We start from the raw sequence: 110,064 nt of genomic DNA, 5'->3' as shown, positions 1-110,064 counted from the left end.
CATGGAGATGGCGGGGATCAAGGTCGACCGCACCACCCTGTCCCGGCTGTCCGGCGAATTCGCCCAGCGCATGGCGGCGCTGGAGGCCGAGATCCACGTCCTGGCCTTGGGCGCGTTCAACGTCGGCAGCCCGAAGCAGCTGGGCGAGGTGCTGTTCGAGCGCCTGGGCCTGCCCGGCGGCAAGAAGAGCAGCAAGACCGGCGCCTATTCCACCGATTCGAGCGTGCTGGAGCTGCTGGCGGCCCAGGGCCACGACATCGCCACCAAGATCCTGGAATGGCGCCAGCTGGCCAAGCTGAAGGGCACCTACACCGACGCGCTGCAGGCCCAGATCAACGAGCAGAGCCAGCGGGTCCACACCTCGTTCTCGCTGGCCGCGACCAACACCGGCCGGCTGTCCTCGAACGAGCCGAACCTGCAGAACATCCCGATCCGCACCGAGGAGGGGCGCAAGATCCGCTACGCCTTCGTGGCGGAGCCGGGCAACCGGCTGATCTCGGTCGACTACAGCCAGATCGAGCTGCGGCTGGTGGCGCAGATCGCCGATGTGTCGCTGCTGAAGCAGGCCTTCCTCGACGGCACCGACATCCACGCCATGACCGCGTCCCAGGTGTTCGGCGTGCCGCTGGCGGAGATGACGCCGGATGTGCGGCGCAAGGCCAAGGCGATCAATTTCGGCATCATCTACGGCATCTCCGGCTTCGGCCTGGCGGCGCAGCTGGGCATTCCGCAGGGGGAGGCGGCCGCCTTCATCCGGGCCTATCTCGACCGGCTGCCGGAGCTGAAGGTGTGGATGGACGAGACCAAGCGCATCGCCCGCGAGCGCGGCTGGGTCGAGACCCTGTTCGGCCGCAAATGCCACATGCCCGGGATCAAGGACCCCAACCCGGCCCGCCGCGCCTTCGCCGAGCGCCAGGCGATCAACGCCCCGATCCAGGGCACCGCGGCCGACATCATCAAGCGCGCCATGGCCAGGCTGCCCGGCGCCCTGGCAGCGGAAGGGCTGCAGGCCCGCATGCTGCTGCAGGTGCATGACGAACTGCTGTTCGAGGCGCCGGAGGCCGAGGCCAGGCGCACCGCCGAGGTGGCGCAACGGGTGATGCAGGGCGCCGCCGTGCTGGACGTGCCGCTGATCGCCGAAGCCGGCATCGGCCTCAGCTGGGCCGAGGCGCATTGAGGCTGCGGGCCGGGGCGGCGTCCTTTGTACTCCCGACTCCACTCCCAAGCTGTCATGCCACGGCTTGACCGTGGCATCCAGGGGCGGCCAGAGCCACAGGTTGGAGAGGATTTGGGGGCCCCTCGGCGCCGCAATAATATTACTCAGACGCGGCAGAATCCGTCTTTCTTGAAGCGCGCGCCATCCGGTACCAACCCGCCCGCGTAACCCCTGCCGACGAGTTTCTCGTCCGCCCGCGGCGCAACGCCGCCGGACGCGACCGAACCAGGGATGGAGACAACCATGAAATCCGCAATGAAGGCGTCCGTCTGCGCCGTCGCGCTCGCCGGCCTGTTCGCCATCGCCGGCTGCTCCGGCAAGATGACCAACCCAGCCTCGGCGACGACCACCGAGAAGACCGTGACCGTCGGCGGCGCGCCGATGTACCCGAGCAAGACCATCGTCGAGAACGCGGTCAATTCGGCCGACCACACCACGCTGGTCGCGGCGGTCAAGGCCGCCGGCCTGGTCGACACCCTGAACAGCCCCGGGCCCTTCACCGTCTTCGCCCCGACCAACGCCGCCTTCGACAAGCTGCCGGCCGGCACGGTCGACACCCTGGTGATGCCGAAGAACAAGAAGCTGCTGACCAGCATCCTGACCTATCACGTCGTCCCCGGCCGCTACGATTCCGCGGCGCTGCAGGGCCTGATCACCCAGGGCGGCGGCTGGGCCAAGCTGCCGACCGTCGACGGCAAGCACATGCTGACGGTGAAGCCGGCGATGGGCGGCGGCATCGAGATGGTCGACGAAAAGGGCGGCGTGTCGATGGTCACCATCGCCGACGTCACCCAGTCGAACGGCGTGATCCACGTCGTCGACACCGTGCTGATGCCGAAGAAGTAGGTCGGGTGGAGGGGGCCTGACGCGGCCCCTTCCCTTTCCGACGCCGCCCGCCTTAGGCTGGCGGCATGACCGACACCATCGACTTCGCTGGCCAGGCGGTCTTCGTCGCCGGCGGCACCAGCGGCATCAATCTGGGCATCGCGCTGGGCTTCGCCCGCGCCGGCGCCCGCGTCGCGGTGATGAGCCGCAGCCCGGAGAAGGTGGAGGCCGCGGTGGCGCAGCTGCGTGCGGCCGGGGCCGAGGCCCTGGGCGCCGCCGCGGATGTCCGCGACTACGCCGCGACCGAGGCCGCGCTGCAGGCCGCGCATGACGCTTTCGGCGACCTCGACGTGCTTGTCTCCGGCGCCGCCGGCAACTTCCCGGCCCCGGCGCTGGGCATGTCGGCCAACGGCTTCAAATCGGTGATCGACATCGACCTGCTGGGCAGCTTCAACGTGCTGCGCGCGGCGCACGCCTTCCTGCGCAAGCCGGGGGCGTCGGTGATCAACATCTCGGCCCCGCAGGCCGAATCGCCGATGCTGATGCAGGCCCATGTCTGCGCCGCCAAGGCCGGCGTCGACATGCTGACCCGGGTGCTGGCGATGGAATGGGGCCGCGACGGCATCCGCATCAACTCGATCATCCCCGGCCCGATCCACGATACCGAGGGCATGGCCCGGCTGGCGCCGACGCCGCAGGCCCGCGCCCTGGTCCAGCGCAGCGTGCCGCTGGGCCGCATGGGAACGGCCGACGACATCGCCCGCGCCTGCCGCCTGCTGTCCTCGCCGCTGGCCGCCTACATCACCGGCACGGTGCTGCCGGTCGACGGCGGCTGGTCGCTGGGCGGCGCCAGCGCCTCGATGGGCGTGATCGCCGAGGCCGCGATGGCGGCGGCGGCCAGGAAGCCCTGACCTCTTTCCTGCCGATGCGCGCCTTGATACCGTGACGGACATCGGTCCGGAGGATTCCATGTCCGTCGAGATCTACCTCACCTATATCGCCGCCTGCGTCCTGATCGCGATCATCCCGGGGCCGTCGGTGTCGCTGATCATCGCCAACAGCCTGACCCACGGCACCCGCGCCGGCCTGTTGAACATCGCCGGCGGGCAGCTCGGCCTGCTGGCCATGCTGGGCGTCCTGACCGTCGGCCTGGCCGCGGTGGTGGAGGCGATGGGCGTGTGGTTCGACTGGCTGCGCCTGGCCGGCGCCGCCTATCTGGTCTGGATCGGCTGGAAACTGCTGCGTGCGCCCGACGCCCTGGCCGAGGGCACGCAGGCCAAGCCGCCGCGCGGCGGCTTCTTCCTGCAGGGCCTGCTGGTGGCGCTGAGCAACCCGAAGATGCTGCTGTTCTTCGGCGCCTTCATTCCCCAGTTCGTGCAGCCCGGCGGCAACCAGTCCGCCCAGGTCCTGCTGCTGGGCGCCACCGCCCTCGTGGTCGCGGCACTGTCCGACGGCATGTACGCCGTGCTGACCGGGCGGGCCGGCAAGATGCTGTCGCGCCGTCGGGTGCGGCTGGTGTCGCGCACCGGTGGCGTCTGCCTGATCGGCGGCGGCGTCTGGCTGGCCCTCGCCCGGGCGCGGTAAGCGAGGCCCCCGCCCTACCCCATCGCCGCCCGTCGCGCCTCGATCGCGTCCCACAGGATCGCCTCGATCTTCACCCCGTCGAGGCGGTTGATCTCGTGGATGCCGGTCGGCGACGTCACGTTGATCTCGGTCAGGTAGTCGCCGATCACGTCGATGCCGACGAAGATCTGGCCGGTGGCGCGCAGGTCCGGGCCGATGCGGGCGCAGATCTCGCGCTCGCGCTCGGTCAGCACGGTCTTCTGCGCCTTGCCGCCGACATGCAGGTTGGCCCGCGCCTCGCCCTCCGACGGCACGCGGCTGACGGCGCCGACCGGCTCGCCCTCGACCAGGATGATGCGCTTGTCGCCCTTCCGGATTTCCGGGAGGTAGCGCTGGATCATGATCGGCTCGCGGTACATCCGCTCGTAGAGCTCGAGCAGCGAGACCAGGTTCTCGTCGTCGGCGCGGATGCGGAACACCCCGGCGCCGCCATTGCCGTAGAGCGGCTTGACGATGATGTCGCCATGCTCCTGCCGGAAGGCGCGGATCTCGTCGCGGTCCGAGGTGATCAGGGTCGGCGGCATCAGCTCCGGATAATGCGTGACCAGCAGCTTTTCCGGCGCGTTGCGCACCTCCTTCGGGTCGTTGACCACCAGGACGCGGCGGGAGACGTGCTCCAGCATGTGGGTCGCGGTGATGTAGCCCATGTCGAAGGGCGGGTCCTGCCGCATCAGGATGACGTCGACCGCGCCGAGGTCGACCGTCTCCCATTCCGCGAACGTGAAGTGGTTGCCGCGCACCGCCTGGACGGTCAGCGGTCGCGCCTTCGCCGTCAGCCGTCCGTCGCGCAGGCTGAGCGCCCGCGGCAGGTAGTGCCACAGCCGGTGCCCGCGCGCCTGGGCCTCCAGCGCCATGGCGAAGGTCGAATCCCCCGAGATGTCGATGCTCTCGATCGGGTCCATCTGGATCGCGACGGCAAGGCTCATGGTCGCTCTCAATTGAGGCTGGTGCGGAAGGATTGAAGCAGGATGGCGGCCTCGTGCCGCTGGGTCTCGGGTTCGCCGGGGGCGGAGACGTAGCGGTCGAGCGCATCGATCGCGGCCCGCATGTTGCCGAGGCGGGCGTGCAGGATGCCGGCCTCGCGCAGCAGCGGCGCATGCGCCGGCGCGACATGGCGCATGCCCTCGATCACGCCCAGCGCCTTGGCGAAGTCGCCGGCGCGGATGTGCCGGACCTTCAGGTTGTTCTGCAGCCGCAGCAGGATGTCGCGGTCGGTCACCGGCTCGTAATGCTCCGGCGCCAGCTCCGCCCCGACGTCGAGCACGGCCTTCAGCAGGTCGCGCAGCTCGCCCGGGCCGCGGGTCATGCCGGCATGGAACGGGTCGAGGATGGTGCGGGTGCCGGCGGCGTCGAGCCGGACCAGGAAGTGGCTGGGGAAGTTCAGCCCGACCATGGTCCAGCCCTGGGCCCGGGCGACATGGAGGTAGAGGATGCCGAGGGTGACCGGCAGGCCCTTCCGCCGGTCGATCACCCGCATCAGGTTGGCGTTCTGCAGGTCGTCGTAGCTGTCGACGTCGCCGGCATAGCCCCAGCGCCGGGCCAGCACCGCGGCCATGGCCTCGGCCGGCGGCATCTCCGCCGCCGCCTGGGTGACGTCCGACACCAGCTGGGCCAGGTGGCGGCGATACCAATGGAAGCCGACCCCGCGCGGACGGTCGAGCGCCGCCAGCGCGAGTCCCGCCTCGGCGAGATCGATGGCATCATCCGGCTGGGCGCCGGCTCGGTCGAGAATCGACTGGATCGTCGGGTCCATCCGCCTCAATTAGCCCGATCGCGCCGAGGATGCCACACCCGATCGACCTGCCAGGCGTCGGCAATATGGACGGGCCAGCGCCAGGGCCGGATCACCACGAGATCGAAGCGCAGGTCATGGCCCTCGGCGTAGCGCGGCTGGCGGGCCAGGAACAGCGCCGCCGCCCGCTGCAGCCGCTGTTGCTGGCGGGGCTGCAGCGCCAGCATTCCGGCGGCCAGGTCGGGCCGCGCCTTGACCTCGATGAAGGCGACGGTGCGGCCGCGCCGGGCGACGATGTCGATCTCGCCGAGCGGCGTCTTCAGCCGGCGCTCCAGGATGCGCCAGCCCTTGGCGCGCAACAGCAGCACCGCCCAGCCCTCCGCCGCCAGGCCGAAGGCCTCGGCCCGGCGCCGTGATTCGTCAGTCCCCATCGGCGGTCAGGTCGAGCGCCAGGCGGTAGATCTCGCGCTTCGGCTCCCCGGTCGCCGTCGCCACCGCCTCGACCGCGTCGCGCAGGCTCATGCCGGCCAGCGCCCGGCGCAGCTGGGCCGACAGGTCCTCGCCGGTCGGCCGCGCCGCGGCGCCCGGCGGGGCGATGACGATGACGATCTCGCCCTTGGGCGGCCCGGCCTCGGCGTAGTGCGCCGCCAGCTCGGGCAACGGGCCGCGGCGGACCTCCTCGAACAGCTTGGTCAGCTCGCGCGTCACCGCCGCCTCGCGGTCGCCGAACACCGCCGCCAGGTCGGCGACGCATTCCGGCAGCCGGTGCGGCGCCTCGAACAGGATCAGGGTGGCGGCAATCGGCGCCAGCTCGGCCAGGAAGGTGCGGCGGGCGGCGGATTTCGGCGGCGGGAAGCCAGCGAACAGGAAGCGGTCGGACGGCAGGCCCGACAGCAGCAGCCCGACCAGCGGCGCCGAGGCGCCGGGCAGGCAGGTCACCATCAGCCCCTCGTCCCGCGCCGCGCGGGCCAGCTTGTAGCCGGGGTCGGAGATCAGCGGCATGCCGGCGTCGGAGACCAGCGCCACGGCCTGGCCCTCGGCGATGCGGCGCAGCAGCTGCGGCCGCATCTCGGCGGCGTTGTGCTCGTGATAGGCGATCAGCTTGGTGGCGATGCCGTAGATCGACATCAGCCGCCCCGTGGTCCGGGTGTCCTCGCAGGCGATCACGTCGGCGTCGCGGAGCAAATCGAGCGCCCGAAGCGTTATGTCCCCGGCATTGCCGATCGGCAGCGCGGTCAGATACAGGCCGGGCGCCGGTTTACTCGGGAGCGCCGCGCCGGTAGGGTCGACAGCATTCGGCCGCCGGTGCCTGGATCCGGTGGGTTGTCGAGAGTGAGGGGGCGTCCGTGACAAGACTTGCGGCAGTCGCAGAAAAGTCCTTGGGGAAGGGCCGTGCGAGGCTGGATCGCCTCGTCCGGGTCGCAGGCGCCGTCGCGATGGTAGCCGCGCTCGCCGCCTGTACCCAGACCGTACAGAGGCCACCCCCGATCGCGCAAGCGCCGACGCCGGGACCCAGCGCGCCGACCCGCCCCAATGACGGCATCCTGCGGGTGGGCCTGCTGCTGCCGCTGAGCGGAAGCAACGCCGCGCTGGGCACGGCGATGCAGCGCGCGGCCGAGATGGCGGTGTTCGACACCGGCACCCAGGTCCAGCTGCTGCCGCGCGATTCGGGCGACGGCGCCGCCAGTGCCGGCGAGGCCGCCCGGGCGGTGATCGCCCAGGGCGCCAACATCATCCTCGGCCCGCTGTTCAGCAAATCGGTGCCCGCGGTGGCGCAGCAGGCGCGCGGCGTCGGCATCGACGTCGTCGCCTTCGGCACCGACACCAGCCAGGCCGGCGGCAACGTCTTCCTGCTCAGCTTCCTGCAGCAGCAGGCGATCGACCGCATCGTCGGCTATGGCGTCAACCACGGCATGCGACGCTACGCCTTCCTGGGGCCGAACACGCCCTTCGGCCAGCTGATGGGCAAGGCGATGACCGCGGCCGCGGCCAAATACGGCGCCGAGGTCCCGGTGGTCGAACTCTACGACAGCAAGCTGAGCGACCCGAGCCAGCTGGCGCAGAAGCTGCAATCCTCTCCAGTCGACGCCGTGGTGCTGGCCGATGTCGGCCCCCGCCTGAACGTGGTCGCGCCGATGCTGGGCTATTCCGGCATCACCGCGAAGCTGATGGGCACCGGCCAGTGGGACGACGCGGCGGTCAACCGCCAGCAGTCCCTGGCCGGCGCCTGGTACGCAGCCCCCGACCCGTCGCGCCGCGCCGATTTCGAGAGCCGCTACGCCCAGCAGTTCGGCGCGCCGCCGCCGCGGCTGGCGACGCTGGCCTATGACGCGGTGGCCCTGACCGCGGCGCTGGCGAACCAGCCGGCCTCCGGCGGCAACCCCTTCACCACGGCGGCGCTGCAGGACCCCAACGGCTTCGTCGGGATCGACGGCATCTTCCGCTTCGGCCAGAACGGTCTGGTCGAGCGCGGCCTGGCCGTGCTGGAGGCGCAACCCGGCGGGCCGACCGTGGTCGAAGCGGCACCGGACAGCTTCTCCGGAGCCGCGTTTTAGGCTAGGAACGGTGGTTCCGACGCCGTTGGCGTCGTGATGCCGGGAGATGCCGATGTCGATCGTTCAGCCGCGCCGGCCGAACGAGCAGCCGGGTGGGGGCGAGGAGCCCCCGCAGGCGCCTGTCGAGATCGAGCTGAAGCTCAGCGCGACGCCTGAGGATCTCGCCCGGCTGCGCGGCGCCGATCTGCTGGGCCGGATCTCGACCGGCCCGGCCACCACCCGGTCGCTGACCTCGTTCTACTACGACACCCCGGACTGCGCCCTGCAGCGCCGCGGCGCCACGCTGCGCGTCCGCCGCATCGGCCAGCGCTTCGTTCAGACCCTGAAGACCGAACGCCGCGGCGACGGCCTGGCCCGCGGCGAGTGGGAGGTGGCGCTGCCGGCGATGAGCCCGGCGATCGACGCCTTCGACGACCCCGAGGCGCGGGCGCTCCTGGACGGCATCCCGGCCGAGGCGCTGTCCCACCTCTTCACCTCCCGCATCCAGCGCGAGACCCGGATCCTGGCGGTGCCGGACGCCGTGGTCGAATGCGCCTTCGATATCGGCACCATCGAGACCCGTGAGGCCAGCGACCCGGTGGCGGAGATCGAGCTGGAGCTGAAGGAGGGCCGGACCGCTGCACTGTACCGCCTGGGCCTGAGCCTGCTGGACGAGATCCCGCTCAGGGTCAGCGAGGTCACCAAGGCCGAGCGCGGCTACCGCATGGTGGCCCGGCGGCCGCCGGGCGTGGTCTACGACCCGAAGACACCGCTGGTCTCCGGCATGACGGTGGACGAGGCCATCGCCACCATCCTGGCCCGCTGCCTGCGCCACTGGACCGCCAACGAGGCGGCGGCGGAGGATGGCGGCGACCCCGGCGGCGTGCACCAGATGCGGGTGGCGCTGCGCCGCCTGCGCTCCGCCCTGGCCCTGTTCAAGAAGACCGTGCCGTCGCCGACGCTCGACTGGCTGCGCGACGAGAGCAAATGGCTGGCCGGCGCGCTGGGGCCGGCGCGCGACTGGGACGTCTTCCTCGGCGCCACCGTCGAGCCGATCGATTCGCTGCGGCCCGACGATCCCGGCATTGCCGTGCTGCGCGCTGCGGCGCAGCGCCAGCGCGAGGCCGGCTATGCCGCGGTGCGCGCGGCGCTGGCCGACCCGCGCTGCGCCCGGCTGCACCTGACCCTCGGCGAGTGGCTGGAGCGGCGGGGCTGGCGCGACCACGCCTCGACCGCGACGCTGACCGCGCTGGTGGAGCCGATCGACGGGCTGGCGGGGCGGATGATCGGCCAAGCCCACCGCAAGGTCGCCCGCCTCGGCCGCCATCTCGGCCAGCTCGAGCCCGCCCAGCGGCACGAGGTGCGGATCGCGCTGAAGCGACTGCGCTACGCCATGGACTTCTTCCGCCCGCTGTTCGCCGAGAAGCGGGCCAAGCCCTTCGCGGCGCAGCTGTCGAAGCTGCAGGACGCGTTCGGCCATCTCAACGACGTCACCACGGCGGAGGCGCTGCTGCTGCGCCTGACCGGCGATTCGACCGACACCGCCCTGCACCGCGCCGCCGGGCTGGTGCTGGGCTGGCACGCCCGTGGCGGCGAGGCCACCGAGCCGGAACTGCTGGCCCAGTGGGACGCCTTCCGCGCCATCAAACCGTTCTGGACCGGCCCCCGGAATTGAAGGAAGCCGCCATGATCTCCGTGCTCGTCGCCAACACCAAGGGCGGCTGCGGCAAGACCACGATCGCGACGACGCTGGCCTCGGCCTTCGCCGGCCAGGGGCATTTCACCGTGCTGGCCGATGTCGACCGCCAGCATTCCAGCCTGGACTGGGCCAAGCGGCGGCCCGACGGCGCCCCGGCCCTGGCCGGGATCGACTGGGCGAAGGAGGAGTTCGCGGTGCCGAAGGACGCCGAGCGCCTGGTGATCGACGCGCCGGCGGCGCTGAAGATGAAGCAGGTCGAGGCGCTGCTGAAGCTGGCCGATGTCATCGTCCTGCCCGTCCTGCCCTCGGCCTTCGACGAGGAGGCGACACGGCGCTTCCTGGCGCGGCTGGAGGAGCTGAAGCCGATCCGCAAGAGTCGCGCGGCGGTCGCCATCGTCGGCAACCGGATGCGGGCGCGGACCCGGGCCGCGGCCCAGCTCGACACCTTCCTGGGCGGGCTGGGGCACAAGGTGGTGTCGCGGATCCGCGACAGCACGGCCTACACCGAGGCGGCGGCCGACGGCCTGAGCGTGTTCGACCTGCGCGGCCGGCGCGCCGAGGACCTGCGGGAGGACTGGGCGCCGCTGCTGCGCCACATCGCCGAGGCCAGCGAAGCCTGACCGCGCCCGGCCGGCATCGCGGGCCGCGGCACGGAGTCAGTGCCGTGCGTGATGGTCGCGCAGCACGTCGGCGATGAAGGTATTGGCGAGGTCGGACGAGGCCTCGGGATGGCGCCTGCGGAATGCGTCGAGGGCGGCGTCGCAGGCCGCCCATTCGTCGGCGCCGGCGGCACGGCGGGTCTCATACGCGCTGATCACGATGTCACTGGTTGAGGGGGTCGCCTGTCGCACGGAACCTCTCCCTGGATGAAATATCTGTGCCTGCCGTGACTAACAATCTGGCGGGCGAAGCTGATAACATTGCACTGCACAAAAAGTTCCTTGTCCAGCCGAATCTGGAGGAACCGCGGCGATCAACACAACGCGGAAATAAGTATAATTTTGTCTAAAGCACTATAGTCCGATCGGACAAGCATACATCTGAAATGCCCAGCATCCGCCGGAGGCAATATCGTGTCGTTGGGCACTTACGGCTTGATGCGCCAGCCGCGGGCGATCAGCACGGCGGAGCAGGCCCACAGCGCCGCGCCGCTGGCGGCCAGCACCGCCAGGCTGCGGCCAACCGGCTCCGCCCCCACGCCGCCGAAGGCGATGCGGGCGGCGTCGATCGCGTAGTAGATCGGGTTCAGCGCCACCAGCCCGGCGAGCGGCCCGGGCAGCAGCGCCACCGGGGCGAAGACGCCGGACAGGAAGGTCACCGGGATCAGCAGGAAGCCGAAGAAGGCGGCCGCCTGGTCCCATTTCTGCGCCCACAGCCCGACCAGCGTGCCGGCGGCGGCCAGCAGGAAGGCGCCGAGCAGCAGCGCCAGGCCGAGCAGAGCCGGGTCGGCGATGCCGGTCCCGGCGAACAGCAGCATCGCGACCAGGCAGGGCAGCCCGGTGACGAGGCCGGCGGCGGTGCCGGCCAGGGCGTAGCCGGCCGCGATCTCCCAGGAGGCCAGTGGCGGCATCAGGATGTCGCCGAGCAGCCGCTCGATCTTGAAGTAGGTCAGGCTGTAGACCGTGGTCTCGGCGGCGCGCAGCACCACGACATAGATCACCAGCCCCGGCGCCAGGAAGTGCGGCAGCCCGCCCGGCCCGGCCCATTCCACCGGGTCCGGGCCGGCCGCCAGCGCGAACACCGCGACATAGATCAGGGTGGAGAAGGTCGGGGCCACCACCGTCTCCAGCCAGTCCTTGAGATAGGCCCGGAACTCGCGCCGGAACAGCGTGGTCAGGCCGAGCCAGTTGACCGGGCCGTAGTGCCGGATCGGACGGGCGGCCCCGGGCGGGAGCGCCACCGTCTCAGGCCTTCAGCTTGTAGCCGGTGGCGAGCATGCGCAGCAGCAGCGCGGCCAGCGCCGCATCGGCCGCGACCATCACCAGGATGCCGGTGCCCAGCGTGCCGTCGCTGGCGCCGATGAAGCCGTAGCGGAACCCGTCGATCATGTAGAAGAACGGGTTGAGATGGGCGACGAAGTGCCAGGATTCCGGCAGCCGGTCGAGCGAGTAGAAGGTGCCGGACAGGAAGGACAGCGGCGTGACCACGAAGTTGGTCACCGCGGCGATGTGGTCGAACTTCTCCGACCAGATGCCGCCGATGGCGCCGAGCAGCGCCAGCAGCATCGACGCCGCGATGGCGTGGAACAGGACGTAGCCGGGGTGGATCGGGTCGATCGGCACGAAGATCCGGATCGCCACCCAGGTCACCGTCCCGACCAGGAGGCCGCGGACGATGCCGCCGAGGACATAGCCGACGGCGAGTTCGGCCGGCGCCAGCGGCGGCATCAGCACGTCGACGATGTTGCCCTGGATCTTGGCGATCATCAGCGAGGAGGAGGTGTTGGCGAAGGCGTTCTGCGCCATCGCCATCATGATCAGCCCGGGCGCCAGGAACTGCAGGAACGGCACCCCCGCCGCCTGCCGCGTCACCCCGCCGAGGGCGAGGGCGAAGATGGCGTAGAACAGCAGCGTGGTGATGACCGGGGCCGCGATCGTCTGGGTCGCGACCTTGAGGAAGCGGTGGACCTCCTTGGAGGTGAGGGTCCACAGGCCGACCCAGTTGACGCGGCCGATGATGCGGGGTTGGGGCATGGGCGTTCTGAAGGCTGGCGGGGGCGCGACCATAGCCCGGCGATGCGAGGGCGGGCAAACGTCCCTTGGCGCAGACGGCGCTTGGCAGGCCCGGCCCGGACGCGGCAGTGTCGCACCATGCCCCGACCGCCCCGCCGACCGCCCGCGCTCGATGCCGCCGCCCTGGAACGGGCGGCGCTCGACTATCTCGGCCGCTACGCCGCCTCGACCGGCCAGCTGCGCCGGGTGCTGCAGCGCCGCATCCGCCGCGCCGCCCAGGCCGGCGCCGAGGTCGACGTCGCCGCGGTGGAGGCGCGGATCACGGCGCTGCTGGAGCGCATGACCGCCGCGCGCCTGCTGGACGACAGCCAGTTCGCCGAGATGCGGATCGCCGGGCTGGCCCGGCGCGGCACCTCGACCCGGGCGATCCGGATGAAGCTGCGCGAGGCCGGGCTCGACGAGACTGTTGCGGATGACGCCCTGTCCCTGTATGGCGGCGCCCCCGGGGCGGATCCGGAGCGGGCGGCGGCGATCCGGCTGGCGCGGCGTCGGCGGCTGGGGCCGTTCCGGGCCGAGGCCGACCGGGCGGCGCACCGGATGCGCGACCTGGCCACCCTGGCCCGCGCCGGCTTCGCGCTGGGGCTGTGCCGGACGGTGGTGGATGCGCCGGACGGCGCCGCGCTGGAGGCGGCGGAGGATTGAGGCCGTTTGAGCCCTCTCGCGGGGTCGATTGACGTTCGGAAACGCGCTTCGGATAGTGCGATCCGAAAATGGACATGGAAGGGGAAGCGGATGCGGCGTCGCACGCATGTCCTGGCGATCGACCAGGGCACGACATCGACCCGGGCGATCGTGTTCGATCCGCAGGGGCGGCCGGTGGCCACCGCGCAGCGCGAGCTGCGCCAGATCTATCCGGCCGATGGCTGGGTCGAGCACGACCCGGAGGGCATCTGGTCGGACACGGTGTCGGCCTGCCGCGACGCCATCGCCCGCGCCCGGCTGACCGCCGACCACATCGCCGCCATCGGCATCACCAACCAGCGCGAGACCACGGTGCTGTGGGACCGCGGCACCGGCCGGGCGCTGCACTACGCCATCGTGTGGCAGGATCGCCGCGCCGCCGCCCTGTGCCGCGAGCTGGTGGCCGCCGGCCATGAGAAGGCGGTGCAGGCCAAGACCGGGTTGGTGATCGACGCCTATTTCTCGGCCACCAAGCTGGCCTGGCTCTTGGACAACGTGCCCGACGCGCGGCGCCGGGCCGAGGCCGGGGAGCTGGCCTTCGGCACCATCGACAGCTTCCTGCTGTGGCGGCTGACCGGCGGGCGGGTGCATGCCACCGACGCCACCAATGCCAGCCGCACCATGCTGTTCAACATCCGCACCCAGGATTGGGACGACGAGCTGTTGTCCCTGTTCCAGGTGCCGCGTGCGGTGCTGCCCGAGGTGCACGACAACGCGCATGAGTTCGGCGTCACCGACAAGATCCTGTTCGGCGCCGCCATCCCGATCACCGGCATGGCCGGCGACCAGCAGGCGGCGACCTTCGGCCAGGCCTGCTTCCAGCCCGGCATGATCAAGTCGACCTACGGCACCGGCTGCTTCGCCCTGCTCAACATCGGCGACAAGCCGCGGACCTCGAAACACCGGCTGCTGACCACCACCGCCTACCGCCTGAACGGCAAGCCGACCTACGCCATCGAGGGCGCGATCTTCAGCGCCGGCGCCACCATCCAATGGCTGCGCGACGGGTTGAAGATCATCAAGACCGCGGCCGAGAGCGAGACCCTGGCCCGGTCGGTCGAGGATTCCGCCGGGGTCTACCTGGTGCCGGCCTTCACCGGCCTGGGCGCGCCGCATTGGGACCCCGAGGCGCGCGGCACCATCCTGGGCCTGACCCGGGATTCGACCTCGGCCCACATCGCCCGCGCGGCGCTGGAGGCCGTGGCCTACCAGACCCGCGACCTGATGGAGGCGATGGCGGCCGATGGCGGCGCCAGGCCCCAAGCCCTCAGGGTCGATGGCGGCATGGTGGCCAATGACTGGCTGTGCCAGATGCTGGCCGACATGCTGGACACCCCGGTCGAGCGGCCGAAGGTGATCGAGACCACGGCGCTGGGCGCCGCCTACCTGGCCGGCCTGACCGCCGGGGTCTACCCCTCGGTCGAAGGGGTGGCCGAGGCCTGGCAGCGCGACCGGCGGTTCGAGCCGGCGATGCCGGCCAGCACCCGCGCCCGGCTGTACGAGGGCTGGCAGAAGGCGGTGCGACGGGCCCGCGGCGTCGCGCGCTGACGCATCCGCGCCGCCGTCCGGCGGCGCGGAAACGAGCATCGATGCGCGGATGCGAAAAGCTGTCGCAAAAGGTTCACGGCGCTGTCATGTTTTGCAAATGCCGCGCCTGTAAGAGCGCCAGGTACCATAGGGGGAGTTTCGCCATGAGATTGCATCTTGCCGCGACCGCATCCGCCGCGATCCTGAGCTTCAGCCTGCCCGCCCTCGCCGCCACCGAGATCCAGTGGTGGCACGCCATGACCGGCGCCAACAACGAGGTGGTCGAGACGCTGGCCAAGGAATTCAACGACAGCCAGTCCGACTACAAGGTGTTGCCGGTGTTCAAGGGCACCTATGCGGAGACGCTGAATGCCGGCATCGCCGCCTTCCGCGCCGGCCAGCCGCCGCACATCCTGCAGGTGTTCGACGCCGGCACCGGCACCATGATGGCCGCGTCCAGCGCCGTGGTCCCGGTGGCCGACGTGCTGAAGACCGACGGCGTCACCTTCGACAAGTCGCAGTATCTCGGCGGCGTGATCAGCTACTACAGCTCGGCCGATGGCGAGTTGCTGTCCTTCCCCTACAACAGCTCGTCGCCGATCCTCTATTACAACAAGGACGCCTTCAAGAAGGCCGGCCTGGATGAGAACGCACCGCCCAAGACCTGGCCGGAGCTGTTCGACGCGGCCAAGAAGATCAAGGCTGCCGGCTGGTCCTGCGGCTTCACCTCGACCTGGCTGACCTGGATCCAGCAGGAGAATTTCGCGGCCTGGAACAACGTGGCCTACGCCACCGACCAGAACGGCCTGGCCGGGCTGGAGCCGAAGCTGCTGATCAACAGCGACCTCGATGTCCGCCACTTCCAGACCATCGCCGACCTGCAGAAATCAGGCGTGTTCTCCTATGGCGGCCGGACCTCGGAGGCCAAGACCAAGTTCACCAGCGGCGAATGCGCCATGCTGACCGAATCCTCGGGCGGGCTGGGCGACGTGATCAAGTCCGGCGTCAATTTCGGCACCAGCACCCTGCCCTATTATCCCGAGGCCGCGGGCGCTCCGCAGAACACCATCCCCGGCGGCGCCAGCCTGTGGGTCCTGGCCGGCCATCCCCAGGCCGAATACAAGGGCGTGGCGAAGTTCTTCGAGTTCCTGTCGCAGACCGACATCCAGGTCCGGCTGCACCAGAAGTCGGGCTACCTGCCGATCACCATGGCCGCCTATGAGGCCACCAAGAAATCCGGCTTCTACGAGCAGAACCCGGGCCGCGAGATCCCGATCCTGCAGATGATGGGCAAGGCGCCGACCGAGAACTCCAAGGGCGTGCGCATCATCAACCTGCCGCAGGTCCGCGACATCATCAACGAGGAGCTGGAGTTGATGCTGAACGGCCAGCAGGACGCCAAGACGGCGCTGGACAAGGCGGTCGAGCGCGGCAACGCGGCGATCAAGGAAGCGGCGTCGCTGTAAGGCACGGAAGGGGCGGACACCCGCCCCTTCCCTTCGTCATCCCCGCGAAGGCGGGGATCTCTCCATGCTCTCGAACCCGATGAGGTTCCCGCTTCCGCGGGAATGACGGCCCAGGGGAAGGCAAGCTCCGCAATGGCACCAGCCCCATGAACCGCCGCGCCATCTTCCCGAACACGGTCCTGCCCTATCTGCTGGTGGCGCCGCAGATCGCGATCACCCTGGTCTTCTTCTTCTGGCCGGCGGGCCAGGCGATCCGCCAGTCGATGCTGCGCGAGGACGCCTTCGGGCTGAAGAGCCGCTTCGTCGGCCTCGACAACTTCGCCCGGGTGCTGGCCGATCCCGCCTATGTGAACTCGCTGCAGGTCACCGCCGTGTTCTCGATCGCGGTGGCGATCTCGGCGCTGGCCGTCGCGCTGCTGCTGGCGGTGATGGCCGACCGGGTGGTGCGCGGCCAGGGGCTGTACCGCACCCTGCTGCTGTCGCCCTACGCCATCGCCCCGGCGATCGCCGGCATGCTGTGGCTGTTCCTGTTCAACCCGTCGATGGGCACGCTGGCGGTGCTGCTGCGCCAGGCCGGGTTCGACTGGAACCCGCTGCTGAACGGCGGCCAGGCCATGACCCTGGTGGTGGCCGCCGCGGCGTGGAAGCAGATCAGCTACAACTTCCTGTTCTTCCTGGCCGGGCTGCAGGCGATCCCGAAGAGCCTGACCGAGGCGGCGGCGATCGACGGCGCCGGGCCGGCCAAGCGGTTCCGCACCATCATCTTCCCGCTGATCTCGCCGGTGTCGTTCTTCCTGCTGGTGGTGAACTCGGTCTACGCCTTCTTCGACACCTTCGGCATCATCCACGCGGTGACCGGCGGCGGCCCCGGCAAGGCGACCGAGATCCTGGTCTACAAGGTCTACAATGACGGCTTCGTCAACCTGAAGATGGGCGCCTCCGCCGCCCAATCCGTGATCCTGATGATCCTGGTGATCGGGCTGACCTTCGTGCAGTTCCGCTATGTCGAGCGCCGGGTGCACTACTCATGATCGAGAACCGCCCGTTTGGCCGGCTGGTCGCGCATTTCATCCTGATCGTCGGGATCGTGCTGGTCGCCTTCCCGATCTACTACACCTTCATCGCCTCGACCTATCCGACCCAGGCGATCCTGTCGCCGCCGCTGCCGCTGCTGCCGGGGGACCAGTTCCTGCAGAACTACAGCGATGCGCTGTTCGGCGGCGCCCGGTCGGTCGGCAGCGTCAGCATGGGTCGGATCCTGCTGAACACCACCGTCGTCGCGCTGGCGATCGCGGTCGGCAAGATCACGATCTCGCTGCTGTCGGCCTACGCCATCGTGTTCTTCCGCTTCCCGCTGCGGATGGTGTTCTTCTGGATGATCTTCGTCACGCTGATGCTGCCGGTCGAGGTGCGCATCGTGCCGACCTACCAGGTCATCGTCGACCTCGGCCTGATCGACACCTATGCCGGGCTGACCGTGCCCCTGATGGCCTCGGCCACCGCCACCTTCCTGTTCCGCCAGTTCTTCCTGACCGTGCCGGACGAGCTGGTCGAGGCGGCGCGGATCGACGGCGCGGGGCCCTTGCGCTTCCTGCGCGACATCCTGCTGCCGCTGTCGAAGACCAACATCGCGGCGCTGTTTGTGATCACCTTCATCTATGGCTGGACCCAGTATCTCTGGCCGCTGCTGATCACCAACGACAACTCGATGAACACGATCATCATCGCCCTGCGCAAGATGATCTCCTTCACCGATGCCGACACCCAGTGGAACCTGGTGATGGCGACCACGATCCTGGCCATCCTGCCGCCTGTGGTGGTGGTGGTGGCGATGCAGCGCTGGTTCGTGAAAGGCCTGATCGAGAGCGAGAAATGAGAGTCCTTCCGACAATGCTACTGGCGCGGCCGCCTGACGGCGGTTTCTCCGCTTCCGGTGCTCACGGACCCAAACGTCCGCTGCGCTCCGGTTCTCGAAACCACCGCCAGTCGACTCACGCCAGCGCATTCTCGAAAGGACTCTGAATGGCCACCGTCGAGATCCGCGGCGTGCGCAAGACCTATCCCGGCGCCGCGCAGGAGACCATCAAGGGCATCGACTGCCGCATCGCCGACGGCGAGTTCCTGGTCATGCTGGGCCCGTCCGGCTGCGGAAAATCGACCCTGCTGCGCATGGTGGCGGGGCTGGAGAGCATCGGCGCCGGCGAGATTTCGATCGGCGAGCGGGTGGTGAACCGGCTGGAGCCGAAGGACCGGAACATCGCCATGGTGTTCCAGAACTACGCCCTGTACCCGCACATGTCGGTGTACGACAACATGGCGTACGGCCTGCGCATACAGGGCCTGTCGAAAGCGGATATCGACACCCGGGTGCGCCAGGCGGCCCAGACGCTGGAGCTGTCGGCCCTGCTGGAGCGTAAGCCGCGGCAACTGTCGGGCGGCCAGCGCCAGCGCGTGGCCATGGGCCGCGCCATCGTGCGCGAGCCGGCGGTGTTCCTGTTCGACGAGCCGCTGTCCAACCTGGACGCCAAGCTGCGCACCCAGATGCGGATCGAGATCAAGCGGCTGCAGTCGCGCCTCGGCGTCACCAGCCTGTACGTCACCCATGACCAGGTCGAGGCGATGACCCTGGCCGACCGCATCATGGTGATGAATGGCGGCGCGGCCGAGCAGATCGCCCCGCCGCTTGAGGTCTATCTGCGGCCGGCTTCGATGTTCGTGGCCGGCTTCATCGGGTCGCCGGCGATGAACTTCCTGGCCGCGACGGTGACCGCGGACGGCACCGGCATCACCCTGCCCGGCGGCCAGCGCGTCGCCACCAAACGCGCCGCGGGGCTGGCCGGCCGCAAGGTGGTCGCCGGCATCCGGCCGGAGCATATGGCGCTGGACGGCCCGACCGACCCGGAGCACCGGCTGAGCATCGAGGTCGAGCTGGTCGAGGCGCTGGGCGCCGACACGGTGGTGCATGGCCGGCTGGGCGACGGGGTGGCGCTGCTGGCGCGGCTGCCCGGCGTGGCGCCGGTGCGCGACGGCGACCGGCTAGCCCTGGGTGTGGCCGAGGATCAGCTGCACCTGTTCGACCCCGACACCGGCCGCGCCCTGGGCTGACCGCATGCGCCGCACCGGTGGCGAGCGCGATTCCGCCGCCGGGATCAGGCGTCCACGGATGGCCTGGACTCCGGCCATGCTCATTGTCCGGGTTTGTCAAGATCACGGATTTTGAGGGATTGCCCGAGGACCTCCCGGTCTCGATCCTGGTCGCATCCCCCATGGCCTGCGCCGGCCGCGGGGCCACCCGCGCGACCGGAGAACGATCATGGCCACCGCCGCTACGACGACCCCGCCCCCACTCGACCTCGCAGCCGTCAAGGTCCGCCAGCAGGGAGCCTGGTCCTCCGGCGACTATGCCGTCGTCGGCACCACCCTGCAGATCGTCGGCGAGGAGCTGTGCGAAGCCCTCGACCTGCGGGCGGGCCAGAGGGTGCTCGATGTCGCCGCCGGCAACGGCAATGCCTCCCTCGCCGCCGCGCGGCGCTGGTGCGATGTCGTCGCCACCGACTACGTCCCGGCGCTGCTGGATCGCGCCAGCGAGCGGGCCGCCGCCGAACGGCTCGTCATCACGGTCCGCGAGGCCGATGCGGAGGCCCTGCCGTTCGCCGACGGCAGCTTTGACGCCGTCGTCTCTACATTCGGGGTCATGTTCACGCCCGACCAGGACCGCGCCGCCGCCGAGCTGGTCCGGGTCTGCCGGCGCGGCGGCAAGATCGGCCTCGCCAACTGGACGCCGGAGGGCTTCATCGGCCAGCTGTTCAAGACCATCGGCCGGCATGTGCCGCCGCCGCCCGACGCCAGGTCGCCGGCGCTGTGGGGCACGCGCGCCCGGGTGGACGAGCTGTTCGGGCCGCACGCGTCGTCGGTCGAGGCGACGTCGCGGCATTTCACCTTCCGGTACCGTTCGCCTCGCCATTGGCTGGAGATCTTCAGGACTTATTACGGGCCGGTGCTCAAGACCTTCGCGGCTCTCGCGCCGTCGGCTCAGGACGGGCTTGAGCGCGACCTGATGGACCTGATCGCCCAGTTCGATCGCTCTGGAGACGGCTCGATGGTCGTGCCCAGCGAGTACCTGGAGATCGTCGTCACCCGGCGCTGATCCTATCGCGTCCGCGCCATCAAAAAGGGGCCGCGCAAGCGGCCCCCTTCAGGATAGATCGGCAAAAATGTGAAGCCTTGAGCCTTACGGCTTCTTGGACTTCGGAGGCGTTGCCGCCGCCGCTGCCTTGTCGGCCGGCGCCGCCGCGGTCTGGGTCTTCGACCCGACCTCGTTGTAGCGCGTGTGCAGCAGGTCGTAGGTCTTGTTCAGGTAGTCGTCGAGCTGCTGCGGGTTGTATTTGACGACTTCGGCGAACTGGTCCTGGCGGGCCAGGCAGTAGGCGGCCTGGGTCATGCGCTGCATGCGCCCGGACTCGTCGTTCGCCATCTTCGTCCGGTAGGTGTCGAACAGGCGCGCGCCGTTGCCCTTGCTGTACTTCCCGAGCAGCTTGCCGAGCTTGTCCTGGGTCTCCAGGATGCGGTCGTCGTTGTTGACCACCCACTGGCTGAAGGTGCGGAAGATGATGGGGTCCTTGAACTCTTCCTTGCAGCTGAGACCGGTGACCATCATCTCGGTCTGCAGCTTGACCAGCAGGTCGTAGCGCACTTCCGTCGGCGACAGCTGGGCCTTCGGCGGCAGGTTCACCGGCTGGTAGTTGCCGACATCAGGAAACAGACCGCCCGTCTGGGGTGGCTTCGGCGCCTCCTGGCAGGCTGCCAGCGCCAAGGCGGCCACCGCGACCGCTATAAAACTCTTCATCATCCTCATCGGTACCCCCGCAGATCCATCGCCCGCACTCTAGCCCAGAAGCTCCGCCGACAGAATCCGAAATGCGCCGACCCGCCGCAACGGCTTATATGGTGCTTCAAGAGAGACCCTTATCTTATTGTGCTGCATCAGTAAAGCGCGATCAGTCTCGGCTCAGTTCCAGTGCCTCGGCGCCGAGATCGGTCAGCTGCCAGGACGGGTCGGCCGCATCGGGATCGAGACAGGCCACCAGTTTCGCCCGGCCGGTCTCGCGCAGCGTCGCCCTCACCCGCCAGACCGGCAGGCCGGCGGCGGCGGAGAGCTGCGCCACGGTGTGCGGCACGGCGAGCAGGCCAAGACTCCGCTTCGCCACCTCCGTCAGGGTGCCGTCGGGGTTGATGCAGGCCATCGTCTATGCCCGGGCGGCCCGGATCAGCCCTTCACATCGGTCTTGCAGTACCACCAGTCGGTGTACTCGTAGCCGGCCTTGGCCCGCGCCTCGGCATCCTCGATGGTGCGCGGTGCCGGCACGATCACCTTGTCGCCGGGGCGCCAGTCGGCCGGGGTGGCGACCTTGTGCTTGTCCGTGGTCTGCAGCGCGTCGATCAGACGCAGGATCTCATCGATGTTCCGGCCGGTGGTCAGCGGATAGTAGATCATCGCCCGCACCACCCCGGTGGGGTCGATCACGAAGACGCAGCGGCTGGTCTCGGTGCCCGACTGCTCCGGCATGATCATGCCGTAGAGCGTCGCCACCTTGCGATCGCCGTCGGCGATCACCGGGAACGGGATCCGGGTGTCGAACAGCTCCTCGATCCGCTTGGTCCAGGCGAGATGCGCGTAGATGCTGTCGATCGACAGGCCCAGCAGCTCGACCCCGCGCTCCTTCAGGGCCGGGGCGATGCGGGCGAAAGCGACGAATTCGGACGTGCAGACCGGGGTGAAGTCGGCGGGGTGGGAGAACAGGACGACCCAGCTGCCGCGGAAATCCTCGAGCGCGATGCGTCCATGGGTGGTCTCGGCCTCGAAGGACGGGGCGGTCTGCCCCAGGCGGGGCAGGCTCGGCAGGGGTGATGGCTCAGCGGTCATGACGGGCCTCGTTGTCGACGGGCGGGTGGCGACGTTTGCCGCAGGATAGTCCAGGCACCGGCGGGGGCCAACCGCTGGCCCGTCGCAGGCCCCCTGGTATAAGGTCGCTGCCGAACCCATTGGCGGGACCTGTCGGAGACCGAAGATGAAACGAGGCGCGCGCATCGCGGCGGCCGCGGCGATGCTTCTCACCCTCTGCGGCCCGGCTGCGGCCGAGATCGACGTGCTGCGCCGTGCGCCCGACCTGATCCAGGCGGTGCAGCGCAACGATATCGACCAGACCCGCACCCTGCTGCTGGGCGGGACCTCGCCCAACACCACCGACGCCCAGGGTCGCACGCCGCTGACCATCGCGGTGGGCAATGACAGCCTGGCCATGGTGCGCGAGTTGCTGCGCTTCGGCGCGGCGCCGGACCAGACCGATTCGCTCGGCAACACGCCGCTGTACTGGGCGTCGGATATCGGCGACGCCGGCATCGTCAAGGCGCTGCTGGACGCCAAGGCCAATCCCAACCGCGCCAACCGCCAGGGCATGACCCCTTTGATGGCCGCCGCCCGCAACGGCAGCCTGCCGGCGGTGGAGGCCTTGCTGGCCGCCAAAGCGAATCCGAATCAGCAAGACTTCACCGGCCGCTCGGCTCTCGGCTGGGCCGACAGCAGCCGGGCCCGCGCCATCGCCGCGCGGCTGCGCAAGGCCGGGGCGACGGACTGAGGCCCATCGGGGACTGCGTCGACAGGGACCAGTCGTCGGGGGAGAGTGAGGATGCGCTGCGCCCGATGCAGCCGGAGACTCTGTCTGCAGGGTTTCGCAGCTGGCGTCGGACAGGGCGCGGTTGCGGTCCGCGCCCTGTCCGGCTAGGAGTCCCGATCGTCGAGGGGCAGCGATGACGACCAGGACCGAGGCGGGGCTGTGGGGCAGCCCCGCCTCACCGATGCCGCCTGGGGGAAGGCAGGCACCGTTTCGGCGAAGACGCCGGGCGGGGCGCGGTTGCGGACCGCACCCCGCCCGGCTGGTAATCCCGATCGTCGAGGGGCAGGAATGACGACCGGGACCGAGGCGGGGCTGTGGGGCAGCCCCGCCTCACCGATGCGCCGCCTTGGGGGAAAGCGCGCACCGTTTCGGCGATAGCGTCGGACGGGGCGCGGTTGCGGTCCGCACCCCGTCCGGTGTGGCGTCCCGATCGTCGAGGGGCAGCGATGACGACCGGGACCGAGGTGGAGCTGTGGGGCAGCGCCACCTCACGGATGCTCCGCCTGGGGGAAGGCGGGCACCGCTTCGGTTGCCGGCTTCTTCTTGGGATCGCGCCAGGCGATCAGCCGGTAGAACAGCGGAATGAAGAAGGTGGCGATCAGCGTGGCGGCGAGCATGCCGCCGATCACACCGGTGCCGATCGAATGGCGGCTGGCCGAGCCGGCGCCGGAGGCGATGGCCAGCGGCAGGCAACCCAGGATGAAGGCCAGCGAGGTCATGACGATCGGCCGGAAGCGCAGCTTGGCGCCTTCCATCGCCGCCTCGGCCGCGCTCATCCCCTCCTGCCGCTTCAGCACCGCGAATTCGACGATCAGGATGGCGTTCTTGGCGGCCAGGCCGATCAGTGTGACCAGGCCGATCTGGAAGTAGACGTCGTTCTCCAGCCCGCGCAGCCACACCGCCAGCAGCGCGCCGAACAGGCCGAAGGGCACCGCCGTCAGCACCGCGATCGGCAGCGTCCAGCGCTCGTACTGCGCGGCCAGGATCAGGAACACCATGACCAGGCCGAACAGCAGCGCCTGGTTGCCGGAGCCGCCGGCCGCCTGTTCCTGGAAGGCCGAGCCGGTCCAGGCCAGCGCGTAGCCCTGGGGCAGCGCCTCCTTGGCCACCGCCTCCATCGCCGCGATCGCCTGGCCCGAGGAATAGCCCGGGGCCGGGTCGCCCATGACCTTGGCGGCCGGGAAGATGTTGAAGCGCTCGACCTGGTCCGGCCCGACGATCCGCCGGGTCTTCACCAGCGCGTCGATCGGGATCATGGCGCCGTCGCCGCCGCGCACGAAGACATAGCGCAGGTCCTCCGGCCGCTGCCGGAAGTCGCCCTCCGAGGCGAGGCTGACCCGGTAGTTGCGGCCGTAGAGCGTGAAGTCGTTGACGTAGAGGCTGCCGAAGGTGGCCTGCATCGCCTCGAAGATCGAGGTGATCGGCACGCCCAGCGCCTTGGCCTTCTCGCGGTCGACGTCGATCTTGTACTGCGGGATGGCGGTGTTGAACATCGAGCGGACGCCGGCCAGCTCCGGCCGCTTGGCCGCCGCGGCGGCCAGCGCCTGGGTGGCCTGGGCCAGCGCCGCGTAGCCGGCACCGGTGCGGTCCTGGACATAGACCTCGAAGCCGCCGGTGGTGCTCATGCCCATGATCGGCGGCGGGTTGAAGGCCAGCACCATCGCGTCCTTGATGCCGGCGTTCAGGCCCATGAACGGGCCGGGCAGGTTGCGCGCGTCCAGCGCCGCATCGGTCCGCTCGGACCAGTCCTTCAGCGGCACGAAGGCGACGCCGGCATAGGTCTTCTGGGCGCCGGACAGCAGGTCGAAGCCGGGCACGGCGATGACCTCGCCGGTCGCCGGATGGGTCAGCAGGTTGTCGGTCGCCGCGGCCAGCGCCGCCTCGGTCCGCTCCAGCGACGCGGCCGGCGGCAGGAAGGCGGCGACGATCAGGTAGCCCTGGTCCTCCTGCGGCACCAGCGACCCCGGGATCTTCTGGAACAGGGCGAAGGCGGCGCCCGCCATGGCGACGAACAGCACGATCGCCACGATTGCGCGCTTCAGGAAGAAGCGGACGCCGGCGGTGTAGGCCGCGGTCAGCCGGTCGAAGGCGCGGTTGAACAGGCGGAACGGCAGGGCCGGCTCGCGGTGGCCGGGCTTCAGGATCAGGGCGCACAGCGCCGGCGTCAGGGTCAGCGCGACGATGCCGGAGATGGTGACCGACACCGCGATGGTGACGGCGAACTGGCGGTACATCTCGCCCACCAGCCCGCCCATGAAGGCGACCGGCACGAACACCGCGCACAGCACCAGAACGATGGCGATGACCGGGCCCGAGACCTCGTCCATCGCCTTCCGCGCCGCCTCGCGCGGGGCCAGCTTCTCGGTCCGCATGATGCGCTCGACATTCTCGAGCACCACGATGGCGTCGTCGACCACGATGCCGATCGCCAGCACCAGGCCGAACAGGGTCAGCAGGTTGATCGAGAAGCCGAGCATGTACATGCCGGCGAAGGTGCCGAGGATCGAGATCGGCACCGCGATCACCGGGATCAGCGTCGCCCGGAGGTTCTGCAGGAAGACGAAGACCACCAGCACGACCAGGATCATCGCCTCGATGAAGGTCTTGATGACCTCGTCGATCGAGACCTGGACGAACTTGGTGGTGTCGTAGGGGATGATGTAGGAGACGCCCTCGGGGAAGCCCTGCTTCAGCTCCTCCATCCGCGCCTTGACCGCCTCGGCGGTGTTCAGCGCGTTGGCCCCCGGCTGCAGGTAGATCGGGATGCCGGCGATCGGCTTGTTGTTGTCGAAGGCGGTGGAGTTATAGGTCTGGGCGCCGAGCTCGACCCGAGCCACGTCCTTCAGCCGCAGCGTCGCCGCGTTGCTGTCGGACCGCAGGATGATGTTCTCGAACGCCGCGGCGTCGGGCAGGCGGCCGTCGGTCGTCGCCGAATAGGTGTAGGCCAGGCCGCCGCTGTTGGGCTCGTCGCCGAAGCGGCCGGCGGCGAACTGGGCGTTCTGCTCCTGGATCGCGGCGGAGACGTCGGTCGGCGTCAGGTTGTACTGCGCCAGCTTGTCCGGCCGCAGCCAGACCCGCATCGAATAGTCCTTGCCGCTGCCGAACAGCGAGGCGTCACCGACGCCGGGCACGCGCTTGAGGTCGTCGATGACGTTCAGCAGCGCGTAGTTGTTCAGGTAGATCGGATCGGCCCGGCCGCTCTTGTCGGTCAGGATGATCGCCATCAGGATCGAGCTGGATTTCTTCGAGACGCTGACGCCGACGCGCTGCACCTCCTGCGGCAGGGTCGGCAGCACCCGCTGCACCCGGTTGTTGACGTTGATCGTCGCCTGGTCGGGATCGGTGCCGATCTTGAAGGTGACGGTCAGCGACATGGTGCCGTCGCCGGTGTTGGTCGACCGCATGTACAGCATGTTGTCGACGCCGTTGATCTGCTGCTCCAGCGGCGCCGCCACGGTCTGCGCCACCGTCTCGGCGCTGGCCCCGGAATAGGAGGTCGTGACCGAGACCTCGGGCGGCACGATCTCGGGATACTGCGCGATCGGCAGCACCCGCATCGCCACCAGCCCGGCCAGGGTGATGACGATCGACAGGACCGCGGCGAAGACCGGCCGGTCGATGAAGAACCGCGAGATCACGGGTCCACCTGCGCGACCTTGGCGAGGGACGGCCGCACCGGGCTGCCCGGGCGCACCTTGATCACGCCTTCCGTGATGATGCGGTCGCCCGGCGTGACGCCGCTGTCGACCAGCCAGCCGCCCTCGACCTCACGCCCCAGGGCGATCGGCCGGATCTCGGCCTTGTCGCCCTCGGCCAGGGCATAGACGAAGGGTCCCTGCGGGCCCTGCATCACCGCCATCGGCGGCACCACGATGCCCTGCTTCAGGGTCAGCCCGCCGACGGTGACGCGGACGAACTGGTTCGGCACCAGCAGGCTGTCCGCGTTCGGCAGGATGGCCCGGGCCCGGATGGTGCCGGTCTGGGTGTCGACGATGCTGTCGGTGAAGTTGATGGTGCCGCCCTGGGCGTAGATCCGCCCGTCGCCGAGCTTGACCGTGACCGGGAAGCGGCGGTCCTTCGGCCCGTCGGCCTTGCCCTCGTCGAGCAGCCGCCGGATCTCGGCATAGTCGGCGTCGCCGAAGGAGAAGCTGACATAGGCCGGATCGAGCTGGGTGATCCGGGTCAGCAGGCCGTTGGCGCTGATCAGGCTGCCTTCCGGCACCTCCTCGATGCTGGTCATGCCGCCGAGCGGTGCCGTCACCGAGGTGTAGTCGAGGTTGAGCTGCGCGGTCTGCAGCTGCGCCACGGCGGCGGCGACCGCCGCCTCGTCGGTCCGCACCTGCGCCATGGTGTCGTCGCGGTCCTTGGCCGACCCGGCGCGGCTGGCGAACAGCTTGGCGGACCGGTCGGCGTTGACCCGGTTGTTGGCCAGCTGCGCCTGCGCCTGCTGCAGCTGCGCCTGGCTGCGCGCCACCTCGGCCTGGTAGGTGGCGGGGTCGATACGGGCCAGCCTCTGCCCCTCGGCCACCCGTTCGCCTTCGGTGTAGTCGCGCTTGAGCAGGATGCCGCCGACCCGGGCGCGCACCTCGATCTCGCGGAAGGCGGAGACGCGTCCGGCATAGGTGTAGGTGATCGGCACCGGCCTGGCCGCCAGCTCCTGCACCGTCACCTCGGGCGGCGGCGGGGCGGGTTGCGTCTGGGCCTGGGCTTCGCCGGTGTTTTCGTTGCAAGATGCGAGCAGGGGAGCTGCCGCGACCGACGCGAGCAGCAGGGCGACACGAAGCAAGGGGGACGTGATCGCGGCGACCGTATCCGTGCGAGCGGTGTTTTTGCACCGCACAACAGCGTCAGAGCGCATGTCGGATCGCGCGACACGATCACATACATACTTGAACGTATGTAAAGAAAAAGCCACGATACCCCCTGCCAAGTCTGATCCGGGCCTCGGATCCGCCACGAAGGCGACGATTCAGAATGCCTGTTCTGGGCCGTTTAGGCAATGGCGACAGCAAAAGGCGCCGCCACGCACGGCCGGATGCCTGCTACCGGGTCAGGCGCGAAAGGCTGTCCGCGAGGCGATCGCGCCCGCTCAGAAGGTGTTCCGAATCGAGGATGGACACGGTCACGACACCCCCTTCTCGCCTGTCGAATTCTTGCACCGCACAAACACCCGGGCCTCGGGAGACATGATGTGCGGATTGATTTATATACATGCCTGAACGTATGTAAAGGGGGGAGAGGAGACGATCATGGCCCGTCGCACCAAGGCTGAAGCGGAAGAGACCCGGCAGAAGATTCTCGACGCTGCGGAACGCCTGTTCTTCATCGACGGCGTGTCGCGCACGTCGCTGGAGCACATCGCCAATTCCGCCGGCGTGACCCGCGGCGCGATCTATTGGCACTTCAAGAACAAGCTCGAGCTGTTCGAAGCGCTTCACGAACGGGTGAAGCTGCCGGCGGAGGAGATCGTCGAGCGGGCGATGGCCGACGGCCACCCCGATCCGCTGGCCCTGGTCGAGCAGGCGATGGTCGAATCCTTCGTCGCGCTGACCGAGGACGAGCAGCGCCAGCGGGTGTTCACCATCCTGACCTGCCGCTGCGAGTATGTCGGCGAGATGCTGGCGGCACTGGCCCGCCAGCGCGAGGCCCACGACCATATGCGCGCCACCATGAGCCGGGCCTTCACCCTGGCGCAGGAGGAGGGCCGGCTGAGCCCGGCCTGGCCGCCGGATGTCGCCGCCAGCACGCTGACCTGCCTGATGGGCGGGCTGATGGCCGACTGGATCCGTTTCGGCCGCCGCTTCGACCTGATCGAGGTCGGCACGCGCAGCGTCGGCGAGCTCTTCCGGGCGTTCCGCCGCGAGGTCGAGCCGGCGCTCTGCTGACCGCAGGCGCAGGCCCCCTCGCCTACTCCCCTGCGGCTTGCGGCCGGACGCGCTGCCGCTTGCTCCAGGTGAAGGTCGAGGTCACGCCGAAGTTCCACACCGAGGACAGGGCGGCGCCGAGGATGCTGGCCAGCGCCCAGGGCATGGCGCGCTCGTACAGGAACTCCGACACCTGCAGGTTGATCAGCGCGCCGATGGCGCAGGCGGCGTAGAAGGACAGCAGGCCGCGCAGGAAATCACGGCCGCGCAGCTGCTTGTCGCGGTAGGTGATGCGGTTGTTGAGGGCGAAGTTGGTGGACATGGCGACCACCGTCGCCGCCGCCTGCGACCAGTAGAAGTCCCAGCCGAAGCCGTGCAGGAACAACCCGACCAGCGACAGCTGCACCGCCACGCCCGACAGCCCGACCATGACGAACAGGATGAAGCGGGCCGGGATCGCGCCGCCGAGCAGCTTGTCGAAGATCAGCATCAAAAATTCCAGGCTCACGGCGAAGTCCAGCTTGCTCTCGCCGCTGTGCCGGCTGCGGAACACGAAGGGCAGTTCGGCGAAGCGCAGGGGGCGCCCGGCCGAGGCGAAGATGTCGAGCAGGATCTTGAAACCCTGTCCGTTCAGCCGGTCCGCCACCTCTTCGATCAGCGGCCGGCGCAGCATGAAGAAGCCGCTGAGCGGATCCGTCAGATCGGAAGGCACCACCATCTTTGCAAGCCTGATGCCGAGACCGGACAGGCGCTCGCGCTTCTCCGAGAAGCTGCCGAGGTCGCTGCCGGGCAGGAACCGGCTGGCGACGACGATGTCGAGCGTATCGGCCTTCAGCCGCTCCAGCATGCGCGGCAGCAGCGTCTCGTCGTGCTGCAGGTCGGCATCCATCACCGCGAGATAGGGCGCGCCGGTCGCCATCATGCCCTCGACCGTGGCCGAGGACAGGCCGCGCCGGCCGATGCGCTTGAGGCAGCGGACATTGTCGCGGGTCTCGGCCATCCGGTAGACCGCCTCGGCGGTGCCGTCGGTCGAATCGTCGTCGACGAAGATCACTTCCCAGGCGATGCCGGCCAGCGCCCGGTCGAGCAGTTCGACCAGCTGCCCGACATTGCCGACCTCATTCAGGGTCGGGACCACGACCGCGAGTTCGTAGCGCATCACGGCGTCGATCCCTGGGGCTTCGGCGGCAGGGGGAGAGGCCACGGCGCCTTGAAGCCGCGGGCGGTGAAGACGCGCAGGGTCAGCTCGGCCCGGCCGCCGCGGTGGATGATGATGTCGGGCTGCGGCTCGACCGAGGCGAAATAGGGCCGCCAGCGCTCGTCGAACTCCTTCAGGAACTCGTCCTGGCCGATGATGACCGCGTCATGGCCGGCGAAATCCATCTGGTCCCAGCCGAAGGCCAGGTTGCGCGGGTCGCGGCACAGGCACAGCACCGGCAGCCGGTCGCCGAGCTGGACGTCGATCTTGCCGGCCTGGTGCCATTGCGTGCCGACGATAAACAGGCCGGGCTGGTCGTACCAGCCGCGCTGCTGCGCCGCCTGGCGCAAATCGGTCCAGTCCAGCCCCTCCAGCGTCGGGTCCCAGATCTGGTCGGCGTGCAGGCCCGGCACGATCCGCATCCAGCCGGTCGCCGCGTGACTGCCCAGCACGACCAGGACCAGCACCGTGCCGATGGTCGATGCCTTCAGCCAGATTCGGGTGGTGCGGTCCCCGGCCGACAGCCGCCGGGCCACGGCGGCGCCGAGCAGCGGGAACAGCATCAAGTAGCCAGGGGCCTGCCAGTGGAAATGGGCGCCGACCTTGGCCCAGGCGGCGACGGCGGTGAACAGCACGATCGGGATGATGCCCAGGCTGCACAGGAACCAGCCGCGCAGATCCTTCGGCCCGCGTATCAACCCGGCGATGAAGACCCAGATCATCGGCAGCCAGATCCAGGGCAGCAGCCAGATCGCCTGGCCGCCGATGTTCTGGGCCAGCCAGTCCAGCCGCACCCGGCCGCCGCCGCTGCGACCGGTCTGGAACAGGAACGACACCCACTGGTTCTCGGCGTTCCAGATCACCACGGGGGCGAAGATCGCAAGCGCGACCAGGACGGCGATCCATGGCGCCGGCCGGGCCAACCAGACCCGCCGGCCCTTGGTGGTCAGCAGGAACACCAGGAGGCCGGCCATGATCAGCACGGCATGGTATTTCGACAGCAGCGCCAGGCCGAAGCAGACCCCCGCGGCCAGCCACCAGCCCCAGGCGGCGCCGGGCGAGATCTCCTCCGGCTCCGGCACCACCACGCGGGCGGTGCAGTAGGTGGCGGCCAGCAGGAACAGGAACAGCGGCCCATCCGGCTGGACCCAGCTGCCGACGCTGACGAAGAACAGGGCCGAGAGGTTCAGCAGCAGCGCCGCCCACACCCCGGCCCAGGCCCCGAACAGGAAGGCGCCGAGCCGGTACATCACCCAGGTCGAGACCGCGAACATCAGGACATAGGGCAGCCGCAGCCACAGCTCGGCGTCGCCCAGCCCGACCATCGCATGGGTCAGCCACAGGAACAGCGGCGGCTGGTCGAAATAGCTCAGCGCGAAGAAGCGCGCGGTCGCGATGTAGTAGGATTCGCCGTTGCCGTAGCCGATTGCCCAGGACAGGGCAAACCGCAGCAGCCCGCCCAGCAGGATCAGCCACAGCATCGCCCCTTGGGGGGTGTCGAGCCGCGGCCAGCCGGCGGACCCTGCGGATCCGGGCCGGGACTTCGCGGCGGGAAAAGCGTCGGTCATCGGAATTCCCAGCGGCCCGGCCCCGAGGGTCGAACCGCAACCTTAACGAGTTGTGGATCCGGCGATCCACCGGCGCGCGACCGCGCTTCATACCAGCCCGGGCCGTGGTCGCCCAGCAGGATCATTCCGGCCAGGACGCGCCGCCTCGTCAGAGCAGCGCCCCCGCCGCCGCCCACCAGCCGTGGCCGGCCAGAACCGATGCCGCCGCCCGCGCCGCGGCCGGACTGTCGAACAGCCCGAAGCAGGTGGCGCCACTGCCCGACATGCGGGACAGCCGGCACCCCGGCTGCGCCGCCAGGGCCGCCAGCACCTCGGTTACCGCCGGCACCAGCCTCCCGGCGGGTTCGGCCAGGTCGTTGCCACGGTCGGCGAGCAGCCGGCACAGCCGGTCCAGGCCGGGCCGCGCCTCCGCGAACCGGGCCTCGGGCGAGAAGCCGCCCTGCCGGGCCTTGAACACCGCCGGCGTCGACAACGGCACGCCGGGATTGACCAGCAGGATCGGGATGCCCGCCAAGTCCGGCCCGGGATCGAGCCGCTCGCCGACGCCGCCGAGCCAGGCGGTGCGGCCATCGAGGCAGACCGGGACGTCGGCACCGAGGCCCGCGGCGACCTCGCGCAGCCGCGGATCATCCGCTGCCAGATCCCAGATCCGGGCGAGGCCGCGAAGCACCGCCGCGGCGTCGGCCGAGCCGCCGCCGATCCCGGCCGCCACCGGCAGTCGCTTGTCGAGGGTGATCGCGATGCCGTCCGGATGGCCGGTGGCGGCCGCCAGCCGCCGCACCGCGCGCAGCACCAGGTTGTCGTCGCCCGCCGGAACCGCGCCGGCGAAGGGCCCGCTGACCGCCAGGCTGGGTGCGTCGGCCCGGGCCAGGGTCAACGCGTCGCTGACATCGGCGAACACCACCAGGCTGTCGAGCAGGTGATAGCCGTCGTCGCGCTTGCCGACGACGTGGAGATAGAGGTTGACCTTGGCCGGGGCGGTGCCTGACCAGACCTCGCCGCCCTGCGCCATGCTCAATTGGCGGTGACCGGGGCCGGGGCGTTCGCCGGCAGGCCGTCGGCCAGCTTCTGCTCGATCTTCTCCTTGGGCGGATCGCCCTCGGTGGTGCGCAGCGCCGCCTCCCACTGGTAGCGGGCCTCGACCTTGCGGCCGGCCCGCCAGTAGGCGTCGCCGAGATGGTCGTTGATGGTCGGATCCTCGGGCTTCAGCGTGATCGCCTTCTCCAGCGTCTCCACCGCCTTGTCCACTTGGTTGGTCCGGTAATAGACCCAGCCCAGGCTGTCGATGATGTAGCCGTCATCCGGCGTCAGATCGACCGCCTTGCGGATCAGGTCCTCCGCCTCCTTCAGGTCCTTGCCGCGGTCGAGCAGGGAGTAGCCGAGATAGTTCAACAGATTGGCGTGCTGGGGGTTGAGGGCGATGGCGCGGCGCAGATCCTGCTCCGCCCGATCGAACCGGCCGCTGCGCTCCAGCGCGATGCCGCGGCGGTAGAGGAAGGTCCAGTCGATCTCCTCCAGCCGCTTCTGCCGGCGCGCCGCGTCGTCATAGGCGACGACCGAGGAGGCGAATTCCTGCTTGGCCCGATAGAGGTCGCCCAGCCGGAGATAGCCGGCGGCGCTGTCCGGCCGTTCCGACACCAGGTCGCCGGCCAGCGCGATGCCCTGGTCGTAATCGTCGAGCCCTTCGAGCGCGAGGGTCTCGCGCAGCCGCGCCATCCAGCCGGCCGGGGTGTTGTCCGGCAGCGCCTCATAGGCGGCGATCGCGTTCTTGTACTGCTCCTGCCCGGCCAGGATGTCGCCCAGCAGGATCTGCGCCACCGGGAAGTCCGGCCGCAGGTACAGCGCCAGGCGGGTGTAGATGAGGGCGGTGTCGCCGCCATCGGCCTGCCGGTCCTGGCTGACCGCGCTGGCGATGTAGAACAGCGCCTCGGCCAGCCCGTCGCTCGGGCTGCCGATGATCGGCTGCGCCCGCTCGCCCTTGTCCAGCCGCTGCGTCGCCGGCTCCAGCAGCAGGTTCTCGCCGTTCTGGTCGGCGAAGCTGCTGTAGAGGGCGCGCGCCTTGTCGCGCTGGCCTTGGCGCTGGTAGACGCTGGCCAGCCCTTCGACCAGCCGCACCGTCTTGCCGACGTCGCCCAGTGCCTCGTAGGCCTTGGCGGCCCCGTCGAGATCGCCGAGGTAATCGAGCAACAGGGCCTTCTGGATCGCGCCCAGCGCATCCGGCCGGGCGCCCTTCAGCAGCGGATCCAGGCTGGACAGCGCCGCCTTGCCGTCGCCCGCCCCGATCCGCAGCCAGGCCGAGATGATCGGGGTGATCGACTTGGCGGTGCCCGCCGTCTCCACCGTCTTCAGCCGCGTCAGCGCGTCGCGCCACTTGCCGGCCTTGACGTCGTGCAGGATCAGGGTGATCCGCACCAGCTGGTCGGCGGTGTCGGCCGTGTCCAGCCGGAGGGCCAGCTTGGCCGCGCCTTCGACGTCGCCGCCGGCGAGGGTCAGGGTGAAGCTGCGACGCAGCAGGCCGAGATTGTCCGGGTCCTCGGCCAGCACCTGGCCGAAGAACCGGCCGGCGCTGGAGAGGTCACGCGCCACCAGCGCATGGCTGCCCGAGAGATAGGCGCCCGACACGGTGCGGGGATCGGTGGCGGCCTGCGCCGCCATCGGCCCGAATGCGGTCGCCGCGAGACAAGAGGCCAGTAGGGTGGTCCGCCAGACGGTCATGCGCGTCCAATTCCGCCAAAAGGGCATTGATCCCCCGAAGCTAGGGTGCCCGGAGGTCGCAGGCAATCCTTGTTCGCCGCGACCATTGGGCCCATCCGCCCCCGAACGACCGGGCGGGGCGGCCACTGCAGCCTTGTGCCCCCTTAAAAAAACGCTACAGTCGCGCCCGTCGGTGAGACAATGAAGGCACCCGCGCGGCCGTGACCGGTAAATCGAGCTACACCTACGAAGACCTGCTGTCCTGCGCCCATGGCGAGCTGTTCGGGCCGGGCAATGCCCGGCTGCCGCTGCCGCCGATGCTGATGATGGACCGGATCACCACGATCAGCGACCAGGGCGGCGCCCATGGCCGCGGCGAGGTCGTGGCCGAGTTCGACATCCGGCCGGACCTCTGGTTCTTCGCCTGCCATTTCGAATCCGATCCGGTGATGCCCGGCTGCCTCGAGCTCGACGCGCTGTGGCAGCTGCTCGGTTTCTTCCTCGGCTGGACCGGAGCGCCGGGCCGCGGCCGGGCGCTGGCAACCGGCGAAATCAAGCTCACGGGCCAGGTGCTGCCGAGCGCCAAGCTCCTGACCTACCGGCTCGACCTGAAGCGCGTGATCAACCGGAAGCTGGTGCTGGGCATCGCCGACGGCAGCGTCGCCGTCGACGGCAAGACGATCATGGAAGCCAAGGATCTGCGGGCCGGCCTGTTCACGTCGACCGAAGCGTTCTGACGTACGGCGGAGAATGATCATGCGACGCGTAGTCGTCACCGGGCTCGGCGTCGTCTCGAGCATCGGCAACAATCAGGATGAGGTCACGGCCAGCCTGCGCGACGGGCGGTCGGGACTCGTCGCGGCGCCAGAATACAAGGAGCTGGGCTTCCGCTGCCATGTCCACGGCACGGTCAAGCTCGACCCCGCCGACCACATCGACCGGCGCGTCCTGCGCTTCATGGGGCCGGGCGCCGCCTACAACTACATCGCCATGGCCCAGGCCATCGCCGATGCCGGGCTGGAGGAGAGCGACGTCTCGAACGAGCGCTCCGGCCTGATCATGGGCTCCGGCGGCCCGTCGACCTCGAACCAGGTCGATGCCGCGGACATCACCCGCGAGAAGGGGCCGAAGCGCATCGGCCCCTACATGGTGCCGCGCTGCATGTCGTCGACCAATTCGGCGACGCTGGCGACGCCGTTCAAGATCAAGGGCGTCAACTACTCGATCTCCTCCGCCTGCTCGACCTCGGCGCATTGCATCGGCAATGGCGCCGAGCTGATCCAGTGGGGCAAGCAGGACATCGTCTTCGCTGGCGGCGGCGAGGAGCTGCACTGGACCCTGTCGGTGCTGTTCGATTCGATGGGCGCCTTCTCCTCCCGCTTCAACGATACGCCGCAGACGGCCAGCCGGGCCTATGACCGCGACCGCGACGGCTTCGTCATCGCCGGCGGCGGCGGCACCGTGGTGCTGGAAGAGCTGGAGCACGCCAAGGCGCGAGGCGCCAAGATCTATGGCGAGCTGGTCGGCTACGGCGCCACCTCGGACGGCTACGACATGGTCGCGCCGTCGGGCGAGGGTGCTGTGCGCTGCATGCGCCAGGCGCTGGCGACGGTGGACGGCCCGGTCGACTACATCAACACCCACGGCACCTCGACCCCGGTCGGCGACGTCACCGAGCTGGGCGCGATCCGCGAGGTGTTCGGCGACAAGGCGCCCAAGATCAGCTCGACCAAGTCGCTGTCCGGCCATTCGCTGGGCGCCGCCGGGGTGCATGAGGCGATCTACAGCCTGCTGATGATGAAGCACGACTTCATCGCCGCCAGCGCCAACATCGAGAACCTGGACCCGGCGGCGGAAGGGTTCCCCATCGTGCGGCAACGCATCGACAATGCCGGGCTGACCACGGTCCTCTCCAACAGCTTCGGCTTCGGCGGGACCAACGCGACGCTCGCCTTCAAGCGGTACGCTGCATGACCACGACCTCGACCGAGACCCGGACCACCGGGCTGATGGCCGGCAAGCGCGGCCTGATCATGGGCGTCGCCAACAACCACTCGATCGCCTGGGGCATCGCCTCGTCGCTGGCGCGCGAAGGGGCCGAGCTGGCCTTCACCTATCAGGGCGACGCCTTTCGCAAGCGGGTGGAGCCCCTGATCCAATCGATCGGCGCCAGTTTCCTGGCGCCTTGCGACGTCGAGGACGACGCCTCGATCGCCGCCCTGTTCGACCGGCTGGCGGCGGAATGGGGGTCGATCGACTTCCTGGTCCATGCCATCGCCTATTCCGACAAGGAAGAGCTGAAGGGCCGCTACCTCGACACCACGGCCGACAACTTCAGCCGCACCATGCGGATCAGCTGCTACTCCTTCACCGCGCTGGCGAAGCGGGCGGCGGCGATTATGCCGAACGGCGGCAGCCTGCTGACGCTGACCTATCTCGGCGCCGAGCGGGTGATGCCGAACTACAACGTCATGGGCGTGGCCAAGGCGGCGCTGGAGGCCAGCGTGCGCTACCTCGCGGCCGATCTGGGCCCGCAGGGGATCCGGGTCAACACCATCTCGGCCGGGCCGATGCGGACCCTGGCCGGCAGTGCCATCGGCGACGCCCGCTACGTGTTCCGCTTCAACCAGCAGAACAGCCCGCTGCGCAAGAACGTCACCCTCGACGAGGTCGGCGGCGCAGCCCTGTACCTGCTGGGGCCGCTGTCGACCGGCGTCACCGGTGAGGTGCACCATGTCGACGCCGGCTACCACGCCATCGGCATGCCGCCGGCGCCGCGCAACAGCGAGGCCGCCGAGGTTTAGTCGCGCCAGGGCGGGCTTCCCCACCCGCCCCACGGGAGGAGGAGCCATGGCCAAGCAGTTTCCGGAGATCTCGCCGGCGCTGCAGGAGTTCATCCTGCGGCAGCGGGTGTTCTTCACCGCCTCCGCCGCCACGACCGGGCGGGTCAATGTCTCGCCCCGCGGCACCGATATGCTGCGGGTGCTGGGACCGAATGCGGTCGTCTATCTCGACCTGACGGGCAGCGGCAACGAGACCGCGGCGCATCTGCGCGCCACCGGCCGGCTGACCGTGATGTTCTGCGCCTTCGAGGGCGCGCCGATGATCCTGCGGCTGTACGGCGCCGGCCGGGTGCTGCGCCGCGGCGGCCCGGACTACGCCCGCCTGCTGGCAACGGAATACGGCGGCACGGAGCCGCTCGGCGCCCGCCAGATGGTGCTGCTGGACATCGATCTGGTCCAGACCTCCTGCGGCTTCGGCGTGCCGCTGTTCGACCATGCGGGCGAACGGCCGACCCTGGCGCGCTGGGCCGAGGCGAAGGAGAAGCAGGAGGGGCTGGAGGCCTATCGCCGGCAGAAGAACACCCGCAGCATCGACGGGCTGCCGACCGGCCTGTTCGAGGAGGACCCGGTTCCGGTCGGGTGACGTTCCCGCAGGTCGGGTTCGCAATTGCGAACCCGACATCGATCCGTCGGCAAGACGTTGGGTTCGCAAGGCGAACCCAACCCATGTTCACCCCAGGCTCGCCGCCAGCGCCTGGGTCAGGTCGGCGATCAAATCCTCGGTGTGCTCGATGCCGATCGAGACGCGGATGGTGGCGTCGGAGATGCCGATCCGCTCGCGCGTCGCCTTGGGCACGCCGGAATGCACCGTGGTCGCCGGGTGGCAGACCAGCGATTCGGTGCCGCCCAGGCTGACCGCCAGCTTGAAGATCTGCAGCGCGTTGAGGAAGCGGAAGGCCTCGGCCTCGCCGCCCTTGATGTCGAAGGAGAAGGTGGTGCCGGCGCCGGTGCATTGCCGTTCGAACACCGCCCGCTCCGGGCTGCCCGCCGGCAGCAGCGAGGGGTAGTAGACCTTCGCCACCTGCGGATGCTCGTGCAGGAACCGCGTCACCGTCTCGGCGCTGCGGCAGGCCGCGTTCATGCGCAGCGACAGGGTCTCGAGCGACCGCGCGATCATCCAGGCCGAATGCGGGTCGAGCTGGGTGCCGATGGCGCCGCGCAGCAGCTTGACCTGGCGCACCTGGTCGCGGCGGCCGAGCACCGCGCCGGCGACGAGGTCGCTGTGGCCGCCGACATATTTGGTCAGTGAATAGACCACGATGTCGGTGCCGTGCAGGATCGGCTTCTGGAAGATCGGGCCCAGCAGGGTGTTGTCGCAGACGATCACCGGCATATGGCCCTGCTTCGCCCCGATCTCGTCGGCGATGCGGCGCATCAGGTCAAGGTCGACCAGGGTGTTCAGCGGGTTCGACGGCGACTCGACCAGGATCACCGAGACCCGGCCCTTGGCCATCGCCGCCTCGGCGCCCTCGCGCACCACCGCCTCGTCGACCCCATCGGCGAAGCCGATCGCGTCGATCTGGAACGGCAGCAGGGTGCGCGCGATCAGCGTCTCGGTGCCGCCATACAGCGGCTGGCTGTGCAGGATCACGTCGCCCGGCCGGGCGAAGGCCAAGAGGGTGGTGGCGATCGCCGACATGCCGCTGGAGAAGATCCCCGCCGCCTCGGCGCCCTCATGGATCGCCAGGCGGTCCTCGACGATCTCGCTGTTGGGGTGGTTGAAACGGGTGTAGACGAGGCCGGCATCGGCGCCCGGTTTCGGCTCGCGCCGGCCTGCCGTGTAGTCGAAGAAATCCCGCCCGTCCTCGGCCGATTTGAACACGAAGGTCGAGGTCAGGAACACCGGCTGCTTGACCGCCCCTTCGGACAGGGTCGGGTCATAGCCGTATCCGAGCATCAGCGTCTCAGGATGCAGCTTGTGGTTGCCGATGCGGTCCTTGCGGTAACCCGATCCGGCCATGGTTTCTCTCCTGAAAAGGCGGCGTTGGCGCGGAGACTACCCTGGCCGCCGATTCCGCAACAGCGGATCAGTGATAGCCGTCGCCCGACTTCACCTTGCCGCGGAACACCCAGTAGGAATAGGTGGTGTAGGTCAGGATCAGCGGGATCAGGAACAGGACGCCGACCAGCAGGAACAGCTGCGACGAGGCCGACGACGCCGTGTCCCAGATGGTCAGGTTCGGCGGCACCAGCTTCGGGAACAGGCTGATGGCCAGGCCGGTGTAGCCGAGCACGAACAGCCCGAGCGTATAGAGGAACGGCGCGTAGTCGGAGCCGCGCTGCAGCGACAGCCACAGCCGCCAGGCCAGCAGCACCACCAGGATCGGCACCGGCACGAAATACGCGATGTTGGGCCAGGTGAACCAGCGCTCGGCGACGCTCTGGTCCAGCAACGGCACCCACAGGCTGACCACGGCCATGGCGGCCAGCACGGCGAGCAGCACCCCACCCATGGCCCGGCGGGCCCAGGCCTGCAGCGTACCTTCGGTCTTCATCACCAGCCAGCCGGCGCCGAGCAGCCCGTAGCCGAAGATCAGGGCGACGCCGGTCATCAGGCTGAACGGCGAGACCCACAGGAACGAGCCGCCGGCGTAATGGGTGCCGACCGTGGGGAAGCCCTGGACGAAGGTGCCCAGCACCACGCCCTGGAAGAAGGTCGCGAACAGGCTGCCGCCGCTGAACGCCACGGTCCACAGCCATTTGCTGCTGTGGGCCTTGAACCGGAATTCGAAGGCGACGCCGCGGAAGATCAGCCCCATCACCATGAAGGTGATCGGCAGGTACAGCGCCGGCAGGATGATCGAGAAGGCCAACGGGAAGGCGGCGAGCAGGACGACCCCGCCGAGCACCAGCCAGGTCTCGTTGCCGTCCCAGATCGGCGCCACCGACCCCATCATCAGGTCGCGGTCCTCCTCGCTGCGGGCCCAGGGGAACAGGATGCCGACGCCGAGGTCGAACCCGTCCATCAGCACATACATGAACACACCGCCGGCGGCGACCGCCGCCCAGATCAGCGGCAGGGCGGTGGCGATGGTCCAGACTTCCGGCATCATGGCGTCACTCCCCGGATTCGAGAGAGGCGTCCGGCAGCGAGAACGGCCGCGCCGGGGTCTTGAAGGTTTCCTCGCGGTCGGCCTCCGGCGCTTCCGGCCCGATCCGGATCAGCTTGACGATGTAGTAGACGGCGGAGCCGAGCAGCATGGCGTAGATCAGCACGAACAGGACCACCGACAGCAGCACGCTGCCGCCGCCGACCGGCGAATGCGCGTCCTCGGTGCGCAGCAGGCCCTGCACCACCCAGGGCTGGCGCCCGATCTCGGTGGTGTACCAGCCGGCGATCACGGCGACGAAGCCGGACGGGATCATCGCCACCATGATGCGCTGGAACCAGCGGCTGTCATACAGCCGGCCGGTGGCGCGCAGCACCAGGCCGAGGACCCCGGCGCCGAGCATCAGGAAGCCCAGCCCCACCATGACGCGGAAGGTCCAGAACACCGTGGCGACCGACGGCCGGTCCTGGGGCGGGAAGTCCTTCAGCCCCTGCACCGAGCCACCCCAGCTGTGGGTCAGGATCAGCGAGCCGATATGCGGGATCTCGATGGTGAAGTCGTTCTTCTCGCCGGCCTGGTCGGGCCAGGCGAACAGGATCAGCGGCACATCGCCGCCGGTCTGCCAATGCGCCTCGATCGCCGCCAACTTGGCCGGCTGGTGTTCGCGGACCTCCAGCCCCGACTGGTCGCCGAAGAAGATCTGCAGCGGCGCCAGCACCGCGATCAGCCACAGGCCCATCGAGAAGGCGCGGCGCGATTCGAGCACGGCGCGGCCACGCAGCAGGTACCAGGCCGAGACGCCGATGATGACGAAGGCCGTGGTCAGGTAGGCTGCGGTCACCGTGTGCAGGAAGCGGATCGGGAAGGATGGATTGAACACGATGGCGAACCAATCGATCGGCTCGACCACGCCGTTCACCAGCTCGTAGCCCGCCGGGGTGTGCAGCCAGGAATTGGCCGACAGGATCCAGAAGGCCGACAGCGCGGTGCCGACGGCCACGGCGACGGTGGCGGCGAGATGGACGGCGCGCGGGACCTTGTCCCAGCCGAACAGCATGATGCCGAGGAAGCCGGCCTCAAGGAAGAAGGCCATCACCACCTCATAGCCCAGGAGCGGCCCGAGGATGCTGCCGCCGATCCGCGACAGCTCGCTCCAATTGGTGCCGAACTGGTAGGTCATGACGATGCCGGTGACGACGCCGACGCCGAAGGACACGGCGAAGATCTTGATCCAGAACTTGTACAGCGTGCGGTATTCCGCGTGGCCGGTCTTCAGCCACAGCGCTTCCAGCACCGCCAGCCAGCTCGCCACCCCGATGGTGAAGGCCGGGAACAGGAAGTGGAACGACATGACGAAGCCGAACTGGAACCGCGACAACAGGACCGGATCGAGATCCATGGCGCTTCTCCTCTGAAACCGGCTTGGCGGGAACCGGCCTGGCAACGGTTCCTGTATTTCTCAGGTCGGGAAAGAATATGCCATAGACCGATGGTATCGCTCACGCGCCTTCGCGCGTGCCATAAGGCCCCAGCCGGTCGACACGCCGCAGCGCAACGGGCTCGCGGATCATGATAGACGCCGCTATTCTGCGGCGATGAGCTTTACCGACGCCCAGATCAAGCGCTATGCGCGGCACATCCTGCTGCCCGAGGTCGGCGGCAAGGGCCAGCAGAAGCTGCTCTCCGCCCGTGTGCTGGTGATCGGCGCCGGCGGCCTCGGCTCCCCTCTCCTGCTCTACCTCGCCGCCGCCGGCATCGGCACCATCGGCATCCATGACGACGACGTGGTCGAACTGAGCAACCTGCAGCGCCAGGTGGTGCACGACACCACGACGCTGGGCCAGCTCAAGGTCGACAGCGCCATCGTCCGGCTGCAGGCGCTGAACCCCGAGGTGCAGGTCGAACGCTTCGCCGACCGGCTGACCGCGGCCACGGCGCTGGACCGCATCGGCGCCTTCGACATCGTGGTCGACGGCAGCGACAACTTCGCCACCCGCTACCTGCTGAACGACGCCTGCTACCTCGCGGGGCGGCCGCTGGTCTCGGCGGCGATGCTGCGCTTCGAGGCGCAGCTGTCGACCTTCAAGGCGCATCTCGGCGACCCGCACCCCTGCTATCGCTGCCTGTTCCCGGCGCCGCCCGAGCCGGGCACGGTGCCGACCTGTTCGGAGGCCGGGGTGTTCGGCGCCCTGCCCGGCGTGCTGGGGTCGATGCAGGCGATCGAGACGATCAAGGAGATCCTGGGCATCGGCGAGGGCCTGTCCGGCCGGCTGCTGCTGTATGACGCGCTGGAGGCGCGGCTGCGCGAGATCGCCCTGCCGCGCGACCCGGGCTGCCCGCTGTGCGGCGACCATCCCACGCTGACCGACCTGGCGCATCACCATGGCACGGCCCATGACTGACGGCCCGGCCGGCATCGGCGCGCTGTCGATCGTGGTGTTCGACGGCCGCTTCGACCGGGTGCACTACGCTCTGGTGCTGGCCAGCGCCGCGGTGGCAACCAACCGGCCCGCCACCCTGTTCTTCACCGGCCAGGCGCTGCGGGCGCTGCTGCCCGAGGGCTGGCGGCGGCTGGACGGCGACGCCGAGGCGCGGGAGGCCGATTTCGCCGCCCGCCGGGTCGCCACCTTCGCCGAGCTGCTGGACGCCTGCCGGGCCCTGGGGGTGCGCTTCATCGCCTGCGAGATGGGCTTGCGCGCACTCGGCCTCGCCGCCGCTGACCTCGCCGTCCCGGCCCAGATCGCCGGCGTCGTCACCCTCCTGGCCGAGACGCCGCGCGACAGCCAGCTGCTGTTCGTCTGATCATCGGGAAGGGGCACCGGTCCAAGATCGCAGGTTCACCGGAAGGCTGAACTGGAACGAGGGTATGTCGGTCATCCGGTCGGTCGGGCTGCCGAGCGCGCGGTTGATCGACAGCCGCAGCCACCGCGCCCGCCGATCGATCCCGCCGACAAAGACCAGCTTTCCCGCGAGATGCGAGGCCGGCGGAATCCAGATCTCCGGGTTGTCGATCGGTGGCAGGAAGGAATAGGCGCCGCCGAGATCGTCGAACAGTTGCAGGCTGCCTGATGGGTTGAGCAGGTTGCGCGCCGCAGCCGGGTTGAAGATCTCGATCTCGACCACGACGCTCCGCGGCAGGTACGTTATGGTCTCGACCGAAATCGTCACGCCGTTCGGATGCGTCTTCCGCTGCTGCACGCGCGTTGCGACGGTCCCGGCCGGATCGACCGGCGGGGCGGCCGGCGCCGGCTGCCCGATCCTGGGTTCCGGCGGCGGCAGCCCCGGCTTGACGATAGGGTATGTCGGGGTCGGGGTTCCGAGCGTATGGAATTCCGGGATCGAAACCTCGGGTGAAGGCTGCGCCCATGCCGAGCTCGCCAGAACGGCAGCTAGCATCGCGGCGGCACCCAGCGGCATCCTCGTGATCCGGGATTGTCCTCCGCGGCAGGCGAAATCGGTCATAGCGACCCAATCTCCGCCGCCGTGACCGGCACTCGCAATTTGGCGAATCGGGTGAGCCCACCGTCATCCGACCGATGGACGCCGTCGCGCGCGCAGCCGCCGCGTCTAGGACACCGGCATCCGGAACAGGAACAGGGGGGCCGCGGTCAGCCGGTCGACCCGGCTGCCGATCTGCCCGTTGGTCGCCAGCTGCACCGACCGGGCTTCGGCGTCGATCGGCCCGACGAAGACGAAGCTGGCCGAGACCTGCGATTGCGGGGCGATCTGCACTTCCGGATTGTCGGTGGGCGGCACGAACCGGTAGCTGCGGCCGAGGTCGTCCGCCAGCGACAGGGTGCCATTGCGGTTGAGCCAGGCGGCCCGGCCGGACGGATTGAGGATGCTGGCCGCGACCACGATGCTGTCGGCCCTGAACGTGATGCTGGTCAGCGTCACCACCACGCCGTTCGGATGGACCTGGCGCTGATCCAGCTGGATGATGCGGCCGGGCCCTTCCTGCCCGCCCAGATTGGCGGCCGGCGCCGCCGGAGCCGTCAGCTGCGGCTCCGGCCGGGACGGCAGCCCGGGCGCGATGAGCGGCTGCGCAGGAGTCGGGGTCGAGGGCTGGACCGTCGGCGGCAGCCCCGGCTGGTTCAGCAGCCCCTGCGCCTGGGCACTTGCCGCGGCGGCCATGACCGCCATCGCGACCAGGCTCGGCCGAAGTCTCATCGCACGTCTCCCCAGATCTCGTTCATCCATCAACCCGCGGCCGGCCCGACTGTTCCGCAACCAGGCGCTTCGCCCGGGCCAAAAGAGTGATACCGTGCGGGAAAGCTGTGCGAATCATGTGGAATACTGTTCGGAATACTGCATAGGCGGCGCCGCCGAACCAGAGCCCAAGGAGACAGGCCAGTCATGTCGGGATCCCGGACAACACGGCAGTATCGCGGGCTTCTCGCCGCATCCCTGGGCCTTCTCCTGCTCGGCGCCTGCAACGAGTCGGGCGACAAGCAGACCGGGGCGCCGCAGATGCCGCCCCCGGCGGTCGGCGTCGTCACCGCGGCCAAGCGGCCGGTGACCGAGGGCACCAGTTTCATCGGCCGGGTCCAGGCGATCAACAAGGTCGACCTGGTGGCCCGGGTCGAGGGCTTCCTGAAGCAGCGCAACTACACCGAAGGCCAGGAGGTGAAGGCCGGCGACCTTCTGTTCGTGTTGGAGAAGGACACCTACCAGGCCGCGGTCGACCAGGCCCAGGCCAACCTCGCCAGCGCCCAGGCCACTGCCGACAACGCCAAGGTCCAGGCCGACCGCGCCCGCGAGCTGGTCAAGAACCAGAACGTCTCCCAGGCCACGCTGGACGACCGCGTGGCGACCGAGAAATCGTCCGCCGCGGCGGTGCAGCAGAACCAGGCGGCGCTGGAGCAGGCGCAGATCAACCTCGGCTACACCCAGATCGCCGCGCCCTTCGACGGCCGGGTCGGCATCTCCACCTACAGCGTCGGCGCGTTGGTGGGGCCGAGCACCGGTGCCCTGGCCACCATCGTCAGCCAGGACCCGATCTACGTCACCTTCCCGGTCAGCGACCGCTTCATCCTCGACGTCCAGGCCCGCGCCGGCAAAGGCGGCGTGGCGCCCGAGGACGTGGTGGTCAAGCTGACCCTGGCGAACGGGTCGGATTACGGCCATGACGGCAAGATCAACTTCACCGACGTCAAGGTCGACCAGAACACCGACACGCTGAACGTGCGGGCGGAATTCCCCAACCCCGAGCGGCTGCTGATCGACGGCCAGTACGCCCGGGTGACGGCGGGACCCAAGGACCCGGTCGAGGCGCTGGCGATCCCGCAGCGCGCCATCCTGAGCGACCAGAGCGGCAACTACGTTCTGGTGGTCGGCGAGAGCAACAAGGCCGCCACCCGCCATGTCACCACCGGCTCGACCCAGGGCGCCGACGTGGTGGTGACGGAGGGGCTGAAGGATGGCGACGTGGTCATCGTCGACGGAGTGCAGAAGGTGCGTCCCGGCCAAGTGGTGAACCCGGCGCCGGTGGTGGACACGCCGACCGACCAGACCGCCGGCGCCAAGGGCGCGGCGACAGCCCCAACCCCAGCACCGGCTGCCGCCCCAGCCGCGCCGGCCAAGCCGGCGGGGAACTGATCCATGCTGTCCTCGATCTTCGTCGATCGGCCCCGCTTCGCGATCGTCATCGCCATCGTCATCACCCTGGCCGGGTTGATCGCGATGAGCGCGATCCCGATCGCCCAGTTTCCCGACATCGTGCCGCCGCAGGTCTCGGTCAGCGGCGCCTATCCCGGCGCCAGCGCCGACACCGTCGAAGCCACCGTGGCCCAGCCGATCGAGGCCCAGGTCAACGGCGTCGACAACATGCTGTACATGTCGTCGACCAGCGGCAGCGACGGCTCCTATTCGCTGAACATCAGCTTCGCCGTCGGCACCAACCCCGACATCAACACCGTCAACGTCCAGAACCGCGTCGCCCTGGCCGAGCCGAAGCTGCCGGCCGAGGTCACGGCCCAGGGCCTGACGGTGAAGAAGCAGTCCTCGGCGATCCTGCAGCTCGTGACGCTGTATTCGCCCGACAAGACCCAGGACGACCTGTTCCTGAACAACTACGCCATCATCAACCTGGTCGATACCCTGGCCCGGGTGTCCGGCGTCGGCCAGGCGTCGCTGTTCGGCACCCAGAACTACGCGATGCGGATCTGGTACAACACGGACTCGCTGACCAGCTTCAGCCTGACCCCGAACGACATCATCAAGGCGGTCCAGAGCCAGAACATCCAGGCGGCGGTCGGTCGCATCGGCGCCCAGCCGATGCCGGACGACCAGCAGATCCAGATCAACCTGCAGACGCTGGGCCGGCTGACCGACCCAAAGCAGTTCGAGAACATCATCCTGCGCGCCAACCCCGACGGGTCGGTGGTGCGCCTGCGCGACGTCGCGCGGCTGGAGCTGAACGCCCAATCCTACGACACGGTGGGCCGGCTGAACGGCGCGCCGGCCGCGGTCATCGGCGTCTACCAGTCGCCCGGCTCCAACGCCGTCGACGCCGCCGCCGGCGTGCGCAAGGCGATGGAGGCGCTGAAGCAGCGCTTCCCGCAGGGCGTCGACTACAAGATCACCTACGACACCACGGTCTTCGTCAGCCAGACCATCGACGAGGTCATCAAGACCCTGGCCGAGGCCTTCGTCCTGGTGGTGATCGTCGTCTTCATCTTCCTCGGCAACCTGCGCGCCACGATCATCCCGACGATCGCCGTGCCGGTGTCCCTGATCGGCACCTTCGCCGTGCTGCTGGCGATGGGGTTCTCGGCCAACACCATCTCGCTCTTCGCCATGATCCTGGCCATCGGCATCGTCGTCGACGACGCCATCGTGGTGATCGAGAACGTCGAACGGGTGATGGAGGAGACCGGCCTGCCGGCCAAGGAGGCGACCAAGCTGGCGATGCGCGAGATCACCGCGCCGATCCTCGCCATCACCATGGTGCTGCTGGCCGTCTTCGTACCGGTCGGCTTCATCCCCGGCATCACCGGCGAGCTGTATTCGCAGTTCGCCGTCACCGTCTCGGTGGCGATGCTGATCTCGGCGCTGAACGCGCTGACGCTGAGCCCGGCGCTGTGCAGCATCTTCCTGAAGCCGCACCAGCCGGGGCACAGCAAGGGGCTGTACGGCCGGGCGATGGCCAGGATGTCCGCCGGCATCGACAAGGTGCGCGACGGCTATGCCTGGATCGTCACCCGGCTGGTCCGCGTGGCCGTGCTGTCGGTGCTGCTGGTGGCCGGCTTCGGCGGCCTCGCCTATGTCCTCAACTCGGTGACCCCGACCGGCTTCCTGCCGGAAGAGGACCAAGGCCTGTTCTTCATCGAGATCAAGCTGCCGCCCGCCGCCTCGGTCAGCCGCACCACCCAGTCGGTGCAGCAGGTCGAGGATCTGGTCAAGGACATCCCCGGCGTCGGCGACATCACCGGCATCATCGGCCGCAGCTTCATCGACGGTCTGGCCGAGCCCAATGCCGGCTTCCTGGTGGTCGCCCTCAAGCCCTTCGAGGAGCGGACCGCGCAGGGCATCACCGTGTTCGACGTGATCCGGCAGGTGGCGGTGCGCACCGCCGGCGTCCGCGACGCCCTGGTGATCCCCCTGAATCTGCCGCCGATCATCGGCCTGGGGTCCTCCGGCGGCTTCCAGTACCAGCTCGAGGACCTCGAGGGCAAAACCCCGAACGAGCTGGCGGCGGTGGCCCAGGGCCTGGTGGTGGCGGCCAACCAGACGCCGGGGCTGGCCCAGGTGTTCACCACCTTCAACGCCAACACGCCGCAGATCTACCTGAACCTGGACCGCGAGAAGGCGCAGACCCTGGGCGTGCTGGTCAGCGACATCTTCAACGCGCTGCAGGCGACGCTGGGCGGGGCCTACATCAACGACTTCAACCTGTTCGGCCGCACCTGGCAGGTGATCGCCCAGGGCGAGGCGAAGGACCGGCGCACGGTCGACGACATCTACCGCATCTATGTCCGGTCGAGTTCCGGCCAGATGGTGCCGATGCGGTCGCTGGTCGAGGCCCAGCTGCAGCTCGGGCCGCTGTTCATCACCCGCTACAACAACTACCGGTCGGTCAGCATCCTCGGCAGCGCGGCACCCGGCGCCAGCTCCGGTGACGCGCTGGCGGCGATGAGCCGGGTCTCGGCCCAAACCCTGCCGCCGGGCTACGGCTTCGAATGGACCGGCACCGCGCTGCAGGAACTTGAGGCGGCCGGCCAGACTGGCTTCATCCTCGGCCTCGCCGTGCTGTTCGCCTATCTGTTCCTGGTGGCGCTGTACGAGAGCTGGTCGATCCCGATCGGCGTGCTGCTGTCGGTCACGGTCGGCATCGTCGGCGGGCTGGCGGCGCTGTGGATCGCGGGGCTGTCGAGCGACATCTACGCCCAGATCGGCATCATCGTGCTGATCGCCCTGGCCAGCAAGAACGGCATCCTGATCGTGGAGTTCGCCAAGGCCAAGCGCGAGGAGGGCCTGTCGATCACCGACGCCGCGATCCAGGGCGCCAAGCTGCGGTTCCGGCCGGTGATGATGACCAGCTTCGCCTTCATCCTCAGCCTGGTGCCGCTGGTGACGGCGGTGGGCGCCGCCTCGGCCAGCCGGCGCGGCGTCGGCACCTCGGTGTTCGGCGGCATGATCGCGGCCTCGGCGATCGGCATCTTCCTGATCCCGATGCTGTACGTCACGCTGCAGCGCGTCCGCGAATGGGTGCATGAGAAGCTGCTGGGCGGGTCGATCGCGCCCAAGCCCCCGGCCGAGACGCCGGCGGCGCCCGCGGAATAATGAAGGGCGGCTCCCTCAGGAGCCGCCCTCTTCCTTCTTGGGCCACTGTTCGTCTTCCGGACGCAATGGGGTGCGGTACCAGTCGAAAGCTTCGAGCAGCGCTTTCGCGTCGCCGTCGAAGGCCGCGCGATAGTGGTGCTCGTGCTCGAAATCTACCCCTGGCCTGCCCTCTCGGAATCCCAACCCGCGCAGCACTGTCACGAAACGGTCGGTGGGGCCGTAGGCCCAGATCAGGTTGTGCCGGTCCCAGACCACCGTCGCCTTGTCATCCGCAGAGCGGACCCAGAGATCAAAGCGGCTATCGTTCCGGAGATAGTCACCAAAGCGTTCCAGGAAATCGCGGAACTGGTCCTGCGAGATGTCGGGACTCATATAGCGACCGGTTTCGCCCTCGCCCCGCGGCGTATGCAGAACGTAAAGCAGCAAGGGCGGCATCAGACAGCCAACCAGCGATCGAAAAATCGTCGGATCGCCGCCCGGCGCGGTAGCGGTCAGGCGGGGCGGCCCATCCTCGGCCTCTCGCAGTTCGAGTATCGGCGGATGGGAATGTTCGATCCACTCCCCTTCGACGCAATGGGAAAGCTTCGACATGATCCGATCGACCGCCGCCCGCTCTTGATCCAGATCGATTGCGCCAGAAGCGGACCTGGATGTCGAGGTGGCGCTGAAGGCAACCATGCCCCGACGCAGGGCTAACCCGTTCGAGAGACAGCCCGATTCCCGACAAATTCATATAATATCAGGCCAGTCATGGGGTCTCGGGAGTGGGAAATGGCAAGAACCGGATCGGAGCGGGGCGGCAGGATCATGAGACCGGTGGCGATCGCCGCCCTGGTTCTCTGCGCTCTGATCGGGTGGGTGTCGCCCGGCGTCGCCCAGACCACCGGCACATCGAACCCCTATGCCGCCCCGACCGATCCCGCGGCCCTGGAAGACCTGCTGAATGTGCATGAGAAGAAGCTGCTGCAGGAAGGCCTGATCTGGCTCGGCTTCTACAATGGCTGGGCGGACGGGGCCTTCGCCCGCGGCACCCGGGACGCGATCTGGCGGTGGCAGCAGGAGAACGACGCAACGCCCACCGGCCATATCGACGGGCCCCAGGCCCTCAAGCTCGCCGGCGTCGCGCTTTCGATCCGGGACAGCCTGGGCTGGGAGGATCTGTCCGACTCCAGAAGCAAGATCACTCTGTCCTATCCTTCCAAGCTGCTGGTGAAACGTCAGGATTCCGACAATGGCGGGCTGCTGCTGGACAGTTCGGACGGCGGCATTTCGCTGATGACCCTCCGGCTGACCGACATCAAGCCGGGCCAGATCGACAACCTGTACAATTCCCTCGCCAATGATGAGAAGTCGCAGGTCACCTACAACTTCAAGAAAACCGATCTGTTCATCATCAGCGGCAATCGGGGCACAGGCAAATTCTACGCCCGCTATGAGCAGCGCGGCTCCGAAATCCGCGGCTACGACCTGATCTGGGAAGGCGATCGCGACAAGGACATGGGTCCGATCTCGGTCATGATCTCGAACAGCTTCTATCCGTTCGGTTACGACGAGCCGCAGGAAGACCCGACCTATCCGACCCTGCAGGCCCTGCTGCAGAACGAGGATCAGAAGCGCGGAACCGAGCGAACCTCGCAGTCCGGCGGGTCGGCCCCCCGACAGCAGCCTGCCGAGGGCCAGGGGAGCGGGCAGGCTGCCGGGGCCACGGACCCCCGGAAGGGCGGGACCGTGTTCACCTATGACTACCAGCCGCCGAAAAGCCCGGAGCTGCAGCGCGCCTACGAGTTCGTGAAAGAGACCGACGCCCTGCGGCAGATCCCCGAGATCAGCGCCATGGACGGCATGTTCAAGATGCCGCGCCCGCTGCAGTTCGTCGCCGGCGAATGCGGGACGGTGAACGCCTTCTACTCACCCGACAATTCGGCCATCGTGCTGTGCTACGAGATGGTGGATTCCCTGGTGCGGGAAGGCCATGCCCTGGCCAAGAAGACCGGCGGCGGCTCCGACTTCCAGACCGCCTATGTGAAGCAGAATCTCCGCTTCATCATGCTGCACGAGACCGGTCACGCGCTGATCGACATCCTGGCCCTGCCTTCGACGGGTCGGGAGGAGGACGCGGTCGACCAGCTGGCGGCGGTGGTGATCATGCTGAACAACTGGGACCAGGAATCGACGGACCAGGTCGTCGCCAACCTCAAGCTGGTCGCGCTGTGGTTTTCGCTCCAGGGTGGCGGGGGCCAGGACGACGGCATGGCGCGCTACGCCGACGAGCATTCGCTGAGCGAGCAGCGCTACTTCAACCTGCTGTGCATCCTGTACGGGCGGGACCCGGAACGGTATGCCGAGATCGTGCAGAACGGACTGCTGCCCGAGGCGCGGGCGGGGCGCTGCCGCGCCGAGACCGTCAAGATCTTCGAAGCCTGGAGCACCCTGCTGATCCCGCATTTCGCCTCGGGCGTCCAGGGCGACACGGCCGAAGCGCAGCCCCAGCAGGAGGCTGAGCCGGAAGACCCGTACAAGACGCTGGGGAAGTAGATCCCCAGCCCGACAGTCCTACTGTCCATGCAAGGGCGGCTCCCGCAGGAGCCGCCCTTTTCATCGGTACGGGTAGCGACTGGTTACCGGTGGCCCCAACGGTCATGATCGGTGAACCAGGGACGACCATGATAGTGGTCGCCCCAGTAATGGCCGAAGTCGAACGTGATCAAGGGCACCCCGATCTGCGGGGCGACCTCGACCAGGCCACGGCGGCGGCTCTGGAAATCGGCCTGCAGGAAGCGTCCGGATACCCAGCCACGATCCGGCCCAACGCCGATGTCGCACCAGTCCCAGCCTCGCTGGCAGCCGAAGATCTCGACCGGCGTACCGGGCCGCAACCTCAGGACCGCCGGGTAGTCCCGCCCGGGGCCGGCCCGCAGGCTGAGCGAGGTTGTCGTGTATCCAGGCGCCGCATTCGCCGCCGGCGCCGCCAGGGCGGCGACGGCCAGCCCGGCAGCGGCGGCCAGGGCAAGCTTCCATCTCATCATTCGAACTCCAGGGATGGGATATCCCCCTTCGTTCGTCACAACGCAGCAGGACGCCGATCCGGTCGCCGGGAACTGCGGACGCGGCGCCTTGCCTCACCCTGCCCGCCCGGCCCTTTGGGCCGGCCAGTCGAATCAGCAGTCGGGCCGGTCAACCGGCTCGCTTGGCCGCGTCCAGGCCGCGGGACAGGTCGCGCTCGAGATCCTCGACCCCCTCCAGCCCGACCGACAGGCGCACCAGCCCTTCGGTGATGCCCATGGCGGCGCGGTCCGCCGCCTCCATCGCCCGGTGGGTGGTGGTGGTCGGGTGGGTGGCGAGCGACTTGGTGTCGCCGAGGTTGTTCGAGATGTCGACCAGCCGCAGCGCGTCGAGGAAGGCGAAGGCGGCGGCCTTGGTGCCGAGGTCGAAGGCGATCAGCGTGCCGCCGTTCTTCATCTGCCGCCGCGCCAGCGCGTGCTGCGGATGGCTTTCCAGCCAGGGATAGCGCACCGACTTCGCGCCGGGATGCGCCTCGACCAGCCGGGCCAGGCGGTCGGCGTTGGCGACCTGGCGCTCGACCCGCAGGCCCAGCGTCTCCAGCCCCTTGACCAGCACCCAGGCGTTGAACGGCGACATCGCCGGGCCGGTGTGCCGGTAATAGGGCAGGAAGTCGTCGGTCAGGAACTTCTTGTCCGACAGCACCGCGCCGCCCAGCACCCGGCCCTGGCCGTCGATGTGCTTGGTGGCGGAATAGATCACCACGTCGGCGCCGAGTTCGAGCGGCTTCTGGCCCAGCGGCGTGGCGAAGACGTTGTCGATGAAGACGCGGGCGCCGCCGGCATGGGCGATCTTCGACACCGCAGCGACGTCGACGATGTCGAGCGTCGGATTGGCCGGCGTCTCCAGGAACACCGCCCGGGTGTTCGGCCGCATCGCCGCTTCCCACGCCGCCAGGTCGCCACCGTCGACGAAGGTGGTGGTGATGCCATAGCGCGGCAGGATGACGTTGAGGATGAAGAAGCAGGACCCGAACAGCGCCCGGCTGGCCACCACATGGTCGCCCCCGCGCAGATGGCAGAACAGGGCGGTGAACACCGCCGACATGCCGCTGGCGGTGACGTGGCAGCCCTCGGCGCCTTCCAGCAGCGCCAGCCGCGTCTCCAGCACCTCCAGCGTCGGGTTGGCGTAGCGCGAATAGACGAAACCCGGCTCGTCCCCGGCGAAGCGCGCCTCGGCCGCGCCGGCGGACTCGTAGACGAAGCCCGAGGTCAGGAAGATCGCCTCGGAGGTCTCGCCATACGGCGTTCGTCGGACGCCGCCGCGGATCAGCGCGGTTTCCGGTCCGAATTCGTCTTCGGGCAGCTGCGGGGCTTGGTCTCGATCCATTCACCGACTCCTCGACTCGACCGGAGGCGGTGCGTGCGGGATCTGCGCGCAACCGACCTTTTAGCGAAGATTAGCGTGGCCGCAAGCCGGTCGGCTCAAATCACCACGGCCGTCCCGAAAGACGGCGAACCCAAGACTTATCGGCAAATCGGCGCCCGGGCAATGCGTTTCGCAGAACACCGTTGCGGCGACCGGACGCAGCCCGAGACCTAGGCGCCTGCCCTTTCCCTGCGCCGACACGCGGCGACCAGGATGACGAGCGCGGCGACCGCCACGGCGAGGTAGGCCAGCCCGATCGTCATGGCGCTCGAGCGGCTGCGGCAGGTGAGCACCGTGACCGTCGCGCTGCCGGAGTATTCCGCGGCGGTGGGAGTGTCCCAGGGGCTGACGGTGCCTGGGACGCAGTCACCGATCGCGAAGGCCGCCGCCCCCGGCAGCGCCGGTTCGACCATAGCGGCCGGATTGCCGGGGTCGGCCGGCGTCCAACCCCGGAGGTCATGCCGCAGGAACAGGACGGCCGCGGTCAGCACGAGGCCGATAAAGGCCAGCACGCCCCATGTCTTCATCGTCCTATCCCCCGCGCCACGAGACGGTAGCGGTGCCGCCCTCCTCCGCCTGCACCGTCAGCTCGGCCCCCACCTGTACCAGGCGCGGCCAGTCCTCGGCCGCGACCACCGCGATCGGCACCACCAGGCCGTACAGCTCACGCGCCACGATGGCGCCCAGCGCGATGATCAGGTCGCGCTCCAGCATCACGATCGCGGCCGGCCCGGTGCCGTTGCGGATCGCCTCGGCCAGCACGCTGCTGCTGGAGCTGGAGCCCTTGGCGCGCGTCATCAGCAGCACCCGGCCGCGCAGCGATGTGCCGCGGTCGGGGTGGCTCTCCTCGACGATCACGCCCTTGGCGGAATCATAGCCGCCCCAGAAGCTGAGCGGCGCGGACAACGCCAGCGGCAGCCCCCGCGCCTCTCCGGCCTCGACCGTCGCGGCCGGGATGCGGATCACCGGGTCAGTCATCGAAGACCACCGTGCCGCGCCGGGCCGAGGCGACGCATTCGGCCATGCTGCCATAGGCCACGCGCACGCCGATATTGGCCGGGGCGTAATGGGCCCATTTGCCGGAATTGGTCATCGCCACCCCGCCGACCTGGCGCAGGATCGGGGTGATGTAGGTGCAGGTGTCGATCACCAGCTGCACGCCCCGCGCCTGCAGCGCCGCCAGGCGGCCGGACCGCTCCAGCGCCTGCAGCACGAAGCGGCTGGTGTTGACGTAGAAATCGCAGCGCAGCGGCCCGGGATGGGCATCCAGCAGCCGCCCCAGCGTGTCGAACTCGGCTTCGGAGAAATGCGGCGTGCCGAGGCAGACGGCTGACAGCCGCTCGCCGCTCTGTGCCGCGCTGAGCTTGCGCCGCATCGCCAGCAGCTCGGCCGGTTCGACCCGCACGGTGCGCTGCGGCGCCCGGCCGCCCAGGGCCGCGGCGAGGCTGGGCGCCTCCGGCGTCACCCCGACGGCGTGGAACAGCGCCACCGCACCGGCCGAGGCGGCGGCCGCGCCCAGCGCCTTCAGCTCGTCCTCGGTGCTGTCGGCGGGCAGGCCGGTCAGCACCGGGATGGCCGCGCCGGTGGCGCCGCCGACCACCAGCCCGGCCAGGGCGAAATAGATGTCGCGGCCGACGCCCACCGCGGCCGGATCCGGCAGCTCGAACACCGCCTGGCCGAACCGGTTCGCCGCGACATGCAGCCCGGCATGCGGCGCCCGGCCGGTCAGCGCGGCGCAGAGGTCGACGAAGTCGCCATAGCGGTTGGTGCGGGCGCCGAGCACCGAATTGGCGAAGACGATGGCGTTGGATTCGGCCCAGGCGATCTGTTCGCCCAGACCCGGGCGATGGTGGTGCTGGTAGGGGGCGCAGGTGAAGGTCGGCTCGCAGCCCAGCGCCAGATGCGCCTCCATCAGCCGCCGCCCGGCCGTGCCCAGCGCCGCGTCGCCGCGGAACAGCTCGGGGTGGATCAGGTCGAGCGAGCCGACATTGAGGGTGGTGGGAATGCGCACCTTGCCGCCGGCACCGACCAGGCGGTCGACGAAGTCCAGGCTGGCCCGGCCGTGATACAGGCAGCCGTCGATATGGGCGCGGGTGACGTCGATCAGCTCCGTCGCGCCCATGACGGCGGCGGCGCGCGACAGGATCCGCATCGCCAGGGCCGCCGCATCGCCCTCGGCGCCGTCCAGCATCGCCCGGTCGGATTGCGAGAGGACCAGGCGATCCGTCACGCCGGGCATCCGTCCCGTTCGAGCGCGTAGAGCACGAAGGGCAGTTCGATACCCTCATAGATCCGGCGGTGGCCGCGGCACAGGTGGAAGCCGCGCGCCTCGTAGAAGCGGCGGGCGCGGTCGTTGTCGGCAAAACTCTCCAGCGTGCGGCAGCCGCGCGCCACGGCGTCGGCCAGCAGCGCCGATCCCACCGCCCTGCCCTGCGCCGCCGGGTCGACGAACAGCATGTCGAGATGGGCGCCGGTCATCAGCGAGAAGCCGAGCGGCGGCCCGTCTTTGCCGGCGACGGCGATGCGCAGATCGGCCAGGCGCGCGGCGAAGCGGCAGGCGAAATCCTCCGGCCGCTTGCGGTCCAGGATCTCGGGCGGAAGGATCGGGGCGAAGGCGGCCCGGGTGCTGCGCCACGCCACCTGGGCCAGCGCCGCCAGGTCGGCCGCCACCGGCGGCCGGATCGTCAGAGCCTCTGCCTTGGACGTTACCCCCGCCTTGGCCGTCACCGATGCATCCGTCATTCGCTGCCCCGCAGCCTGGGGTCGAGCGCGTCGCGCAACCCATCGCCGAGCAGGTTGAAACCGAAAGATGCCAACAGGATGGCAAGGCCGGAGAAGATCGAATCCCAGGGGCTCAGCAGCAGGTAGCTCCGCGCCTCCGCCAGCATCCGGCCCAGCGACGGCGTCGGCGGCTGGGTGCCGAGGCCGAGGAAGGACAGCGAGGCCTCAACCAGGATCGCGGTCGACAGCGCCAGGCTGGCCTGGACCAGGATGACGCTGGCCAGGTTCGGCAGCACGTGACGGTGCAGGATCCGCACCTCGCCGGCGCCGATGGCGCGGGCGCCGAGCACGTACTGGCTGCTGACGATCACCAGCGCCGGGCCGCGCAGCAGCCGGGCGAAGACCGGGACGTAGACGATGCCGATCGCCAGCGCGGTGGTGGTCGCGCCCGGCCCCAGCACCGCGACGATGCCGATCGCCAGCAGGATGATCGGGAAGGCGAACAGGATGTCCATCAGCCGCATGCCGATGCGGTCGACCAGCCCGCCCCGCAGCGCCGCGGCCACGCCCAGCCCGCCCCCGACCAGCAGCGCCAGCAGCACGGCGCTGGCGGCGGCGGCCAGCGAGGCGCGGTAGCCGTAGAGGATCCGCGACAGCACGTCCCGGCCGAACTGGTCGGTGCCGAGCCAGGCGGCCGCGCCCGGCCCCTTCATGCGCTGGATCACATGCTGGGCCAGCGGGTCGTCCGGCGCGATCCAGGGCGCCAGCACCGCCGCGCCGACCTGCAGCAGAACCAGGATCCCGCCGATCCAGACCAGGGGATGGCGCGGTGCGGCGATGCGGCGGCGCGACGGCGGAGCCAGGGTCTCGGGCAGGGGCGCGGTCATCTCAGGCCGATCCTGGGGTCGAGCACCGCATAGAGCAGGTCGGTGACGAAGTTGATCACCACGAATCCGGCGGTGACCAAGAGGATGGCGGCCTGGATCAGCGGGTAGTTGCGTTCCGCGATCGCGCCCAGCATCAGCCGGCCGAGGCCCGGCAGGGCAAACACCTGCTCGACCACGATGGCGCCGCCGAACAGGTAGCCGGCGGAGATGCCGAGCGCGGTGACGAAGGGGATCATGGCGTTGCGGAAGGCGTGGTGGAACACCACCGACCGCTCGCTGACGCCCTTGGCCCGGGCGGTGCGGATGTAGTCCTGCCCCAGCGCGTCGAGCATGGCGGAGCGGACGATGCGCGACAGCGAGGCCAGCACCGGCACGGCCAGCGCGATGGTCGGCAGCAGCATGCGCTGCAGGTTGCCGGCCGGGTCGTCGGCCAGCGGCACGAAGCCGATCGCCGGGAAGGCCGGGAAGACGCCGTGGAACAGGTAGATCAGCAGCGCGCCGAGCCAGAAGGACGGCACGGTGACGCCGGCGATGGTGATCACCCGCACCAGGTAGTCGCGGGCCGAGTTTCGGAAATAGGCCATCAGGCAGCCGGCCGGGATGGCCAGTGCCACCGAGACCGCCAGCGCCAGCACCGTGATTTCGATGGTCACGCCGATCCGCCCGCCGATCTCGCCCAGCACCGGCCGCCCGGTCCACAGGCTGGTGCCGAAATCGCCGGTCAGCAGCCCGCCGAGCCAGCCGAGATACTGGGTCACCATCGGCTGGTCGAGGCCGAGGCGCTGGCGCAGCGCCTCGATCCGGTCGGGCGTCACCTCGCTGTTGGCGCCGAGCATGATCTGCACCGCGTCGCCCGGGATCAGCCGGATCATCAGGAAGGCGACGATCGAGACGCCGAACAGCACCACCAGCAGGTCGACCAGCCGGCCAGTCAGGAAGCGGGCCACGGCGATGCCTCCTGAGCTCGGCGGATTGCTTTCATTCCTGTCATTGCCCGGCTTGACCGGGCAATCCAGGGGCCATCAAGAGCCGCTCTGGCCGCCCCTGGATGCCACGGTCAAGCCGTGGCATGACAAAGAAAGGACGGTCGCGCACCTTCATCTTCACTGCCCCACCCCATCACTGCGCCAGCGACGTCTGGCGCAGCGAGCGGGTCGAGCGGTTGCCGACGATCTGGTAGCCGGTGACGCCGTCACGCACCGCGGTGAACAGCTGGCCATAGACCAGATGCGCGATCGGCCCGTCGCAGGCCAGGCGCTTCTGCAGATCGGCGTAGATGTCGCGGCGCTTCGCCGGATCCAGCGTCGTCCGGCCATCGTCGAGCAGCTTGTCCACGGCCGCATCCGAATACTTGAACACGTTGGTCGACCCGGCGGTGTGGAAGGTGCGGAACAGGTAGCCGTCCGGGTCAACGCTGCCGCCATTGACCGAGGCGAAGATCTGGAAGTTGGAGTTGCGCCAATCCTGGATGAAGCTGCCCTGCTCCTGCACGTTCAGGGCGATGTCGAAGCCGGCGGCGTTGAGCTGGGCCTGCACCACCTGCGCGACGTCGACCACGTTCTGGTTCGACCCCAGCACCTTCATCTCCGCCTTCAGCGGCAGGGCGATACCCGCCTCGGCCAGCAGCGCCTTCGCCTTCTCCGGATCCGCGGCGTAGCAGGGGTAGTCGGCGACCGGCACCGCCCAGTCCTTCAGGGCCGGCGACAGCGGCCCGCCCGGCTGGCCCTTGCCGAAATAGGCGGCCTGGACGATCTGGGCCCGGTCGATCGCGGTGTTCAGTGCCTCGCGCACCTTCGGGTTGTCGAAGGGCGGCTTCGACACGTTCATGCCGACCAGGGTGTAGGACAGGTCCGGCGTTTCCAGCAGCGTGACGCCGGCCGTGCCGTCCAGCGTCGCCGCCGTGGTCGGGTCAACATTCGGCAGCATTTGGTAGGTGCCGCCGGAGATGCCGACCTGGCGGGTCGAGGCTTCGGGCACGATGTTGAACTTGACCGCGGCCAGCTTCGGCAGCCCCGCCTGCCAATAGGCGTCGTTCTTGGCCAGCAGCAGATAGGTGTCCGGCACCCATTCCTGCAGCTTGAACGGGCCGGTGCCGTCCGGCTTGCGCTGCAGGTCGACCCCGCCGGTCACCGCCGCGGCCGGCACGATCGAGATCTGCGGCAGGTTGGCGAGGAAGGGCGCCGAGGGCGTCGACAGCGTCACCGTCACCTGGCGGTCGCCGGTGGCGGCCACGTCCTTCACCATGTCGATGCGGCTGGCATAGGGCGAGCCGGTCTTGGGGTCGCGCACCCGGGCGAAGCTGGCGGCCACGTCGGCCGGCGTCACCGCCGACCCGTCATGGAACTTCGCCCCCGGCCGCAGGGTGAAGACATAGGTCAGCCCGTCGGCCGAGACGGTCCAGGATTCGGCAAGGTCGGGAACCACCTTGAGGTCCTTGTCGACCCCGGTCAGCCCCTCATAGATCACGCTGTTGACCAGCACCGTGGCGAAGGAGGTGGCGACATGCGGGTCCAGCCCGACCGGCGACTGGTCGGTCGCGATCTCCAGCGTCTGCGCCCGCGCCGCCGGAACCGCCATGATCGCCGCCGCGGCCACGGCCGCCAGAACCATCCGACCCATTTCCCTGCCTCCCCCGAATGCTGATTTCGAGCCAGTAAGGCGGGTTCGCCCGGCAAGGTCAACGCCCCGCCGGGAACCTTCCCTCTTCTAGGCCGCCCGCCTTCGGCGCTATCGTCGGGTGAATCGAGCGAGGAAGGCGAACACCATGACCGCAGCCCGGCGAATCGCGATCGGCCTGATGAGCGGCACCTCGATGGACGGGGTCGACGTCGCGGTGATCGAGACCGACGGCGACACCGTGTTCGCGCGCGGCGCCGCCTCGACCACGCCCTACACCGACGATGTCCGCAACGCCCTGCTGGCGGTGGCGCGCGACCCGGCGCGGGCCGAGCACGAGGCGCTGGCCGAGCTGTCCGCCGCGGTCACCGACCTGAACCTGGCCGCCGTGCGCCGGTTGCTGGACGAGGCCGGGCTGAAGCCGGAGGCGGTCGACGTGGTCGGCATGCATGGCCAGACCGTGCTGCACCGGCCGGAGCGGCGCTTCACCCGCCAGCTTGGCGACGGCGCCCGGCTGGCCGCGGCGCTGGGCATCCCCTGCGTCAACGACTTCCGCTCGGCCGACGTCGCGGCCGGCGGCCAGGGCGCGCCCTTCGCGCCGCTGTACCACGCCGCCCTGGCGAAGGGCCTGCCCCGGCCGGTCGCGGTGCTGAACCTGGGCGGCGTCGGCAATGTCACGGTGATCGAGGACGGCGCGATCACCGCCTTCGACACCGGCCCGGCCAGCGCCATGATCGACGACTGGGTGCAGCGCCACACCGGCGCCCGCTACGACGAGGACGGCCGCATCGCCGCCGGCGGCACGGTGGCTGAAGACCGTCTGGCCGCGCTGTTGGCCAACCCCTATTTCGACGCCCCGCCGCCGAAGTCGCTGGACCGCAACGACTTCCCGCTGGGGGCGGTCGACGGGCTGTCCCTGGCCGACGGCGCCGCCACTTTGGCCGCCTTCACCGTGGCCTCGGTGGCAGCCTCGCGCCGGCATTTCGCCGCCGCCCCGAAGCGCTGGCTGGTGACCGGCGGGGGCCGGCACAATTCGACGCTGATGGCCGGGCTGCGCCAGGCCCTGGGCGTGCCGGTCGACCCGGTCGAGGCGGTGGGCTGGGACGGCGACGCGCTGGAGGCGCAGGCCTTCGCCTTCCTCGCCGTGCGCTCGCTGGACGGGCTGCCGCTGAGCCTGCCCACCACCACCGGCGTGCCCCGGCCGATGACCGGCGGCGTGCTGCACCGCCCCCTGCCCCGCGCGGCGTGACCCTGCCCCACCAGTTGGACCGCACCGAATGACCCTCGCCGCCGCGGCCGATGCCGCCTTCGCCCTGGTCGACGAAGCCATCGATGCCGGCCGCATCCCCGGCGCCGTGCTGGGGCTGGTCACACGCGAGGGCGACCGCGCCATCCGCTTCGGCGGCCAGGCCGCCCTGGTGCCGGACCGGGCGCCGATGGCCGAGAATTCCCTGTTCGACCTGGCCAGCCTGACCAAGGTGATCCTGACCACCACCGAGGTGCTGCGGCTGGTGCAGGAGGGGCGGGTCGACCTGTCCGACCCGCTGGCGCTGCACCTGCCCGACCTGCGGCAGTACCAGCCCGACCATCCGGTGCGGCAGATCACCATCCGCCAGGCGCTGTCCCACCGCTCCGGCCTGCCGGCGGTGGAGCCGCTCTACACCTGGGGCAGCGACCCGGAGACGCTGAAGGCGCTGGTGCTGCAGAAGGACTGGGTGCTGGGCGCCGACCTCTATTCCGACGTCAACTACGTGCTGCTGGGCATCCTGGTCGAGCGGCTGCGCGGCAAGCCGCTGCGCGACCTGCTGCCACCGGGCGACTTCGCCGTCAGCCCCGGCCCGTCTTCCCGTGCCGTCGCCACCGAGCGCTGCACCTGGCGCGGCCGGGTGATGCGTGGCGAGGTGCATGACGAGAACGCCTTCGCCCTGGGCGGCATCGCCGGCCATGCCGGGCTGTTCGGCAGCGCCGCCGCGGTGCTGGACTTCGCCGAGGCCTTCCTGGCCGGCAAGGTGCTGCGCCCAGCCACGGTCGCCGAGGCCAGCCGCAGCCAGGGCGGGCCCCGCGGGCTGGGCTGGGAGGTGCGGTATGACGGCTGGTCCGGCGGGTCGTTGTGTTCGCCCGACACCATCGGCCACACCGGCTTCACCGGCACGGCGCTGTGGATCGACCTCGACCGCGGCCATGCCTGGACCCTGCTGACCAACCGGGTGCACCCGTCGCGCCATGTCGAGACCGGCATCCGCACCCTGCGCCGGTCGGTGTCGAATGCGATGGCGGCAGCCTGGCCGTTCTGAGAGACCGAGGCTGCCGCCCGGGCGCCGCCCTCGATTACAGCACGAAGTCGGCGGCGACCAGGGTCAGGGCGCCGGTCAGCGTCACGCTGAAATCGGCCACCCCGTCGCCATTGACGTCGCCGGCGACGGTGGTGACGGCGCCGGCCACGGTCGCCCGCAGCTCGCCGGCATGGTGGGTGAAGGCGGCCGCGCCGATGAAGGCGAAGGCCTGGTCGCCCGCCAGCGTGGTGTTGGCGTCGATCCCCGCCAGGTCGATGCGGTCAACCTGGGCATGGCTGAAATCGGTGATCAGGTCGGCGCCGGCGCCGACCGGGCTGTCGCCGATCGCGGCGTAGACGAAGCGGTCGGCCCCGATGCCGCCCGTCAGGCTGTCCTTGCCGCCGGCCCCGGTCAGCACATCGGCGCCGTCGCTGCCGAGCAGTGCGTTGGCCCCGGCATTCCCGACCAGCACGTCGTTGCTGCGGCTGCCGATCAGATTCTCGATGTCGGTCAGGGTGTCGCCCTGGGCATTGCCGCCGATACCGGTCCCGGTCGTCAGGTTGACTGTCACCCCGAGGACGCTTTCGCTGTACATCGCCAGATCGGTGCCGATACCGCCGTTCAGCACATCGGCGCCAACGCCGCCGCGCAGGGTGTCGTCGCCGAGCCCCCCATTCAGGACATCGTTGCCGTTGCCGCCGTCGATGCGGTCGGCGCCGTCGAGGCCGTTGACGGTCTGCCCATCGGCGACGCCGGTCAGGACGACCGTGTCGGCGCCGGAGGAGCCGCGGATCTCGTCGATGCCGGTGACCACGGCGCCGGTCAGGTCCACGGTGCCCGGGGCCGACAGGATCAACCGCTCGGGGCCGAAGCCGCCGATGATCCGGCTGAAGCCGTCGAGCTGCGCCGCCGTCAGGGTGACGTCGTTGCTGGCCAGGTCCAGCTCCTCGACATTGGCGATGATGGCCAGGCTGAGATTGACCGGCCCGCTGGCGCCGTTGACGGTGAAGTCGATCCGGTCGATATCGGCGCCGCCGTCGATGCGCTCGGCCAGGCCGCTGATGTCCGAGACCTGATGGAAGGCGAAGACGTCGTAGCCGACGCCGCTGCTGAGCGTGTCGGCGCCCTGGCCGCCATCGACGGTGTCGTTGCCGTTGCCGCCCGCCAGCGTGTCGGCGCCGTCGCCGCCGCCGAGGACGTCGTTGCCGTTGCCCCCCGTCAGCACGTCGTTGCCGGCCACGCCGTTGACGATCTGGCCGTCGGCGACCGCCGTCAGGGTGATGACGTCGTTGCCGGCCGAGCCGCGGATCTCGTCGATGCCGCCGATCGCGGCGCCGGTCAGGTCGGCGGTGCCGGCCGCCGACAGGATCAGGATGTCGGCCGCGAAGCCGCCGGTGAGGGTGGCGAAGGCACCCAACTGCGCCGCCGTGAGGGTCACGGTGTTGCCGTTGCCGGCGGTGTCGAGCTCCTCGATCCCGGTCAGCACCGCGAGGCTGAGATCGACCGCGCCGGAGGCGTTGAAGGCGGCGAAATCCAGCCGGTCGGCATCGGCGCCGCCGTCGATGTGCTCGGCCAGGCCGCTGATGTCCGAGGCCTGCTCGAAGGCGAAGCTGTCGGTGCCGATGCCGCCGGCCAGCGTGTCCGCCCCCTGGCCGCCACGGATGGTGTCATTGCCGTCGCCGCCGCTGATGCCGTCGACCCCGGCGCCGCCGACCAGGGTGTCGCCGCCCACGCCGCCCACCAGGGCATCGTTGCCGTCGCCGCCATTGAGGCTGTCGGCGCCGTCGCCCCCGGTCAGGCTGTCGTTGCCGCCGACGCCGTTGACGGCCTGGCCGTTGGCGACGCCGGTGAGGATGACGACGTCGTTGCCGGCGGAGCCGCGGATCTCGTCGATCCCGCCGATCGAGGCGCCGGTCAGGTCCGCGGTGCCCGCCGCCGACAGGATCAGCCGCTCGATCGCGAAGCCGGCAGTGATGGTGGTGAAGCCGCCCAGCTGCGCCGCCGTCAGGGTGACGACGTTGTCGTTCAGCGCCAACTCCTCCACGCTGGTCAGCGTGGCGTGGCTGAGGTCGATCGGGCCGCGGGCGCCGCCGACGGCGAAGTCCAGCCGATCGATGTCGGCGCCGCCGTCGATTTGCTCCACCAGGCCGTCGATCTCCGACGCGGCCTCGAACGCGAAGACGTCGTAGCCGACGCCGCCGCTGAGGTTGTCGGCGCCCTGGCCGCCGAAGATGGTGTCGTTGCCGCTGCCGCCCGAGATCGTGTCGACGCCGTCATCGCCATAGATCAGGTCGTTGCCCTCGGCGCCGGAGATGATGTCGGCGGCGGTGGTCACGCCCGTCACCTCATGGCCGCCATTGCTGATGTGCCCGTCGCCGGCGCGATGAATGAAATCGCCGGCGGAAGTCCCCGTTACGGTCGCCATGTCGAAATCCTTTCAAGGGCTATATTGCCGTCATCGGGAAATCGAGGGATTCGGCAAATGGCCGACGGCCCGCATGGTCGATGTCCCGAAGGTGTCTCGACCATAGCCGCCACAGTAATTGCGAGCAAATCGGCCAGATGTCCTAAGACCAGTCCTAGGACCCGTGACACCAGCAATCTCTGCACAATGGGAACAAGATCAAATAGCGTGCATTTTAAATCTTTCGTCTAAGAATTGCTTGTGGTCCACAGCGAGTAGATGGCGGCGATCCCGCCCGGACCGAATCACCCTGAGCCCGGTGAAGATTTTCCTCCTACGAATCGCCGGAGACCCGCCCCTGCCCTGGCCCGGCGACACCGCGATTGACACCCGATTCCGGCAGCTTCTTCCATGGGGACAATCGAACCGGCGCCTGGAGAAAGCCGGGTTTTTGTCCTGAATTGACCGCATCGAAGGGGGAACGTCGCATGAGATCCCGTCTCCTGACGGCCGGCACCGCCGCCGCTTGTCTGCTCTGGAGTGCGCATGCCATGGCCGACACCAAGACACCCACGCCGGACGAGGCCCGAGCCTTCGTGGCCAAGGCCGAGACCGATCTCGCGACCCTGGGCGAATACCTCAACAAGGCCTCCTGGGTCCGCGCCACCTTCATCACCGACGACACCATGTGGCTCGAGGCCAAGGCCAATGGCGAATGGACCGAGAAGACCACCGCCTTGGCCGAGGAGGCCTCGCGCTTCGACAAGGTCACGCTGGACCCGGTGACCCGGCGCAAGCTCGACATCCTGAAGCGCAACCTGGTGCTGCCGGCGCCCGACCGGCCGGGCGCCGCGCGCGAGCTGGCGGAGCTGAGCACCAAGCTCGACTCCACCTATTCGACCGGCGCGTTCCCCTACCAGGGCAAGACCCTGACGCTGAGCGACGCCGAGGACATCCTCGCCGCCTCACGCGACCCGGCCGAGACCAGGGCGGTGTGGGAAGGCTGGCACAGCATCTCGCCGGTGATGAAGCCGGACTACGCCCGGCTGGTGGCCCTGGCCAATGAGGGCTCGAAGAGCCTGGGCTATGCCGACACCGGCGCGCTGTGGCGGTCGGGCTACGACATGCCGGCGGACGACTTCGCCGCCGAGACCGACCGGCTGTGGGGCCAGGTCGAGCCGTTCTACCAGAACCTGCATTGCTATGTCCGCGGCCGGCTGAACGCCAGGTACGGCGATGCGGTGCAGCCCAAGACCGGGCCGATCCGCGCCGACCTGCTGGGCAACATGTGGGCCCAGTCCTGGGGCAACATCTACGACCTGGTGGCGCCGAAGGACGAGGCCTCGGGCTACAGCCTGGACAAGCTGCTGGTCGACCACGGCTACGACCCGACCAGGATGGTGAAGACCGGCGAGGCCTTCTACACCTCGCTCGGCCTGCCGCCGTTGCCCGACACCTTCTGGAAGCGGTCGCAGATCGTGCGGCCGGAGGGGCGCGACGTGGTCTGCCACGCCTCGGCCTGGGACCTCGACGACCGCGACGACATCCGCATCAAGATGTGCACCAAGGTGAATGGCGAGGATTTCTACACCGTCCACCACGAACTCGGGCACAACTTCTACCAGCGCGCCTACAAGGATCAGCCCTACCTGTTCAAGAACGGCGCCAATGACGGGTTCCACGAGGCGATCGGCGACTTCATCGGCCTGTCGGCGCTGACCCCGACCTACCTCAACCAGATCGGCCTGCTGGACAAGGTGCCCGGCGCCGAGGGCGACATCCCGTTCCTGCTGAAGATGGCGCTCGACAAGATCGCCTTCCTGCCCTTCGGCCTCTTGGTCGACCGCTGGCGCTGGGAGGTGTTCGCCGGACAGGCGACGCCGGATCATTACAACGACGCCTGGTGGGCGCTGCGCCTGAAGTACCAGGGGCTGGTGCCGCCGGGGCCGCGCCCGGCCGACGCCTTCGACCCCGGCGCCAAGTACCACATCCCCGGCAATACGCCCTACACCAGGTACTTCCTGGCGGCGATCTACCAGTTCCAGTTCCAGCGCGCCGCCTGCAAGCAGTCCGGCTGGACCGGCCCGCTGCACCGCTGCTCGACCTACGGCCAGGCGGAGGTCGGCAAGCGCTTCGCCGCGATGCTGGCGATGGGCCAGTCGAAGCCCTGGCCGGACGAGCTGGAGGCCTTCACCGGCGAGCGGAAGACCGATGCCAGCGCCGTGGTCGAATACTTCACGCCGCTGAACGACTGGCTGACGGAACAGAACAAGGGCCAGAGCTGCGGCTGGTGATCCTCCCGCAGCCTTGCGATCGCCGTTCCTTTTCCTGTCATTGCCGGGCTTGACCCGGCAATCCAGGGGCCACCAAGAACTGCTCTCGAAAGCCCCTGGATCCTCGGGTCAAGCCCGAGGATGACAGAGAAGGACGGCGGGGGCTCTCGCCCCCTCACACCACCTTGACGTACCAGTCGAAGTCGAGCGGTGGGACCTGGGCGTTGAAGCGGCGGTATTCGGCCAGCTTGATCTTGGCGAAGGCGTCGACGAAGGCGTCGCCGAGATAGTCCCGCATCAGCGCCGAGGCGCGGAAGTCGCGGATCGAATCCAGCCAGTTCGGCGGGATGTCCGACGCCGGCGTCCCGTAGCCGTTGCCGGTCACCGGCGGTCCCGGATCGCGCTGGTCCAGGATGCCCCGGTGCATCCCGGCCAGTGCCGCCGCCAGCGCCAGATAGGGGTTGGCGTCGGCGCCTGCCACCCGGTGCTCGACATGCTTCGCTGCCGGCGGGCCGATCGGCACGCGCAGCGCCACCGTGCGGTTGTTGACGCCCCAGGTCGGCGCCAGCGGCGCGTAGCTGAGGGTCTGGAACCGGCGGTAGGAGTTGGCGTTGGGCGCGAACACCAGCATGCCGTCCCGGATGGTCGCCCCCATGCCGCCGATGGCGTGGCGCAGCAGGTCGTCGCCGCCCTCGGCCGCGAAGCGGTTGTTGCCCTCGCCATCCGCCAGGCTGATGTGCAGATGGGTGCCGTTGCCGGATTCCCCGGCATAGGGCTTGGCCATGAAGGTGGCCTCCATGCCATGGCGGCGGGCCACGGCGCGGACCACGCGCTTGTACATGATGGCGTCGTCGGCGGCGCGCAGCGCGTCGGGGCGGTGCTTCAGGTTGATCTCGACCTGGCCCGGCGCGTATTCGCTGATCGCGGTGTCGGCCGGCAGGCCCTGCACCGCGCAGCTGGCGTAGAGGTCGGCGAGGAAGTCGCCGAGTTCGTCGAGATCGGCGATGCCGTAGGCCTGCTTGCCGGTGCTGGAGCCGCGCGGCGGGATCGGCCGCCCGGTCTCGCGCCACGACCCGTCGAACAGGTAGAACTCGAGCTCCACCGCCACCACCGGGTGCAGGCCGTCCGCCGCCAGCCGCGACACCACCCGGGCCAGCACCTGGCGCGGGTCGTAGGCCGACGGCCTGCCGTCGAGTTCGAACAGGGTCAGCAGCACCTGGGCCGAAGGCTCGGCCTTCCACGGCACCGGCACCAGCGTGCCGGGGATAGGCCGGGCGCTGCGGTCGGCGTCGCCGTCCTCCCACACCAGGCCGGTCTCCTCGACATCGGCGCCGGTGATGTCGAGGCTGATGATCGAGCCGGGCATGAAGCGCCCGCTGCGCCAGATTCGTTCCAGCTCGCCGACCGGGATGCGCTTGCCGCGCTGCACGCCGCAGGCATCGGTCAGCAGGATGTCGACGAAGCGGATGTCACGGTGCCGGGCCAGAAAGTCGAGGCATTCCTGGGCGGGATCGGCGGCGCTGGTCTTCGAGGTCGCGTCGGGCATGGCCGATCCTCCCTCAGGCGTGGCCGGCCAGCGCCGCGGCGCAGGCGTCGAAGGCGTGCAGGAAACGGGCGATCTGCTCCTCCGTCGTGGCCGGGCTGGTCAGCATCATGTTGTGGAACGGGGCGATCAGCACGCCGCGGTTGATCAGGAACAGGTTCACCAGCTGCTCCAGCTCGGGCCGCATCGCCGCCGCGGCCTCGCCGCCGTTGCGGTAGGGGGCCGGGGTGAAGTGGAACTCGACCCGGGCGCCGATCTGGGTGACGTGCCAGGCCAGGCCATGGCGGGCGATCGCCGCCTCCAGCCCCCGGGCCAGGTGCCGGGCCAGCGCGACCATGCCGGCATAGGCGGCATCGGTCATCACCTCCTCCAGCATCACCCGCAGGGTGCGCATGGCCAGGGCGTTGGCCGACAGGGTGGTGCCCATGCCGCTGTGGCCGTGCGGCACGCCTGCCTGGACATGGCGCATCCGCGATTCGACCGCGGCGGTGAAGCCGTAGACGCCGCAGGGGATGCCGCCGGCGATCGGCTTGCCGAGGGTCAGGAAATCGGGCTCCAGCCCATGGGCGCGGGTCCAGCCGCCGGGGCCGGTGGAGATGCTGTGGGTCTCGTCGATCACCAGCAGCGTGCCGTGCCGGCGCGTCAGATGGCGCAAGGCGGCGTGGAAGCCCTCGTCGGGCAGCACCATGCCGATATTGGTCAGGGCCGGTTCGGTCAGCACGCAGGCGACATCGCCCGGCGCCAGCGCGGCCTCCAGCGCCGCCACGTCGTTGAACTCGACCACGCGGGTGTTGTCGGTCAGGTCGATCACCTGGCCCAGCAGGCCGGGCCGGTGCACCGGACGGCCGTCGACCAGGCGGACGAAGGTCTCGTCGACCGTGCCGTGGTAGCAGCCGTTGAACACCAGAATCCTGGACCGGCCGGTGATGGCGCGGGCCCAGCGCAGCACGAAGCGGTTGGCGTCGGTGGCGGTGGTGGTGACCTGCCAGAACGGCAGGCCGAAGCGGCTGGCCAGCGCCTCGGCGGCGGCGATCCCGTCCTCGGTCGGCAGCATGGCGGTGACGCCGCGGGCGATCTGGTCGGTCACCGCGCGCACAACGGGTTCCGGCGAATGGCCGAACATCGACCCGGTGTCGCCCAGGCAGAAATCGGTGTAGCGATGGCCGTCGGCGTCGACCAGCTCCGCGCCCTTGGCTTCGGCCATGAACAGCGGAAAGGGCGTGGCCCAGTCGCGCATCCAATGCAGCGGCACGCCGCCGGGAAAGGCCTCTGCCGCCCGGTCTGCCAGGCGCCGCGAGACGGGGTTCGCCGCTGTGTAGCGATCGAGCTCCGCCCGCATCAGGCCCTCGATCACCTTGCCCGCATGGTTCATGTCCTGCCTCCCTCCTCGGTGTGTTGGCGCCGGAGAGATTAGGGGGAGGCGGGGACGACCGGAACCACCCCATGGCGCGGGACGGCCACAGCTTCGGCTGCATGGCTCCGCCGCCCGCCATGCGGGAATCACCGGCGTCCTGCGGCACGCATCGAATCAGGGGTGAGGGCTGGAGCGGGTGAAGGGAATCGAACCCTCGTCGTAAGCTTGGGAAGCTTCTGCTCTACCATTGAGCTACACCCGCAGCGCCGTCGGTTATAGGCGAAGCGCCGAGGACGTTCAAGGCGGGAACTCCACGACTTCGCGTTGCCTCTCGCGCGTGGCGGGAGAGGTCGGACACCGTTAGGATGCCCGGGTGAGGGCCGGCACCGGCCCGGACAGCCATGGGATTGGGATGAGCGGCGAGATCGCGGTGATGATGGACCTGCTGGCGCGGCTGCCGGGGCTGGGGCCCCGGTCGGCCCGCCGCGTCGCGCTGCACCTGCTGCGCCACCGCGACACGGCGATGCGCCCGCTGGCGGCGGCGCTGGACGCCGCGGCGCGGGCGATCGTGCCCTGTTCGATCTGCGGCAACCTGGACACCAGCGACCCCTGCCCGATCTGCACCGACCCCACACGGGACATCGGGGTGATCTGCGTGGTCGAGCAGGTGGCCGACCTGTGGGCGCTGGAGCGGGCGCGCGCCTTCCGTGGCCGCTACCACGTGCTGGGCGGCACGCTGTCCGCGATCGACGGTATCGGGCCGGACGACCTGTCGGTGCCGCAGCTGGTCGCCCGCGCCCGCGAGCCCGGGGTGACCGAGGTGATCCTGGCGCTGAACGCCACGGTCGACGGCCAGACCACGGCGCACTACCTGGCCGAGAAACTGGAGGGCACCGGCCCCGCCGTCACCCGTCTGGCCCATGGCGTGCCGGTGGGCGGCGAGCTGGACTATCTCGACGACGGCACCCTGGTCGCCGCCCTGCGCTCGCGCCGAGGGCTGTAGCCCGCCGGTCCGTCAGGCGGCCGCCGAGGCGCGCCGCAACTCGACGTCCAGATTGCCGAGCATCTCGGTCCAGCCGGCCTTGTGGTTCTCGGGCAGGTCGTGGCCGTCGAGGAAGGCGCCCTGTTCGGTGAAGACCAGGCGGCAGCCGGCACCTGCGGGGTGGAACTCCACGGTGGCCAGCCCGGCGAACAGCCGCTTGTCGCCGCAGGTCATGGTGTCGGCGGTGACGATGCGGCGACCCGGCACGATGTCCTGGTAGCGCGCGTCGTTGACATAGACGTCGCCGCCGGCCGGGCCGAAGCGGCAGATATTGCCGCCGCCGACCCGGAAGTCGAAGCGGTCGAAGCCGACCTGCCAGCCCTCGCCGGGGGATCCCCAGCGCAGCAGCGCCTCGGCCGTCGACCAGGCGGCGAAGACCCGGGCCGGGGTGGCGTTGTAGGTCCGCTCCAGGACGAAGGTGGAATGGGTGACGGATCGTTCGGTCATGGCGTGCTCCCTTGCTTGGGGTCTTCCGGGGTTTCGTCGAGAAAATCGCCGAGGCGGTCGAGGCGGCGCTCCCACAGCGTCCGCCGGTCGCCGATCCAGGATTCGGCCGTGCGCAGCGCCGCCGCCTCGATCCGGCAGGTGCGCACCCGCCCGGCCTTCTCGGACCGGACGAGGCCGCTGGCCTCCAGCACCGCGAGGTGCTGCATCACCGCGGACAGGGTCATCTCCAGCGGCTTGGCCAATTCGCTGACCGAGGCCGGCCCGCGGCACAGCCGCTCCACCATCAGCCGCCGACCGGGATCGGCCAGGGCCTGGAACATGAGATCGAGCGGGGCGGTTGATTGGTAAAGCATATCCTTAAGTATCATGGTCGGCGGCGACCCGACAAGAGATAGTTTAGAGATTGCTTTAGTGTTCAACGACGGCAATCGACGCCTTAATCGCCTGGGGCACCCGTCCTAGGGCCGGATCAGGCGAAAGCCCTGCCGGGGACACAGAGAAGCCACCATCGGCCGATAATCGAGGACTTGTGTCCGATCAAGACGCATCCCGGCCCAGGGCCGTGGCGGATGCGCGCCGCAGCGACGGCAGCGGGCTGACCTGTCCGCCTCGCGAATTGCCCGCGGGTCGGACGTGCGTCACATTCACCTCAAATGCAATGGAGGGGACCAAGCATGACGACCTACACTGGCACCGACAGTTCCGACACCTTCGTCGGCGGCGCGGGCAACGACGTGTTCATCGGCCGCGGTGGCAACGACACCCTGACCGGCGGCGGCGGCAACGACGTCTTCGTCTATGACACGCGGGAGTTCGGCAGCGACCGGATCACCGACTTCAACGCCGGCGACAAGCTCGACCTGTCGTTCCTGAAGGTCGCCGACCTTGCCAGCCTGGCGCCGTTCATGACCCAGGACGGCTTCGATACGGTGATCACCCTCGGCTACGATTCCTCGACCGAAATCATCCGGCTGGTCGACGTAAACATGAACTCGCTGACCGCGGCGAACTTCGTGTTCAACACCTCGGCCACAGCGCTGAACCTGACCGGCACCGGCTTCCGCGACGTGCTGTTCGGCGGCAACGCCGCGGACCGCATCGCCGGCGGCGACGGCAGCGATACGCTGGTCGGTGGTGCCGGCAACGACCAGATCATCGGCGGTGGCGGCCAGGATGTCCTGTATGGCGGCGTCGGCAACGACACCTTCATCTACACCAACGTCCGCGAGTTCGGCGCCGACACCATCAAGGACTTCACCCTCGCCGGCGACAAGATCGACCTGTCGGGCCTGAATGTCGCCGATCTCGCCAGCCTGCAGCCGTTCATGACCCAGGACGGCTTCGATACGGTCATCACCCTCGGCTACGATTCCTCGACCGAGATCATCCGGCTGGCCGACGTCAACAAGAACCAGCTGACTGCGGCCAACTTCGTGTTCAACACCTCGGCGACGGCGCTGAACATCACCGGCACCGGCTTCCAGGACGTGCTGTTCGGTGGCAACGCCGCGGACCGCATCATCGGCGGCGAGGGCAGCGACACGCTGGTCGGCGGCGCCGGCAACGACCAGATCGTCGGCGGCGGCGGCCAGGACATCCTGTATGGCGGCGTCGGCAACGACACCTTCATCTACACCAATGTCCGCGAGTTCGGTGCCGACACCATCAAGGACTTCACCCTCGCCGGCGACAAGATCGACGTGTCGGCCCTGAATGTCGCCGATCTCGCCAGCCTGAAGCCGTTCATGACCCAGGACGGGGCCGACGTCCTCATCACCCTGGGCTACGATTCCTCGACCGAGAGCATCCGGCTGGTCGGCATCAACATCAACCAGTTGACCGCGGCGAACTTCGTGTTCAACACCTCGGCCACGGCACTGAACGTCACCGGCACCGGCTTCCAGGACGTGCTGTTCGGCGGCAACGCCGCGGACCGCATCGCCGGCGGCGAGGGCAGCGACACGCTGGTCGGCGGTGCCGGCAACGACCAGATCACCGGCGGCGGCGGCCAGGACACCCTGTATGGCGGTGTCGGCAACGACATCTTCGTCTACAACACCCGCGAGTTCGGCGGCGACACCATCAAGGACTTCGCCGTCGCCGCCGACAAGATCGACGTGTCCGGCCTGAACGTCGCGGACCTCGCCAGCCTGCAGCCCTTCATGACCCAGGACGGGGCCGACGTCCTCATCGCCCTCGGCTACGACTCCTCGACCGAGAGCATCCGGCTGGCGGGCGTCAGCCTGGCCCAGCTGACGGCGGCGAACTTCGTGTTCAACACCTCGGCCACGGCGCTGAACCTGACCGGCACCGGCTTCCGCGATGTCCTGTTCGGCGGCATCGGCGCGGACAAGCTGTCCGGCGGGTCCGGCGACGACAACCTGGCCGGTGCGGCGGGCAACGACCAGCTCACCGGGGGCGACGGCAACGACCGGCTGTTCGGGGGCGCCGGGGCGGACATCCTCAACGGCGGCATCGGAACCGACACGGCCAGCTATGCCACCAGCGGCGCCGGGGTCACGATCGGCCTCGCCGGCGCCGCCGGCATCGGGGGCGACGCCCAGGGCGACACCCTGACCGCGATCGAGACCATCGTGGGCAGCCGGTTCAATGACATCCTGACCGGCGACGCCGGGGCCAATACCCTGACCGGCGGCGACGGCAACGACGTGCTCCGCGGCGGGGCCGGGGCCGACCGGATCGAGGGCGGGGCGGGCACTGATTCGGTCCAGTATTCCGAGAACACCGTTGGCATCGGCATCAATCTGGGCACCGGCGTCGGCATCGGCGGCACCGCCCAGGGCGATATCGTGACCGGGATCGAGAACGCCTATGGCGGCAGCGGCAACGATTCGCTGATCGGGTCCGGCGCCAATGACGGCCTGGTCGGCGGCGCCGGCAACGACGTGCTCAATGGCGGCGGCGGCGCGGACACGCTGATCGGCGGGGCCGGGGCCGACCGCTTCGTCTATGGCAGCGTCGGGCAAAGCCCGGTCGGGGCCGGGGCCGACCGGATCACCGATTTCAGCCATGCCCAGGCCGACCGCATCGATCTCGCCGCGATGGACGCGAACTCCACCGTGGCCGGCAACCAAGTCTTCGCCTTTATCGGCACGACCGCCTTCACCCACCATGCCGGCGAGATGCGCTTTGCCGTCTCCGGCGGCAACACCATCGTCTCCGGCGACGTCAACGGCGACGGCGTCGCCGACTTCAACATCGTCCTGACCGGCGCCATCACCCTGCAGACTTCGGATTTCATCCTGTAGGACCGGCGACACAAAAAAGGGGCCGGCATGCCGCCGGCCCCTTCCGTCTGGACGCCGGCGGACCGGCTATTTCATCCCCTTGTCCCAGGCCGCATGGGTCCAGGCCGCATCGCCCGGATCCTTGGTGATGACCGGGTCGCTCTTGCTCGACAGCAGCACCTGCACCGTGCGCTTGTAGGCCTCGGGGTCCAGCCAGCCGATCTTGTCGTCCGACACCGTGATCAGCTTGGCGATGTTCTCGGCCATCCGGGTCTGGACCTCGTCGGTGGTGGCGCCGGATGCATCGGCCTCGGCCACGATCTTGCCGGCCTCGTCCGGATGCGCCTTGGCATAGGCCCAGCCCTTGGCCGAGGCCTTGAGGAACCGCCCCAGCCGGTCGACATAGGCGGGGTCCTTCAGCTTGGAGTCGAGGGCGTAGAGCCCGTCCTCCAGCGTCGCCACGCCCTGGTCCTCGTAATAGAAGGTGATCAGGTCGCTCTCCGGCACGCCGGCGTCGATCACCTGCCAGTATTCGTTGTAGATCATGGTCGAGATGCAGGCCGCCTGGTTCTGCAGCAACGGGTCGACGTTGAAGCCCTGGCGCAGCACCTTGACGTCGGGGTTCGAGCCCGAGGTCGACAGCCCCAGCTTGCCCATCCAGGACAGGAACGGATACTCGTTGCCGGCGAACCAGACGCCGAGGGTCTTGCCCTTGAAGTCGGCCGGCGACTTGATGCCGCTTTCCTTCTTGCAGGTCAGCATCATGCCGGAGCGGTTGAAGATCTGCGCCACATTGACCAGCGGCACGCCCTTCTCACGCGCCGCCAGCGCCGCCGGCATCCATTCGACGATGACGTCGGCCCCGCCGGCCGCGGCCACCTGGGGCGGCGCGATGTCCGGCCCGCCCGGCTTGATCGTGACGTCGAGCCCGGCATCCTTGTAGAAGCCCTTGTCGGCGGCGACGTAATAGCCGCCGAACTGCGCCTGGGTGACCCATTTCAGCTGGATGGTGAAGGGGTCCGCCGCCTGCGCCGTGCCCAGCCCGGCAAAGATCGCCGCGGCCGCAGCCAATCCCAGAATTGCGTGTTTCACGTGAAACCTCTCCCGTTGGTTCGACGCCCTGTTGGTCAGTACGTCGTTTCCCGCATCGAAGGATGCCAGAAGGTGGTCGCCCGCTCCACCAAAGCGAGCAGCCCGTAGGAGGCGGAGCCGGCGATGGCCGCGACCAGGATGGTGGCCCAGACCATGTCGACATTGAGCCGCGCCACCTCGGTCGAGATGCGGAAGCCCATGCCGTAGATCGGCGTGCCGAAGAACTCGGCCACGATGGCGCCGATCAGGGCCAGGGTGGCGTTCAGCTTCAGCGCGTTGAAGATGAAGGGCAGCGCCCCGGGCAGCCGCAGCTTCAGCAGCGTCTGCCGGTAGCTGGCGGCGTAGGACCGCATCAGGTCGCGCTCCATCGCCCCGGCGGATTCGAGGCCGGCCAGCGCGTTCACCAGCATCGGGAAGAAGGTCATGACCACGACCACCGCGGCCTTGGAGTGCCAGTCGAAGCCGAACCACATGATCATGATCGGGGCGATGCCGACGATCGGCATGGCCGAGACGGCGGAACCGAGCGGCAGCAGGCCGCGCTGCAGGAAGGGCGACCGGTCGATCGCCACCGCGGTCAGGAAGCCGGCGCCGGAGCCGATGACGAAGCCGGGGATGGCGGAGCGGATGAAGGTCTGGAAGAAGTCGACCCACAGCGTGTCGAGGCTGCCGATGAAGCGGGCGCCGATCATCGATGGTGACGGCAGCAGGATCTGCGGCACCTGGAAGCCGGTGACCAGCACCTGCCACAGCCACAGGATCAGGGCGCCGAACAGCACCGGCACGGCGATGCCGGTCGCCCGGCCCGGCACCGGCGACAGGCCGGCCAGGGCCAGCCAGACCGCGGCCATCGTGGCCAGGATCGGCAGCGCGATCCAGGCGGTCGCGGCGGTGAAGACGCCACCGTCGCCGATCCATGACAGGACGAAGCCGGCCAGGACCAGGGCGAGCACCAGCCAGCCGAGACTGCGGAGAACGGCGCGGTTCATCCCCGCCCTCCCCGGCTGGCGATGACGGCGCGTTCGGTCAGGGTGACAGCGGTGACGCAGAGCAGGGCCAGGATCGCGGCCATCACCAGGGCCGACCACAGCTGGATCATCTGGCCGAAATAGGAGCCGGTCAGCAGCCGCGCCCCGATGCCGGCCTGGGCGCCGGTCGGCAGCTCGCCGACGATGGCGCCGACCAGGGCCAGCGAGATGCCGATCTTCAGGCTGGGGAACAGGAACGGCACCGCGGCCGGCCAGCGCAGCTTCCAGAACACCTGGGCGCCCCGCGCCGAATAGGTGCGCATCAGGTCGAGCTGCAGCGGGTCGGGCGAGCGCAGGCCCTTGACCATGCCGATGGTCACCGGGAAGAAGCTGAGATAGGCCGAGATGATCGATTTCGGCACCACCCCGGTCAGCCCGATATTGCCCAGCACCACCACGATCATCGGCGCGATCGCCAGGATCGGCACGGTCTGGCTGGCGATCACCCAGGGCATCAGCGACCGGTCCAGCGTCGGCACATGGACGATGCCGACGGCGAGCAGGATGCCGAGCAGGGTGCCGAGCACGAAGCCGACCAGGGTCGAGCTCATCGTCACCCAGGCGTGGTAGATCAGGCTGCGGTTGCTGGTGACCGGGCGTTCGACCGTGCTTTTCCACAGGTCGACCGCGACCTGGTCCGGCGTCGGCAGCAGCGGCCGGTCGAGCGCCCAGATCGAGCCGACGAACTGCGAGGTGGTCCAGTCCGGCCCGGCGCGGTTCAGCCGCTCCACCGCCGCCGGCGCGTTGAGCCAGAGCGACCCGAGATACCAGATGACCAGGACCACGCCGAGCACCGTGGCCAGCGGCAAGGTCCGCCCCGCCTTCAGCCGCGCCCAGGCGCCAGGCCGCGCCGGCAGCGGTTCGGCCAGGGCGGTCATCGGGCCCTCCTGAAGCAGAGAGCCTGCCTATCCGAGTCCCCCCTCCCCTTGCGGGAGGGGGGTAGGGGGAGGGGGTTGCCGATCGAAGGGCGGAGGACCGGCCGACCGACGTTATTCACCTTCGCCCGAAAACCCGATGCCGGCGCTTGCGGCTGGAACCCCCTCCCCCTACCCCCCTCCCACAGGGGGAGGGGGGACAAGAAAGAGGACGTCCTGCGCAGAAGGGGATTCATTCGTAGGAATGCCCGGCGCGCAGGCCTTCGCGGACCTGCTGGGCGATGGCGAGGAATTCCGGGGTCTCGCGGATGTCGAGGTCACGGTCGCGCGGCAGGCCGCTGTCGATCACGTCGAGGATCCGGCCCGGCCGCGGCGACATCACCACGATCTTTGACGACAGGAACACCGCCTCCGGGATCGAATGGGTGACGAAGATCACGGTCAGGTTGGTGCGGTTCCACAAATCCAGCAGATGGACGTTGAGGTTGTCCCGCGTGATCTCGTCCAGCGCGCCGAAGGGTTCGTCCATCAGCAGCAGTTTCGGCTGGAAGCCCAGCGCACGGGCGATCGAGGCCCGCTGCTGCATGCCGCCCGACAGCTGCCAGGGGAACTTCTTCTCGAACTGGCCGAGCCCGACGGTGGCCAGCGCCTGGCGCGCCCGGTCCTGCCGCTCCGCCGCCGGCACACCCATGATCTCCAGCGGCAGCTCGACGTTGCGGCGGACATTGCGCCAGGGGTAGAGCGCCGGCGCCTGGAACACATAGCCATAGGCGCGGGCCAGCCGCGCCTGTTCCGGCGTCATGCCGTTGACGGTGACCGACCCGGAGGTCGGCTGCACCAGGTCGGCCACCACCCGCATCAGCGTGGTCTTGCCGCAGCCGGACGGGCCGATCAGCGACACGAACTCACCCTCGCCGATGGTCAGGTCGATGTCCTGCAGCGCCACCACCGGCGCGTCGGCGGTCTGGAAGGTCAGGCCGAGGCGCCGGGCCTCGACCACCGGCGGCGCGGCGGAGGCCGCCTGCGGGGACTGTCGGACCGCCGACACCACCATGCCTCAGGCCGCCTTTCCGGGCTGCTCGAGCGAGCGGTCGTAGTCGAGCACGGCGCGCAGCAGCACATTGGCCCCGGCGGCAGCGTGGTCGAACTCGATGCTCTCCTCCTCGTTGTGGCTGATGCCCTCGCGGCACGGCACGAAGATCATCGCGGTCGGCGCCACCCGGGCGATATAGGCCGAATCATGCCCGGGGCCGGAGACGATGCGGCGATGGCTGAAGCCGTTGGCCTGGGCCGCGGCCTCCACCGCATCGATGCAGGCCGGGTCGAACTTCACCGCCGGCGAATCCCAGATCGCGTCGAGCTTGACCTCGAGCTTCAGCTCGGCCGCGATCCGTTCGATCGCCGCCCGTGCCGCCGTTTCCATCACCCCGATCTTCGCATCATCGGGATGGCGGTAGTCGATGGTGAAGAACACCTCGCCCGGGATCACGTTGCGGCTGTTCGGCCGCACCTCGACCAGGCCGACCGTGGCGACCGCATCCGCGGTGGCGTCGCCGACCGCGATCACCGCCTCGATCATCCGGGCGGCGCCGCGCAGCGCGTCGCGCCGCAGCCGCATCGGGGTCGAGCCGGCATGGCTCTCACGGCCGGTCACCGTCACCTCGTACCAGCGCATGCCCTGCACGCCGGTGACGACGCCGATCACCTTGTCCTCGTTCTCGAGGATCGGACCCTGCTCGATATGCAGCTCGAAATGCGCGCCGAGCTGGCGCTGGCCGACCGGGACCGGGCCGCGATAGCCGATGCGGTCCAGCTCGTCGCCGAAGCGCAGGCCGTCGCGGTCCTCGCGGCTGTAGGCGTAGTCCTTGGTGAACACCCCGGCGAAGACGCCGGAGGCCAGCATCGCCGGCGCGAAGCGGGAGCCCTCCTCGTTGGTCCAGTTGATGACCTCGATCGGGGCGTTGGTCTCGTAGCCGGTGTCGTGCAGGGTGCGCAGCAGCTCGAGGCCCGAGAGGACCCCGAGGATGCCGTCGAACTTGCCGCCCGTCGGCTGGGTGTCGAGATGGCTGCCGATGCAGATCGGCGGCAGCGAGTCATCCCGGCCCGGCCGGCGGGCGAACATGTTGCCGATTTCGTCCACCGTGACGATGCAGCCGACCGCCTCGCACTGTTGCCGGAACCAGTCCCGCACCTGCTTGTCGAGATCGGTCAGGGTCAGGCGCTTGACCCCGCCCTTGGCCGTCTTCCCGAACTCCGCGGTTTCCATGATCGCGTCCCAAAGGCGCTGCGGGTCGATCTGGATATTCTGCTGCATCGTCACTCCTTGGACGGATCGCCGCGATCAGGCCGGCTTGCGGATGAATTCACCCTCGATGGTCGAGGCCGGCTGGCCCGCCACTTCGCGGGTATAGGCCAGCTTCAGATGGGTGCCGTCGACCAGGGTGCGGCGGTAGAGCTGGCGCTCGACCTTGCCGTCCTGGGTGGTGCCGACGACCTCGACCGTCAGGGTCGGGCCGGCCAGGCTGGCGGTGGCGTAGGCGCGGTCGGCCGGGACCGTGGCGGTCCAGAAGTTCGGCCGGGTCGAGGCCTTGAAGGCCAGCTCACGCTCGCGGAACTCGAGACCCTCGCCGGGCTTCTCCCCGGCCTGGACGTTGCGCCAGAACAGGCGGAAGCCGCCATCGGCATGCGCCTCCAGGATCACCGCCGCGGCCCGCTGGGTCTCCTCCTGGCTCGACCCGATCCAGGATCCCGCGAAATCGTCGATCTTCGCTTCCGCCACCGGCGTGTTCGCCGGCCCCTTGCCGGCACAGCCGGCCAGCGCCGCGGCCATAATCCCCACCAGCACCGCGCGTCGCTTGAAAGCCATCATACCCCTCGCCTCATCGTGTCGAATGGTCGGAAAAGGGGGCCATCATGACCGATCACCCCCATGCCGACGAATCCAAATCGTATCAAAGTGAAGGGGCTATTCCGCAGCGTCCTTACGCATCGGGTTGTTGGGGTGGTGCTGCCAGTTCAGATAGGGCCGGCCGGTGTCCACCGTCTCCATGGTGATGCAGTCGTCGACCGGACAGACATGCATGCACAGGTTGCAGCCGACGCACTCTTCCTCGTTGATCTCGTAGCGCCGGCCGCCCTCAGGCGTGCGCAGGGCGAAGATCGACTGGTGCGAGGTGTCCTCGCAGGCGATGTAGCACTTGCCGCACTGGATGCAGGCGTCCTGGTTGATGTTGGCGACGGATTTGAAGTTGATGTTCAGATCCTGCCATTCGACGAAGTTCGGCACCGCCAGGCCCTGGAAGGCGCGGGTGCCGGCATAGCCCTTCTCGTCCATCCAGTTGGCCAGGCCGGACGACATGTCCTCGACGATCTTGAAGCCGTGGGTCATCGCCGCGGTGCAGACCTGGACGTTCGTGGCGCCCAGCGCCATGAACTCGGCCGCGTCGCGCCAGGTCGAGATGCCGCCGATGGCGGAGATCGCCATGCCCTGGCATTCCGGGTCGCGCGCGATCTGGCCGACCATGCGCAGCGCGATCGGCTTCACCGCCGGGCCGCAATAGCCGCCATGGGTGCCGCGGCCGTCGACCGTGGGCGTCGGCGCCATCAGGTCGAGGTCGATCGAGACCACGGACTGGATGGTGTTGATCAGCGACACCGCGTCGGCGCCGCCGCGTTTGGCCGCCCGCGCCGGCCCCAGGATGTTGGTGATGTTCGGCGTCAGCTTCACGATCACCGGCATGCGGGTGTACTGCTTGCACCAGCGCGCGACCATCTCGACATATTCTGGCACCTGGCCAACGGCGGAGCCCATGCCGCGTTCGGACATGCCGTGCGGGCAGCCGAAATTCAGCTCGATCCCGTCGGCGCCGGTGTCCTCGACCAGCGGCAGGATCGCGCGCCAGCTCTCCTCCTCGCAGGGCACCATCAGCGACACGATCATCGCCCGGTCCGGCCAGTCGCGCTTGACCTGCTTGATCTCGCGCAGGTTCAGCTCCAGCGGCCGGTCGGTGATCAGCTCGATGTTGTTGAGGCCGGCGACCCGGGTGCCGTTGTAGCTGACCGCGCCGTAGCGGGAGGAGACGTTGACCACCGGCGGATCCTCGCCCAGCGTCTTCCACACCACGCCGCCCCAGCCGGCGCGGAAGGCGCGGACAACGTTGTATTCCTTGTCCGTCGGCGGCGCCGAGGCCAGCCAGTACGGGTTCGGGGAGCGGATCCCCAGGAAATTGTTGGTCAGATCGGCCATCACAGCCTCCAGCTGGTGTTCCGCGGCTCTGCCGGCCGCTTGTAAAATCGTCATCCGACCGGCGGTGCCGGCCGGGTCAAACCGTCAACAGCGCCTCGATCTCGTCCGGCAGTTGCGCACCCCGGAAGGGGTTGCGCACGGTGACGCCGCCCAGCGCCACGCCGTCCACCATGTCCTCGCTCAGCAGCGTGGTGCAGCCATGGCTGTCGGCCGTCGCCAACATCATGGCGTCCCAGTAGCCGAACCGCTTCGCGGCGGCTTCCCGCGCGGCCGTCACGACAGTCAGCTCAACCGAAGCAGCCGTTGCGAACAGCTCCACCCAGTCGCCGATCTGGGCCGCGGCGTCGGCCGCCGGCAGCAGGCGGCGGCGCTGCGAGGTGACGTAGAACTCCCCCAGCGCCTGGAGCGTCAGGACGCAATCGGCCCGGGCCGCGCGCTCGACGATCTCCCTCGCCCGCCGATGCTTGTCACCTTCGGCGCTGTCGATCGCATAGACGAGGATGTTGGTGTCCAAGGTGAACCGCCTATCGGTCATGCAGCGCGTCGCGGTCGAAAGGCTCCGGCGATGCGCTGCGGTAGCCATGGGCCATGCGCGCCCGGGTTCGCTCCAGCGCTGCCTCCTGGGACGGGGTCAGGACGCGCCGGCGCGACATCGGCACGACCCGCGCCACCGCCTGGCCCCGCCGGGTGATGACGAATTCCTGGCCGGATTCGACCGCGCGGATCATCTCGGCGAAGCCCTGGTTGGCCTCGCGCAGCGTGATGGTGGTGCTCGATCCATCGCTCATCGCATCACTCCTCCGAATGCGCTACTAATGTAGCACATTCAGCGCCGCAGCGCCCGGTCGATCGACAGCGCCGCCAGCTTGCCGTCCTGCACGGCGCTGACGGTCAGGTCCTGGCCCGGCACGCAGTCGCCACCGGCCCAGACGCCGGACAGCGAGGTCTGCCGCTCTTCGTTCACCGCGATGCGGTTGCCGGCCATATCGAGCGTCTCAGCTTCATTCGCGAATGCAGACGGCACGAGGTACTGGCCGATGGCGGTGAAGACCTGGTCGGCCAGCACGGTGAAGCGGTCGCCGGTGCCGGCCAGCCGGCCCTGGGCGTCGAGCTGGGTGTGCTCGAACTCGACCTCCTTCACCGACGGACCGCGGCCGTTGGCCGGCCAACCCAGGATGCGGCGCGGCTGCGCCCAATGCCGGACGGTGACGCCGTTGACCTGGGTCCAGTCCTGCTCCTTCCAGGTCGCGGACATCTGTTCGGCGCCGCGGCGGTAGACGAGGGTGACCTCCTCCGCCCCCAGCCGCTTGGCCTGGGTGGCGGCGTCGATCGCGGTGTTGCCGCCGCCGATCACCACGACGCGCCGGCCGACCGGCACCGAGGCCTTGTCGTCGGCCTGGCGCAGTCGGGCGATGAAGTCGACCGCGCTCTCGACCCCGGCCAGCGCCTCGCCGTCGCAGCCCAGCGCGTTGACCGCATTGTGGCCGAGGCCGAGGAAGACGGCGTCGAAATCCTGCCGCAGCTGGGCCAAGGTGACGTCGCGGCCCAGCATCACGCCGGTGCGGATCTCGATGCCGCCGATCTCGAGGATGTAGGCCAGCTCGGCCTGGGCAAAATCATCCGCCATCTTGTAGGCGGCAAGGCCGTATTCGTTCAGGCCGCCGCCCTTTTCCTTCGCCTCGAGGACGACCACGTCATGGCCGAGCACGGCGAGGCGATGGGCGCAGGCGATGCCGGCCGGCCCGGCGCCGACCACGGCGATCCGCTTGCCGGTGGCGGGCGCCCGGCTGAACAGCTGGATGTCGCGCTGGAACACATGGTCGGTGGCGTAGCGCTGCAGCGCGCTGATCGTCACCGGCTTCTCTTCCTGGTGGTTGCGGACGCAGGCCTCTTCGCACAGCTCCTCGACCGGGCAGACCCGGGCGCACATGCCGCCCATGATGTTGGCGGTCAGGATGGTCTGCGCGGCGCCCTTCACATTGTCGGTGGCGATGCCCTTGATGAAGGCGGGGATGTCGATCCCGGTCGGGCAGGCCTCGATGCAGGGCGCGTCGTAGCAGAAATAGCAGCGGCTGGATTCGATCAGCGCGGTGCGCCGGTCCAGCGGCGGGTGGATTTCCGCGAAGTCGTCGGCGATGCGGTCGGCGCCCAGGCGTCCTGCCGCGATGTCGGATCCCGTGGTCATCCGTCAGTCTCCCCATGGCCGCCGGTTCCGGATTCCCGGATTCGATCGTCGGCACCGCCTCTCCTGGCCTCGACGGTATCGAGAACCTGACCAAATGGTCAACTCAATTTTCAATTGATAGTCACTCTCATTATCGATTGTTGCGCAGCGGCGAATCGTGCTAAGAACGTTTCAAGAACGATGAGGAGTGGGCACATGGACCGACATGTCCGCTGGGCGCCGGCCGAGGGCACCGGGCTGGAGCATCTGCGGCTGCACCGCAGCGGCGCCTGGATCCAGGCCGACAGCGTCGTGATCGGCGGCGATGCCGACCACCCCGGCGGCGGCGTGCAGTGGGCGCTGACCTACACCATCGTGCTCGACGCCGAATGGCGGGTGCGGTCGGTGGCGGTGACCGATCATGCCGGCGACCGCCGGCTGCGGCTGATCGCCGATGGCGGCGGCGCCTGGACCACGGGGGACGGCACGGCCCTGCCCGACCTCGACGGCTGCATCGATGTCGACCTGGTGGCGACACCCTTCACCAACACCCTGCCGATCCGGCGACTGCGGCTGGAACCCGGCGAGTCCGCGGTGGTCAAGGTTGCGTACCTGCCGCTGCCCGACCTGGTGCCTTTCGCGACCGAGCAGCGCTACACCGCCCTGGCGGCGCGGCGCTGGCGCTACGAATCGCTCGACGGCAGCGGCTTCAGCGCCGAGATCAGCACCGACGCCAACGAGCTGGTGCTGGACTATCCCGGCCTGTACCGCAGGGTGGAGTAAGGGGCCGTCACAACTCCAGCTCCCAGGTCTCGCCGATCATCTGCGGCCCGAAGTCGAGATGCGGCCGGGCATCGACCAGGCGGAAACCGGCGGTCTCATAGATCCGCCGGGCCGAGACCAGCACCGCGTTGGTCCACAGCGTGATCTTGGAATAGCCGGCCAGGCGGGCGAAGCGGATGCATTCGTCGACCAGCCGGCCGCCGATGCCGTGGCCGCGTGCCTTCGGCTCCACCAGCAGCAGCCGCAGCTTGGCCACGCTGTCGGACTGGCGCACCAGCATCACCGAGCCGACCGGTTCGCCGTCCAGCTCGGCGATCCAGCAATGCTCACGCCGGGGGTCGTGCCCGGCCAGGAACTGCGACGCGATCTCCGCCACCAGCCCCTCGAAGCGGTCGTTCCAACCGAAGTCGCGGACATAGAGCACGGCGTGGCGCTGGACCATCCAGCCCAGGTCGCCCGGACGGTGCGACCGCAGCAGGGTGGACGCGCCGCGCTCGCCGGCGCTGTCGAGCAGCCCTTCCACGGTGCGGAACGCCTCGCTCAGCCGGGCCTGCTGCGGCGACGTCAGGCCGCGCAGCAGCCGGCCGATGGCTTCGCGCGAGCGATCCTCGAGCGGCTCCAGCACCGCCCGGCCCGCCGGGGTCAGGGCCAGCAGGCTCTGCCGCCCGTCCTGCGGCGACGGGCTGCGGGCGATCAGTCCCTGGCGTTCGAAGCCGCCGAGGATGCGGCTGAGATAGCCGGGGTCGAGCCCCAGCGCCCGGCCGAGATCGCTGGCGCTGGGGCCGTCGCGATGCGCCAGCTCGTACAGCACCCGCAGTTCGGTCAGCGAGAACGGGCTGCGCAGCAGCCCTTCCTCCAGCACGCCGATCCGCTGGGTGTAGAAGCGGTTGAAGCGCCGCATCGCGACGACGTGATCCGCCAGGTCGATTTCGGCCATGTCATCCTCATCGAGAGGATGGCAACGTCAAACAATTGATTGACGGAGTCAATTAACTGCGATCAGCCTTTCCCTGGCGAAATCGCCGCACCTCGGCGGCCGGTGCCGCAATCGCCCATCTGGCACCAGCCCCGGCCGCCACGGCGCAGCGGCCGCCGGAACCTGACCGGATCCGCTATCGACGTGGCCGGTGTTCCGACCGATGATGCCGGCATGAACGACGCCGAGACGCTGGACCAGCCGGACGAGACCGACGAGACCCTGGGGTCGCTGTCGCGGCCCGGCGCGGTGTCCGGCGGCCGCCTGCGCCGGGCCCGCGAGGCGCAGATCCTGGACGCGGCGGAGGGCGTGTTCGCCGAGGCCGGCTTCTCCGGCGCCACCATGCAGGGCATCGCCGAGCGCGCCGGCCTGCCCAAGGCCAACCTCCACTACTATTTCGGCACCAAGGAGACGCTGTACCGCGCCGTGCTGGCCCGCATCCTGGACCTGTGGGTCGACGCCTTCGACCATCTGGTGCCGGAGCGCGACCCGGCCGAGGCCCTGGCCGCCTACATCCGAGACAAGATGCGCTGGTCGCGCACCCGGCCGCTGGCCTCGAAGGTCTTCGCCAACGAGATCATCCACGGCGCGCCGCAGGTCGCCGACTACCTCTCGGGCAAGCTGAAGCGGACGCTGGACGAGAAGGCGCGGGTGATCGAGGGCTGGATCGCCGCCGGGCGGATGGCGCCGGTCGACCCCCGCCACCTGGTGTTCACCCTGTGGGCCGCGACCCAGACCTATGCCGATTTCGAGGCCCAGATCCGGGCGGTGCTGGGGCGCGAGGCGATGGACGACGACGTCTTCCTGGTTGCCAGCCGGCACGTCACCGGGCTGATCCTGCGCGGCTGCGGCCTGAAGCCGCCGCGCGGCTGAACCGCCCGGCCTTGTCGCCAAGACGCCACGCGTCGATGGCGGGACGCGCCGCTTTGCGCTAAGGAAAGGCCATGCTGCTGCGCGCCATCCCCCCGCTGGTCCTTCTCGCCCTCGCCGCCTGTGGCGCAGAGCCGCCCCAGGCCGCCCTGCCGCCGCTGGTGCTGCAGGATGCCGCCGCGCCCGGCCAGGCCGGATTCGACCAGAGCCGGGGCGAGGCGCTGCTGGCCCAGGCCAAGGCGGCCGAGGCCCGGAACCCGGCCCAGGCCAAGGACCTGTACCGGCAGGCCGGGCTGGCCTGGCCCGACCTGACCGACGCCTGGGACGGGCTGCGGCGCGTGGCGCTGAAGCAGAACGACATGCCGGAGGCCCAGGCCGCCGGCTTCATGTCCGAGCGGGTGAAGCTGTATCCCGGCACCGCCATCGCCTCGCAGCGCGAGGTCAACATGGCGTTGCAGAGCTATGTCCGGGCCCAGACGCAGCAGCCGACCGACGGGCCGCAGCAGGTGGCCTATGCCAAGCGGCTGGGCGAGTACTACGACGCCCAGTACGCCCGTGCCGGCTTCTATACCCGCGAGAAGGACATCGGCAACATCGAGGCCCACGACCTGCCCGGCGTGGTGCTGATGGGCGGCGGCATCGGCGGCTACGCCGTCAGCCTGGCCACCAAGTTCGAATAGCGCGGGGGGGGCGGCGCCCGCCCGCTACTTGATGTCCTTGGCGCCGAGCCTGGGCCAGTTGGCGCTCGCCTTGTCGATGTTGCCCTTGATGTCCTTCGCCCAGGTGTCGCGGACGCCGAGGTCGTAGTTGAGGTAGAGGCGGCCGTCGACGATCGACCAGGCCTCGGGCTCGATCTTGACCAGGTAGCCCCGCGACGTGCCGTAGGCGCAGAAGCCGCCGAAGGCCGGCAGGTACTTCTCCGGATCGGCCTCGAACAGCGCCTTGTGCTCGGCGCTGGCGAACCACCAGGTCGCGCCGTCCTGCTGCGCCGCGAATTCCGGCTTGCCCTGGCGCGGCCCGCCATCGGTGAAATAGGCGACCGGGTCGTAGCCGCGGATCGCGACATTGTCGGTCGAGCCGAGGGTGTTGACCGGGTGCGGCGGCGCCTCGGCCGCCACGGCCGGCAGCGCCGGGACGGCCAGCAGGCCGATCAGCAGGAGAAGGGTGCGGCGGTCGAGCATGGGTGGGCCTCCCGGGGAGCCACGGATGGTTGTCCTGTGACTCCCCTACGCAGGGGAGGCGCCGTCCGTTACAGCGCCGCCGCCCGATTCAGCCCAGCCGCTCCTGCGGCGTCACCGTCGCCTCCTGGGTCCGGCCGTCGCGCAGCAGGCGCAGGGCGGTGGCGATGCCGACCCGCTCGACCCCCAGCAGCCGGTGCAGCGCATCGACGCCGTCGACCGCATGCCCGTCGATCGCCAGGATGACGTCGCCGACCCGCAGCGCCGCGGCCCCGGCGCCGCCGGCCAGCACCTCGGCCACCCGCACGCCGGCGGCCTCGGGCAGGCCCAGCGCCAGCTGCATCGGCCGCGGCAGCCGCACCGTCTGGGCGGCGATGCCGAGCGAGGCCCGGCGCACCCGGCCATGGCGGATCAGCTCCGACGCCACCACCACGGCGGTGTCGCTGCCGATGGCGAAGCACAGGCCCTGGGCGCCGGCGATCATCGCCGTGTTGATGCCGACCACCCGGCCGGCGGCGTCGACCAGCGGCCCGCCGCTGTTGCCGGGGTTCAGCGCAGCATCGGTCTGCAACACGCCGTCGATCTGGCGCCCGGACAGGCCGCGCAGCGACCGGCCGAGGGCGCTGACCACGCCGGCCGTCACCGTGGCCTCGAAGCCGAGCGGGTTGCCGATGGCGACCACCAGCTGGCCGGCCTGCAGCGCGGCGGAGGACCCGAACGGCGCCCAGCCGGGCACCACGTCGTGCAGCCGCAGCACCGCGAGATCGGTGTCGGGATCGTCGCCGACCGGCCAGGCGACGACGACGCGGCCGTCGCTGAGCGTGGCGGTGATCGAGGCGGCGCCGCGGACCACATGGCTGTTGGTCAGCACGAAGCCGTCGGGGGTGAAGATCACGCCCGAGCCGCTGCCGCGCGGCACCGGCGTGCCGTCCGGCCCCTTGCCGGAGACGCGGAGATGGACCACGGCGGGCGCGGCGGCGCGCACCGCGTCGATCACGGTGCGGGAATAGGCGTCGAGTGCACCAGACCCCGCGGGAGCATTGGCAGGGGCGGATGGTGTCGAGGCCTCGGGCCCCGGCGCCGCGGCGTCGAGGAGGAAGCGGGTTTCGTATCCGGGCATGACTGGACCTTGGGGTGGAAGGGGCGGCCACCCGGCGCGCCCCGCTTCCAAGATGTGGGCATGCCGGGATGAGAACCCAAGGGGAACACCGTGAGGTGGGCGCAGGGCTGACGAGGACGGCGGTCCGACGTATGGTTCGGGCGCGGCATGCGCGATTCGCGCAGCGCCGGCTTCGGGGACGACCGGATATGGCGACAGACGCGCTGGATGCCTTCGACTGGCGGATCCTGGCCGCGCTGCAGGACGATGCGCGGATGAGCAACATCGCTTTGGCCGAGCAGGTGCTGCTGTCGCCGTCGCAATGCGCCCGCCGGCTGCAGCGGCTGGAGGAGGCCGGGGTGATTCGCGGCTATGCCGCGCTGCTGGACCCCGACCGCATCGGGCTGGCCGTCGCAGCCTACATCTCGATCACGCTGGAGAAGCACGGCGCCTTCACGGCCGAGGCCTTCCGCGAGGCGGTGCAGCGCCACCCCGAGATCGTCGAATGCTGCGCCGTGACCGGCGACGCCGATTACGAGCTGCGGGTGGTGGCGCCGGACCTGAAGGACCTGTCGCGTTTCATCATGGACACGCTGATGCGGATCGACGGCGTCTCGGCCATCCGCTCGCGCATCGTGCTCGACACCATCAAGGACAGCCGACGGCTGCCGCTGCGCCCCGCGCCCTGACGGCGCCGGATCTGGGCCCACATGCCGCACCGGGTTGTCTCGCGGCCCGACCCGTGCTTGTCTGCGCCACCTTTCGCGACCCGTCCGGAGCGCCCAGCGCATGACGCGTTTCTTCAAACTTCTCGGGAGTCTTCTCCTCGCCATGACCATCGCCAATACGGCTTCGGCCCGCGATCTCGAAAACACCCTCTACCTCGACCTGACCTATGGCCGGGTGGTGATCGAGCTGCGCCCCGACCTCGCCCCCAAGCATGTCGCCCGCATCAAGGAGCTGGTGCGCCAGGGCTTCTATGACGGCATCGTGTTCCATCGCGTGATCGAGGGCTTCATGGCCCAGACCGGCGACCCCACCGGCACCGGCATGGGCGGCTCGGGCCAGAAGATCGACGCCGAGTTCAGCAAGGAGCCGTTCAAGCGCGGCACCCTGGGCATGGCCCGGTCGCAGAGCCCGAACAGCGCCGACAGCCAGTTCTTCATCATGTTCGCCGCCGGCGACTTCCTGAACGGCCAGTACACCGTCTGGGGCCAGGTGGTGGAGGGCATGGAGTTCGTCGACAAGATCAAGCGCGGCGAGCCGCCGGCGAACCCGGACAAGATCGTCAAGATCCAGGTCGCGGCCGACGTCAAGTAAGACCGGCACCGATCGATCGACACGAAGCCCGGCCCCGCCTTTCAAAGGTGTGGCCGGGCTTCTTTCGTTTCAGCGGAAGCGGAAGGCGATCAGCGGCATCTTGTAGGTCTCGCGCACCTCGGAGATCGGCTTGCCGTCCTGGCGCAGCACGATGGCGCGGTTCTCGAACAGCGAGGTCGCGGGGTCGTAGGCCAGGGCCGGCGCGGTGGCGGCCCAGGCGGCCAGCTGGCCGGACGGCTGGCGCTCCCACCCCTCGGGCAGGGTCTGCCACAAGAGGGTCGAGGCCAGGGTACGGCGCGACGGGACCAGCGGCCGGATGGCGCGGCCGAACGGCGTCTCGGTCTCGGTCAGCTGTTGGTTGATCTCGGGGGTCAGCCGGTTCGGCAGGTACCAGTTGTCGGCCTCGGACAGCACCTGGTCGCCGCAGGTCAGCTGCACCCGGCGGTAGACCACCGGCTCGCTGGCGTCGATCTCCAGCCGCGCCCTCTGCTCCGCGGTCAAGGGCACGTCGCCGGGCACCCGCTTGGCGACGATCTTCCCCACCGGGGCCAGGCCGTAGCGGCCGCACCAATCCTCCAGGAACAGGGTGGCGCTGTCGGTGGCGCCGAGGCCGGCGCGCAGCGACTGGACCAGGGCGGTCAGCGCCAGCCGGTCGGACAGGCCGGCGGCGCCGGGGTCCTGGGCCTGGGTGACTTCGGCCTGGGCGCCGACCAGCGGTGCGGTCAGCGCCAAAGCGGCGGCGGCGAGGATCGGCAGGCAGCGCAAAACGGGTCTCCATCTCCGGGCCGGCCGGTCACGGACAGCCCGGCGCAGCATGGTGACATAGCGGCCGGAAGGCACCACGGCAATCGGCCGCAGGGCCGATCGGGCTTGACCGCGGCGGCGGCGCGGAGTGGGCTGGACGGATCCCGGTGACCGGAGCCCGCCATGCCCGCCGATGCCATAGCGCCCGATGCCAAGGCCCTGCTCGACCGCGTCTTGGTGTGGGACGCGCACAGCTGCCTGCCGCTGCGGCCCGACGCCGATGTCTCGCTGCTGGCCCGGCACAAGGCGGCGGGGATCGACTACGTCTCGATCAACATCGGCATGGACATGACGCCGCTGGCGCAGGTGGTGCGCACCATCGCCCATTTCCGCGACTGGATCCGCCGCCACCCCGGCGACTACGCCCTGGTCGGCAGCATCGCCGGGATCCGCGCCGCCAAGGCGGCCGGGACGCTGGCCGTGAGCTTCGACCTGGAGGGATCGCTGCCGCTGCTGGGCGACCTCGCCATGGTCGGGCTGTACCACGACCTCGGGGTGCGCCAGATCCACTTCGCCTACAACCGCAACAACTCCGCGGCCGGCGGCTGCCACGACCAGGACATCGCCCTGCCGGCCTTCGGCCGCGCCCTGGTGGCCGAGGTCAACCGCGTCGGCATGCTGATGGACTGCTCGCATACCGGGCACCGCACCAGCCTGGACATCATGGCGGCCTCGACCCGGCCGGTGGTGTTCAGCCACGCCAATCCGCGTGCCTTGGTCGACCACCCGCGCAACGTCACCGACGAGCAGATCCGCGCCTGCGCCGCCACCGGCGGGGTGGTGGGCATCAACGGCATCAGCCTGTTCCTGGGCGACGCCAGCAGCGAGACCGTGGCCCGCCACATCGATTACGTCGCCCAGCTGGTCGGCGCCGTGCATGTCGGGATCGGCCTCGACTTCCTGTTCGCGCCGGAGGTGGACGACGCGCCGCCCGGCCGCGACCGCGATTACTGGTGGCCGCCCGCGGCCGGCTACGGCACCGCCCACAGCGGCATCGCCCTGGTGCAGCCGGAGCAGCTGCCGGAGCTGGCGGAGATCCTGCTGCGCCGCGGCTATGGCGAAGCCGACGTCACCGGCATCCTGGGCGGCAATTTCCTGCGCGCGGCCGAAGCCGCCTGGGGCTGATCACGCCGCCCGGGCGTGGCCGTGATCGCAGGGATTCACTTCCACCGTCACATGCGACAGCCCTGAAAGGCCGCCGAGCCGGGCCTTGTATTGGGCCGGCGGCAGCGGCCGGTCGCTGACGACGGAGACGATCGCCGCGGCATGGCCGGGGCCGACGCGCCACAGATGCAGGTCGGCGATGCGGTCGCCGTCGGTCTCCAGCCGGCCGCGGATGGCTTCGGCGAGATCGGGGTCGGGCACCGCGTCCAGCAGCACCGCCCCCGAATCGCGCAGCAGGCCCCAGGACCAGCGCGCGATCATGATGCCGCCAACGATGCCCATCAGCGCGTCCATCCAGGCCCAGCCATAGAACCGGCCGGCGAGCAGGCCGAGAATGGCGCCGACCGAGGTCACGGCATCGGCCAGCACATGCAGGTACGCGGCGCGCAGGTTGTTGTCGCGGCCATGGGCGTGGTGCCCATGGTCGTGAGCATGGCCATGGTCATGAGCGTGGTCGTGGCCATGGTGGTGATGACCGTGGTGATCGTCGTCGCGCAGCAGCCAGGCGCTGGCGATGTTGACGGCGAGGCCGACGACCGCGATGACGATCGCCTCGTCATAGGCGATGGCGACCGGGTTCAGCAGCCGCACCACCGATTCCCAGCCGATGCCGACCGAGACCACGGCCAGGACCAGGGCGCTGGCGAAACCGGCGAGGTCGCCCAGCTTGCCGGTGCCGAAGGCGAAGCGCGGGTCGCGGGCGTGGCGGCGGGCATAGCGATAGGCCAGCGCCGCGACGCCGAGCGCGCCGGCATGGGTGGCCATGTGCAGCCCGTCGGCCAGCAGCGCCATCGACCCGAAGGCGAGGCCGCCGGCGATCTCCGCCACCATCATCGCCGCGGTCAGCACCACCACCCAGCGGGTGCGGCGTTCGTTGCGGGCGTGGTCGGCGCCGAGGAACAGATGCTCGTGCCGCCAGGAATCGAGGGAATGGCTGTGCATTCGGATCTTCCGGAAGATCAGTGCAGCAGGGCCGGATGCCCGGTCCAGTCGCGCACCTCGCGCGCCGCCAGCTCCACCGGCACGTCGGGGTGGTTGTGGCGGTACAGGGTCAAGGCGGCATCGAAGGCCCATTCCGGCGGTTCGGCCCGGGCGCACAGCTCGCGATAGACCCGTTCGACGGCGACACGGCAGCACATGGCAGTCTCAACGAAATTGGGGGCTCAACGAAATTGGGGGCTCAACGAAATTGGGGGCTCACAGATACTTGGTGATCTCGCGCAGCGAGGCCAGCCGGGCATCACGGTCTTCGGCCGCCATCCGGGCATCGCGGCCCTCGCCCGCGCCGTTGCTGAGATGCGCGACGCAATGGTCGACATGGTCGAGGATCAGCATGGTCTTGGCCTTCTCCACCGCCTTGACCACGGCCTGCAGCTGCTGGGCGATGGCGAGCCCGTCGGTGCCGGCCTCGACCATGCGCAGCGTGGCGGCGAGATGCCCCTGCGCCCGCTTCAGCCGGCCCAGGATCTCGGGGTTGTTGGCATGACTCATGAGACGATCCTATCCCCCTGGAGGGGATAGGGCAAGGGACGACGAGCCGCGAACCGAGCGAGGGGCCTTCGGGGCCTTCACGTCAGTTTGTCATTCCCGCGAAAGCGGGAATCCCCATCAGCACGAGCGGCGACAAGATCCCCGCTGTCGCGGGGATGACGGAAAGGAGAGCAGGAATGAAACCTTCAACTGCTGTCCGGCGTCCATGGCTTCGGCAAAGCCCGGCCGGCGGCGGGCTCATCCGGCGGCCGAGGCCAGGCTTCCGCGGATCGGCGTCCGGCGATCCCCGCCGGCGAAACCTCGACAGCCGTCGCCTCGACGCCGTCGTCCCAGCCCTGCGGCAGCCACGCCGGATCCGGCGGGCGGCCGATCTTGCGGCAGACGGCCCGCACGAAATCCTGCGGCGACAGCATGTCGATCTGCGCGTCCAGGACCTCGTCCTCGGCCAGCGTCTCCCGCACCATCGACCGCATGGTGTCGGCGTCCTCGACATCGCCGGGCTGCGCCATCGCCGCGGCGGCGGAGTCGACGGCCTGCTCTCGCCGCTTCTGGCGGCGCTCCTGCTCGCCCGACTCCTCCCGCCCGTCCCGGCGCGCGAGATAATCCGCCCGGATCCGTTCGGTCATCGCGATCGACAGCCGAATCGACCGGGACAGGCGCGACTGCATCAGCGCGTAGTCCGGCGTCTCCGGCTCCGCCGATCCCCGCGACTGCTGGTCGGCGGTCATCCGCTTGGTGCGGCTGTCGATCTCGACCGCCTCACGCAGCCGGTCCAGCGCCCATCCCGTCCATTTCAGGTCGGGGTCGGTCGGCCGGATCTCGCCGGAGTCGGATTGCGTCATATCCATGGAACGTATCATGAACAAAAAACGCGGATTAAACTATATACATCGTGTTTACGCACCATCGGAGCTTGCGCCGGCCTTTCTCCCGCTCGCCGACCTGCCTGCGCTACCGGACCGAGTGGGACCATGCCATGGTGGCGTCGGACCGGCAGCGACGCGCAGAGATGGGGGCTTCGGATGGGACTGGCGGATTGGTTCGGGCTCGACGGCAAGCGGGCTCTCGTCACCGGCGCGAGCCGCGGCCTGGGCCGCGAGATGGCGCTGGCCCTGGCCGAGGCCGGGGCGGATGTCATCATCACCGGGCGCACCCAATCGACGCTCGATGCGGCCGCCGCGGAGATCCGCGCGCGCGGCCGCCAGGCCTGGACGGTCAAGGCGGAGATGGCGGTGCCGGAGGAATGCCAGTCGGCCTTCGAGCGCATCCTGGCCGAAACCGGGCCCGTCGACATCCTGATCAACAATGTCGGCAACCGCGAGGTGAACGTCCCGATCGAGGCCGAGACGCTGGAGACCTGGCGCGAGATGATCGACCTCAACCTGACCAGCTGCTTCCTGGGCACCCGGATCATCGGCACCGCCATGCTGGCCCGCGGCCAGGGCGGCCGGATCATCAACATCGCGTCGATCAGCGCCCTGATCGCCAATCGCGACATCGGCGGGCGTCACTACGAGACCGGCAAGGCGGCGGTGCTGCATTTCACCCGCTGCGCCGCGGCCGATTGGGCGCCGCACGGCATCACCGTCAACGCCATCTGCCCCGGCCTGTTCATGACCGACGCCAACCGGGCCTGGAACGAAACGGCGCCCGAAGTGATCGAGACCTTCGTCCGCAACGTGCCGATGGGGCGGCCGGGCAACCCGCCGGAGATCGGTCCCCTGGCCGTCTACCTGGCCAGCCCCGCCGCCGCCTATGTGACCGGGGCGGCCTATGTCATCGACGGCGGCTACACCCTGTGGTGACCGGCGGCCGGTGACGGCCTATGCCGCCACCGGCTCGGCCTCGCGCGCCGCCTTGACCCGGGTCACGCTGCGGCGGCCGTCGATGGCCACCGGCACGTCGCCGGCGATGGTGGCGCGGCGCACCACGCGGCGCTGGTCGCCATAGTCGTTGACCGCGTAGTGCTGGGTCGCGCGGTTGTCCCAGATCGCCACGTCGCCCACCCGCCAGCGCCAGCGCACCGTGTTCTCCGGCCGCGTCACATAGGCCTGCAGCGCCGTGAACAGTTGCGCCGATTCATTGGCCGACAGGCCGAGGAAGCGGCGCACGAAATGGCCCAGCACCAGCGTCCGCTCGCCGGTCGCCGGATGCACCCGCACCACCGGATGCTCGGTCTCGTACAGGGTCGAGGCGAAGACCTCCCGGTGGTAGCGCAGCCGCTCCGCCGTCGCCTCGGGATGCGAGGCGGCATAGTCGTAGTCGTTGCTGTGCAGGGCCCAGAGCTGGTCGGCCAGGCTGCGCAGCGGCGCCGGCAGGTCGAGATAGGCGGTGGCGGTGTTGGCCCAGATGGTGTCGCCGCCGAACTCCGGCAGCACCACCGCCCGCAGGATCGAGGCCTGGGGGTAGGCGTCGACGAAGGTGACGTCGGTGTGCCAGGAGTTGGCGCGTTGGCCGCGGGCGGAATCGAGCTCGAGCAGGAAGTCGGCGCCGCCGGCCACCGGCTGGGTCGGATGCGCCACCGGGTCGCCCAGCGCCCGGGCGAAGGCCTCCTGCCCGGCATCGTCGAGCCGCTGGTCGCGCAGGAAGACCACCTTGTGCCGGTGCAGCGCCGCGCGCAGCCCGGCGAGGGTGGCGGGGTCGAGATCGCCCGACAGGCGGAGCCCGCGGATCTCGGCGCCGATCCGGCCGGCGAGGGGGTGAAGGTCGAGGCCGGACTCGGCCGCGCGATCCTGGCTGGGGTCGCCCATGCTGCACTCCTGTTGATCTACGTATCGGTCCCGCATTGAATTTTAATAATACATTTATCAGGAGATCAATTTTATAATAAAACACAAATTATGAGCTATTTAAGATTGCGATGCCGGATTTGGACTGCACCCGGATCTCAGCCTTCGCGCAGGCTCGGCCCGCCATCTGCCGCACCGGTCGGCAGCGAAGCCCTTGCCCCCGGCCGAGCCGCGGGACAAGCTCAGCCCATCCGGACCTCTGGCGCAGAGCGAACAATGGCGCGATTGCTTTCAGTCAATGTCGGCCTGCCGCGCGATATCGCATGGCGTGGAAAGACGGTCCGGACGGCCGTCTGGAAAGAGCCGGTCCAGGGCCGGCGCATGGTGCGGCGCCTCAACATCGATGGCGACGGCCAGGGCGACCTCGCCGGCCATGGCGGGGAGCATCGGGCCGTCTTCGTCTATCAGCTCGACTCGTATCGGCACTGGCGGAAGCGGCTCGGCCGGGCCGAGCTGGGCTACGGACAGTTCGGGGAGAACTTCACCGTCGACGGCCTGTCCGACGACGATGTCCGCATCGGCGATCGCTATCGCATCGGGCAGGCGGTGTTCGAGGTGACCCAGCCGCGCGTCACCTGCTACCGGGTCGGCATCCGCCTCGACGAGCCGCAGATGGCGGCCATGCTGGTCGCGGAGGGCCGGCCGGGGTTCTACCTTCGCGTCATCGAGGAGGGGGAGGTCGAAGCCGGCGACGAGATCGTGCAGCTGGCCGCCGGCCCCGAGCCGCTGACCGTCGCCCAGATCAATGCGCTGCTGTATCTGCCAGGCCATCCGACCGGACAGCTGGAGCAGGCGCTGCGCATCCCGGCCCTGAGCGCGGGCTGGCGTACCTCGTTCGAGGCGCTGCTGCGGCAGCGGCAGGAGGGCGGCGGGACCGCGGCGGGCAATCCCGGGCTGGGTCCGGCAACCGCCCCGCCCCCGGCTTGGCCGGGGTTCCGGCCGCTGCGGGTGGCGGGCAAGATCCGCGAGAGCGGCAGCGTGACATCGCTGGTGCTGGAACCCGTCGACACCCATCCGCTGGCGCCGGCATCGCCCGGGCAGTTCGTGGTGCTCCGGCTCAAGCCCGCATCCGGCGCCGCTCCCCTGCTGCGCAGCTATTCGCTGTCGGGCGAGCAGGGCACTTCCCACTATCGCGTCAGCGTCGGCGTCAACGCCCATGGCGTGGCGGGGAGCTATATCGACAGGCAAGTCCAGATCGGGGATGTCGTCGAGGTCAGCGCCCCGCGCGGCAGCTTCGTGCTGCAGCCGGGCGACGGCCCCGTCATCCTGGTGAGCGCCGGGATCGGCGCCACCCCCGTCCTCGCCATGCTGCATGCCCTGGCCGCCGCGTCATCCACCCGGGAGGTCTGGTGGATCCAGGGGTCACGCAACGGCGGGGAGCACCCGTTCGCCGCCGAAGTGCGCAGGCTGCTGGCGGCCCTGGCGCATGGCCGCAGCCATATCCGCTACAGCGCGCCCGGCCCCGCCGACCGGCCCGGGCGCGACTTCGATGCCCCTGGCCGCCTGAGCGTGGGCGTGCTGCAGGAGCTGGGCGTGCCGCGCGACGCCGATGTCTATCTGTGCGGGCCGGCCGCGTTCATGAGCGAATTCACCAGCGGCCTCGCGGCCTGGGGCGTGGCGGCCGGCCGCATCCACACCGAGGCGTTCGGGTCCGGCCCCTCGATGACGCCGGGCGTGGCCGCCGGTGCGAAGCGCCCGCCGCACCTGCCGGATGGCCCCGCGGGCACCGGGCCGCAGGTCACCTTCGCGCGCAGCGGCCTCGCCGTCCGCTGGCGGCCGGATGTCCACAGCCTGCTCGAGCTTGCCGAGGCGTGCGATGTCCCCGTCCGGTGGTCGTGCCGGACCGGCGTCTGCCACAACTGCCAGACCGGGCTGGTCGCCGGCACCGTCGACTACCAGCCCACGCCGATCGATCCGCCGGCCGACGGCACGGTGCTGATCTGCTGCAGCCGCCCCACGGAAGACCTCGTGCTCGATCTGTGAGGACACGGTTCGCGCTCACGGCTTCAAGTCCCGCTCGCCACCTTCCCGGCGATGAAGCTCCTGCAGTGCGAACATCAGGTCACCGCAGAAGGAGACGCCCGACAGGCGGCCGTCGACCTCCTCAGCGATGCCGAACTCCTCCTCTACGTCGTCGAAGAACACAACGAAGCGGGCGCCGCGCGCGACAATGAAGGCATTCTCTTCCTTGCCGAACCGCATCAGCAGCGCGGGAGACGGCTCCACAAGGTAGTGACCGAGTCACGACTGGAGGACAGGATCGGCGCCAGTCCAATCCCTCCGGAGCGCCTCTTGGACGTCCTGTCTGGTTGCCGGCGTCCATTCCATGCGCCTCTCTCCCCTTTGGGGAAAGGATAGCCTCCTATCTTCGCGCTGAACAACGACCGCAACGGCGCTTCCCGCCCCTGCCATTCCGTCGTAAACGACCGAGGGAACGGAGGGGCGCGTGGGGCTGTCGGAAATCATTGCGGCATCGAGGCAACGCCTCGCCGGGCGGCCGGTGCTGGCCAGCTTCCTGGCCGCCCTGGTGCTGTGCCTGCTGCTGGTCGCCTTGGTCGACCGGCCGGCGGCGCTGTGGTTCGAGGCCCATCGCCGGTCGGCGGCGATCGCCGCGATCAAGGTCTTCACCGATATCGGCCTGGGGGTGTGGTGGTACGCCCTGGCGATCCTGGGCTGGCTCGGCTGGCGCGTCGCCGCCTTCCTGGCCGCCTATGGCGACGTGCGGGCCCGACGGCTGCGGCAAGCCCGCGGCTTCGGCTTCATGCTGGCGGCGCTGGTGGCGACCACCGTGGCCAACTGGCTGCTGAAGGCCGCGATCGGCCGGCCACGGCCGCGCCACCTGTTCCGCCAGGACGCCTTCGCGCCCCACCCCTTCGGCTGGGACCTGTTCTCGAACAGCTTCCCGTCCGGCCACGCCCAGACCATGGCCACGGCGATGACCGCGCTGTGGATCCTGTATCCGCGCTGGGGCTGGGCCTTCGCCGCGCTGGGCGGGCTGGTGGCGCTGAGCCGCGTCGTCGTCACCTCGCACTACCCCGCGGACATCGTCGCCGGCGCCTGGCTGGGCGTGGTCATCGCCCTGGCCGTCCGGCGCTGCGCCGAGGCGACCGGCGGGCCGGTGGCGCCGCGCCGATGATCGCCCTGATCGAAGCCCTGGTCCCGGTGCTGGCCCCGGTCTTCGCCGCCGCCGGGGTCGGCTATGTCTGGGCCCGGTCGCGCCATCCCTTCGACCTCGGCTTCGTCACCCGGCTGGTGACCTATGTCGGGTCGCCCTGCCTGGTGTTCTCGGCCCTGACCAAGTTCCATGTCCCGGCCGGCGAGATCCTGGGCCAGGCCGGGCTGGCCTTCCTGGCGGTGTTCGCCTGCGGCCTGGTCGGCGGGCTGGCGCTGCGGCTGTCGGGCCACGCGGTGCGGCCGTTCCTGCCGACGGTGATGCTGCCCAATGCCGGCAATCTCGGCCTGCCGATCGCCTATTTCGCCTTCGGCGACGAGGGGCTGGCGCTGGCCCTGCCCTTCTCCGCCGCGATGACCATGCTGCAGTTCACCGTCGGCGTCTCCTGCGCCTCCGGCCACAGCAAGTGGACGGAGCTGCTGAAGACGCCGACGATCTACGCCATCCTGCTGGCCATCGCCTTCGCCGCCGCCGACATCGAGGCGCCGCGCTGGCTCGCCAACGCCACCGAGCTGCTGGGCGGCGTCACCCTGCCCCTGATGCTGATCGCGCTCGGCGTCTCGCTGGCCAGCCTGCGCATCGCCAATCTCGGCCTCAGCCTGTGGCTGGCCGGGCTGCGCCTGGCGCTGGGCCTCGCCGCCGGCATCGGCGTGGTCTGGCTGTTCGACATCCCGCACCAGACCGCCAGCGTGCTGATCCTGCAATCCGCCATGCCGCCGGCGGTGTTCAACTACCTGTTCGCCGCCCGCTACGGCGGCCCGGTGCAGGAGGTGGCGGGCGCCGTGGTGGTCGGCACCCTGGTCAGCATCGCCACCCTGCCGGTGCTGCTGGCGGTGCTGATGGGGTAGCGGCCTCAGCCCGCCTCGATCTCGCGCTTCCGGGCCAGATAGGTCGCCTCGTCGATCAGGCCGCGCCGGCGCATCACCTCCAGCGCCGCCAGGGCCTCGCGGCGGTCGTCGCCGCCGGCGGTGCCGCTTTCCGCATCCGCGTCGCCGGTCGCCGCCGCCGGCCCCTTGCGATCCGCCATGTGTCCCCCCTCGATCCGTGCGACGCAGCGCGCCCTTGTGGCTGCGGCCGCGCCGCGCCTATGACGGGGATCATGACGCGAGGGGGAAGACCGGTCGAGATGTGGAAGAAGCGGATCCTGCGCATCCTGGTCCTGGCGGTGCCCGCCATCGCCATCGCCGCCGCCGTGGCCTTCTGGCTGGGCCCCCCGGGCGGGCGCGGCGTGGTCGGCCAGGGCTTCGGCTCGGTCGGCGGCCCGATCGCGCTGGTCGACCCGGCCGGCAAGCCGGTCACCGAGAAGGACTTCGCCGGCAGATACGCGCTGGTCTTCTTCGGCTACACCACCTGCCCCGACGTCTGCCCGACCGAACTGTCCGCCATGGCGACCGCGCTGGACCAGCTGGGGCCGAAGGCCGACAAGGTGGTGCCTGTCTTCGTCACCGTGGACCCGGAGCGCGACACGCCCGAGGTGGTCGGCCAGTACGCCCAGGCCTTCAGCCCCCGCATCGTCGGCCTGAGCGGCACGCCGGAGCAGATCGCCAAGGCGGCGAAATCCTTCCGCGTCTACTACCAGAAGGCGCCGCAGGGCGACGGCGCCACCTATCTGATGGACCATTCCGCCTTCACCTACCTGATGGGGCCGGAGTGGACCGTGCTCGACATCCTGCCGCCGCAGCTGTCGCCGCAGGACATGGCGCAGCGCATCGCCCGGCAGCTCTAGACCCCATTGACTGAAGCGGGGCCGACGGAAGCCGGCTTGCGATCGCGCCGGCCGTGATATCGTGGTCTGAATCTGTCGTCCTGCCCTCGGAGTCGTTGTCCATGTCCCTTCGCCACGCCGTCCTGGCCGGGCTCGCCATCGTCGCCCTCACCGGCTGCGCCGAGCGCGCCGCCCGGCAGCAGCAGGCCCTGACCGCACAGACCGAACTGGTCGGCACCAGCCAGGCCCAGCTGCTGTCCTGCGCCGGCACGCCCAACCGCACCCGCAACGTCGGCAACACCCAGTACCTGACCTATCAGAGCGCGGGGATGAGCGCGGACGAGGCGGCCGGCGCCGGCAGCTTCGGCACCGGCGGCCCGGGCGCCAGCATCGGGGTCAGCCCGGTCAATGCCGGAGTCGGCTTCCCGATCGGCACCAGCGCGCTGGACCCCAACTACTGCGAGGCCACCTTCACCGTGGTCGACGGCCGTGTCGCCGAGGTCCGGTACCGCACCTCCGGCGGCTACCAGCGCACCGCGCAATGCTCCGACATCGTCGCGCCCTGCATGGGCGGCCCGACCTTCGACCCCGGCCTGCCGAAGCCGTAACCTGCCCGCCGTCGGCGGCGGGCTACAAACCGTCGCGGATCGGATGGACCCGGGGCCCGGAATCCGGGTCTCTGTGCGCTATCCGCCCCGGGGCGGTTGCCGATCCCGTCCCTGGGCCCTAAAAGCGTCATACCGCAGCGTAAAAAGCGCCGTCCGATGGAGTGCGAGCCGATGAAGATCCTGGTCCCGGTCAAACGGGTGATCGACTTCAACGTCAAGGTCCGGGTCAAGGCCGATGGGTCCGGCGTCGACCTGGCCAACGTCAAGATGTCGATGAACCCCTTCGACGAGATCTCGGTCGAAGAAGCGATCCGGATCAAGGAAGCCGGCAAGGCGACCGAGATCGTCGCCGTGTCGATCGGGCCGGCGCAGTCGCAGGAGACGATCCGCACCGCCCTGGCCATGGGCGCCGACCGCGGCATCCTGGTCCAGACCGATGTCGAGCTGCAGCCGCTGGCCGTGGCCAAGCTGCTGAAGGCGCTGGTCGACCGCGAGCAGCCGCAGCTGGTGATCCTGGGCAAGCAGGCGATCGACGACGACGCCAACCAGACCGGCCAGTCGCTGGCGGCGCTCTTGGGCTGGGCCCAGGCGACCTTCGCCTCGAAGCTGGTGCTGGAGGACGGCGCCGCACTGGTGACCCGCGAGGTCGATGGCGGGCTTGAGACCATCCGGGTCAAGCTGCCGGCGATCGTCACCACCGACCTTCGCCTGAACGAGCCGCGCTACGCGTCGCTGCCGAACATCATGAAGGCGAAGAAGAAGCAGCTCGACACCATCACCCCGGCCGATCTGGGCGTCGACCCGGCGCCGCGGCTGAAGACGCTGAAGGTGGTCGAGCCGGCGAAGCGCAAGGGCGGCGTCAAGGTCGGCAGCGTCCAGGAGCTGGTCGCCAAGCTGAAGACCGAAGCGCGCGTGATCTGAAGGCGGGGATGAAAGACATGTCGATCCTGATCGTAGCCGACCACGACAACGCCACGCTGAAAGCCGCCACGCTGCACGCCGTCACCGCGGCCCAGAAGATCGGCGGCGACATCCACATCCTGGTGGCCGGGTCCGGCGCCCGCCCCGCGGCCGAGGCCGCGGCCAGGATCGCCGGCGTGACCAAGGTGCTGCTGGCCGAATCGCCGGCCCTGGAGCACCAGCCGGCCGAGACCGTGGCCCCGCTGGTCGCCGACCTCGCCAAGGGCTACGGCCATGTGCTGGCGACCGCGACCAGCGCCGGCAAGAACCTGCTGCCGCGCGTCTCGGCCCTGCTCGACGTGCAGCAGATCTCCGACATCACCGCGGTGATCGGCGCCGACACCTTCGAGCGCCCGATCTATGCCGGCAACGCCATCGCCACGGTGCAGTCGAGCGATCCGATCAAGGTCATCACCGTCCGCGGCGCCGGCTTCGACGCCGCGTCGGCGGAAGGCGGGTCGGCCGCGATCGAGACGGTCGAGGCCAAGGCCGATGCCGGGCTGTCGACCTTCGTCGGCCAGGAGCTGACCAAGTCCGAACGGCCGGAGCTGACCTCGGCCCGGATCATCATCTCGGGCGGCCGCGCCATGGGGTCGTCGGAGAACTTCAAGATCCTGGAAGGCATCGCCGACCATCTCGGCGCCGCGATCGGCGCCAGCCGCGCCGCGGTCGACGCCGGCTTCGTGCCGAACGACTACCAGGTCGGCCAGACCGGCAAGGTGGTGGCGCCGGACCTCTACATCGCCGTCGGCATCTCGGGCGCGATCCAGCATCTCGCCGGGATGAAGGACTCCAAGGTGATCGTGGCGATCAACAAGGACGAAGAGGCGCCGATCTTCCAGGTCGCCGATTACGGCCTGGTCGGCGACCTGTTCAAGCTGATCCCGGAGCTCGAGGCCGAGCTGAAGAAGGGCTGAGCCGGAACGGACGGTTCGACGGGCGCATCCCACCGGATGCGCCCGCTTTTCATGCGGTGAGCGATCGACGGCGCCGGACCGGCGCCGCGACGGTCGACAGGGAGTCCCTCGATGGCGGTGACGGCTGCAATCATCCAGGCCCGGATGGGATCGACGCGGCTGCCCGGCAAGGTGATGCAGCGGCTGGGCCGGCGCACCGTGCTGGAGGAATGCCTGACGCGCTGCCTGGCCATTCCCGGCATCGACGTGGTGTGCTGCGCCACGGTCGACACCGCCGAGGGCGAGGTGATCGCGGAGGCCGCCCAGCGGGTGGGCTGCACCGCCTTCCGCGGCTCCGAGAGCGACGTGCTGGCCCGCTACGCCGACGCCGCCCGCCTGGTGGGGGCCACCCACGTGATGCGGGTGACCTCCGACTGCCCCTTCATCGACCCCGTGCTGTGCGGCGACGTGGTGGCGCTGCAGCGTGAGGCCGGGGCCGACTACGCCACCAACTGCGCCCCGTCGAGCTATCCGCACGGCCTGGACTGCGAAATCATGACCGCCGACTGGCTGTTCCGGGCGGAGCGGGAGGCGACGCTGACCCCGGATCGCGAGCATGTCTCGCTTTATATCCGGCGGCACCCCGATTGCGACCGCATCAACCTGCAGGCCGGGCTGTCCGACACCGGCCACGCCGCGCTGCGGATGACGATCGACTATCCGGAAGACCTGGAGTTCGCCCGCGCCCTGGCCGCGGCCCTGGAAGCGCGGGACGCCCCGCAGGACTGGCATTCGATCGTGGCCGCCCTGGCGGAGACACCAGCCCTCGCCGCGATGAACGCGGCCCGGATCGATCATGCCCGCCTGAGCGCGCCGGCCCCACTCGGCTTCCGCCAGGTGCGCGGCACGCCCGGCCACTTCACCCCTCTCTGACGCCGACGGCAAAAGGCCGGCGCTCTTCGGAGCGCCGGCCCGCCGAGACCCGAGCAGTGTCCCAGCCGCATCAGCCGCCGGATGTGGTGCCGGTGGTCGAGCTGCCGCCCATGGTGCCGCCGGCCGGCGGCGGGGCTTCGGCCTTGCGGCCCTCGAAGGCCGGCAGCGCCTCCAGCTGCTCCTTGGTCATGGCGGTCTTCACGCCCTGGTCCGGACGCGCGCCGATGGTCAGCTGCTCCAGCGGGATGGCGACGGATTTCGAGCCGATGCCGAGGAAGCCGCCGACATCGATCACCACCGCGTCGACCGTCTTGCTGTCCTTGGTGACCAGCACGTCGGAGGTCTTGCCGATCGAATCGCCGTTGGCGTTGGTGACGCTGGCGCCGATCAGGTCGGAGCCGAGGATGTGGCTGTCGGGCAGCGTCTGTTCACCCGCCGTGACCGCGGGGGCGGCCGCCGTGGCCGCGGGCGCCGCGGTGGTGGTTGCCGGCGCCGTCGTGCCGGTCGTGGTCTGCGCCATGGCCGGCACAGCCAGAAGGGCCAAAGCAGAAGCGGCAGCCATCAGGGTGGTTCGCATGATCTATTCTCCTGTCCAGCAAGGCATCTCGCCAGGGATACCTCGACAACAGAAGGTTTCGGGATCGGGTTCCCGAATCTCTACCGCGGTTTCATCGACTTATTGGATTTTGGTGAGGAAAGCGTTTCGCTGCGAATCGCTTCACCTGTGGCCTGAAAGCAGAAAACCCGGCCGAAGCCGGGTTTTCCTTTGGATCTGCAGAACGATCACTCGCCGCTTGGTTCGCTGCCTTCCACCGGCTTGACCTTGCGCGGCCGGCCGGGCCGGCGCTTCGGCGCCGCGGGCGCCTCGTCACCCGCGGTCACGCCGGGCAGGGCCGGCTGGGCCGATGCTTCGGGCGGAGCCACAGGGGCCGGGGCCGGTTCTGGCGCCGGAGCCGGCGCGACGGGCGCCGGAGCTTCGGCCGAGGGTGCGGCGACTTCGGCCGGCGCCACGGCGCGCGGCGGACGACCACGGCGCGGACGGGCGACGATCGATGCCGGCAATGCCAGTTCCATATCGACGCTGCTGCCGACGGTGCTGTCTTCCTGGTCCCGCGGGTCGGCGCCGAAGCTGGCCGAGGCCGGATCTTCGAGCGCGGGCGATTCGAGCGGGCCCGGAACATGCGGCTGCGGCGCGTTCAGGTCGCGCGGCGAGGGCTGCTGCCGATCGTTGCGATAGTCCGGCCGGCCGTCGCGCTGGCCGGCGAAGCGCTCGCCGCGAGGCTGGCCCTGCTGCTCGCGGTTGGGATCGCGGGCGTTCTGGTCGCGGTCGCGCGGCGGACGGCCGTCACGGTCGCGATAGTTCTGCTCGCGCGGCGGCCGGTCGCCGCCCTCGTTGCGCGGCTCGAACTCCCGCCGCGGCGGACGCTCGCCATTCTCGCTGCGCGGCTCGAAGTCCCGGCGCGGCTGCTGCTGGCGATCGCCATTCTCGCCGCGGGCTTCGTATTCGCGGCGGGGCTGGCGGTCGTTGGTCTCGCCGCGCGGTTCGAAGTCCCGGCGCTGCTGGCCATTGTCGCCCCGCGGCTCGAAATCGCGGCGCTGCTGCTGCTGCGGGCGATCGCCACCCTCGCTGCGCGCCTCGAATTCGCGGCGCTGGGGCGCCGGGCTGGTCAGCGGATCGTAATCGGAATCGACGCCCGGCTGCTCGCGGCTGCCGTCCGGCGACGGCTGCTGATGCGGCGGCTGGCCATAGGCCTCGTTCATCGCATTGATGATGCGGACGTAATGCTCCGCGTGCTGCTGGTAGTTTTCGGCCATGACGCGGTCGCCCGACGAATGGGCGTCGCGCGCCAGACCCATATACTTGTCATAGACCTGGAAGACATTGCCGCGGATGCGGATATCCGGGCCGTTGCTGTCGATGGTCTGGTTGCGGTTGGGCAGGCTGTTCGAGCGCCGCTGCGGATTACCACCGCCGCCGCCCCCGCCTCCTCCACCACCACCGCCACCCCCGCCGCCGCCGCCCCCGCCGCTATTTCTGCCGCGCGCACGCCGTGAATTCGGTCCTGGTCTCATCAGCCTTGCTTCTGCAGATCGCTGTTTGCCACGCTGCCGTGCCACAATGCCGCCTGATGCGGCAGGGCCCAGCGTCCTCGTCCCTTCCAACGCCGAATCGGCGGCCGCCTCGTGCGGTCAAGTCCGGAATGAACGGAATAGCTGAACCCTAGCGGCATTCCGACGCCGGGCCAAATTCTTTTTTCGCCACGAGGCAGCGCGGAATGCCTGCGAGATCGTGCGGCGTGGCGGCAATGTCAAGGCCGGCGGCCCGGAACAGCGCCGCCACATCGGCCGCCTGCCCGATGCCCAGCTCGACCACCGCCGTGCCGCCGGGGGCCAGCAGGCCGGGCAGTGCCGCCGCCAGCGCCCGATAGGCGTCCAGCCCGTCGGCGCCGCCGGACAGGGCCAGATGCGGGTCGTGGTCGCGCACCTCGGGGTCCAGCGCGACGATCTCCGCCTCCGGAATATAAGGCGGGTTGGACAGCACGAGATCGAAGCGGGCGTCGAGCGCCGTGGCCCAGTCGCCGACCAGGAAGGCCGCCCGGTCGGCCAGGCCCAGCGCCCTGGCGTTGGCGCGGGCGGTGGCGGCGGCGGCTTCGCTGCGGTCGACCCCGAGGCCGAAGGCGGCCGGCCGGTCGTGCAGCACGGCCAGCAGCAGGCAGCCGGTGCCGGTGCCGAGGTCGAGCACGCGCAGCGGCCGGTCCGGGCAGGCGGCCAGCGCCGCCTCGACCAAAGTCTCGCTGTCCGGGCGTGGGTCCAGCGTCGCCGGGCCGAGCGCGAAATCGAGGCTCCAGAACTCGCGGTGCCCGAGGATGCGCGACACCGGCTCATGCGCCGCCCGCCGCGCCAGGAAGCCGGCATAGCGGGCGGCCGCCGCATCCGGCAGCGCCTCCGCCGCGCGCGACAGCAACCCCGTCCGATCGCAGCCGAGCGCCGCCATCAGCAGGATGCGGGCGTCGGAGACGGCGCTGTCGATGCCGGCTGCGGCCAGCCGGGCGGTGCCGTCGCGCAGGGCCTCGGCGATTCTCACCACTCTCAGGGCTGGTCGGCGAGCGCGGCGAGGCGGGCCGCCTCGTCCTCCGCGATCAGCGCCTCGACCAGCTCGTCCAGCGCCTCGCCCGCCAGCACCTTCTCGATCTTGTAGAGCGTCAGGTTGATGCGGTGGTCGGTGACCCGCCCCTGCGGGAAGTTGTAGGTGCGGATCCGCTCCGACCGGTCGCCGGAGCCGACCTGGCTCTTGCGGTCGGCGGCGCGCACCGCGTCCTTGGCCGCGCGCTCGGCCTCGTACAGCCGGGCGCGCAGGATCTTCATCGCCTTGGCGCGGTTCTTGTGCTGCGATTTCTCGTCCTGCATCACCACCACGATGCCGGTGGCGAGATGGGTGATGCGGACCGCGCTTTCGGTCTTGTTGACGTGCTGGCCGCCGGCGCCCTGGGCCCGGAACACGTCGATGCGCAGATCCTTGTCGTCGATCTGGATGTCGACCTCCTCCGCCTCCGGCAGCACCGCCACGGTGGCGGCAGAGGTGTGGATGCGGCCCTGGGTCTCGGTCTCCGGCACGCGCTGGACGCGGTGGGCGCCGCTTTCGAACTTCAGCCGGGCGAAGACGCTGCGGCCGTTGATCTCGGCCGAGGCCTCCTTGTAGCCGCCCAGCGGCGTCTCGGCGATGTCGAGCACCTCGAAGCGCCAGCCGCGGATCGCGGCGTAGCGCTGGTACATCCGGAACAGATCCGCGGCGAACAGCGCCGCCTCGTCGCCGCCGGTGCCGGCCCGAACCTCGAGGATGGCGTTGCGATCGTCGGCCTCGTCCTTGGGCAGCAGCAGGACCTGCACCCGCCGCTCCAGCCCCGGCAGGCTGTCGCGCAGGGCGAACAGCTCGTCCTGCGCCAGGGCCTTCATCTCCGGGTCGGTCTCGGTCGCGGCCAGCGTCTCGAGTTCGGCCAGCTCGGCCCGGGCCCGGTGCAGCGCCGAGATCTCGTCGGCGATCGGCTCGAGCTCGGAATATTCCTTGGAGAAGGCGGTGAACTGGTCCGGCGTCAGCTTGCCGGTGCCCATGCCGTCGCGCAGCTCCGCGACGCGGGACAGGACACGGTTCAGGTTTTCGTCGAGATGCACGGGATGCTCAAGTCAAGGGAACGGGGCCGGTCGGAGAGGGGACCGGGCCCGCTAGCGGCCGGACAGGCGCCGCATCACTCAGCCGCCTGGGCCGCTGCCGCCTCGGCGATCGCCCGCTCGGCGTCGATCTGGCGGGCCTTGTCCTCGACCAGCGAGACCAGGTGGTCGACGATGCCCTCATCCTTCAGCCGATGATTCGGCAGGCCGTTGATGTAGACCTGATGGGTGCCCTTGCCGCCGCCGGTGAAGCCGATGTCGGTCATCGTCGCCTCGCCCGGGCCGTTGACGACGCAGCCGATCACCGAGACCGTCATCGGGGTGGTGATGTGGGCCAGCCGCTGCTCCAGCACCTCGACGGTCTTGATCACGTCGAATTGCTGCCGGGCGCAGGACGGGCAGGAGATGATGTTGACGCCGCGATGGCGCAGGCCGAGCGACTTCAGCAGGTCGAAGCCGACCTTGACCTCCTCGACCGGATCGGCGGAGAGCGAGACCCGGACGGTGTCGCCGATGCCGGCCCACAGCAGCATGCCCAGGCCCACCGAGGACTTCACCGTGCCGCTGCGCAGGCCGCCGGCCTCGGTGACGCCGATGTGGAGGGGATAGTCGCAGGCCTCGGCCAGCGCCTGGTAGGCGGCGACGGCGAGGAACACGTCCGACGCCTTGCACGAGATCTTGAAGTTGAAGAAGTCGTGGTCCTCGAGGATGCGGATGTGGTTGAGCGCCGACTCGACCATCGCCTCCGGGCAGGGTTCGCCGTACTTCTCCAGCAATTCGCGCTCCAGCGACCCGGCATTGACGCCGATCCGCATCGAGCAGCCGTAGTCCTTGGCCGCCTTCACCACCTCGGCCACCCGCTCCTTCGAGCCGATGTTGCCGGGGTTGATGCGCAGGCAGGCGGCACCGTTCTGGGCCGCCTCGATGCCGCGCTTGTAGTGGAAATGGATGTCCGCGACGATCGGCACGGTCACTTCCGGCACGATGAACTTCAGCGCGGCGCTGGATTCCTCGTCCGGGCAGGAGACGCGGACGATGTCGGCCCCGGCGATCTCGAGCTGGCGGATCTGGTCGATCGTGCCCTGGATGTCCGTCGTCCGGGTGTTGGTCATGGACTGCACGGTGATCGGCGAATCGCCGCCCACCGGCACCTTGCCGACATGGATCACACGGGACTTGCGGCGTTGGATCTGGCGATAGGCGCGGACGGCGCTCATGACAGGACCTTAGGTGATGCGTTCGTTTGGCGGCGAGATGGCGTTTCGCGACAACATGGCCCCATGGCGGCGTTCCTGCAATCCGCGGGGCGCCGCTGCGACCAAACGCATGATAGCCCGGCGCCGGCCGCATCCCAAATCCGATGGGATCCGGCCTGGGTCGAACGAGCGCCGCCCAGGGTCAATTGGGGGTCGCCGGACCACCGCGGAGCTTCTGTGCATCGAGCGCGACGTTGCGCACGACCTGGCCCGGGGCGCCGAGGGCGGTGGCCGGCTGGCCGTCGACCTCGATCTGCAGCCCGCCGGCGTTGCCGGTGGTCAGCCGCTGGCCGTCCTGCGACGGCACGGCATAGGTCTCGCCCGCCGCCATCACCCGGGTCATCACCAGCCCGCCCTGGCGGTCGCGGACCTGGACCCAGCTGTCGGCGGTGGCGCGCAGCACGATGTGGCCGTCGCCCACGACCGGGGCCGGCGGCTCGTTCGCCAGGGCCGCGCCGAGCGGGCGGTCAAAGGCGGTCAGCGGTGCGGCCGGGGCCGGCGGCGCGACGGTCGCGGCCGGGGGCAGCGCCGCGCCCGGGGAC

At 69.6% G+C, this 110,064-nt stretch carries 108 protein-coding genes, 1 tRNA gene and 1 riboswitch (1 of these 110 only partly in view); of the genes, 45 read left to right on the top strand and 64 right to left on the bottom strand.

Translation table 11 applies throughout. The features are described 5' to 3' along the window. The 4 genes from polA to AB4112_RS22595 all read left to right on the top strand — a co-directional run. Positions 1-1,177 carry the final stretch of a DNA polymerase I gene (polA, locus tag AB4112_RS22610; protein ID WP_309798724.1) on the top strand. Its footprint begins 1,598 nt before the window's first position, so 1,177 of the gene's 2,775 nt are visible here — the last part of the coding sequence; its start codon lies beyond the left edge, outside the window; the stop codon is at positions 1,175-1,177. A gap of 282 nt (positions 1,178-1,459) precedes the next feature. Continuing rightward, the gene (locus AB4112_RS22605; protein ID WP_441723176.1) at positions 1,460-2,062 is read left to right on the top strand and encodes a fasciclin domain-containing protein; all 603 of its coding nucleotides are present in this window, start codon (positions 1,460-1,462) and stop codon (positions 2,060-2,062) included. Between the two features lie 65 nt (positions 2,063-2,127). Then, complete coding sequence (locus tag AB4112_RS22600) at positions 2,128-2,952, top strand: SDR family oxidoreductase (RefSeq protein ID WP_309798720.1); 825 nt, start codon at positions 2,128-2,130, stop codon at positions 2,950-2,952. A 58-nt stretch (positions 2,953-3,010) separates the two neighbouring features. Beyond that, positions 3,011-3,625: a LysE family translocator gene (locus tag AB4112_RS22595; protein WP_309798718.1), complete on the top strand. Its 615-nt coding sequence runs from the start codon at positions 3,011-3,013 to the stop codon at positions 3,623-3,625. Between the two features lie 14 nt (positions 3,626-3,639). Here AB4112_RS22595 and gshB read toward each other — a convergent pair whose 3' ends face one another. Genes gshB through rsmI form a run of 4 tightly spaced genes read right to left on the bottom strand, consistent with a single transcriptional unit; the run spans position 3,640 to position 6,581 of the window. Then, the gene (gshB, locus tag AB4112_RS22590) at positions 3,640-4,590 is read right to left on the bottom strand and encodes a glutathione synthase (protein WP_309798717.1); all 951 of its coding nucleotides are present in this window, start codon (positions 4,588-4,590) and stop codon (positions 3,640-3,642) included. A gap of 8 nt (positions 4,591-4,598) precedes the next feature. Beyond that, entirely contained in the window at positions 4,599-5,417 is an 819-nt protein-coding gene (locus tag AB4112_RS22585; RefSeq protein WP_309798715.1) for a SirB1 family protein, read from the bottom strand. A 5-nt stretch (positions 5,418-5,422) separates the two neighbouring features. After that, complete coding sequence (locus tag AB4112_RS22580) at positions 5,423-5,827, bottom strand: YraN family protein (RefSeq protein ID WP_309798713.1); 405 nt, start codon at positions 5,825-5,827, stop codon at positions 5,423-5,425. Continuing rightward, positions 5,817-6,581: a 16S rRNA (cytidine(1402)-2'-O)-methyltransferase gene (gene rsmI, locus AB4112_RS22575; protein WP_309798711.1), complete on the bottom strand. Its 765-nt coding sequence runs from the start codon at positions 6,579-6,581 to the stop codon at positions 5,817-5,819. Before rsmI ends, AB4112_RS22580 begins: the two co-directional genes overlap by 11 nt. A 251-nt stretch (positions 6,582-6,832) precedes the next feature. Here rsmI and AB4112_RS22570 point away from each other — a divergent pair, with 251 nt between their 5' ends. The 3 genes from AB4112_RS22570 to AB4112_RS22560 are packed head-to-tail and all read left to right on the top strand — an operon-like array spanning position 6,833 to position 10,249. Next, positions 6,833-7,951 carry a penicillin-binding protein activator gene (locus tag AB4112_RS22570; RefSeq protein WP_309798709.1) on the top strand — a complete coding sequence of 373 codons (1,119 nt, stop codon included), beginning with the start codon at positions 6,833-6,835 and terminating at the stop codon, positions 7,949-7,951. A 52-nt stretch (positions 7,952-8,003) separates the two neighbouring features. Beyond that, positions 8,004-9,605 (top strand): CYTH and CHAD domain-containing protein, encoded by a 1,602-nt coding sequence (locus AB4112_RS22565; protein ID WP_309798707.1) that lies wholly within the window; start codon positions 8,004-8,006, stop codon positions 9,603-9,605. 11 nt (positions 9,606-9,616) lie between these two features. Continuing rightward, complete coding sequence (locus AB4112_RS22560) at positions 9,617-10,249, top strand: nucleotide-binding protein (RefSeq protein ID WP_309798705.1); 633 nt, start codon at positions 9,617-9,619, stop codon at positions 10,247-10,249. A 36-nt stretch (positions 10,250-10,285) separates the two neighbouring features. Here the strand turns inward: AB4112_RS22560 and AB4112_RS22555 are convergent, their stop codons facing one another. The 3 genes from AB4112_RS22555 to AB4112_RS22545 form a co-directional block, all read right to left on the bottom strand. Continuing rightward, positions 10,286-10,480, bottom strand: coding sequence for a hypothetical protein (locus AB4112_RS22555; RefSeq protein ID WP_309798703.1), 195 nt, complete (start codon positions 10,478-10,480; stop codon positions 10,286-10,288). Positions 10,481-10,716: 236 nt separating this feature from the next. After that, entirely contained in the window at positions 10,717-11,529 is an 813-nt protein-coding gene (locus tag AB4112_RS22550) for an ABC transporter permease (RefSeq protein WP_309798701.1), read from the bottom strand. A gap of 4 nt (positions 11,530-11,533) precedes the next feature. Beyond that, complete coding sequence (locus tag AB4112_RS22545; RefSeq protein ID WP_309798699.1) at positions 11,534-12,322, bottom strand: ABC transporter permease; 789 nt, start codon at positions 12,320-12,322, stop codon at positions 11,534-11,536. Between the two features lie 117 nt (positions 12,323-12,439). Between AB4112_RS22545 and AB4112_RS22540 the strand changes: the two genes are divergently transcribed. The 7 genes from AB4112_RS22540 to AB4112_RS22510 all read left to right on the top strand — a co-directional run bounded on the left by AB4112_RS22540 (position 12,440) and on the right by AB4112_RS22510 (position 20,182). Next, positions 12,440-13,003, top strand: coding sequence for a RecX family transcriptional regulator (locus AB4112_RS22540; protein ID WP_441723170.1), 564 nt, complete (start codon positions 12,440-12,442; stop codon positions 13,001-13,003). 90 nt (positions 13,004-13,093) lie between these two features. After that, on the top strand, positions 13,094-14,590 hold the full coding sequence (gene glpK, locus AB4112_RS22535; protein ID WP_309798696.1) for a glycerol kinase GlpK: 1,497 nt from the start codon (positions 13,094-13,096) through the stop codon (positions 14,588-14,590). 143 nt (positions 14,591-14,733) lie between these two features. Beyond that, positions 14,734-16,035 (top strand): sn-glycerol-3-phosphate ABC transporter substrate-binding protein UgpB, encoded by a 1,302-nt coding sequence (gene ugpB / locus AB4112_RS22530; protein ID WP_441723168.1) that lies wholly within the window; start codon positions 14,734-14,736, stop codon positions 16,033-16,035. 146 nt (positions 16,036-16,181) lie between these two features. After that, entirely contained in the window at positions 16,182-17,066 is an 885-nt protein-coding gene (gene ugpA, locus AB4112_RS22525; protein ID WP_441723166.1) for a sn-glycerol-3-phosphate ABC transporter permease UgpA, read from the top strand. Next, entirely contained in the window at positions 17,063-17,911 is an 849-nt protein-coding gene (gene ugpE, locus AB4112_RS22520) for a sn-glycerol-3-phosphate ABC transporter permease UgpE (protein ID WP_309798690.1), read from the top strand. The genes ugpA and ugpE overlap by 4 nt, the downstream gene beginning before the upstream one ends. Before the next feature lie 146 nt (positions 17,912-18,057). Beyond that, positions 18,058-19,140 (top strand): sn-glycerol-3-phosphate import ATP-binding protein UgpC, encoded by a 1,083-nt coding sequence (locus AB4112_RS22515; protein ID WP_441723164.1) that lies wholly within the window; start codon positions 18,058-18,060, stop codon positions 19,138-19,140. A gap of 208 nt (positions 19,141-19,348) precedes the next feature. Next, a complete protein-coding gene (locus AB4112_RS22510; protein ID WP_441723162.1) occupies positions 19,349-20,182 on the top strand; it encodes a class I SAM-dependent methyltransferase in 834 nt (277 codons plus the stop codon). Positions 20,183-20,266: 84 nt separating this feature from the next. Here the strand turns inward: AB4112_RS22510 and AB4112_RS22505 are convergent, their stop codons facing one another. From AB4112_RS22505 to AB4112_RS22495, 3 genes are all read right to left on the bottom strand, one after another. After that, a complete protein-coding gene (locus AB4112_RS22505; protein ID WP_441723160.1) occupies positions 20,267-20,890 on the bottom strand; it encodes a hypothetical protein in 624 nt (207 codons plus the stop codon). A 142-nt stretch (positions 20,891-21,032) separates the two neighbouring features. Continuing rightward, the gene (locus AB4112_RS22500; protein WP_309798682.1) at positions 21,033-21,278 is read right to left on the bottom strand and encodes a hypothetical protein; all 246 of its coding nucleotides are present in this window, start codon (positions 21,276-21,278) and stop codon (positions 21,033-21,035) included. 23 nt (positions 21,279-21,301) lie between these two features. Beyond that, on the bottom strand, positions 21,302-21,958 hold the full coding sequence (locus AB4112_RS22495) for a peroxiredoxin (protein ID WP_309798680.1): 657 nt from the start codon (positions 21,956-21,958) through the stop codon (positions 21,302-21,304). A gap of 145 nt (positions 21,959-22,103) precedes the next feature. On the opposite strand from AB4112_RS22495, the gene AB4112_RS22490 reads away from it, so the two are divergent. Continuing rightward, positions 22,104-22,670, top strand: a complete 567-nt coding sequence (locus AB4112_RS22490) for an ankyrin repeat domain-containing protein (protein ID WP_309798678.1) — start codon at positions 22,104-22,106, stop codon at positions 22,668-22,670. 527 nt (positions 22,671-23,197) lie between these two features. Here the strand turns inward: AB4112_RS22490 and AB4112_RS22485 are convergent. Further along, positions 23,198-26,347 carry an efflux RND transporter permease subunit gene (locus AB4112_RS22485; RefSeq protein ID WP_441723157.1) on the bottom strand — a complete coding sequence of 1,050 codons (3,150 nt, stop codon included), beginning with the start codon at positions 26,345-26,347 and terminating at the stop codon, positions 23,198-23,200. Continuing rightward, positions 26,344-27,495: an efflux RND transporter periplasmic adaptor subunit gene (locus AB4112_RS22480; RefSeq protein WP_309798674.1), complete on the bottom strand. Its 1,152-nt coding sequence runs from the start codon at positions 27,493-27,495 to the stop codon at positions 26,344-26,346. The genes AB4112_RS22485 and AB4112_RS22480 overlap by 4 nt, the downstream gene beginning before the upstream one ends. Positions 27,496-27,958: 463 nt before the next feature. Between AB4112_RS22480 and AB4112_RS22475 the strand changes: the two genes are divergently transcribed. Next, entirely contained in the window at positions 27,959-28,594 is a 636-nt protein-coding gene (locus AB4112_RS22475; protein WP_309798673.1) for a TetR family transcriptional regulator, read from the top strand. 22 nt (positions 28,595-28,616) lie between these two features. Here the strand turns inward: AB4112_RS22475 and AB4112_RS22470 are convergent, their stop codons facing one another. The 4 genes from AB4112_RS22470 to AB4112_RS22455 form a co-directional block, all read right to left on the bottom strand. Next, positions 28,617-29,732, bottom strand: a complete 1,116-nt coding sequence (locus tag AB4112_RS22470; protein ID WP_309798671.1) for a glycosyltransferase family 2 protein — start codon at positions 29,730-29,732, stop codon at positions 28,617-28,619. Then, the gene (locus tag AB4112_RS22465; protein ID WP_309798669.1) at positions 29,732-31,339 is read right to left on the bottom strand and encodes a glycosyltransferase family 39 protein; all 1,608 of its coding nucleotides are present in this window, start codon (positions 31,337-31,339) and stop codon (positions 29,732-29,734) included. The genes AB4112_RS22470 and AB4112_RS22465 overlap by 1 nt, the downstream gene beginning before the upstream one ends. 148 nt (positions 31,340-31,487) lie before the next feature. After that, positions 31,488-32,351: a 4-(cytidine 5'-diphospho)-2-C-methyl-D-erythritol kinase gene (locus AB4112_RS22460; protein WP_309799082.1), complete on the bottom strand. Its 864-nt coding sequence runs from the start codon at positions 32,349-32,351 to the stop codon at positions 31,488-31,490. 2 nt (positions 32,352-32,353) lie between these two features. After that, the gene (locus tag AB4112_RS22455) at positions 32,354-34,054 is read right to left on the bottom strand and encodes a tetratricopeptide repeat protein (protein ID WP_309798667.1); all 1,701 of its coding nucleotides are present in this window, start codon (positions 34,052-34,054) and stop codon (positions 32,354-32,356) included. Positions 34,055-34,254: 200 nt separating this feature from the next. Here AB4112_RS22455 and fabA point away from each other — a divergent pair, with 200 nt between their 5' ends. Genes fabA through AB4112_RS22435 form a run of 4 tightly spaced genes read left to right on the top strand, consistent with a single transcriptional unit; the run spans position 34,255 to position 37,459 of the window. Beyond that, the gene (gene fabA / locus AB4112_RS22450; RefSeq protein ID WP_309798665.1) at positions 34,255-34,770 is read left to right on the top strand and encodes a 3-hydroxyacyl-[acyl-carrier-protein] dehydratase FabA; all 516 of its coding nucleotides are present in this window, start codon (positions 34,255-34,257) and stop codon (positions 34,768-34,770) included. Positions 34,771-34,789: 19 nt separating this feature from the next. After that, positions 34,790-36,007, top strand: a complete 1,218-nt coding sequence (fabB, locus tag AB4112_RS22445) for a beta-ketoacyl-ACP synthase I (RefSeq protein ID WP_309798663.1) — start codon at positions 34,790-34,792, stop codon at positions 36,005-36,007. Next, a complete protein-coding gene (gene fabI, locus AB4112_RS22440; RefSeq protein WP_309798661.1) occupies positions 36,004-36,837 on the top strand; it encodes an enoyl-ACP reductase FabI in 834 nt (277 codons plus the stop codon). The genes fabB and fabI overlap by 4 nt, the downstream gene beginning before the upstream one ends. A 46-nt stretch (positions 36,838-36,883) precedes the next feature. Next, entirely contained in the window at positions 36,884-37,459 is a 576-nt protein-coding gene (locus AB4112_RS22435; RefSeq protein ID WP_309798659.1) for a pyridoxamine 5'-phosphate oxidase family protein, read from the top strand. Between the two features lie 87 nt (positions 37,460-37,546). Here AB4112_RS22435 and AB4112_RS22430 read toward each other — a convergent pair whose 3' ends face one another. From AB4112_RS22430 to AB4112_RS22420, 3 genes are all read right to left on the bottom strand, one after another. Then, positions 37,547-38,836, bottom strand: a complete 1,290-nt coding sequence (locus tag AB4112_RS22430; RefSeq protein WP_309798657.1) for a cystathionine gamma-synthase family protein — start codon at positions 38,834-38,836, stop codon at positions 37,547-37,549. Between the two features lie 67 nt (positions 38,837-38,903). After that, entirely contained in the window at positions 38,904-39,929 is a 1,026-nt protein-coding gene (locus AB4112_RS22425) for a cytochrome d ubiquinol oxidase subunit II (protein ID WP_309798655.1), read from the bottom strand. A 4-nt stretch (positions 39,930-39,933) separates the two neighbouring features. Then, positions 39,934-41,325, bottom strand: coding sequence for a cytochrome ubiquinol oxidase subunit I (locus AB4112_RS22420; RefSeq protein ID WP_309798653.1), 1,392 nt, complete (start codon positions 41,323-41,325; stop codon positions 39,934-39,936). 196 nt (positions 41,326-41,521) lie between these two features. Between AB4112_RS22420 and AB4112_RS22415 the strand changes: the two genes are divergently transcribed. Both AB4112_RS22415 and AB4112_RS22410 read left to right on the top strand, forming a co-directional pair. Continuing rightward, positions 41,522-42,328, top strand: a complete 807-nt coding sequence (locus AB4112_RS22415; RefSeq protein ID WP_441723151.1) for a HesA/MoeB/ThiF family protein — start codon at positions 41,522-41,524, stop codon at positions 42,326-42,328. Next, positions 42,321-42,728, top strand: a complete 408-nt coding sequence (locus AB4112_RS22410) for a DsrE/DsrF/DrsH-like family protein (RefSeq protein ID WP_441723149.1) — start codon at positions 42,321-42,323, stop codon at positions 42,726-42,728. Before AB4112_RS22415 ends, AB4112_RS22410 begins: the two co-directional genes overlap by 8 nt. Here the strand turns inward: AB4112_RS22410 and AB4112_RS22405 are convergent, their stop codons facing one another. Continuing rightward, complete coding sequence (locus AB4112_RS22405; RefSeq protein ID WP_309798646.1) at positions 42,729-43,388, bottom strand: hypothetical protein; 660 nt, start codon at positions 43,386-43,388, stop codon at positions 42,729-42,731. Between the two features lie 105 nt (positions 43,389-43,493). Next, positions 43,494-44,096: a hypothetical protein gene (locus tag AB4112_RS22400; RefSeq protein ID WP_309798644.1), complete on the bottom strand. Its 603-nt coding sequence runs from the start codon at positions 44,094-44,096 to the stop codon at positions 43,494-43,496. Between the two features lie 186 nt (positions 44,097-44,282). On the opposite strand from AB4112_RS22400, the gene AB4112_RS22395 reads away from it, so the two are divergent. Continuing rightward, positions 44,283-45,524, top strand: coding sequence for an efflux RND transporter periplasmic adaptor subunit (locus AB4112_RS22395; protein WP_309798640.1), 1,242 nt, complete (start codon positions 44,283-44,285; stop codon positions 45,522-45,524). Positions 45,525-45,527: 3 nt separating this feature from the next. Further along, positions 45,528-48,710 carry an efflux RND transporter permease subunit gene (locus tag AB4112_RS22390; protein WP_309798638.1) on the top strand — a complete coding sequence of 1,061 codons (3,183 nt, stop codon included), beginning with the start codon at positions 45,528-45,530 and terminating at the stop codon, positions 48,708-48,710. A 15-nt stretch (positions 48,711-48,725) separates the two neighbouring features. On the opposite strand, the gene AB4112_RS22385 is transcribed toward AB4112_RS22390, so the two are convergent. Then, positions 48,726-49,388, bottom strand: coding sequence for a hypothetical protein (locus AB4112_RS22385; RefSeq protein ID WP_309798636.1), 663 nt, complete (start codon positions 49,386-49,388; stop codon positions 48,726-48,728). A 138-nt stretch (positions 49,389-49,526) separates the two neighbouring features. Here AB4112_RS22385 and AB4112_RS22380 point away from each other — a divergent pair, with 138 nt between their 5' ends. Next, the gene (locus tag AB4112_RS22380) at positions 49,527-51,245 is read left to right on the top strand and encodes a DUF4344 domain-containing metallopeptidase (RefSeq protein ID WP_441723146.1); all 1,719 of its coding nucleotides are present in this window, start codon (positions 49,527-49,529) and stop codon (positions 51,243-51,245) included. A gap of 83 nt (positions 51,246-51,328) precedes the next feature. Here AB4112_RS22380 and AB4112_RS22375 read toward each other — a convergent pair whose 3' ends face one another. The 9 genes from AB4112_RS22375 to AB4112_RS22335 all read right to left on the bottom strand — a co-directional run bounded on the left by AB4112_RS22375 (position 51,329) and on the right by AB4112_RS22335 (position 59,365). Continuing rightward, entirely contained in the window at positions 51,329-51,733 is a 405-nt protein-coding gene (locus AB4112_RS22375; RefSeq protein ID WP_309798632.1) for an SH3 domain-containing protein, read from the bottom strand. Between the two features lie 151 nt (positions 51,734-51,884). Beyond that, the gene (gene metZ / locus AB4112_RS22370; protein WP_309798630.1) at positions 51,885-53,099 is read right to left on the bottom strand and encodes an O-succinylhomoserine sulfhydrylase; all 1,215 of its coding nucleotides are present in this window, start codon (positions 53,097-53,099) and stop codon (positions 51,885-51,887) included. A gap of 40 nt (positions 53,100-53,139) precedes the next feature. Continuing rightward, positions 53,140-53,216: riboswitch (SAM riboswitch) on the bottom strand. Between the two features lie 92 nt (positions 53,217-53,308). After that, a complete protein-coding gene (locus AB4112_RS22365) occupies positions 53,309-53,665 on the bottom strand; it encodes a hypothetical protein (RefSeq protein ID WP_309798628.1) in 357 nt (118 codons plus the stop codon). Positions 53,666-53,669: 4 nt separating this feature from the next. Next, on the bottom strand, positions 53,670-54,116 hold the full coding sequence (locus AB4112_RS22360) for an aconitase X swivel domain-containing protein (RefSeq protein ID WP_441723143.1): 447 nt from the start codon (positions 54,114-54,116) through the stop codon (positions 53,670-53,672). Further along, positions 54,109-55,368 carry an aconitase X gene (locus AB4112_RS22355; protein WP_441723141.1) on the bottom strand — a complete coding sequence of 420 codons (1,260 nt, stop codon included), beginning with the start codon at positions 55,366-55,368 and terminating at the stop codon, positions 54,109-54,111. Before AB4112_RS22355 ends, AB4112_RS22360 begins: the two co-directional genes overlap by 8 nt. Next, a complete protein-coding gene (locus AB4112_RS22350) occupies positions 55,365-55,880 on the bottom strand; it encodes a GNAT family N-acetyltransferase (RefSeq protein ID WP_441723139.1) in 516 nt (171 codons plus the stop codon). The genes AB4112_RS22355 and AB4112_RS22350 overlap by 4 nt, the downstream gene beginning before the upstream one ends. Then, complete coding sequence (locus AB4112_RS22345; protein ID WP_441723137.1) at positions 55,877-56,746, bottom strand: ABC transporter permease; 870 nt, start codon at positions 56,744-56,746, stop codon at positions 55,877-55,879. The genes AB4112_RS22350 and AB4112_RS22345 overlap by 4 nt, the downstream gene beginning before the upstream one ends. Beyond that, positions 56,743-57,693, bottom strand: coding sequence for an ABC transporter permease (locus tag AB4112_RS22340; protein ID WP_441723135.1), 951 nt, complete (start codon positions 57,691-57,693; stop codon positions 56,743-56,745). The genes AB4112_RS22345 and AB4112_RS22340 overlap by 4 nt, the downstream gene beginning before the upstream one ends. A 172-nt stretch (positions 57,694-57,865) precedes the next feature. Beyond that, positions 57,866-59,365 (bottom strand): ABC transporter substrate-binding protein, encoded by a 1,500-nt coding sequence (locus AB4112_RS22335; RefSeq protein WP_309798614.1) that lies wholly within the window; start codon positions 59,363-59,365, stop codon positions 57,866-57,868. A gap of 145 nt (positions 59,366-59,510) precedes the next feature. Between AB4112_RS22335 and AB4112_RS22330 the strand changes: the two genes are divergently transcribed. Then, a complete protein-coding gene (locus tag AB4112_RS22330) occupies positions 59,511-60,611 on the top strand; it encodes an anhydro-N-acetylmuramic acid kinase (protein ID WP_441723133.1) in 1,101 nt (366 codons plus the stop codon). Positions 60,612-60,639: 28 nt separating this feature from the next. Further along, positions 60,640-61,656 carry a serine hydrolase domain-containing protein gene (locus AB4112_RS22325; RefSeq protein ID WP_441723131.1) on the top strand — a complete coding sequence of 339 codons (1,017 nt, stop codon included), beginning with the start codon at positions 60,640-60,642 and terminating at the stop codon, positions 61,654-61,656. Positions 61,657-61,690: 34 nt separating this feature from the next. Here the strand turns inward: AB4112_RS22325 and AB4112_RS22320 are convergent, their stop codons facing one another. Then, positions 61,691-64,060, bottom strand: a complete 2,370-nt coding sequence (locus AB4112_RS22320; protein ID WP_441723129.1) for a beta strand repeat-containing protein — start codon at positions 64,058-64,060, stop codon at positions 61,691-61,693. Positions 64,061-64,527: 467 nt separating this feature from the next. Here AB4112_RS22320 and AB4112_RS22315 point away from each other — a divergent pair, with 467 nt between their 5' ends. After that, the gene (locus tag AB4112_RS22315) at positions 64,528-66,333 is read left to right on the top strand and encodes a M2 family metallopeptidase (protein ID WP_441723127.1); all 1,806 of its coding nucleotides are present in this window, start codon (positions 64,528-64,530) and stop codon (positions 66,331-66,333) included. Between the two features lie 154 nt (positions 66,334-66,487). On the opposite strand, the gene AB4112_RS22310 is transcribed toward AB4112_RS22315, so the two are convergent. The 3 genes from AB4112_RS22310 to AB4112_RS22300 all read right to left on the bottom strand — a co-directional run bounded on the left by AB4112_RS22310 (position 66,488) and on the right by AB4112_RS22300 (position 69,471). Next, positions 66,488-67,858, bottom strand: coding sequence for a glutamine synthetase family protein (locus tag AB4112_RS22310; RefSeq protein WP_441723125.1), 1,371 nt, complete (start codon positions 67,856-67,858; stop codon positions 66,488-66,490). 13 nt (positions 67,859-67,871) lie between these two features. Then, on the bottom strand, positions 67,872-69,227 hold the full coding sequence (locus AB4112_RS22305) for an aspartate aminotransferase family protein (RefSeq protein WP_441723124.1): 1,356 nt from the start codon (positions 69,225-69,227) through the stop codon (positions 67,872-67,874). 170 nt (positions 69,228-69,397) lie between these two features. After that, positions 69,398-69,471 (bottom strand) — tRNA-Gly (locus AB4112_RS22300). 150 nt (positions 69,472-69,621) lie between these two features. Here AB4112_RS22300 and recR point away from each other — a divergent pair. Beyond that, positions 69,622-70,212: a recombination mediator RecR gene (recR, locus tag AB4112_RS22295; RefSeq protein ID WP_309798602.1), complete on the top strand. Its 591-nt coding sequence runs from the start codon at positions 69,622-69,624 to the stop codon at positions 70,210-70,212. Positions 70,213-70,224: 12 nt separating this feature from the next. On the opposite strand, the gene AB4112_RS22290 is transcribed toward recR, so the two are convergent. Both AB4112_RS22290 and AB4112_RS22285 read right to left on the bottom strand, forming a co-directional pair. Continuing rightward, entirely contained in the window at positions 70,225-70,698 is a 474-nt protein-coding gene (locus AB4112_RS22290; protein WP_309798600.1) for an SRPBCC family protein, read from the bottom strand. Continuing rightward, a complete protein-coding gene (locus AB4112_RS22285) occupies positions 70,695-71,051 on the bottom strand; it encodes an ArsR/SmtB family transcription factor (protein ID WP_441723121.1) in 357 nt (118 codons plus the stop codon). Before AB4112_RS22285 ends, AB4112_RS22290 begins: the two co-directional genes overlap by 4 nt. A gap of 321 nt (positions 71,052-71,372) precedes the next feature. Here AB4112_RS22285 and AB4112_RS22280 point away from each other — a divergent pair, with 321 nt between their 5' ends. Then, on the top strand, positions 71,373-73,967 hold the full coding sequence (locus AB4112_RS22280) for a M10 family metallopeptidase C-terminal domain-containing protein (RefSeq protein ID WP_441723119.1): 2,595 nt from the start codon (positions 71,373-71,375) through the stop codon (positions 73,965-73,967). A gap of 66 nt (positions 73,968-74,033) precedes the next feature. Here the strand turns inward: AB4112_RS22280 and AB4112_RS22275 are convergent, their stop codons facing one another. The 10 genes from AB4112_RS22275 to AB4112_RS22230 form a co-directional block, all read right to left on the bottom strand. Beyond that, positions 74,034-75,038 carry an ABC transporter substrate-binding protein gene (locus AB4112_RS22275; RefSeq protein ID WP_441723117.1) on the bottom strand — a complete coding sequence of 335 codons (1,005 nt, stop codon included), beginning with the start codon at positions 75,036-75,038 and terminating at the stop codon, positions 74,034-74,036. Positions 75,039-75,073: 35 nt separating this feature from the next. After that, positions 75,074-76,027, bottom strand: coding sequence for an ABC transporter permease (locus AB4112_RS22270; RefSeq protein ID WP_441723115.1), 954 nt, complete (start codon positions 76,025-76,027; stop codon positions 75,074-75,076). Next, a complete protein-coding gene (locus AB4112_RS22265; protein ID WP_441723113.1) occupies positions 76,024-76,944 on the bottom strand; it encodes an ABC transporter permease in 921 nt (306 codons plus the stop codon). The genes AB4112_RS22270 and AB4112_RS22265 overlap by 4 nt, the downstream gene beginning before the upstream one ends. Before the next feature lie 229 nt (positions 76,945-77,173). After that, entirely contained in the window at positions 77,174-77,989 is an 816-nt protein-coding gene (locus AB4112_RS22260; protein WP_441723111.1) for an ABC transporter ATP-binding protein, read from the bottom strand. A gap of 9 nt (positions 77,990-77,998) precedes the next feature. Then, positions 77,999-79,255, bottom strand: a complete 1,257-nt coding sequence (locus tag AB4112_RS22255) for a Zn-dependent hydrolase (protein ID WP_441723109.1) — start codon at positions 79,253-79,255, stop codon at positions 77,999-78,001. Positions 79,256-79,282: 27 nt separating this feature from the next. Further along, complete coding sequence (locus AB4112_RS22250; RefSeq protein WP_309798587.1) at positions 79,283-79,807, bottom strand: hypothetical protein; 525 nt, start codon at positions 79,805-79,807, stop codon at positions 79,283-79,285. Between the two features lie 99 nt (positions 79,808-79,906). Further along, positions 79,907-81,187 (bottom strand): NAD-dependent dihydropyrimidine dehydrogenase subunit PreA, encoded by a 1,281-nt coding sequence (gene preA, locus AB4112_RS22245; protein ID WP_441723107.1) that lies wholly within the window; start codon positions 81,185-81,187, stop codon positions 79,907-79,909. 76 nt (positions 81,188-81,263) lie between these two features. Continuing rightward, positions 81,264-81,701 carry a PIN domain-containing protein gene (locus AB4112_RS22240; protein WP_309798583.1) on the bottom strand — a complete coding sequence of 146 codons (438 nt, stop codon included), beginning with the start codon at positions 81,699-81,701 and terminating at the stop codon, positions 81,264-81,266. A 10-nt stretch (positions 81,702-81,711) separates the two neighbouring features. Beyond that, on the bottom strand, positions 81,712-81,975 hold the full coding sequence (locus AB4112_RS22235) for a type II toxin-antitoxin system Phd/YefM family antitoxin (protein WP_309798582.1): 264 nt from the start codon (positions 81,973-81,975) through the stop codon (positions 81,712-81,714). Between the two features lie 38 nt (positions 81,976-82,013). After that, on the bottom strand, positions 82,014-83,372 hold the full coding sequence (locus AB4112_RS22230; RefSeq protein ID WP_441723105.1) for an NAD(P)-dependent oxidoreductase: 1,359 nt from the start codon (positions 83,370-83,372) through the stop codon (positions 82,014-82,016). A 195-nt stretch (positions 83,373-83,567) separates the two neighbouring features. Between AB4112_RS22230 and AB4112_RS22225 the strand changes: the two genes are divergently transcribed. Then, the gene (locus tag AB4112_RS22225) at positions 83,568-84,134 is read left to right on the top strand and encodes a putative glycolipid-binding domain-containing protein (RefSeq protein ID WP_441723103.1); all 567 of its coding nucleotides are present in this window, start codon (positions 83,568-83,570) and stop codon (positions 84,132-84,134) included. 7 nt (positions 84,135-84,141) lie between these two features. Here the strand turns inward: AB4112_RS22225 and AB4112_RS22220 are convergent, their stop codons facing one another. Beyond that, a complete protein-coding gene (locus AB4112_RS22220) occupies positions 84,142-85,071 on the bottom strand; it encodes a bifunctional helix-turn-helix transcriptional regulator/GNAT family N-acetyltransferase (protein ID WP_441723101.1) in 930 nt (309 codons plus the stop codon). Positions 85,072-85,284: 213 nt separating this feature from the next. On the opposite strand from AB4112_RS22220, the gene AB4112_RS22215 reads away from it, so the two are divergent. After that, positions 85,285-85,983 (top strand): TetR/AcrR family transcriptional regulator, encoded by a 699-nt coding sequence (locus tag AB4112_RS22215; protein WP_441723099.1) that lies wholly within the window; start codon positions 85,285-85,287, stop codon positions 85,981-85,983. A gap of 71 nt (positions 85,984-86,054) precedes the next feature. Beyond that, the gene (locus tag AB4112_RS22210) at positions 86,055-86,660 is read left to right on the top strand and encodes a hypothetical protein (protein WP_441723097.1); all 606 of its coding nucleotides are present in this window, start codon (positions 86,055-86,057) and stop codon (positions 86,658-86,660) included. Positions 86,661-86,684: 24 nt separating this feature from the next. Here AB4112_RS22210 and AB4112_RS22205 read toward each other — a convergent pair whose 3' ends face one another. Next, positions 86,685-87,161, bottom strand: coding sequence for a YHS domain-containing (seleno)protein (locus AB4112_RS22205; protein WP_441723095.1), 477 nt, complete (start codon positions 87,159-87,161; stop codon positions 86,685-86,687). An 88-nt stretch (positions 87,162-87,249) separates the two neighbouring features. Continuing rightward, positions 87,250-88,278: a S1C family serine protease gene (locus AB4112_RS22200; RefSeq protein WP_441723093.1), complete on the bottom strand. Its 1,029-nt coding sequence runs from the start codon at positions 88,276-88,278 to the stop codon at positions 87,250-87,252. Between the two features lie 188 nt (positions 88,279-88,466). Here AB4112_RS22200 and AB4112_RS22195 point away from each other — a divergent pair, with 188 nt between their 5' ends. Continuing rightward, positions 88,467-88,946, top strand: a complete 480-nt coding sequence (locus AB4112_RS22195; RefSeq protein WP_309798567.1) for an Lrp/AsnC family transcriptional regulator — start codon at positions 88,467-88,469, stop codon at positions 88,944-88,946. A 100-nt stretch (positions 88,947-89,046) separates the two neighbouring features. Then, entirely contained in the window at positions 89,047-89,577 is a 531-nt protein-coding gene (locus AB4112_RS22190; RefSeq protein ID WP_309798565.1) for a peptidylprolyl isomerase, read from the top strand. A 69-nt stretch (positions 89,578-89,646) separates the two neighbouring features. Here AB4112_RS22190 and AB4112_RS22185 read toward each other — a convergent pair whose 3' ends face one another. Continuing rightward, a complete protein-coding gene (locus AB4112_RS22185) occupies positions 89,647-90,342 on the bottom strand; it encodes a hypothetical protein (protein ID WP_309798564.1) in 696 nt (231 codons plus the stop codon). A 162-nt stretch (positions 90,343-90,504) separates the two neighbouring features. Here AB4112_RS22185 and AB4112_RS22180 point away from each other — a divergent pair, with 162 nt between their 5' ends. After that, positions 90,505-91,506: a dipeptidase gene (locus AB4112_RS22180; protein WP_309798562.1), complete on the top strand. Its 1,002-nt coding sequence runs from the start codon at positions 90,505-90,507 to the stop codon at positions 91,504-91,506. Here the strand turns inward: AB4112_RS22180 and dmeF are convergent, their stop codons facing one another. The 4 genes from dmeF to AB4112_RS22160 form a co-directional block, all read right to left on the bottom strand. Beyond that, the gene (dmeF, locus tag AB4112_RS22175) at positions 91,507-92,487 is read right to left on the bottom strand and encodes a CDF family Co(II)/Ni(II) efflux transporter DmeF (RefSeq protein WP_309798561.1); all 981 of its coding nucleotides are present in this window, start codon (positions 92,485-92,487) and stop codon (positions 91,507-91,509) included. It abuts the gene before it with no gap. A 17-nt stretch (positions 92,488-92,504) separates the two neighbouring features. Next, positions 92,505-92,684 carry a hypothetical protein gene (locus tag AB4112_RS22170; protein WP_309798559.1) on the bottom strand — a complete coding sequence of 60 codons (180 nt, stop codon included), beginning with the start codon at positions 92,682-92,684 and terminating at the stop codon, positions 92,505-92,507. A 58-nt stretch (positions 92,685-92,742) separates the two neighbouring features. Next, entirely contained in the window at positions 92,743-93,036 is a 294-nt protein-coding gene (locus tag AB4112_RS22165; RefSeq protein ID WP_309798558.1) for a metal-sensing transcriptional repressor, read from the bottom strand. Positions 93,037-93,221: 185 nt separating this feature from the next. Further along, the gene (locus AB4112_RS22160; protein WP_309798556.1) at positions 93,222-93,884 is read right to left on the bottom strand and encodes a hypothetical protein; all 663 of its coding nucleotides are present in this window, start codon (positions 93,882-93,884) and stop codon (positions 93,222-93,224) included. Positions 93,885-94,058: 174 nt separating this feature from the next. Here AB4112_RS22160 and AB4112_RS22155 point away from each other — a divergent pair, with 174 nt between their 5' ends. Continuing rightward, positions 94,059-94,841 (top strand): SDR family NAD(P)-dependent oxidoreductase, encoded by a 783-nt coding sequence (locus tag AB4112_RS22155; RefSeq protein ID WP_309798554.1) that lies wholly within the window; start codon positions 94,059-94,061, stop codon positions 94,839-94,841. Positions 94,842-94,859: 18 nt separating this feature from the next. Here the strand turns inward: AB4112_RS22155 and AB4112_RS22150 are convergent, their stop codons facing one another. Continuing rightward, positions 94,860-95,786, bottom strand: a complete 927-nt coding sequence (locus AB4112_RS22150) for a TauD/TfdA dioxygenase family protein (RefSeq protein ID WP_309798553.1) — start codon at positions 95,784-95,786, stop codon at positions 94,860-94,862. Between the two features lie 360 nt (positions 95,787-96,146). Between AB4112_RS22150 and AB4112_RS22145 the strand changes: the two genes are divergently transcribed. Continuing rightward, the gene (locus tag AB4112_RS22145) at positions 96,147-97,808 is read left to right on the top strand and encodes an MOSC domain-containing protein (protein WP_441723087.1); all 1,662 of its coding nucleotides are present in this window, start codon (positions 96,147-96,149) and stop codon (positions 97,806-97,808) included. A 15-nt stretch (positions 97,809-97,823) separates the two neighbouring features. Here AB4112_RS22145 and AB4112_RS22140 read toward each other — a convergent pair whose 3' ends face one another. Further along, positions 97,824-98,027, bottom strand: coding sequence for a hypothetical protein (locus AB4112_RS22140; protein WP_441723085.1), 204 nt, complete (start codon positions 98,025-98,027; stop codon positions 97,824-97,826). 244 nt (positions 98,028-98,271) lie between these two features. Here AB4112_RS22140 and AB4112_RS22135 point away from each other — a divergent pair, with 244 nt between their 5' ends. Further along, positions 98,272-98,961: a phosphatase PAP2 family protein gene (locus AB4112_RS22135; RefSeq protein WP_441723083.1), complete on the top strand. Its 690-nt coding sequence runs from the start codon at positions 98,272-98,274 to the stop codon at positions 98,959-98,961. Then, positions 98,958-99,845, top strand: a complete 888-nt coding sequence (locus tag AB4112_RS22130; RefSeq protein ID WP_441723081.1) for an AEC family transporter — start codon at positions 98,958-98,960, stop codon at positions 99,843-99,845. The genes AB4112_RS22135 and AB4112_RS22130 overlap by 4 nt, the downstream gene beginning before the upstream one ends. Before the next feature lie 5 nt (positions 99,846-99,850). Here AB4112_RS22130 and AB4112_RS22125 read toward each other — a convergent pair whose 3' ends face one another. After that, the gene (locus tag AB4112_RS22125; RefSeq protein ID WP_309798545.1) at positions 99,851-100,024 is read right to left on the bottom strand and encodes a hypothetical protein; all 174 of its coding nucleotides are present in this window, start codon (positions 100,022-100,024) and stop codon (positions 99,851-99,853) included. Positions 100,025-100,096: 72 nt separating this feature from the next. On the opposite strand from AB4112_RS22125, the gene AB4112_RS22120 reads away from it, so the two are divergent. The 5 genes from AB4112_RS22120 to AB4112_RS22100 all read left to right on the top strand — a co-directional run bounded on the left by AB4112_RS22120 (position 100,097) and on the right by AB4112_RS22100 (position 104,099). Next, the gene (locus tag AB4112_RS22120; protein WP_441723078.1) at positions 100,097-100,723 is read left to right on the top strand and encodes an SCO family protein; all 627 of its coding nucleotides are present in this window, start codon (positions 100,097-100,099) and stop codon (positions 100,721-100,723) included. A gap of 101 nt (positions 100,724-100,824) precedes the next feature. Continuing rightward, a complete protein-coding gene (locus AB4112_RS22115; RefSeq protein WP_309798541.1) occupies positions 100,825-101,310 on the top strand; it encodes a hypothetical protein in 486 nt (161 codons plus the stop codon). A gap of 171 nt (positions 101,311-101,481) precedes the next feature. Then, positions 101,482-102,231: an electron transfer flavoprotein subunit beta/FixA family protein gene (locus tag AB4112_RS22110; RefSeq protein WP_441723076.1), complete on the top strand. Its 750-nt coding sequence runs from the start codon at positions 101,482-101,484 to the stop codon at positions 102,229-102,231. A gap of 17 nt (positions 102,232-102,248) precedes the next feature. Next, a complete protein-coding gene (locus AB4112_RS22105) occupies positions 102,249-103,187 on the top strand; it encodes an electron transfer flavoprotein subunit alpha/FixB family protein (RefSeq protein ID WP_441723075.1) in 939 nt (312 codons plus the stop codon). Positions 103,188-103,298: 111 nt separating this feature from the next. Then, entirely contained in the window at positions 103,299-104,099 is an 801-nt protein-coding gene (locus AB4112_RS22100) for a cytidylyltransferase domain-containing protein (protein WP_441723073.1), read from the top strand. 70 nt (positions 104,100-104,169) lie between these two features. Here the strand turns inward: AB4112_RS22100 and AB4112_RS22095 are convergent, their stop codons facing one another. The 6 genes from AB4112_RS22095 to AB4112_RS22070 form a co-directional block, all read right to left on the bottom strand. Then, positions 104,170-104,676 carry a PRC-barrel domain-containing protein gene (locus AB4112_RS22095; protein ID WP_441723071.1) on the bottom strand — a complete coding sequence of 169 codons (507 nt, stop codon included), beginning with the start codon at positions 104,674-104,676 and terminating at the stop codon, positions 104,170-104,172. Between the two features lie 206 nt (positions 104,677-104,882). Further along, the gene (locus tag AB4112_RS22090) at positions 104,883-106,172 is read right to left on the bottom strand and encodes a DUF4167 domain-containing protein (RefSeq protein WP_441723069.1); all 1,290 of its coding nucleotides are present in this window, start codon (positions 106,170-106,172) and stop codon (positions 104,883-104,885) included. A 148-nt stretch (positions 106,173-106,320) separates the two neighbouring features. After that, positions 106,321-107,184, bottom strand: a complete 864-nt coding sequence (prmC, locus tag AB4112_RS22085; protein ID WP_441723067.1) for a peptide chain release factor N(5)-glutamine methyltransferase — start codon at positions 107,182-107,184, stop codon at positions 106,321-106,323. 5 nt (positions 107,185-107,189) lie between these two features. After that, complete coding sequence (gene prfA / locus AB4112_RS22080) at positions 107,190-108,269, bottom strand: peptide chain release factor 1 (protein WP_309798526.1); 1,080 nt, start codon at positions 108,267-108,269, stop codon at positions 107,190-107,192. A gap of 74 nt (positions 108,270-108,343) precedes the next feature. Then, positions 108,344-109,483, bottom strand: coding sequence for a flavodoxin-dependent (E)-4-hydroxy-3-methylbut-2-enyl-diphosphate synthase (ispG, locus tag AB4112_RS22075; RefSeq protein ID WP_309798524.1), 1,140 nt, complete (start codon positions 109,481-109,483; stop codon positions 108,344-108,346). A gap of 181 nt (positions 109,484-109,664) precedes the next feature. Continuing rightward, positions 109,665-110,064 (bottom strand): DUF4115 domain-containing protein (locus AB4112_RS22070; protein ID WP_441723065.1); only part of this gene is annotated, 400 nt, incomplete at its 5' end.

This window comes from Inquilinus sp. 2KB_23 (assembly GCF_052115705.1).
Taxonomy (GTDB): Bacteria; Pseudomonadota; Alphaproteobacteria; order DSM-16000; family Inquilinaceae; genus Inquilinus; species Inquilinus ginsengisoli_A.
This window is presented reverse-complemented; position numbering and strand designations above follow the sequence as displayed.

What these genes read in the sequence shown, in the direction of transcription:
- AB4112_RS22365 (WP_309798628.1), bottom strand. Translation starts at nt 53,665, where the DNA reads ATGAAGACATGGGGCGTGCTGGCCTTTATCGGCCTCGTGCTGACCGCG.
- AB4112_RS22210 (WP_441723097.1), top strand. Translation starts at nt 86,055, where the DNA reads ATGCTGCTGCGCGCCATCCCCCCGCTGGTCCTTCTCGCCCTCGCCGCC.
- AB4112_RS22425 (WP_309798655.1), bottom strand. Translation starts at nt 39,929, where the DNA reads ATGATGCCGGAAGTCTGGACCATCGCCACCGCCCTGCCGCTGATCTGG.
- AB4112_RS22400 (WP_309798644.1), bottom strand. Translation starts at nt 44,096, where the DNA reads ATGAGACTTCGGCCGAGCCTGGTCGCGATGGCGGTCATGGCCGCCGCG.
- AB4112_RS22330 (WP_441723133.1), top strand. Translation starts at nt 59,511, where the DNA reads ATGACCGCAGCCCGGCGAATCGCGATCGGCCTGATGAGCGGCACCTCG.
- AB4112_RS22270 (WP_441723115.1), bottom strand. Translation starts at nt 76,027, where the DNA reads ATGAACCGCGCCGTTCTCCGCAGTCTCGGCTGGCTGGTGCTCGCCCTG.
- AB4112_RS22405 (WP_309798646.1), bottom strand. Translation starts at nt 43,388, where the DNA reads ATGACCGATTTCGCCTGCCGCGGAGGACAATCCCGGATCACGAGGATG.
- AB4112_RS22510 (WP_441723162.1), top strand. Translation starts at nt 19,349, where the DNA reads ATGGCCACCGCCGCTACGACGACCCCGCCCCCACTCGACCTCGCAGCC.
- AB4112_RS22160 (WP_309798556.1), bottom strand. Translation starts at nt 93,884, where the DNA reads ATGGATATGACGCAATCCGACTCCGGCGAGATCCGGCCGACCGACCCC.
- AB4112_RS22190 (WP_309798565.1), top strand. Translation starts at nt 89,047, where the DNA reads ATGACGCGTTTCTTCAAACTTCTCGGGAGTCTTCTCCTCGCCATGACC.
- AB4112_RS22420 (WP_309798653.1), bottom strand. Translation starts at nt 41,325, where the DNA reads ATGGATCTCGATCCGGTCCTGTTGTCGCGGTTCCAGTTCGGCTTCGTC.
- AB4112_RS22460 (WP_309799082.1), bottom strand. Translation starts at nt 32,351, where the DNA reads ATGGCGCAGGGCGGCGAGGTCTGGTCAGGCACCGCCCCGGCCAAGGTC.
- AB4112_RS22285 (WP_441723121.1), bottom strand. Translation starts at nt 71,051, where the DNA reads ATGCTTTACCAATCAACCGCCCCGCTCGATCTCATGTTCCAGGCCCTG.
- AB4112_RS22455 (WP_309798667.1), bottom strand. Translation starts at nt 34,054, where the DNA reads ATGACCGTCTGGCGGACCACCCTACTGGCCTCTTGTCTCGCGGCGACC.
- AB4112_RS22395 (WP_309798640.1), top strand. Translation starts at nt 44,283, where the DNA reads ATGTCGGGATCCCGGACAACACGGCAGTATCGCGGGCTTCTCGCCGCA.
- AB4112_RS22515 (WP_441723164.1), top strand. Translation starts at nt 18,058, where the DNA reads ATGGCCACCGTCGAGATCCGCGGCGTGCGCAAGACCTATCCCGGCGCC.
- AB4112_RS22205 (WP_441723095.1), bottom strand. Translation starts at nt 87,161, where the DNA reads ATGCTCGACCGCCGCACCCTTCTCCTGCTGATCGGCCTGCTGGCCGTC.
- AB4112_RS22465 (WP_309798669.1), bottom strand. Translation starts at nt 31,339, where the DNA reads ATGACCGACGCTTTTCCCGCCGCGAAGTCCCGGCCCGGATCCGCAGGG.
- AB4112_RS22155 (WP_309798554.1), top strand. Translation starts at nt 94,059, where the DNA reads ATGGGACTGGCGGATTGGTTCGGGCTCGACGGCAAGCGGGCTCTCGTC.
- AB4112_RS22115 (WP_309798541.1), top strand. Translation starts at nt 100,825, where the DNA reads ATGTCCCTTCGCCACGCCGTCCTGGCCGGGCTCGCCATCGTCGCCCTC.
- AB4112_RS22495 (WP_309798680.1), bottom strand. Translation starts at nt 21,958, where the DNA reads ATGACCGCTGAGCCATCACCCCTGCCGAGCCTGCCCCGCCTGGGGCAG.
- AB4112_RS22140 (WP_441723085.1), bottom strand. Translation starts at nt 98,027, where the DNA reads ATGCGGTTCGGCAAGGAAGAGAATGCCTTCATTGTCGCGCGCGGCGCC.
- AB4112_RS22125 (WP_309798545.1), bottom strand. Translation starts at nt 100,024, where the DNA reads ATGGCGGATCGCAAGGGGCCGGCGGCGGCGACCGGCGACGCGGATGCG.
- AB4112_RS22415 (WP_441723151.1), top strand. Translation starts at nt 41,522, where the DNA reads ATGAGCTTTACCGACGCCCAGATCAAGCGCTATGCGCGGCACATCCTG.
- AB4112_RS22325 (WP_441723131.1), top strand. Translation starts at nt 60,640, where the DNA reads ATGACCCTCGCCGCCGCGGCCGATGCCGCCTTCGCCCTGGTCGACGAA.
- AB4112_RS22595 (WP_309798718.1), top strand. Translation starts at nt 3,011, where the DNA reads ATGTCCGTCGAGATCTACCTCACCTATATCGCCGCCTGCGTCCTGATC.
- AB4112_RS22605 (WP_441723176.1), top strand. Translation starts at nt 1,460, where the DNA reads ATGAAATCCGCAATGAAGGCGTCCGTCTGCGCCGTCGCGCTCGCCGGC.
- AB4112_RS22255 (WP_441723109.1), bottom strand. Translation starts at nt 79,255, where the DNA reads ATGCAGCAGAATATCCAGATCGACCCGCAGCGCCTTTGGGACGCGATC.
- ugpA (WP_441723166.1), top strand. Translation starts at nt 16,182, where the DNA reads ATGAACCGCCGCGCCATCTTCCCGAACACGGTCCTGCCCTATCTGCTG.
- AB4112_RS22100 (WP_441723073.1), top strand. Translation starts at nt 103,299, where the DNA reads ATGGCGGTGACGGCTGCAATCATCCAGGCCCGGATGGGATCGACGCGG.
- AB4112_RS22375 (WP_309798632.1), bottom strand. Translation starts at nt 51,733, where the DNA reads ATGAGATGGAAGCTTGCCCTGGCCGCCGCTGCCGGGCTGGCCGTCGCC.
- AB4112_RS22230 (WP_441723105.1), bottom strand. Translation starts at nt 83,372, where the DNA reads ATGACCACGGGATCCGACATCGCGGCAGGACGCCTGGGCGCCGACCGC.
- AB4112_RS22500 (WP_309798682.1), bottom strand. Translation starts at nt 21,278, where the DNA reads ATGGCCTGCATCAACCCCGACGGCACCCTGACGGAGGTGGCGAAGCGG.
- AB4112_RS22195 (WP_309798567.1), top strand. Translation starts at nt 88,467, where the DNA reads ATGGCGACAGACGCGCTGGATGCCTTCGACTGGCGGATCCTGGCCGCG.
- glpK (WP_309798696.1), top strand. Translation starts at nt 13,094, where the DNA reads ATGCGGCGTCGCACGCATGTCCTGGCGATCGACCAGGGCACGACATCG.
- gshB (WP_309798717.1), bottom strand. Translation starts at nt 4,590, where the DNA reads ATGAGCCTTGCCGTCGCGATCCAGATGGACCCGATCGAGAGCATCGAC.
- AB4112_RS22475 (WP_309798673.1), top strand. Translation starts at nt 27,959, where the DNA reads ATGGCCCGTCGCACCAAGGCTGAAGCGGAAGAGACCCGGCAGAAGATT.
- AB4112_RS22410 (WP_441723149.1), top strand. Translation starts at nt 42,321, where the DNA reads ATGACTGACGGCCCGGCCGGCATCGGCGCGCTGTCGATCGTGGTGTTC.
- AB4112_RS22430 (WP_309798657.1), bottom strand. Translation starts at nt 38,836, where the DNA reads ATGGCCGGATCGGGTTACCGCAAGGACCGCATCGGCAACCACAAGCTG.
- AB4112_RS22150 (WP_309798553.1), bottom strand. Translation starts at nt 95,786, where the DNA reads ATGGGCGACCCCAGCCAGGATCGCGCGGCCGAGTCCGGCCTCGACCTT.
- AB4112_RS22315 (WP_441723127.1), top strand. Translation starts at nt 64,528, where the DNA reads ATGAGATCCCGTCTCCTGACGGCCGGCACCGCCGCCGCTTGTCTGCTC.
- AB4112_RS22570 (WP_309798709.1), top strand. Translation starts at nt 6,833, where the DNA reads ATGGTAGCCGCGCTCGCCGCCTGTACCCAGACCGTACAGAGGCCACCC.
- AB4112_RS22505 (WP_441723160.1), bottom strand. Translation starts at nt 20,890, where the DNA reads ATGAGGATGATGAAGAGTTTTATAGCGGTCGCGGTGGCCGCCTTGGCG.
- fabB (WP_309798663.1), top strand. Translation starts at nt 34,790, where the DNA reads ATGCGACGCGTAGTCGTCACCGGGCTCGGCGTCGTCTCGAGCATCGGC.
- AB4112_RS22310 (WP_441723125.1), bottom strand. Translation starts at nt 67,858, where the DNA reads ATGCCCGACGCGACCTCGAAGACCAGCGCCGCCGATCCCGCCCAGGAA.
- AB4112_RS22385 (WP_309798636.1), bottom strand. Translation starts at nt 49,388, where the DNA reads ATGGTTGCCTTCAGCGCCACCTCGACATCCAGGTCCGCTTCTGGCGCA.
- AB4112_RS22580 (WP_309798713.1), bottom strand. Translation starts at nt 5,827, where the DNA reads ATGGGGACTGACGAATCACGGCGCCGGGCCGAGGCCTTCGGCCTGGCG.
- AB4112_RS22110 (WP_441723076.1), top strand. Translation starts at nt 101,482, where the DNA reads ATGAAGATCCTGGTCCCGGTCAAACGGGTGATCGACTTCAACGTCAAG.
- AB4112_RS22320 (WP_441723129.1), bottom strand. Translation starts at nt 64,060, where the DNA reads ATGGCGACCGTAACGGGGACTTCCGCCGGCGATTTCATTCATCGCGCC.
- AB4112_RS22130 (WP_441723081.1), top strand. Translation starts at nt 98,958, where the DNA reads ATGATCGCCCTGATCGAAGCCCTGGTCCCGGTGCTGGCCCCGGTCTTC.
- AB4112_RS22345 (WP_441723137.1), bottom strand. Translation starts at nt 56,746, where the DNA reads ATGACCGCGCCCCTGCCCGAGACCCTGGCTCCGCCGTCGCGCCGCCGC.
- AB4112_RS22235 (WP_309798582.1), bottom strand. Translation starts at nt 81,975, where the DNA reads ATGAGCGATGGATCGAGCACCACCATCACGCTGCGCGAGGCCAACCAG.
- AB4112_RS22280 (WP_441723119.1), top strand. Translation starts at nt 71,373, where the DNA reads ATGACGACCTACACTGGCACCGACAGTTCCGACACCTTCGTCGGCGGC.
- metZ (WP_309798630.1), bottom strand. Translation starts at nt 53,099, where the DNA reads ATGGATCGAGACCAAGCCCCGCAGCTGCCCGAAGACGAATTCGGACCG.
- AB4112_RS22095 (WP_441723071.1), bottom strand. Translation starts at nt 104,676, where the DNA reads ATGCGAACCACCCTGATGGCTGCCGCTTCTGCTTTGGCCCTTCTGGCT.
- ugpE (WP_309798690.1), top strand. Translation starts at nt 17,063, where the DNA reads ATGATCGAGAACCGCCCGTTTGGCCGGCTGGTCGCGCATTTCATCCTG.
- AB4112_RS22600 (WP_309798720.1), top strand. Translation starts at nt 2,128, where the DNA reads ATGACCGACACCATCGACTTCGCTGGCCAGGCGGTCTTCGTCGCCGGC.
- AB4112_RS22120 (WP_441723078.1), top strand. Translation starts at nt 100,097, where the DNA reads ATGACGCGAGGGGGAAGACCGGTCGAGATGTGGAAGAAGCGGATCCTG.
- AB4112_RS22145 (WP_441723087.1), top strand. Translation starts at nt 96,147, where the DNA reads ATGGTGCGGCGCCTCAACATCGATGGCGACGGCCAGGGCGACCTCGCC.
- AB4112_RS22215 (WP_441723099.1), top strand. Translation starts at nt 85,285, where the DNA reads ATGAACGACGCCGAGACGCTGGACCAGCCGGACGAGACCGACGAGACC.
- AB4112_RS22360 (WP_441723143.1), bottom strand. Translation starts at nt 54,116, where the DNA reads ATGACTGACCCGGTGATCCGCATCCCGGCCGCGACGGTCGAGGCCGGA.
- AB4112_RS22545 (WP_309798699.1), bottom strand. Translation starts at nt 12,322, where the DNA reads ATGCCCCAACCCCGCATCATCGGCCGCGTCAACTGGGTCGGCCTGTGG.
- AB4112_RS22540 (WP_441723170.1), top strand. Translation starts at nt 12,440, where the DNA reads ATGCCCCGACCGCCCCGCCGACCGCCCGCGCTCGATGCCGCCGCCCTG.
- AB4112_RS22265 (WP_441723113.1), bottom strand. Translation starts at nt 76,944, where the DNA reads ATGACCGCCCTGGCCGAACCGCTGCCGGCGCGGCCTGGCGCCTGGGCG.
- AB4112_RS22435 (WP_309798659.1), top strand. Translation starts at nt 36,884, where the DNA reads ATGGCCAAGCAGTTTCCGGAGATCTCGCCGGCGCTGCAGGAGTTCATC.
- AB4112_RS22490 (WP_309798678.1), top strand. Translation starts at nt 22,104, where the DNA reads ATGAAACGAGGCGCGCGCATCGCGGCGGCCGCGGCGATGCTTCTCACC.
- AB4112_RS22220 (WP_441723101.1), bottom strand. Translation starts at nt 85,071, where the DNA reads ATGGCCGAAATCGACCTGGCGGATCACGTCGTCGCGATGCGGCGCTTC.
- ispG (WP_309798524.1), bottom strand. Translation starts at nt 109,483, where the DNA reads ATGAGCGCCGTCCGCGCCTATCGCCAGATCCAACGCCGCAAGTCCCGT.
- AB4112_RS22390 (WP_309798638.1), top strand. Translation starts at nt 45,528, where the DNA reads ATGCTGTCCTCGATCTTCGTCGATCGGCCCCGCTTCGCGATCGTCATC.
- ugpB (WP_441723168.1), top strand. Translation starts at nt 14,734, where the DNA reads ATGAGATTGCATCTTGCCGCGACCGCATCCGCCGCGATCCTGAGCTTC.
- AB4112_RS22470 (WP_309798671.1), bottom strand. Translation starts at nt 29,732, where the DNA reads ATGCGCTACGAACTCGCGGTCGTGGTCCCGACCCTGAATGAGGTCGGC.
- AB4112_RS22560 (WP_309798705.1), top strand. Translation starts at nt 9,617, where the DNA reads ATGATCTCCGTGCTCGTCGCCAACACCAAGGGCGGCTGCGGCAAGACC.
- recR (WP_309798602.1), top strand. Translation starts at nt 69,622, where the DNA reads ATGAGCGGCGAGATCGCGGTGATGATGGACCTGCTGGCGCGGCTGCCG.
- AB4112_RS22200 (WP_441723093.1), bottom strand. Translation starts at nt 88,278, where the DNA reads ATGCCCGGATACGAAACCCGCTTCCTCCTCGACGCCGCGGCGCCGGGG.
- fabI (WP_309798661.1), top strand. Translation starts at nt 36,004, where the DNA reads ATGACCACGACCTCGACCGAGACCCGGACCACCGGGCTGATGGCCGGC.
- AB4112_RS22225 (WP_441723103.1), top strand. Translation starts at nt 83,568, where the DNA reads ATGGACCGACATGTCCGCTGGGCGCCGGCCGAGGGCACCGGGCTGGAG.
- AB4112_RS22170 (WP_309798559.1), bottom strand. Translation starts at nt 92,684, where the DNA reads ATGTGCTGCCGTGTCGCCGTCGAACGGGTCTATCGCGAGCTGTGCGCC.
- AB4112_RS22105 (WP_441723075.1), top strand. Translation starts at nt 102,249, where the DNA reads ATGTCGATCCTGATCGTAGCCGACCACGACAACGCCACGCTGAAAGCC.
- AB4112_RS22180 (WP_309798562.1), top strand. Translation starts at nt 90,505, where the DNA reads ATGCCCGCCGATGCCATAGCGCCCGATGCCAAGGCCCTGCTCGACCGC.
- AB4112_RS22290 (WP_309798600.1), bottom strand. Translation starts at nt 70,698, where the DNA reads ATGACCGAACGATCCGTCACCCATTCCACCTTCGTCCTGGAGCGGACC.
- AB4112_RS22565 (WP_309798707.1), top strand. Translation starts at nt 8,004, where the DNA reads ATGTCGATCGTTCAGCCGCGCCGGCCGAACGAGCAGCCGGGTGGGGGC.
- AB4112_RS22250 (WP_309798587.1), bottom strand. Translation starts at nt 79,807, where the DNA reads ATGGCTTTCAAGCGACGCGCGGTGCTGGTGGGGATTATGGCCGCGGCG.
- AB4112_RS22090 (WP_441723069.1), bottom strand. Translation starts at nt 106,172, where the DNA reads ATGAGACCAGGACCGAATTCACGGCGTGCGCGCGGCAGAAATAGCGGC.
- AB4112_RS22585 (WP_309798715.1), bottom strand. Translation starts at nt 5,417, where the DNA reads ATGGACCCGACGATCCAGTCGATTCTCGACCGAGCCGGCGCCCAGCCG.
- AB4112_RS22305 (WP_441723124.1), bottom strand. Translation starts at nt 69,227, where the DNA reads ATGAACCATGCGGGCAAGGTGATCGAGGGCCTGATGCGGGCGGAGCTC.
- AB4112_RS22335 (WP_309798614.1), bottom strand. Translation starts at nt 59,365, where the DNA reads ATGGGTCGGATGGTTCTGGCGGCCGTGGCCGCGGCGGCGATCATGGCG.
- dmeF (WP_309798561.1), bottom strand. Translation starts at nt 92,487, where the DNA reads ATGCACAGCCATTCCCTCGATTCCTGGCGGCACGAGCATCTGTTCCTC.
- AB4112_RS22350 (WP_441723139.1), bottom strand. Translation starts at nt 55,880, where the DNA reads ATGACGGATGCATCGGTGACGGCCAAGGCGGGGGTAACGTCCAAGGCA.
- AB4112_RS22165 (WP_309798558.1), bottom strand. Translation starts at nt 93,036, where the DNA reads ATGAGTCATGCCAACAACCCCGAGATCCTGGGCCGGCTGAAGCGGGCG.
- preA (WP_441723107.1), bottom strand. Translation starts at nt 81,187, where the DNA reads ATGGCCGATCTGACCAACAATTTCCTGGGGATCCGCTCCCCGAACCCG.